Here is a 115,343-nt window from a genome sequence, read left to right as displayed (position 1 = left end):
CATGCCGGCCCGGCGCAGATGCGACACGGCGATTTCCAGCGGGTCGCGATACACAAACAGCCACGGCGTACCGGCGAAGCACTGGCGCAGCAGCGGCAGCTCGCCGATGTTCCAGGCATCGAGCTTGATCACCAGCCGCTGCTCAGTACCACGGCGTACCTGCCCATAGGCCGATAGCAGGCCCACAAGCGCGGCAGCCCGCTCCTGCGGGGCCAGCGAGCCGCGCAGCAGGGCATCCAGCGGCGGCGGTTCGGACACCACGATATGGTCGTCCAGGCAGGCCAGCATCTGGCTGAGCAGGGTCGAGCCGCAGCGCGAGGCATGAAAGATAAAGGCGCTGGGAGCCAGGCCCGGACTGCGTTGACGCCATTCGGTCAGGGCAGACAAAGGCGTCTGGCGGCGGAACGCCTGATTGAACGGCAGGCGCAGGGCCTCTTCGACCGCCTCGCGGAAAAACGGCTGCGACAGCGGCCTGTCGCCGAACCAGCACCAGTCGACCCGCCACTCGTCACCCGGCTGCCAGAGGCGGATCGGCAACCAGCCGTGCAGGTTCAGGCCATCCATTGTTCATTCCACAGACGCCGCCCCTGGCGCATGGCCGAACGCAGGTCTTCGCGGGTGAACGCCAGGCCACGCTCGGCCGCCAGGGCCAGGGCGCGCTCGATGAAGGCTTCGCTATCGGTCAGCGCCTGCAAGGCCTGGCACAGCACGGTGTCCTCTTCAAGCAGCCGGCAAAACCGCGCGAAGTCCAGGGTCGCGCGGCCCAGGCCAGGCGCCGGGGTGGTTGGCAGGCCCTCGACAATCGCCTGTTCCAGCCAAGGGTCGGGGCGACAGTCGAGTACCAGATGAATACGTGCCTGAGTGTCGTAGTTATCCACCCGATGCGGGCGCGACAGGTCGAAAAACCAGCACTCTCCCGCCAGCATCGGCATGCGCTGCCCGTCGAGCAGGAAATCCACCCGCGGCGGGCTGAGCAGGGGGATATGCAGGCGCAGGTCGGCGTCCGGGCCGCCCAGGTCGTAGTCGCGGTGTTCATGGATGCGCGCCCCCGGCCCCAACCGCAGCAGGCGCGCCGAGACGATCCGCAAGGGCAGGTGCCGCAATGCCTGTTGCCAGTCCGGATCCTGCCGCCAGGGCTCGCGCTGCACCGGCAGGCCCTTGCCCGGCGCCAGCTCGGAGGGCGCGTCAAGCGCCGAGATCAAGGCCACGCCGCTCCAGTCGCCCTCGTAATAATCGCCGTTGAAGTGGCCCTGCCAGGCGCTCGCGTCGATTCGCGCCAGGGCGCGCAACAGCCGCGGCAGGTCCACGCTGACGGGCAGGCGGGCGAACGCCGGACGGCTCATGAGGCCGGCAGCACCTTGCGCTCGACCAGCCAGCCGAACAATTGCCCCAGGCAGTCCTCGACCGACTGAGCGCCGGTGTCCAGTTCCAGCGCCGCCCGTGGCGGCTCGTAGGGCGCCGAGATACCGGTGAACCCCGGCAACTCGCCGCTGCGGGCGCGGGCGTAATGGCCCTTGGGGTCGCGCTGCTCGCAGACCGCCAGCGAGGCGCTGCACCAGACTTCCAGGTAGTCCTCGCCCAGGCGCCGGGCGAACAGCTCACGCTGCTCGATCAGCGGGGCAATCATCGCCAGGATCACAATCTGCCCGTTGTCCACCAGCAGGGCTGCCAGCTCGCTGGCGCGGCGGATATTTTCCCGGCGGTCGGCCTCGGCGAACCCCAGGTCGCGGTTCAGGCCGCCGCGCAAGGCATCGCCGTCCAGCACCAGGCTCTGCCGACCGTGCTGGAACAGCCCGGCCTGCAGCGCCTGGGCCAGGGTCGACTTGCCCGCCGCCGGCAGGCCGGTCAACAGGATCGCCACACCGCGATGGCCGTTTCGCGCCTCGCGCTGGGCGCGGCTGACGCTGGCCTGGGGGGCCTGCAGGTTATTGTCTTTGGGCATGGGCCACCGGCGTACTGATGTTGCCCGCCGCCCAGTCGGCCTCACGGCTGGCCAGCGCCGTGGCGATGGACTGCACCTGGGTCGATTGCACCTCGTCGGGCAGCGGGTCGAGGCCGGCGCTGGCGAAGATCTGCCCATAGGCGTTGCGCAGGTCGGCATAGGCCAGGTCGCGCCGCAGGTCCGCCTGCAAGGTGTTCAGCTCGCCCTGGATCAGGTCCAGTTCGCCGATGCCGTTGGCCTGGTAGCGGTTGCGCAGCTGGCCGACGATCTGCCCGTCGATATCCGCCAGCTCCTGGCTGGTCTTGAACTGGCGCAAGGCGTCGCGGTAGTTGGCGTTGGCCACGTAGACCTGGGCCAGCACGGCAATCGACATGGCCTGGCGACGGGCCGCGGCGACGTCTTCACCGGCCTTGGCGGTGTCGATGGCCGCCGGCGCGGAGAGCACATTGAACAGGTTCCAGGTGACCTTCACCCCGTAGTCGGCCCACTTGTCGTTGACCAGGAACGAGTTGCTGTCGTAATGCCCGCCGGCGGAGAACTCCAGGCCCGGCAGCAGGCGCAGCATGGCCTTGCGGGTTTCCGCGGCGCTGATGCGGCTCTGGTAATCCTGCTCGCGCAGTTCCGGGCGGCTGGTCAGGGCCTCGTGCTCGAGGCGGGCCATATCGACCTTGAGTTCCGGCACCGGGTAATCGTCGCTGGTCGCCAGGGTCAGGTGGGTGGTCATCGGCAGGTTGATCAGGGTCGCCAGCTCGGTCTTGGCCAGGGACAACGCCCGGCGCTGCTCCTCCAGCTGGCGCGTGGCCTCGATCAGCGAGCGCTGGTAGGCCAGGGCCTGCACCGGGTCGCCGATGCGTTGCTGGCTCATGCTCTGGCTGTTGCTGCGGGCCTGCTCGACCCGGCCCATCAGGCTGTCGATCTGCTTGAGCAGGCGTTCGGCCGCCACCGCCCGCCAATAGGCCGAGCGCACGTCCTGGACGATGGTGTTGATCACCTTGCGCCGACGCTCCTGGACGATCAGTCGCTGGTCGCCCTGCTGCTTGGCGTTGATGTAGCTGACGCCGAAGTCCAGCACATTCCAGACCATGGTCAGGTCGGCCACCCTGCGGTCCCGGTCCTGGGAGGTCGAAGGTTCCAGGGACTGGGTGCCGGTCTCCACGCTCTGGCTGCTGGAGGCGCTGACGTTGTTGCGCCCCACATAGCCGGCGGAGAGGGCCATGCGCGGCAGCATGTCGAAACTGGCGAGGTCCAGCTGGCGCTTGGCCAGGGCCTCTTCCATGATTTTCAAGCGGCCCTCGAGGTTGTACTTCACCGCCCGGGCCATGGCCTGGTGCAGGGTCAGCGGGCCGCTCAGCGGTTCCTGGTCCTTGTACATGCTCTGCAGGTCGCTCCTGGCGCGCTGCTCACTGGCACTGCGTTCGATCGGTTTACTGCTGACGGCACAACCGCTGACCATCAGCGCCAACAAGCTGACCCCGAACAACTTCTGACTTTTATTCATCCTTGTCTCGCCCCTGGGTGCCGCATCGTATTTATGTATTGTTTTCAGGCCTGCATTGCGCTGACGCCGGCCTGTTCGAACGCCTTGGCCAGATCGCGGATCGGCCGTTGTTCTGTGTCTTGCATCACTTGCAATTGCTGGGTCAGCGACGGTGCCCCGAACACCCCGCGCCCGCCCTGGGAAAGATCGCCAGTCTTGGCCTTGTCGCCGAAAGACTTCAGCGAACCGCCATCCTCGGCGGAGTCCTGGTCGAACAGCAGCGACAGCGTGCTTTGGCTGAACACCCCGCCATCGCCGCCACCGAAGCCGAGGAAGCCATGGCCATTGCCATCGCCTCCGGCATCGCTGCTGCCGAACACCTGGGCAATGAAGCTCGGCGCCAGGGCCCCGCGATTGATGAAAATATCCCCCAGCGGCCGGATGCCATCGCCCAGCACCCGCTGCTCGAACAACGGCGCGAAGGCCAGTGGCGAGCCCAGGTCGCCAACGGGTGGCGTGGTGACCGTGGGTTGCAACGGCACATAAGGCGGCAGCGGCGGAACCACCGGGTCGCTCGAACGGAATTCCGGATCGCCCACCGGCAGCTCCGTGGGTGGGTTGGCCGCCGGCACGGTGTTGATCGCGTAGTTGTTGGAGTCGGTGCTGCCAGCGCCGGTATTGCCGAAGGAGTCGCTCACCCCGCTGTTGTTCAGGGTGATCAGGTTGCTGGTGTCGCTGATATTGGCGGTTGGCGTCAGGGTCGCGGTCCAGGTCCGGCCGCCGTCGCTGCTGCCCAGGGCGCTCAGGGTGCCGTTGGCCACCGTCAGGTCCGAGTTGGTGAAGCCGCTCACCGCTTCGCTGAAGGTGATGGTCACGCTGCTGGTCTGGCCCACGCCGAGGCTGCTGTTGGCGACCACGATGGTCGCGGTCGGCCGCTGGGTATCGATCAGGTAATTGTTCGAATCCGTGCTGCCCAGCCCGGTATTGCCCGAGGCGTCGCTGACCCCGCTGTTGTTCAGGGTGATCAGGTTGCTTGTATCGCTGAGGTTGGTGTTCGGGGTGAAGGTCGCGGTCCAGGTGACACCACCGTCGCTGCTGCTCAGCGCACTCAAGGTGCCGTTGGTCACCATCAGGTCGCTGTTGTCGAAGCCGCTCACCGCCTTGCTGAAGGTGATGGTCACCAGGGACGTGTCGCCCACGGCCAGCATCGGGTTGGCGACCACCACGGTAGCGGTGGGGCGCACGGTGTCGATGACGTAGTTGGCCGAGTCGGTGGTGCCGCTGCCGGTGTTGCCGACGGCGTCTATCACTCCGGCATTGTTCAGGGTGATCTGATTGCTGCTGTCGCTGATGTTGATGGCCGGGGTAAAGGTGGCGGTCCAGGTCACCCCGCCATCGCTGCTGCTCAGGGCCCCCAGGGTACCGTTGGCCACTGTCAGGTCCGAGTTGGTGAAGCCGCTGATCGCCTCGCTGAAGGTGATGGTGACCGTGGTGGTTTCACCCGCTTTCAGGGCCGTGTCGGCCAGCACGATGGTGGCGGTCGGCCGCCCGGTGTCGATGATGAAATTGTTCGAGTCGGTGCTGCCGCTGCCGGCGTTGCCCGCCGCGTCACTGACCCCGCTGTTGTTGAGGCTGATCAGGTTGGTCGCATCGCTGACGTTGACGTTCGGGGTGAAGGTCGCGGTCCAGGTGATGCCGCCGTCGCTGCTGCTGACCGCGCTCAGGGTGCCGTTGCTCACCGTCAGGTCACTGTTGTCGAAACCGCTGACCGCCTCGCTGAAGGTGATGGTCACCAGGCTGGTTTCGCCAATCGGCAGGATCGGGTTGGCCACCACTATGGTCGCCGTTGGGCGAGCCGTGTCGATGACATAGTTGTTCGAATCGGTGGTGCCGCTGCCCGTATTACCCGAGACATTGATCACGCCGCTGTTGTTCAGGGTGATGACGTTGCTGGTATCGCCGACACCCACAGTCGGCGTGAAGGTAGCAGTCCAGGTGACCCCGCCATCGCTGCTGCTCACCGCGCTCAAAGTGCCGTTGGCCACCGTCAGGTCGCTGTTGTCGAAACCACTGACCGCCTCACTGAAGGTGATGGTCACCAGCGAGGTTTCGCCAGCCTTCAGGGCCGTGTCGGCGATCACGAGGGTGGCCGTCGGCACTACGGTTTCGATGCTGTAGTTGGCTGAGCTGGTGGTCCCGGTACCGCTGTTGCCGGCCACGTCGGTGAAACCGGTGTTGTTCAGGGTGATCAGGTTGCTCAGGTCGGTGATGCCCGCCGTCGGGGTGAAGGTGGCGGTCCAGGTGATACCGCCGTTGCTGCTGCTCACTGCGCTCAGGGTACCGTTGGCCACTGTCAGGTCGCTGTTGTCGAAACCGCTCACGGCTTCACTGAAGGTGATGGTCACCAGCGAGGTTTCGCCGGCCTTGAGGGTCGAGTCGGAGAGGACGATGGTGGCGGTCGGACGCAGGCTGTCGATGGCGTAGTTGTTGGAGTCGGTGGTGCCGCTGCCGGCGTTGCCCGCCCCATCCGTAATGCCGGTGTTATCCAGGGTAATCAGGTTGCTGCTGTCGCTGATACTGGCAGTCGGGGTGAGGGTCGCCGTGTAGGTGATGTTGTCGCTGGTGCCCAAGCCGCTCAACGTACCGTTGGCCACGGTCAGGTCAGCCAGGGTGAAGCCGGTCACCGCCTCGCTGAAGGTGATGGTCACGGTACTGGTCTGGCCCACGCCCAGGGCGCTGTCGGCGACCACGATGGTCGCCGTCGGGCGCACGGTGTCGATCGCGTAGTTGTTGGAATCGGTGGTGCCGCTGCCGGCGTTGCCCGAGGCGTTGGTCACCCCGCTGTTATCCAGGGTGATGACGTTGCTGGTGTCAGTGATGCTCGACGTCGGGGTGAAGGTGGCAGTCCAGGTGATGCCACCGTCGCTGCTGCTGACCGCGCTCAAAGTGCCGTTGGCGACGGTCAGGTCGGCGTTGCTGAAGCCGCTCACTGCCTCGCTGAAGGTGATGGTCACCAGCGAGGTTTCACCGATCTTCAGGTTGTTATCCGCCACCACGATGGTCGCGGTCGGCAGGACGGTGTCGATGCTGTAGTTGTTGGAGTTGGTGGTGCCGCTACCGCTGTTGCCGGCCAGGTCGCTGACCCCGGTGTTGTTCAGGGTGATCAGGTTGCTGGCATCGGCGATGCCGACGGTCGGGGTGAAGGTGGCGGTCCAGGTGATGCCGCCATCACTGCTGCTCACCGCGCTCAAGGTGCCGTTGGCGATGCTCAGGTCGGCATTGGTGAAGCCGCTCACCGCTTCGCTAAAGGTAATGGTCACCAACGAGGTTTCACCGGCGCTGAGAGTACTGTCGGCGACCACGATGGTCGCGGTCGGGCGCACCGTATCGATGGCGTAGTTATTGGAATCGGTGGTGCCGCTGCCGGCATTGCCGGCCAGGTCGGCGATGCCGGTGTTATCCAGGGTGATCAGGTTGCTGGTGTCGCTGATGCTGGCGCTCGGAGTGAAGGTCGCGGTCCAGGTGATGCCGCCATCGCTGCTGCTCACCGCGCTCAAAGTGCCGTTGGCGATGCTCAGGTCGGAGTTGGTGAAGCCGCTCACCGCTTCGCTGAAGGTGATGGTCACCAGCGAAGTTTCACCGATTCTCAGCGCGGTATCGGCAACCACTATGGTCGCGGTCGGCCGCACCGTATCGATCGCGTAGTTGTTGGAGTCGGTGGTGCCGCTACCGGCGTTGCCGGAGGCGTTGGTGACGCCGGTGTTGTCCAGGGTGATCAGGTTGGTGGCATCGGTGATGCTGGTGCTCGGGGTGAAGGTGGCGGTCCAGGTAATGCCGCCGTCGCTGCTGCTCACCGCGCTCAGGGTGCCGTTGGCGACGGTCAGGTCGGCGTTGCTGAAGCCGGTCACCGCCTCGCTGAAGGTGATGGTCACCAGTGAGGTTTCACCGATCTTCAGGGCGTTGTCCGCCACCACTATGGTCGCGGTCGGCAGGACGGTGTCGATGCTGTAGTTGTTGGAGTTGGTGGTGCCACTGCCGGTGTTGCCGGCCAGGTCGGCGATACCGGTGTTGTTCAGGGTGATCAGGTTGCTGGCATCGTTGATACCAACGGTCGGGGTGAAGGTGGCGGTCCAGGTGATGCCGCCATCACTGCTGCTCACCGCGCTCAAGGTGCCGTTGGCGATGCTCAGGTCGGCATTGGTGAAGCCGCTCACCGCTTCGCTAAAGGTAATGGTCACCAACGAGGTTTCACCGGCGCTGAGAGTACTGTCGGCGACCACGATGGTCGCGGTCGGGCGCACCGTATCGATGGCGTAGTTATTGGAATCGGTGGTGCCGCTGCCGGCGTTGCCGGCCAGGTCGGCGATGCCGGTGTTATCCAGGGTGATCAGGTTGCTGGTGTCGCTGATGCTGGCGCTCGGAGTGAAGGTCGCGGTCCAGGTGATGCCGCCATCGCTGCTGCTCACCGCGCTCAAAGTGCCGTTGGCGATGCTCAGGTCGGCGTTGGTGAAGCCGCTCACCGCTTCGCTGAAGGTGATGGTCACCAGCGAGGTTTCGCCGACCCTCAAGGCGTTGTCCGCGACCACGATGGTCGCGGTCGGCCGTACGGTATCGATCGCATAGTTATTGGAGTCGGTGGTGCCGACCCCGGCGGTGCCCAGGCCATTGATGACCCCGGTGTTATCCAGGGTGATGACGTTGCTAGTATCGGTGATGCTCGAAGTCGGGGTGAAGGTGGCGGTCCAGGTAATGCCGCCGTCGCTGCTGCTCACCGCGGTCAGGGTGCCGTTGGCGATGCTCAGGTCGGCGTTGGTGAAGCCGGTCACCGCCTCGCTGAAGGTGATGGTCACCAGCGAGGTCTCGCCGATTTTCAGCGCGGTGTCCGCGACCACTATGGTCGCGGTGGGCGGTGGTGCATAGGCGGTATTGAGGATGCCGCCGTCGTTGTAGATGGTCGCCACCGATGTCGGCGAAGTACCGGTGCTGCCACCGCCCAGCGCTACGCCACCGGCGCCGCTGGCCGCCGCGTTGCCGCTCAGGGCGGCGAAGTTGGCGGCGGTGATCAGGAAGGTGCCCTTGTTCCAGACCGCGCCGACGCCGCGGCCGCCAATCCCGCCATTGCTGGCGTTGCTGCCTTGGCCGCCACCACCGCCACCGCCGCCGCCCGCGCCGATGTTGTTGCTGATGGTCGAGGTGCCGATCACCGTGAGGGTGCCGCTGGAGGCGTTGTAGATCCCGCCGGCGGCATTGCCGCCCGCGCCGCCGACCTTGTCCCAACCCGCGCCGCCGCCACCGCCGCCGATGGAAATCGTGCCGTTGGTGGCCGAGGCGCCGTTGCCGCCGTTGCTGTAATAAGACACGCCCACGCCGCCGGCGCCGCCGGTGCTGGTACCGCCGCGACCGCCCATGTGGGTGGCGTCGTAGCCACCGCCATAACCGCCCACGCCACCGCTGCCAGCCTGGCCGCCCAGTGTGCCGGTGCCGGGGCCGGCGGAACCGCCGTGGCCGCCACCCTGGCCGCCCAGCCCGCCGCCACCACCACCGCCACCGCCGTAAAACGCGCCGGTGACACCACCCCCGCCACCGCCGCCCGAGGCCGCGTTGGAGGTCACGGTGACGTTGTTGAGGGTGAGGTTGCCGGCGTTGAAAATCCCCCCGGCCATGGCGCCGGTCGCGCCATACCCGCCGTTGCCGCCGTTACCCGAGACCAGGCCCCGGGTGATCACCAGGCCATCGAGGGTCACGGTACTGCCCGCGGTCACTTCAATGACCCGGGTGCGGTACTGGCCGTCGAGGATCACGTCCGCCGCGCCGTCGTTGTTCAGGTCGCCGTCGATGGTCACGTTCTTGTTGACCAGCAGTTCGGAGGTCAGCTGCACCGTCATGCCGCTGCTGAAGGTGACGATGTCGCCGTTCTGCGCCGACGCCAGTGCCGCCCGCAACGAACCCACGCCGGTGTTGGCGTTGTTGGTGGCGGTCCAGGTCGCCAGCCCCCACTGATAATCCTGCATGGCCTGGGTGGACAGCACGTTGGCGCTTTCGATGGTGCCGGTGGCGATCTCCAGTTCCCAGTCGCCCCCCAGGCCGGTGCGGTCGCTGGAGGCTGCCACGTCGCGACCGGTGAGTTGCGCCAGCGAGTCGACGAAACTCAGGCCGCGTTCGCCCTCGGCGGTGTAGCAGCCGTAGATCAGGATATCGCCGCCGGCGTTCATGTCCTGGCCGATGTCCGCCAGCACCGCGCTGCGCGCCTGGACGTTGTCGGCCGAGAGGTAGCTGTTGCCCAGCCACAGGTCGCCGGCATTGCCGTGGGCGATGATCTGCACCGAACTGACGCCCTGATGCTGGTCCAGGTAATCGGCGATCTGCTGCAGGCCATCCTGGTTCACCCCCAGTTGCACCACCTGGGTGCCGGGCGCCAGGCCCTGGAGCAGACTGTCGGCGTCCTTGACCCGCGAATCGACGAACACCACCGTCAGCCCCGGTACCGCGGTCGGGGTCACGGCAGGCGCGGCATCGGCCTGGCCATGGGTGTCGTTGCTGACGCTCGGCTGATCGGCGGCGGTCGGCGTCTTGGCCACGTCCGTGGTGGTGTGGCTGTCCGGCTGGGCGACATCGGTCACCGTCGCCGCCACCGCACCGTCGAACAGCATGCGCGGCTCCAGCGGCATGATCATCGGAGAGGCCAGGGCATTCGCCCGCCCGGTGGCCCGCTGATTGACCTGCGACTTGCCTTTGCTCCACCACATGATGCTCACCCGGACTCGAACGTGCTGAAAGGTGCAAATGAAAACCGCGGTCAACGGACCGCGGCGTCGGATTTCATGCGAATGACATTGGCGGCGCTGGATGCCCCGTCTTTCCAGAAGGACAGCTCCGCATACTTCTCGAACAGGTCCGGCGGCAGGATGGTGCGCCGCGACTGCAGCGCCACCCGCGCCTTGACCTTGTGCAGGCCCGCGACCCCCAGCGCCTGGTCGAACTCGGGCGCGTCGTAGGCCAGGCGGTCGAAATCGTGTTCGAACCAGGGTTCGTCGATAAAGTCGTAGATCAGCCGCATCACCCGCTCCGGGGCCTGGCTCAGCAGGTCGTAGTCGACGATCAGCAGCGAATCGGCGTTTTCGCCGTAATAGGCCTCTTTCAAGGCGGTCCAGGCATACCCCACCAGACGGTTGTGCTGGGCCAGGGTTTCGCAGCGGCTGTAGACCGAATTACGCTCGACCGCATCGCCGAACAGCTTGGTGTTTTCGAAAGGGTTGGCCCGGTACAGCCGTTCCAGGCTGTCCATGACCCAGGCGACATTGCGCACACAGGCGATGGTCCTGGCCTTGGGAAACAGGTCCTTCAAGGCCGGCAGGCGCGCGCACCATTGGCGATTGGTGTCGAAGACAACGGGTTTATCGGCCTTGTCGGCGTAGTAGGAGTCGAACAGCCCGCGCAGCAGGCGGCGGCGCATATCGATGTCGATGACCGCGCCGAATTCGCTGCCGGCGCTGCATTGTTCGAGGATGCCGCTGAACAGCGCCCCCACCGGGCTGGTCATGCCGGCGTGAAAGCGCGGGTTCTGCAGCAGGATGGCCGACAGCAGGGTCGACCCTGAGCGCGGTAAACCGGAGATAAAGTGGAACTGCGGCAATCCCTTCACCCTAGCTATAAGTCCATTTGTAGGAAAAAGCGTAGTGCAAGGTCAGAAAACCAACTAGTGGTGCTTTGATATCAATTCGAAGCAAAAACCATAAAAAACGTGTGCTTTAAAAGCACTCGCCGCTCTGGGACTGGACGTGAACCGATTAAGCCACTACCGGCTCTGAATTCTGCCTTTCGTCATCGGCCGGTTCACAGGCCGATTTTTTGCGCAAAACCGCCCAAGGCCGCTATCCAGCAGGTTTCCCAGCCTGGGCGCACAGTGCTTGCACCGACGCCTGGCCCTGCGCCGCGCCGCATATCACCAGTAACCGCGCCGTGACCCCGCCGGCGGTGAATTCGCCGGTTTTTCGCCATTGCGTCGGCAGCGGGGCGAATTCGTCGGGTTGGTCGGCCGTGCCGATCAGCCAGACGCGACCACTGCCCACCGGCAACGCCGACAGCCGGTCGAGGTAAAGCCTGTCAGCCTGCTGCTCGACCAGGGTGCCGAAACCATAGGCGTTGGGCCGAGTGGAGACGCCGGCGGGCGTGGGCGGGGTGTAGAGCAGCGGCTGGGCGTCGGTACGGTTGTAGTAGACGTAGCTCAGGTACCACAGCAGGTCGCTGGTGACGATCCGGTCGCCGGCCACGTAGCGCTGGTTCACGTAGTCCACCAGCACGCTGATCTGATCGTTGCTATCCACCGTGGCGTTGTTGTTCAGGCCGACCCCCTCGGCCCCGGCGAACAGCAGCAGGACCGCCAGCGCCAGCGCGCGGGCATGCACCTGGGCGTGCTCCAGCAGCCGGTCGATCGCCATCGCGAAAAGCAGCGGCAGGCCCAGGGCATAGGCCGTCAGGTAGCGCTCGATGAACACCGGCGTAACGAATGACACCGCAAACACCAGCAACAGCGGCAGCACGCTGTAGATCGCCAGCAGCCAGCTCCAGCGCCAGGGCGTGCGGTCGCGCCAGGCGAGCATTGCGACAACGCTCAGCACCAGCAGCGGCAGGCCCGCGAACAGCAGCGGGGAACGGCTTTCGCCATCGTCCTGGGTCAGCAATTGCCAGACCATCGAGGGCAATGAAAAAAACTCCACCGATGGCTCCCAGCCCACGTCGCCGCTGGCTTTCAGCTGGTCGATATGCTGCAGCAGGTCCACCAGCCCCGGCAGCCAGGGGGCGAACAGCATGACGATGGCGAGGTTGGCCAGCCACCAGCCCGGCTGGTTGATCGCCCGGCTCGCAGGCGTCGCTTGCAGGCGCAGCAGCAACAGGTACGCCCAGTGGGCGAGCACGCAGAGCGCGGTGAAATAGTGGGTGTAGAACGCCGCGCTCATCAGCAGCGTGTAATACACCAGGTAGCGCTGGCGTCGGGGCTGCCTGAGCCAGTACACCAGGGCCAGGGTGGCGCCGAGCAGCCATACCCCCAACAAGGCATACATGCGCACTTCCTGGCTGTAGCGCACGGCGGTGGGCAGCAGGGCCAGCAGGAACCCGGCGAGGATCGCCGCACGGCGGCTGGCGATCTGCGCCACCAGCCACACCCCCAGGCCGACACAGACGATCCCCGGCCAGGCGCTGAAACTGCGAATGGCAAAGATGCCGTCGCCAAACAGCGCGATCCAGCCGCGCAGCAGCATGAAGTACAGCGGCGGATGCACATCGTGGGCGGCATGCACCCAGAGTTCGCTCAGGCCGTAGCGGCTGAGCAGCAGGCTGGAGCCTTCATCGCCCCAGATGGCCGCGGCGGTCAGGTCGTAGAAACGGGTGGCCGCCGCCAGCAGCAAAATCGGCAGCAGCCAGTACGCCCGCAGCACCGCGACCAGGCGCTGTCCGTCGCTCGCCAGCCGATGGGCGATGCCCGGCCCGGCCGTATCCAGCAATTGCGGCTCTCTGCGAAACGCCATGAATGTCCCCTGCACCAACGTTTTACCAGCACAGCATCGCTGTTTATCCGGCCAGACATAAGGCACCCCATCACCCCAGGCGACTGGCGGAGCAGCGTCTACGCTAACCATTGCTGTCAACGAGCCCGCTTGGCGTTCTGACCGTATCGGTCAAGCTGTCAGGCCAGACACCAGGGATCGGCTCAGGGAGTTCCACTGATTAACCTGAAGGATAAAAAACTATGGAAGTGTTCATGGGCACCATTCAAGCTTTTTCCTTTAACTTCCCTCCCAACGGCTGGGCCTCGTGTTATGGCCAGACCCTGGGAATCTCGCAATACCAGGCGCTGTTTTCGCTGCTGGGCACCTACTACGGCGGCAACGGCACCACCAACTTCCAGCTGCCGAACCTGCAAGGGCGGCTGCCCATCGGCCAGGGTAACGGGCTGGGCCTGACGCCACGGGTGATAGGCGAGGTTTCCGGTACCGAAAACGTCACCCCGACCCTCAACAACCTGCCGTCCCACACCCATACCCTCGCCAGCGTGAGCGCCGCCACCACGCTGCAATTGGCCAACCCCGCCAGCAGCCCGGTCAGCGTGCCGACGGCCACCAACTCGTTCATCGGCACCTCCGGCGGCGGGCCGGGCACCGCGACCATCTATTCCGACGGGCTGGGCGCCACGCCGGTGCCCCTCCAGGGGGTCAGCACCACGATCTCCGGCACCATCTCGCCCGCCGGCAACGGCCTGCCGCTGGAAGTCATGAACCCGTTCCTGGTGATCAACTTCAGCGTGGCCTTGAACGGTCTGTTCCCATCGCGCAATTGAAGTTCGCGCCGGGGGACATTCCCCCGGCCCTTTTTCCAGCCAGGAGTGGCGCCATGCTGCATCTGCTGCAAAGTGAGCATTTCCAGCCTTTGCTGGGGCAAACCTGCAATCTGTTGCTACCGGACGGCAGCGTGTTGCCGGTCCATATCGAGTCCATCAAGGACACTCCCCAGGCCCGCATGCCGAACAGCCCGCGCATGCCCTTCTGCGTCGAGCTCAACAGCCTGGCGCCGACAGCGTTCGTCGACGGCCTGTGCGACCTGGAACTGCCCGGCGTCGGCCACCTGCAGGGCATGTTCGTGTCACGGGTGCCGGCCCTGGGCCGCGATCCGACGCTGGGCTATTTCTATATCGCCTTCAACTGAACCGAGCGTGCCTGGCGGCAGCGCCCCGGGCACCGGCTCGAACCCGCCGAATTACGCCGCTCAGCCGCGCGGGCCGGGGTACCACACCAGCCGCTCGGCCGCCGGGTTGGCTTCCTCGACCTGAAACCCCAGCGCCAGGTAATGCCGGCGCGCATGGGGGTTGCTGGCCCAGACCACCGTGGCCACCGGGCAGCGCACCTGCTCGGCGGCTTTCTGCACGCCCTGCAGCACCGTGCGCCCATAACCGCGACCGCGGGCGGCGGGAATGAACGCCAGGTACAGCACACGAATTTCATTGGCGCCGAAATCGGTGGTCAGGGCACCGATGGCGCTGCCGAGCTTTTCGATCACGTAGTGCATGGCGCCGGGGAAGTTCTCCCCCGCCCCCTGCTCCTGGACCTGGAACTGCTGGGCGATCACCTGCTCGATCTGCTCCTGTTCGCCATCGATCCATTGCAGATCGCTGCGCGCCGAACGGTAAAGGCTTTGCAGGAACGGTCCGTCGGTGGGCCGCGACGGACGTACCACCAGGCCATCGGACATGGCCGAATCCTTATGCAACATATGCGTTCTCCCTGAAAATTCCTTGTTTCAGAACCCGCTTTCCCTCACGCCCAGCGCCGCCAGGCGCCGCCAGGCCGTACCGAGCAGCGACTCGCCACGCCCCTGCAACACCACCACGCCGCGCAGCGGCTGGCTCGGGGTGACGCTGGCATCGAGCACCTTGAGCCGCGCGCCGTACTGCGCCTGGACCGGTTCGGCGCGGCGGCTTTCATCGCGGCGCACCGCAATCGGCCCATGGTGATCGGAGGTCAGCGCCTCCTGATCGATATACGCCACACCGTTGGTATCGACTTCGGTCAATTGCACCTCGAGCGCCGGGTGCATCGGGTCGTCGGCGATAAAGCGCCCCGTGGCGCCCGGCGCGACCCGCCACAGGTCGGCCTCGGCGAGAAACCCACGCAAGCGCGCCCCCGGCTCGACCACCCGGGCCAGCGGCTCCTTGGGCGAAACCCAGCGGCCCACCTGCAGTTGCGGCAGCAAGTCGCGCAGTTGGCCGGCCTCGGGCGCGCGCAGCAGCAGACGCTCGCGTTGCGCCGACAGGCCGCGGTATTCGGCCACGGCCTCGGCCAGCTGCTGCTCGACGATCCCGGCATCGGCGGCGGTCTCGCTGCGCCCGGCGCGGCGGCGCATCTGCAATTGCTGGATCTCGATTTCCCGCCGGGCGATGGCCTGGCGCGAGGCCAGGTCCGGGGATTCGAGCTCAACCAAAACCTGGTCCTTGCTCACCGCCTGGCCGTCGCTGACATTGACCTGCCGAACCCGCGCCGCCACCGGCGCATGCAAGGCGCTGGCGCGTCCGGCTTCGAGCATCGCCGGCACCTCCACCGAGCCGCGCCAGGGCACCGCCACCAGCAGCAGCGCCGCCAACAACCCCAGGCCGCTGAGCAATACCCGTGGCGCGTGGGCCTGTTCGCGGTGCGTCCACCATTCGCGCCATTCCCGCACGATGGGCAAAAAGATGAACCAGACCAGTTCCACCAGCATCAGGAAGATGCCCAGCAGCTTGAAAAACAGGTGGTACACCGCCAGCGCAATCCCGAAAAACAGCACCGCGCGCCACAGCCACGAGCCATAACCCCACCACAGCAGACGCCGCTGCATGGCCGGCGACCAGGGCTCCGGCGCCGGCTGCCGGTAGCCGAACAAGGCCTCGCGCAGACGCCAGCGACAGAGGGCGAAGGCCCGCCCTTGCAGGTTGTCCACCTCCCAGAAATCGCTGAGCAGAAAATAGCCGTCGAAGCGCATGAAGGGGTTCAGGTTGATCACCAGGGTGGTGATCCAGGTGGCGCTGGCGAGCATGAAGGCCGCGGTGCGCGCCGGGCCGTCCGGCAGCAGCGACCAGGCCAGCAGGGCGATGCTGGCCAGCAGCAGCTCGGCCAGCACGCCGCCGGCGCCGATCAGCAAGCGCGCGCGACGGTCATTGACCCGCCAGGCATCACTGACGTCGGTGTAGAACATCGGCAGCAGCACCATGAACGCCACCCCCATGCTCTGCACCCGGCAACCGGCGCGCTTGGCCATGAAAGCGTGGCCGAACTCATGGCACAGCTTGGCGAAGAACAGCGCCACGCCGAACGCCAGGGCGCCACCGAGGCTGAACAGGTGGGGAAAGGTCGCCAGGAAGCGCTGCCAGTCCCGCGACACCAGAAACACTCCCAGCCCCAGGGTCAGGGGCAAGCCGTAGCGCAGCAGCCCCGGGCCGAACCGCGCCAGCCACGGCCAGGCACGATTGAGAAAGGCGTCCGGGCGCCACAGCGGAATACGAAAGAACAGGTATTGGTGCAGCAGCACCTGCCACAGGCTCTGGTGCTGCGCGGCGGCCTTGAGCTCATAGCTGGCGCGCTGCTGCGGATCGAGGGCGGTGATCAGGTCATGGCTGCGCAAGAAGCCCAGCAACTCTTCCAGTTCCGCGCCGCCCAGGGGCAGCCCCGGCTCGCGGTTGGCGGCGCGCAGCACCTGCCCGGCGTCCCCCAGGGACCAGTGCCTGAGCAAGCGCATCGCCGCTGCGCCGAGCTTGAAATAGCGGCCGCGCACCGGGTCGGCCAGGGTCCAGCGCGGCGAACCGTCCAGCGCCGGCGCCGCCGGCGACAGCTGCAAGTCCGCGCGCAGGCCCGGCAGGTTCATTACAGGCCCACGCTCTGCCGCAGACCGGCCAGCGGGCGGCGCAGCAGGTACAGCGCCAGCGGCGCGCGCTCACCGAAGAGCTTGGCCGTGCCGCGCAGGCCGATCCGCGGCGGCGCGTCGCGAAAACGCGCATCGAGGCGGTAGGCCAATTGCCCGCCCGGCGTCGGCTGCGCCTCGTAGGCCGCCCGTTCGAGGCTGGCCAGATGGCGCTGCAACGGGTCGCTGTCGAGAAACAGCGCCACCTGCGCGCCGGGCTCCAGGGCAATGGCATCGCCCACGGCCAGTTCGATGCGCAACTCGGCCTGGTTGGGGTCGGCGATTTCCATCAGGCGCTCGCCGGTCTGCACCGGTTTGCCGGTCCAGCGCTCGGCGTCGGCGAACACCGCGATGCCATCGCGTTCGGCCCGTACTTCGCTGCGCTTGAGCAATTCGCGGGCGTAATCGCGTTCGGCGCGTTTCTGTTCGACCCGGGCCGCCAGCAGGTCGATCTTCGAGCTGGATTCGGCATCGGCGAAGGCCCGCTGGGAATTGGCCTTCAGTTCCGCCTCGGCCACGCCCAAGGCGCGGGCGGCGACATCGGCCTGGGCATTGAGGGTGGTGTTTTCGAAACGCAGCAGCAGGTCGCCGGTCTTCACCGTCTGGTTAGGCTTGACCAGAAACTCGGCGATCACCCCGTCCAGCGGCGCCGCCACCACACGCCCGCCCAGCGGCACCACTTCGGCCGGCGCCAGCACCGACTGCCGCACCGGAATCAGCAAGCCCAGCAACACCACCGCCAACAGCGCCAGCCGGCGTTTGCGGTTCCAGCGCAGGCGCCACGGCTTGCGCGGTTGCAGCGCCAGCCAGGCGTGGCTGTAGGTGTCGCCCAGTTGTGCCAGCAATACTTGTTCGGAAGGGTTCCACGGATTGTCGCGGGCCAGCCACAGGCCACCAAAGAGCGCGCCCTGACGATCGATCAGCGGCAACCAGAACACCTGCGCCGCCGACAGGCTCTGCCAGTCGGCCCGTACCGGGGCGCTCAGTTGCTCGGCCGCGACCACTCGCGCCTGCTGCGCGAGTTCGAGCTTGAACAGTCGGGCCACCGCCTGCTCGACGAAAGCCACGAAGGGCGCATTCGGATCGAGCGCGCTGACGCCAGTCACCGCGCGGACCTTGCCGGCGATCACCAGCGCCGCGTGGCGATAGCCGAACAGTGCCTGGCTGTCGTTGACCAGGCTGTAGGCCAGTTGCTCGACCGTGCGCGCGGCGCGGGTCTGGCGCTCCAGGTCGAGGAACCGGGCGAAAACCTGCTCGGCGGCGCCCGCTACCGGCGCGTTCATTTGAGCTCCGCGAACCGCGCCGTGCCGCTCATGCCCGCCAACAGGCCCTCGGCGTTGGGTACGGCCGCCACCAGCAGCAGCGTCTGGCTGCCTTCGTCGATCCGCGCGCCGAGGCGCTTGACCGTGGCGGCCAGCGGCTTGCCGGTTTCATCGGGGACGAAGCTGAAGGTCTGCCCGGCCTTGAGCTTGCCCATCCAGCTCGACGGCACCAGCAGGTGGATTTCCAGGGAACGGTTGTCGACGATTTCCAGCAAGGGCGAGCCGGCCGTCACGCTTTCGTAGCGCTGTACCTTGCGCGCCACCACCTGCCCGTCGAACGGCGCGATCACGCTGCAACGCTTGACCTGCACCTGGTAGACCTGGGATTGCGCCTGGGTCTCGGAGACCTTGGCCGCGGCTCGCGCCACTTCGAAGCGGCCGACCGAGTTGAGCGAAGCCAGTTGGCGGTTGTGCGCCAGCTCTTCGTTGGCGCCACGGCTGGCGGCCTGGGCGGCATTGAGCTGGGCCTGGTAGGCCGAGCAATCGAAGCGCGCCAGCACCTCGCCTTTCTTGAAGGACTCGCCTTCGCTGTAGGGTAACTCGACAATGCGCCCGGACAGTTCGCCGGCCAGTACCGCCTGATCCTTGGCCCGCAACACACCGCGCGCTTCGCTGCCGCTGGCCACCGCGGCGCCGGCAGCGCTGTCACTGAGCAGCGGATCGTCTGGCGCAGGTGTCTGCGCCTGTGCAAGGCACGCCAGACAGGTCAATCCGAATCCCAATCCCAATCCATGAAATCGCCGCATAACCGTAACTCCCTGACGGATGGGCGGAGTCTAAGACAGCAAGCGCAAGCGTCAAGCAAGTGGCCACTATCTTTATCGATCCCGACAACGGCATCGAGCACCCGCCTGACAGCATAGATGCCTTGTCCGGCGCGGCGTGTATCGGGTCGTGTGGGTATTTTAGATGCCAGCGAATGCCTTCTGTATGATTTGCACCACACTTGGACCTTCGGCTCCCATAGTTTCGGATTAAGGACAATTCATGCGTATCGGTCTTTTGTCGTCTTTGACACTGGCGCTCGGCGCCCTCCTCTGCAATCAGGCCCAGGCCAGCTCCGACGATTCCTGTTACCCGCACTGGACCCTGCTCAAAAAAAACCTCGAAAGCTGTAGCAGCCTGCCGTTTCTCAACCCGGGCAACGACAGCCGAGTGAACCTGCGCCTGTTGCTGGCCGACAGTGGTGCCTTGCCCCTGGCGCCGAAAGCGCTGGACGCCGACGACCTGGCCGAAGGGTATGGGCCGGTGCCGTTTTCGGTGTCTCGCCTGAACCCGGCGCCCGACCCCGAAGCGGCGGATGCACCGGCAGCCAGCGCCGACACTGACCTCAACGGCCGCCTGGAAGCCTTGCAGGTGGTGCGCGAAGCTCCTCAGGCGGCCGGCGATGCCTTCCTGTCCGGCGAAGGCAGCCGCTGCCGCAGCAACTCGGACGCCAGCGCCCAGGTATTTGTCGACCAACTGATCGCCGCCGACCTGCCGGCCAGCGAACGCCAGGCACTGGCGCAGAGCCGGGTCAAGCTGCTCGCCGCCTGCAACTGGGACAGCCCGCAACTGGCCAGCCTGCTGCCGACCGATCTGCAGACACCGCTGGGCAAGGGTTTCGCCACTTATCTACAGGCCGCCGGCAACTTCTACAGCGGCCGCTTCAGCGAGGCCGGCGCGGCGTTCGCCACGCTCAAGGACAGCCCGAATGCCTGGCTGAAAGAAACCGCGCTGTACATGAACGCCCGCACGGCCCTCAACAGCGCCCAGCAAAACGCCTTCGACGAATACGGTATGCCGGCGCTCGAGCATGTGGATAAGTCCACCCTGCAACAGGCCGAAGCCGGCTTCGACGCCTACCTGCAAACTTATCCACAGGGTGCCTACGTCGCGTCGGCCAAGGGCCTGCTGCGCCGGGTGCACTGGCTGGACGGCAACCCCGACAAACTCGCCGCCGACTACGCCTGGCAAATGACCCAGGCCAAGGACGAACAGCGCAACCTGTCGCTGGACGATCTGGTGGAAGAAGTCGACACCAAGCTGCTGATGGTCAACCGCAACCCGGTCAGCACGCCCCTGCTGCTGGCGGTCAACGACCTGATGTGGATGCGCGAGCAAGCCGAAGGCCGGCTGACCCGCGCCGCCTTGCAGCAACAGAAGGCGGTCTTCGCCGGGCAACCGGCGCTGTACGACTACCTGCAAGCGGCCTTCGCCCTGTACGTCGACAACGACCCCGACGCCGCGCTGAAACTTCTGCCCGCCGAGCCTGCGGCCAAGCTCGACTACCTCGCCTTCAGCCAGCAGACCCTGCGCGGCCTGGCCCTGGAAGCGAAAAACGACGCCTCGGGCGCACAGGCCCTGTGGTTGCAACTGCTGCCCCTGGCCAAGCAACCGTTGCAACGGGAACAGCTGGAGCTGGCCCTGGCCATGAACTACGAGCGCAACCAGCAACTGGCCAAGGTGTTCGCCGCCGACTCGCCGATCCAAAGCCCGCAGGTGCGCTTCACCCTGCTGCGCCATGTGGCCGACGCCGGGTTGCTGCGCCAGCAGATCGGCCAGGCCGCCGACCCGGTGGAACGTAATACCGCGCAGTTCGTGCTGCTCTACAAGGACCTGCTGCGCGGCCAGTACGCGGCCTTTGCCAGCGACCTTGCGCAGCTTCCCGCCAGCACCCCTGAAGACAAGCTTGGCTACAGCCTGGGTTACGTCTACAGCAACGGCCAGTCGCTCAAGCTGTTCCAGTGGAACGGCAAAGAGGCCGAGTCCGGCTACGTCTGCCCGAGCATCGCAGAAACCGCGGCGGCATTGGAGAAGGATGGGAAAAGCCCGCAAGGCTTGAACTGCCTCGGTGAGTTCATCCTGCGCAACGGCCTGGACGGCATGCCGCTGGACAGCCAGCCCGACAAGCAGTCCCTGGGCGGTACGCCGTCGGCCTTCAAGGGCGAACCGTTCTCCCGCCTCGAGGGCTACAAACAGGTGATCGCCAACAGCAAGGCGCCACGCGACGACCGTGCCTACGCCCTGTACCGCGCGATCAATTGCTTTGCGTCCTCGGGCAACAACCGCTGTGGCGGCAAAGATGTGGAGCCCGCGGTGCGCAAGGCCTGGTTCCGCCAGCTCAAAGGCACCTTCGCCGACACCCAGTGGGGCAAGTCGCTGCAGTACTACTGGTAAGCATGAGTCGCTTCTGGCGATGCCTGCTGCCGGTCTGGCTGTTGCTGGCCGGCAGTGCCCAGGCGGCGGTCGACGCCCGCGATCACGATGCCTTCTGGCTGTGGAGCGGCGTCGCCCCGCAGCCGGTGCTGAACCAGGCCAAGACCCTGTACATCCTGCAAGGGCAGGTCAGCCGTTCGCGCCGCGACCCGAGCGGCAACGTGCACTTCATCGCCCAGGGCATGGCCATTCCGCGCCTGCGCCAGGGCGAGGTCTGGGTGGTCTATCGCGCCCACACCCTGCACTGGCCGGAACCGGTCTACCGCCAGCTGCTGGGCCAGGTGCAGCGCTGGCAGCAGGCCGGCAACCCGGTGGTCGGCATCCAGATCGATTTCGACGCCCGCACCCGCTACCTCGACGAGTACGCCAGCTTCCTGCGCGACCTGCGCCAGCGCCTGCCTGCGCAGTACCGCCTGAGCATCACCGGCCTGATGGACTGGAGCAGCAACGCCAACCCCGAGGCCATCGCCGGGCTCAAGGGCGTCGTCGACGAAGTGGTGGTGCAGACCTACCAGGGCCGCCACAGCATCCCCAACTACGCCGCCTACCTGCCCCGCCTCGACCGCATGGGCCTGCCGTTCAAGGTGGGGTTGATCCAGGGCGGCGAATGGCAGGAGCCGGGCTATCTGCGAGACAGCCCGTGGTTCAGGGGGTATGTGGTGTTTTTGCAGAATCCGCGCTGAGGCGCCTTACCAGTCGTAGCTCAGGCTCGAAACCATGGTCCGGCCTTCGCCGTAATAGCAGTCGAATGTGCCGGCGCAACGGTCGACGTAGGTCTTGTTCTCCAGGTTCTTCACGTTGAGCGCCAGCTTCACGCCCTTCCATTGCAGCGGCGACATGCTCAAGTCGTAGGTGAGAGCGGCGTCGTACACGGTGTAGGAAGGAATCTGGAACGCCCCGGCGTAATAGTCGCCATAGCTGCCGCGCACATAACGCGCGCCCACACCCGCGCCAAGACCGGCCAGAGGCGTATCGCCCAGCAGCCTGTAGTTGACCCACAACGCCGCGGTCAGCGGTGGGTTGCCCGCCGGATGCCGGCCTTTGCGCCCATCGTTGTCCTTGGTGTACTTGATGTCGTTGCGCGACATCGAGGCAATCACGTCCAGCGCTTCAGTGAGGCTGGCCTTGCCTTCCAGCTCGATGCCCCGGGAACGCAGCGCGCCGCTCTGGGTGCTGAAACCCGGGTTGCCCAGGTCGCTCGTCAGCAGGTTTTCCTGCTCCAGCTCATAGGCCGAGATCTGCACGAAACTGCTCTGCCCCGGCGGCTGGTATTTCACCCCCACTTCATATTGCTTGCCGGTGGAAGGATCGAAGGGCTGGCCGCCGACGTTGGTGCCGCTTTGCGGCAGGAAGGATTCCGAATAGCTGACAAAAGGCGCCAGGCCATTTTCGAACAGGTAGACGATGCCCGCGCGCCCGGTGAACGCCTGGTCCTTGCTGTTGGTGTGGCCGCCATTCAACGGGGTCTTGTTGTCGACCTCGGCCCAGTCGTAGCGACCGCCGAGCACGAAGATCCACTGATCGAGCTTGATCTGGTCCTGCAGGTACAGGCCGGTCTGGGTGATGGTGTTGTCCCAGCGATAAGGGTTGCCGAAATTCAGCGACTGGCCGTAGGTCGGGGTGAACAGGTCGATGATCGGCGGGTTGAAGTCGTACTTGCCGTCGAACTTGGAGTTGAAGTGGTAGTAGTCGAGCCCGACGATCAGGGTGTGGTTGAAGGCCCCGGTGTCGAACTCGGCCTGGGCGATGTTATCCACACCCAGCACCTTGTTGTGCTGCTTCCAGTCCACGCCGTAACGGGTGCTGTAGCGCTGGTCGTTGAGCCCGGTCTTGGGGTTGGTGACGAAGCGATAGCCGTGCAGCGGCGCGCGGTAACGGTCGTCGACATCGGCGTAGCGGGTGTTCTGCTTCAGGGTCCAGGTGTCGTTCAGGCGATGGGAAAACTCATAGCCCAGCACGAACTGCTCACGGTCATAGGCGTTGACCCCCGGCTCGCCGAGGAACAGGTCGCGATCGATCTTGCCGTTGGGGTTGGCGAACACCGTGCCCACGCTCGGCAGGCCCTGGGCCTCGGGCACATCGTTGTCTTTCTGGAATTGGGCGAAGAGCGTCAGGCTGGTGTCTTCGCTGGGCCGCCAGGTCAGGCTCGGGGCGATGAACTGACGCTTCTGCTCGACATAGTCGATCTCCGACTGGCTGTCGTTGACCACCCCGGTGAGGCGATAAAGAAACTGGCCTTGCTCATCCAGCGGGCCGCCCAGGTCGATGGCGGCGCTTTTGTAGTCGTAGTTGCCGGCCCGCAGCACGACTTTATGCAACGGCGTCTCGGTCGGGCGCTTGCTGACCATGTTGACGATGCCGCCCGGCTGATTCTGCCCGTACAACACCGACGCCGGGCCCTTGAGCACCTCGATGCGCTCCAGGGAAAAGGGTTCGATCTGCAGGGCGCCGCCGGTGCTGCCGCCGCCATAGGGCAGGTGCAGGCCGTCCAGGTACAGCGGGGTGGGCGAGAAGCCACGGGATGTCGGCTCATCGAAAATCTTCACTCGGTCGGCGAAGCCGCCGCCGGTCATGCCCGGCGTGTAGCGCAGGGCTTCGGTGACGCTCTGGGCCCCGCGAGCGCTGACTTCCGCGGCGGTGATCACGTTGATGGTCTGGGGGATCTCCACCAGCGCCGAGTCAGTCTTGCTCCCCGTGGCGCTGCGCTTGGCGACGATGCCCTGCACCGGCCCCCAGGCACTCTCCTCGACCTGTGCGGCACTGACCTGGGTCGCCCCCAGTTGCAGCGGGCCGTCCTGACTCACCGGCACCAGCAGCCAGCCACCACCCGCCTGCTGTGCCTGCAACCCGCTGCCGGCCAGCAAGCGCTGCAAGCCTTCGGCTACCGGATAACGTCCCTGCAAGCCAGGGCTGCGCTTGCCCGCGGTCATCTGGGCATCCACCGACAACAGAATGCCCGCCGCGCTGGCAAAGCGGTTCAGGGCTTGGTCGAGGTTGCCGGCCGCGATGTTGTACTGGCGCGACTCGCTCTGGCTGGCGGTTTCGGCCTGGGCCATGCCGGGCAGCACCGGCGCCACGGCCAGCAGGCCGGCGAACAGGCCACGGCGCACGGCGCTGGCCAGGGTTTGAGTGGTTGGTGTCGGTTGGTAAGGCATTCCGGAACTCCCCATGAGAATGCGTCTTGATCGGCTTTCAAGAGGTATCCCGAACGGGCTGAAAAAAACGACAAGGGGCAATCCGGATTATTTCAAACGCGAGCCTTCAGGCCCTTGGCTTGAGCGTCACCCAATAACGGGTGACCGCCTGCGCCCGTACCGGCAGCGAGCGCTCCAGCGCGGCGAGAATCGCGTCGCTGTCATCGAGGGGGAAGACCCCGGTCAACAGCAGGTCGGCGACCTCGGCGTCACAGCGCAGGACGCCCGGCCGATAGCGCGACAGCTCTTTGATGAACTGCCCCAGCGGCTGGCGCTCGGCGATCAATCGCCCCTGGCTCCAGCTGCTGGCATTTGGCTCAGCCACCTGCAGCGCCGACACCGAGCCGGCGTCGAACCACAGGCTGTTGCCGGCCTGCAGGTGCAGCGCCGGCGCCTGTCGCGGGCTGATCCGCAACTCGCCCTCGTACAGGCTGACCCGAGTGCCGCCGTCGACTTCCCGCACGGTGAAACGGGTGCCCAGGGCCTGGATATCGCCGGCCGGGGTTTCCACGATCAACGGCCGCGAGCGGTCGCGGCCGCTGCTCAGCTGGATTTCCCCACTGATCAGACGGATGCGTCGCTCCCGGTCGCTGTACAGCAGATCGACGGCCGTGCCGCTGTTGAGGTCCAGCCGGGTGCCGTCGCTGAGGGTCAGGTGGCGGATCTCGCCGGTTGCCGTGCGCTGGCCGGCCCACGCGTTGCGCCAGGGCTGGCTGCCTTGCACCAGGTAGGCGCTGCCGCCGGCGACCAGCAGCAGGCCCAGCAGCTTCAGCGCCGAACGTCGTTGGGGATCGGGGATCTCACGCAACACCGCGCGCGCACTGTCGGCCGGCACGCCGCCCAGGGTCTGTTGCAGCTGCTGCAAACGCTGCCAGGCACGCTGGTGCTCGGGGTCGGCGGTTTGCCAGCGGGCAAAGGCCTGGCGCTGTTCGGCATCCAGTTCACCGCCCCAGTGCAGCATCAGCCATTCACTGGCCTGCTCGACGATGGCCGGGGCGATGGGGGCGTCGCGGTGCCGGCTCATTCTTCGTAGACCACCTGATAACAGGCCTGGATGGCGCGGATCATGTACTTCTGCACCGAGCTGACGGTGACCCCGAGGCGCTCGGCGATCTGCGCGTAGGTCAGGCCCTCGAACTGCGACAACACAAAGGCCTGGCGCACCTTGTCCGGCATGCGATCGAGCATGGCGTCGACCTGCATCAGGGTTTCGAGAATCAACGCACGGGTCTCCAGCGAAGGCGATTGCGGCTCGGGCAGATGGGCGATGCTTTCCAGGTAAGCGCGCTCGATGCGCAGGCGCCGCCACTGGTCGATCACCAGGTTGCGGGCGATCTGCGCCAGGTAACTGCGGCTCTCCAGGTGCCCGGGAAAACGCCCCGATACCAGCAAGCGCAGGAACGTATCCTGCGCCACGTCCGCCGCATGCTCGCGATCGCCCAGGCGCTTGCGCAACCAGCCTTGCAGCCAGCCGTGATGGTCGCGATAGAGACGATGAAGCTGCACCTTGCCGTCAGTCGTTGCTTCCATGAATGGAACCGCACGTGATTGAGAGCAATTATCATTACACTTTTGCCGCCTTCCAGGCAAAGCGCATCTTCAGTGGGCGACGGCGGACTTGCGCGGATCGTGCCCGCCCAAGCGTAATCGGCAACAAGCGCTCATAGTCTTCCCCCCGCCACGCCTTGCCCCCTTCGCTACGCCGGTGCAAAACGTTCAGTGCGGGAAATGGCGCAATGCCGAGCCAGGGCACAGAAACACTTTTGTTGCGGCCCGACATTGACGTCGATATCAGCCCGGCATAGATCAGCCGTACTCAACCCCGTACGCAGCGATTAAGTTCGCTGGCCGTTGGGGTGAAAAAACCGGCCATCAAGCCGGGGTACTGGCGAGGCGGCTCAAGGCTGTGCAGCCGCCAACGGATACACCGACTCCCAGCCTCCGCCCAGCGCCTTGTACAGGCCAACCATGGCCAGGGAAACGCCGGTCGAGCTTTCCACCAGTTGTTCCTGGGTGGCGAGCAAGGCGCCCTGGACGGTGAGGACGTTGACGAAGTCCACCACGCCTTCGACGTACTGCTGTTGCGCGGTGCGCAGGGCGATCTGGTTCTGCCGCACGGCTTCGGCGAGGCTGTCGCGGCGCAGCTGGCTGCTGTTGTAGCGGGTCAGCTGGTCGTCGATTTCATGCCAGGCGCGCAGCACGGTCTGCTGGTAGGCGACGGCCGCTTCCTGCTGCTGGGCTTCGCGCAGATGCAGCATGCCGCGCAGGCGGCCGCCGTCGAACAGCGGCAGGCTGAACTGCGGGCCGATGCCGAACTGGCGCGAGCCCCAGGAGCCGAAGTCCGACAGCTGCATGGCCTGGGAACCGAAGTTGCCCGACAGGGTGATGCGCGGATAAAAGTCACCCTTGGCCACGCCGATGCTGGCGGTGGCGGCATGCAGGCGGGCTTCGGCCTGGCGGATGTCCGGGCGGCGTTCGGCCAGTTGCGACGGCAGGCCGATGGCGACCTGGCGCGGGGTTTGCGGCACCGGCGCATCCGCCGCCAGCTGCGCATGCAGGGCCTGGGGCGGCTCACCCATCAGCAGGCTCAGGGCGTTGATCAGTTGCGCCTGGCGCTGCTGCAAGGCCGGTAGTTGCGACTCGATGGTCGCCACCTGCGCGGCGGCTTCGGCCACGTCCAGGTCGGTGGCCACGCCGTCGGCCAGGCGCAGCTGCGAGAGCTTGAGGCTGTGGCGGGCGACGTCGAGGTTCTGCTCGGTCACCGCCCGGGTGCTCTGCACGCCGCGCAGCTGGATGTAGTCCTGGGCGGTCTCGGCCAGTACCGACAGCAGCACCCCGCGCCGATCATTTTCCGCGACTTCCAGGGTCGCGTCGGCGGCCTCGGTTTCGCGCCGCACGCGGCCCCAGAAATCCAGTTCCCAGGAAGCCGAGAAGCCGGCGTCCCACAGGTTGAAGGCGGACTTGCCCGCGTGCCCCGACGGATCGTTCAAGCCTTCGCCGCTGTTGCGTTTACGCGCATAGCCGCCGCTGGCGCTGCTGGTCGGATAACGCTCGGCGGTGATCACCTGGCGCGCCGCGCGGCTCTGTTGCAGGCGGCTGGTGGCCAGTTGCAGGTCGAGGTTGTCGGTCAGCACGCGCCGGCTCAGGGCCGACAGCTGCGGATCGTTGAAGACCTCCCACCAGCGCTCGTCCAGGGGGCTACTCACCACCTGGCTCGGCGCAACCTTTTGCGGGGTGGCCCAGGCCTCGACCCGCGGCCCTTCGGGACGCTGGAAATCCGGGCCGACACTGCAGGCGGCCAAGGACAACAGGCTCAGGGCGAATACCGGCTGGAGCAGACGACTCATCGCTTCACCACCTCACGCGCGGAGCTGGCCTTACCCAGGGTATCGACGCTCGCTTCCACCGACATCCCGACCCGCAGACGCTCGGCCATCGGCTGGCCGGGCTCCAGCAGGATCTTCACCGGAATGCGCTGCACCACCTTGGTGAAGTTGCCGGTGGCGTTGTCCGGCTTGACCGCGGCGAAGGTCACCCCGGTGGCCGGCGCCAGGCTCTCGACCCGGCCGTGCAGGGTTTCGCCGTCCAGGCTGTCGACCCGCACCTGCACCGGTTGCCCGGGGTGCATGTGGGCCAGCTGGGTTTCCTGGAAGTTGGCCACCACATAGGCCTGCTCCAGCGGCACCACGGCGAGGATCTTGCTGCCCGGCGTGACGTAGGCGCCGACCCGCACCGCGCGTTCGCCGACCATGCCGTCCACCGGCGCGACGATACGCGTGTAGGACAGCTCGTAGCTGGCCATTTCCAGGGACGCCTGGGCGCGCTTCAGCCCGCCCTCGGCGGCGTCGCGCTGGGCGGTGAGGATCTCCACCTGCTTGCGTTCCGCCGCCAGCGCCGCGGTGGCCGTGGCCAGCCGCGCGCTGGCCTGGTCGATGCGGGTCCTGGCCTGCTGGGCATTCTGCACCGTGCCGGCGCCGACCCCGGCCAGGTGGTTGTAGCGGTTCAGTTCATGTTCGGCGAAGGCCATTTCCGCCCGCGCGGCCACCACCGAGGCCTGGGCCTGGGCGATCACCGAGCTTTGCCGGTCGAGGGTGGCGCGGGCGTTCTGCAACTGCGCCTTGGCCACCAGGGTTTCGGCGTCCGCCGCCTGGGCCGCGGCGCGCAGGTCGCGATCGTCGATCAGCGCCAGCAACTGGCCGGCCTTGACCCGCTGGTTGTCTTCCACCAGCACTTCCTTGATGAAACCCGCCACGCGCGGGGCCACCAGGGTGTAGTCGGCGTTGACAAAGGCATCGTTGGTGGTCTGCTCGGTGGCCTTGCCGGTGACCAGGTACACCAGCACACCCAGGACCGCGACCGCCGCCACGCTGACGGCGATTTTGTGTTTGATGTGGATCGTCATAAAAACCTTCTGTCTCAGTGAACGTTCAAGTCGGCGCGCGTGGCGGATAGATCCGCGTCGGCAGCCAGAAAATCAGCAGGATCAAGGCCGCCGCCACGCCAGCCATGACGTAGTAAAGGTCGGCGGAGGTCAGCACCACGGCCTGTCGGTGCAGGCGCTGGGCGAGGTTGCTGGCGTCGACGGCGCTCAGCGGCGAGTTGCCGAGGCTGTCCACCAGCATGGTCGAGTGAAAGTGCAGGCGGTGAGTGGTCAGGGCATCCAGCACGCCGGTGGCGATCACCGCCGCCAGGCCTTTCACGGTGTTGAACCAGGAGGACGCGAACGGCCCCTCGATCGGCTGGATACTGCCGGTGGAAAGCATCAGCAATGGCAGCACCGCCATCGGCTGGCCGAAGATCTGCAACAGTTGCAGCACGTAGAAATCGTCGCGAATCCACGCCGAGGTCAGCTGCGCGCCTCCCAGGCACGACAGCACCAGCATCGTCAGGCCGATGCCCAGCACCCAGCGGCAATCGACCCAGCGCAGGTTGCACAGGGCCGCCACCAGGGGCAACGCGAGTAGCTGCGGCAGGGCCATCACCAGCATCACCGGGGCGGTCTGCAACGGCCGGTAGCCCTGGACCTGGGCCAGGAAACTGGACGGAATGATGATCACCGCGGTCAGCACCACCAGTACTCCGGCCAGGGTCAGCAAAGCGAACGACAGGTTGCGGATGCCGAGCATCTGCAACTTGAAGAACGGAATCGGCTGCGACCATTCGTTGATCAGAAACAGCACCAGCAACAACGCCCCCCCGCCCAGCAGCAGGCAGATCAGCGGCGAGCCGAACCAGTCCAGGCGATTGCCCTGGAGGATGCCGATCACCAGCATGCAGATCGCCGGGAACCCCAGCAGCAGGCCGCGCCAGTTGAAAGCCTTGAGGCGTTCCAGGCGCAGCGGGTCCTGGGGCAGGCCGTAGGCCACCGCGAGCATCGCCAGCAAGCACGGCGCCACCACCTGCCAGAACGCCCATTGCCAGCCGACGTATTCGGTCCACAGGGCGGCCAGCGGCGTGCCCAGGCTCGGGCCGAAGGTAGCGGTCAGGGCGTAGCCGGCCAGGCCGTAGAGCTTGACGTTGGCCGGCAGGAACCGCAGCGCCACGGTCATCAGCATCGGCGGCAACGCGCCGCCGGCCAGGCCCTGCACGGTGCGCAGCAGCAATAGGCTGTGGTAGTTCGGGGCGAACGGACAGAGCACGCCCAGCACGGTGAACAGGGCGATGGCGCAAAGGGTGAAACGGCGCAGCGAGAAGGTCACCGAGCACCAGGGGGCGAAGGCCATGGCCGCCACCGAGGTGGCGGTGTAACTGGCCACCAGCCAGGTGCCTTCGTCATAGCCGATGGCCAGGGCGCCACGGATGTCGGCCAGGGCGATCTTGGTCACCATTTCGTTGAGGCCCGACACCAGCACCGCCAGCAATACGCCGAGCAGGCCGATGATGATTCGCGGGCCGAAGACCGCGGGGCTGGCAGCTGCCGGTTTGCTGGCCACTTCAGCGGGTGCCGGCACAGCCACGGCGAGGGAACTCATGAAGGGAACGACTCCGATAGAAATACCGAAGCAGTGTAAAAAGCCCGACAGCTGACGAAAACTGACTTATCGGCAGCTTATAAGTGCATCAAACGCAACGATTGGATGACCTGTAGCCGCTGCCGAGCCCGCGAGGCTGCGATCGGCGGCGCAGCCGTCGCAAAACCAGGCAACCTGATCCAACAGGTCAATCGCGGGCACTCCCTGGAGAGGGCTAAGTCGGATGCCGCCGACCTCGTTCGCAGCCTCGCGTTGCTCGGCAGCGGCTACAGGGGGTGTGGATTCAAGGCTGGGCGGTGCGCCAGGTTTCGTTGCAGGAGGCGCGCAGGGTTTCGCGGAACCATTTGTGCGCCGGGTCCTTGTCGTAGCGCGGGTGCCAGGCCTGGGTCAGCACCAGGGTCGGCAGGGGAATCGGCAAGGCGAAGGAACGCAGGTGCAGGCCCAGGCGCGACACGCTGAGCAGGGTTTCCTTGGGCACCGGCAGGATCAGGTCCGAGTCCGGCAGCATGAACATCGCGGCATGGAAGCTCGGCGCGATCAGCGGCACCCGGCGCTGCAGGCCCAGGTCGCCGAGCGCCACATCGATCGGCCCGCGGGCGATGCCACGACGGGACATGCTGATGTGCGGGAAGGCGGCAAAACGCTCGGCGGTGATCTCCTCGTCGAGCAACGGATGATGCTCGCGCACCAGGCCGACAAAGGTGGTGGAGAACAGGTTCTGCACCTTCACTTCCGGGGTCAGCGGCCGGGTGTTGCTGATGCGCAGGTCGATCCGCCCTTCGCGCAGGGCCTCGTCGTCGCCATCGCCCTCCGGGACGAAACGCAGTTCGCAATGGGGCGCCTGGCGCTCCAGGGTGTCGATCAGGCGGCCGCCATAGACGCCGACGAAAAAGTCGTTGGCGCGCACGTTGAAGCGGCGGCGCAGGGTGCCGAGGTCGACCTGATCGCCGGAGCGGAACACCAGCGCCGCCTGCTCCACCAGGTCGCGCACCTGGCCGCGCAGTTCCAGGGCCTTGGGTGTGGGCACCAGGCCGCGGCCGGCACGCACCAGGATCGGGTCGCCCAGCGCCTCGCGGATCCGCGTGAGGGTCCGGCTCATGGCCGCCGGGCTGAGGTTCATGCGCCGGGCCGCGCCGACCACGCTGCCTTCGTCGAGCAGGGCGTCGAGGGCGACCAGAAGGTTCATGTCCGGGAGTTGCATGCTGAGCACTCGTGGCTGATCGGGGATGAGTCAGGCGCAATGCTAGCAGGGTCATTTCAGCCAGGGACACCACTCTGTGTAGCCGCTGCCGCAGGCTGCGATCGAGGACGAAGTCCTCGCCAGACCTGCGCATGCGGTGTGCCAGACAGAACGCGCTGTCAGGTTTTGCGCCGGCTGCGCCGTCGATCGCAGCCTCGCAGGCTCGGCAGCGGCTACAGGATCGTGGAGGGCAGTTCAACCATGGACACCACGCTGTGTAGCCGCTGCCGCAGGCTGCGATCGAGGACGAAGTCCTCGCCAGACCTGCGCATGCGGTGTGCCAGACAGAACGCGCTGTCAGGTTTTGCGCCGGCTGCGCCGTCGATCGCAGCCTCGCGGGCTCGGCAGCGGCTACAGGATCGTGGAGGGCAGTTCAACCGTGGACACCGCTCTCTGTAGCCGCTGCCGCAGGCTGCGATCGAGGACGAAGTCCTCGCCAGACCTACGCATGCGGTGTGCCAGACAAAATGTGCTGTCAGGTTTTGCGCCGGCTGCGCCGTCGAGCGCAGCCTCGCGGGCTCGGCAGCGGCTACGGGCGCTACGGGCTCAGCGTTGCATGCCCCAGCGTTTCACGGTGACCCGCTCCAGGGTGTCGAACACCAGGTTCTCCACCAGCAGGCCGATCAGGATCACCACCGCCAGGCCGGCGAAGACTTTGTCGGTGTACAGCTCGTTGCGGTTCTGGAAGATGTACCAGCCCAGGCCGCCCTTGCCGCTGGTGGCGCCGAACACCAGTTCGGCGGCGATCAGGGTGCGCCAGGCGAAGGCCCAGCCGATTTTCAGGCCGGCGAGGATCGACGGCAGCGCCGCCGGGATCAGGATGAACAGCACGAAGCGCATGCCCTTGAGCCCGTAGTTGCGCCCGGCCATGCGCAGGGTTTCCGAGACCCCGAGAAAGCCGGCGTAGGTATTCAAGGCCAGGGCCCAGAGCACCGAATGCACCAGCACGAAGATCAGGCTGTTCTCCCCCAGGCCGAACCACAGCAGGGCCAGCGGCAACAGGGCGATGGCCGGCAACGGGTTGAACATCGAGGTCAGGGTGCTCAGCAGGTCGCGGCCCACCTGGGTCGACACCGCCAGGGTGGTCAGGGCAAAGGCCAGGGCGATGCCGATCAGGTACCCCTTGAGCAGCACGACCAGGGAGATGCCGACCTTGCCCAGCAGCTCGCCGCTGAGCAGGCCGTCGTACAGCGCGCTGGCGGTCTGCAAAAAGCTCGGTAGCAGCAGGTCGTTGTTCTGGTAGCGGGCCACGGCCTCCCAGAGCAGCGCCAGCACGATCAGGATCAGGCTCTTGCGCAGCCAGCCTTGTTGCCACAGGCGCTGGCCCAGCGGCAACTCACGCTCCAGCGGCACCGCCAGCAAGGGTTCGAGGGCAACTTCGTATTCCTGGCGAACAGGTGATGAATGGCTCATCGGGCGTTCCTCTTAAAGGCTCAATAAGCGATACGGATATCGGTGAAATCCAGCTCGCGCTCGGTTTCCGGCGACTGGCCTTCGTCGAACAGCAGCCGGTGGATGCGCCGCGCCGTCTGCTGGAACGCCACGCCGCCGAGGCTTTGCAGGTCGTACTGATGGCTGTGGATTTCCGCCCGCACCCGCCCCGGGTGGGGCGACAGCAGCAGGATGCGATTGCCCACCACCAGCGCTTCCTCGATGGAGTGGGTGACGAACAGCAGGGTGAAGCGCACCTCTTCCCAGAGCAGCAGCAACTCCTCCTGCATCTTGCGCCGGGTCAAGGCATCGAGGGCGGCGAAGGGTTCGTCCATCAGCAGGATCTTCGGCTGCATCGCCAGGGCGCGTGCTATCGCCACCCGCGCCTTCATGCCGCCGGACAGGGTGTGCGGGTAGGCGTCGGCAAACGCCGCCAGGCCGACCTTGTCCAGGTAGTGCAGCGCGCGCTCCTCGGCCTCGCGACGGTTGAGGGTGTTCGACGCCAGCAGCGGGAACATCACGTTCTGTTTCACGGTTTTCCACGGCGGCAGCTGGTCGAACTCCTGGAACACCACGATCCGGTCCGGCCCCGGCTGGCTGACCCGCTGTCCTTGCAGGCGAATCTCGCCCTCGCAGGGCTGGATGAAGCCGGCGACCGCCTTGAGCAGGGTCGACTTGCCGCAGCCCGAGGGCCCGAGCAGGACGAAACGGTCGGCGGGATCGATTTCGAAACTGACCTGGTGGGTGGCCCGCACCACGCGCTGCGGGGTGCGGTATTCCAGGCTGACCTGGTCGACCGCCAGCAGCGCCTGGGCCGCCGTGGTCGGGTTGCTGGCCGTGTGGCCTTGCAAGGGGGCGTTCATGGCGATCAGCTCCCTTGCAGCGGCGTGGTGTCCTGGAAGAAGTAGTCCTTCCACGATTGCGGCTTGTTCTTGATCGCGCCCACGCGGTAGAGGAATTCAGCCAGCGGGTAGGTGTTTTTCGGGGTGACGGTGAATTCGAACTGCGGGTTGTCGATGATTTTCAGCAAGGCTTCGCGGTCGATCTTGGCCTTGGTCACGCGGATGTAGGTATCCGCCGCCGCGCCCTTGTCCTTCTGGGCGAAGTTGGCGGCCTCGGCCAGCGCCTCGACGAAAGCCTTGTAGGTTTTCGGGTTCTCGCTGCGGAATTTCTCGGTGGCGAACAGCACGGTCGGCGAGTTCGGACCCAGCAGGTCGTAGGTATTGAGCACCACATGCACATTCGGGTTGGCCAGCGCCTGGTCCTGGAACGGCGGGTTGGAGAAGTGCCCGGTCAGCTCGGTGCCGCCGGCGATCAGCGCCGCCGTGGCGTCCGGGTGTGGAACGGCGATGGTGTACTTGTCCAGGCGATTGAATTCCTTGTCGCCCCATTGCTTGGCCGCCGCGTACTGCAGGAACCGCGACTGCACGGAGACCCCCACCGCCGGCACCGCGATGCGGTCCTTCTCGGTGAAGTCGGCGATGGTCTTGACCTTGGGATTGTTGCTCACCAGGTAGTAAGGGAAGTTGCCCAGCGACGCCACCGCCTTGACGTTCTGCTTGCCGTGGGTGCGGTCCCAGATGGTCAGCAGCGGGCCGACGCCGGCCCCGGCGATGTCGATGGAGCCGGAGAGCAAGGCGTCGTTGACCGCCGCGCCACCGGACAGCTGGGTCCAGTCGACCTTGATGTCGATGCCTTCTTCCTTGCCGTGTTTTTCGATCAGATTCTGGTCGCGCACCACGTTGAGCAGCAGATAGACGATGCCGAACTGTTCGGCGATGCGGATCTCGCCTTCGGCATGGGCCGCCGTCGGCGCGACCAGGCCAGCGGCCAGCAGGCTGAAGCCCAGGCCGATGGCGGCCGCCAGTTTGCCCAGGCGCGGGAGGCGTTGAGTAGGTTGGGACATGGTGTTTCTCCTGCCGTGGGTGGCCGATCAGTAAGGGGCGTCGCCCTGGATGGTGGTGCGATAAAGCTTGCGGCGCAGGTGGCTGGGGCAACCGGCGGCCAGGTGGATCAGCGAGCGGTTGTCCCAGAACACCAGGTCATGGGGCTGCCATGGGTGGCGGTAGATGTTTTCCGGCAGCACGCTGTGGGCGTACAGCTCGGCGAGCAGCTGGCGGCTCTCGTCTTCCGGCAGGCCGACAATGCGGGTGGTGAAGCCTTCGCTGACGAACAGCGCCTTGCGGCCGTTTTCCGGGTGGGTGCGCACGACCGGGTGCACCACTTCCCGGACCTGGGCCAGTTGCTCCGGGGTCAGGGTCGGGCGCCAGTTGCCCTCGAACTTGGTCTCGCTGTAGCGCGCGGTGTAGGAGTGCGCGGCAGAGCGGCCATCGACCGCCTTGCGCAGCGCTTCAGGCAGGCTGTCCCAGGCTTTGTGCATGTCGGCGAACAAGGTGTCGCCACCCTCGGCTGGCAGCTCCTGGGCGTGCAGCATCGAGCCCAGGCTCGGCAGTTCCTTGTAGGAGAGGTCGGAATGCCAGAACTTGCCGGCGTCACCCAGGCCGATGGACTGGCCGTTTTCGATGATGTTGGAAACGATGAGGATTTCCGGGTGCCCGGCCAGCAGGAACTGCTTGAGCACGTGGATCTGCAGCACGCCGAAACGGCGGCTGAAGGCGATCTGTTGTTCGGGGGTGATGCGCTGGTCGCGGAACACCACGACGTGATGATCCAGGTGCGTGCGGTGAATGCGCGCGAAGTCCTGGTCGTTGACCGGCCGGGCCAGGTCCAGGCCGACGATCTCGGCACCGACGGCGCCGCGGAACGGGCGGATATCAAAAGCTTGTGCGGCGATGGGCGCGGCACTTGGAGAGGGTACGGACATAAATCACTCCCACGCAGAGCACGCCCAGTGGCGCGCGCGTCGATCAGAAACTCACGGAGGTCCCGTGTGGGTTCATTTCGTGCGGCGCGCCGATTGGTCGGCAGGTACGCAGGGAGTCGACTTTATAGATATAAGAACTGAACTTTAAATACCGTTAACGAATAACTATATGGCGATTCGGCCGCAAGCCCCAAGGCCGGCACAAGCGCCTGTAGCCGCTGCCGCCAGGCTGCGATCGGCCCCGAAGGGGACGTGACGATTTCAATATCGCTGAAGGCCCTTCGGGCCTTATCGCAGCCTGGCGGCAGCGGCTACAAATGGCTCAACGCTCGTGCAGCGCCTCGGCACGGGCGCGGATGATCGGCTTGAGCAGGTAGCTGAGCACGCTTTTCTTGCCGGTGATGATGTCCACCGAGGCGACCATGCCGGGGATGATCAGCAACGGCTTTTCATCGGTGCCCAGGTGGCTGCGGTCGGTGCGCAACTTGATCACGTAGTAGGTGGTCTTCTTGTCTTCGTCGGTGATGGTGTCGGCGCCGATCTGTTCCAGCTTGGCCTTCAGGCCGCCGTAGATGGTGTAGTCATAGGCGGTGAACTTGACTACTGCTTCCTGCCCCGGGTGCAGGAAGGCGATGTCCTGCGGACGGATCTTCGCTTCCACCAGCAGGGTGTCGTCCAGCGGCACGATCTCCACCATGTCGCTGCCCGGCTGGATCACGCCGCCGATGGTGTTGACCATCAGTTGCTTGACGATGCCGCGCACCGGCGAGGTGACCAGGGTCCGGCTGACCCGGTCCTCCAGGGCCTTGCCGGTGGCGCTGGCCTTGTTCAGTTCGGTGCGCGCCTCGTTGAGCTGGGTCAGGGCTTCGCTGCGGAATTTGCCGCGGGTTTCGTCGACCTTGCGCTGGACTTCCTTGATCGCCGATTCGGCACGGGGAATCGCCAGGGTGGTGGCGTCCAGTTGCCCACGGGTCTCGACTTCGGCGCGCTTGAGCCGCAGCACTTCCACCGGCGACACCGCGCCCTGGGCCACCAGCGGCTCGGACATGGCGATTTCCTGGCGCTGCAGGCTCAGTTGCTGGCGGTACTGCGCCTGCTTGGAGGTGAACTCGCGCAGTTCCTGCTGCTTCTGGATCAGTTGTTCCTGCAGGCCGCCGACTTCGTCGTGCAACTGCTGGCGACGGCTTTCATACAGCGACTTTTCGCTGGCCGCCTGGCCAGGCACGGCGGCCATGGCATCGGCCGGGAAATTCAGTTCGCGGTTGTCGATCTCCGCGCTCAGGCGCTCGACCCGCAGCAGCATCGAAAGGCGATCGGCCTCGGTCTCGCCGACATTGGACTTGAAGCGCGTGTCGTCCAGGCGGATCAGCGGGGCGCCGGCTTCGACGATCTGCCCTTCCTTGACGAACAGTTCGGAGACGATACCGCCTTCCAGGTTCTGGATTTTCTGCACCTTGGACGACGGGATCGCCTTGCCCTCGCCCTTGGTCACTTCGTCGATCACCGCGAAGTTGGCCCACAGCAGCAGGAACAGGAAGAAGCCGATGATGCCCCAGATGGTCAGGCGGATAACCCGCGGCGCATCCTCGATCAGCGCCTTGTTGACCTCGGGCAGGGGTTGGTCGTGCAGCGATTCGGTGCCTTTGAAGTAGCGCAGGATCGAGTCTTTGAAACCGGATTTAAGCAACACTGATCTGCCCCTTCTTCAACGCTTCCATCACGACTGCTTTCGGCCCGTCGGCGAGGATCTGCCCGCGGTCGATCACCAGCAGGCGATCCACCAGCGACAGCAGCGAGGCACGGTGGGTGACCAGCACCACGGTCTTGGCTTCCACCACGGCTTGCAGGCGTTGTTTCAAGCGTTCTTCACCCGTGTTGTCCATGGCGCTGGTCGGTTCGTCGAGCAGCAGGATCGGCGGGTTGAGCAGCAGGGCCCGGGCCAGGGCGACGTTCTGCCGTTGGCCGCCGGAGAGGTTCTGCCCGCGCTCGCCGACCTGCAGTTCGTAACCCTGCGGGTGCAAGCGGGCGAACTCGTGGACGCCGGCCAGTTCGGCGGCCTGCAGCACCAGTTCGTCTTCGACGTAACGGGCGCCGGAGGTCAGGTTGTCACGCAGGGTGCCGGCCAGCAGCTGGATGTCCTGGGCCACATAACCGATGTTGTGGCGCAATTCGCTGACGTCGATCTGCCGGATGTCCACGCCGTCCACCAGCAAGGCGCCGGAGTCCGGGGCATACAGGCCCACCAGCAGCTTGGCCAGGGAGCTCTTGCCCGAGCCGCTGCGGCCGATGATGCCGATCTTCTCGCCCGGCTTGACCACCAGGTTGATGTTCTTCAACGCCGGGTTCTGCTGCCCCGGGTAGGTGAAATTCAGCTGCCGGCATTCGATGGCGCCCTGCAGCACGTTGCGGCTCAGGGGGCGCTCGTCGAAGTTGCGCTCCTGGGGCAGCTCCATCATCTGGTCGACCGAGGTCATGGTCACCCGCGCCTGCTGGTAGCGGGTCAGCAGGCCGGACAACGAGGCCAGCGGGCTGAGGGCGCGGCCGCTGAGCATGTAGCAGGCGATCAGCCCGCCCATGCTCAGGTTGCCGTCGATGATCTGGTACACGCCGAAGACGATCATGATCACCCCGGCCAGCTGCTGGATCAGCAGGGTGATGTTCATCGCCAGGCTGGAGAGCATCTTCACCCGCAACTCGAGACGGCCCAGGGTGCCAATGGTCTGTTCCCACTGGTACTGGCGTTCGCTTTCAGCGTTGTTGACCTTCACCGCGTCCAGCCCGGCCAGGGTCTCGATCAGGCTCGACTGGCGCTCGGCGCCCAAGGCCATGGTTTTTTCCATGGTGGCGATCAGCGGTTTCTGCAGGGCATAGCCGATGCCCAGGGCAATCGGGAAGGCCAGCACCGGAATCCACACCAGGTGCCCGCCGAGGATCGCGATCACCAGGAAGATCAGCAGGGTGAACGGCAGGTCGATCAGGCTGGTTAGGGTCAGCGAGGCGAGGAAGTCGCGCAGGCTCTGGAACTCGTGGATGTTCTGGGCAAAGCTGCCGACCCGCGCCGGCCGGTACTTCATGGCCATGCCGACGATGCGCTCGAACAGCGTGGCCGAGATGATCAGGTCGGTCTTCTTGCCGGCCAGGTCCAGGCACAGGCTGCGCAGACTCTTGAGAATCAGGTCGAACAGGTAGGCGCCAGTGATGCCGATGGCCAGCACCCACAGGGTGGCGGCGGCCTGGTTGGGGACCACGCGATCGTAGACGTTCATCACGAACAGCGGCGCGGCCATGGCAATGACGTTGATCAGCAGGCTGGCGGCGATGGCGTCGGCGTACAGCCAGCGCGAACGCTTCAAGGTGTCGCGGAACCAGGAGCGGGCGCGAGGAATCAGCGAGCCGTGGTTGACGTCGAATTTGTGTTGGGGCTGGGCGAAGAACACTTGCCCGCTGTAGTCGTCGGCCAGCATCTGGCGACTGACGCTGACCTCGCCGCCGTCGCTCTCGCTGAGCAGCAGGCGGGCCTTGTCCTCGCCCTGCCAGCCGAGCAGGACGGCGCTGCGGCCGTCCTTGAGCAAGAGCATGGCCGGCATGGCGATGGCAGGAATCTGCTCCAGCTTGCGCCGCAGCAAACGCCCCTGCAGGCCGGCGCGAGCGGCGGCGCGCGGCAGCAACTCGGCGCTCAGGCGCTGGGAGGGTAAAGGCAGGCCGGTGGTCAGCATGGCCGCGCTGGCCGGCTTCTGATGCAAGGAGCACAGGGTTAGCAGGGCATCCAGCAGCGGGTCGTCATGCATGCCGCGTGGATCATGGCTAAGTTGCACTCGACTGACTTCTGATTCCACGCTCGGCACTCTTTAACTGTCTATTGGATGAAAAGTACTCAATTCATCCCAGGCAGTTGGACCTTGGGCTTCACATCGTTCTGCACGACGGAAGCCATGGGTGCGACCACTCCCTGGCTCTTGAGCAATTCGCCCATGGTCGCCTTGATTCGATATTGAGTAAATAACTGAATGTTCTTGATTTCCGCCAAACGACGCGAGGCGGTGAACAGTTCATTCTCGCTATCGAGCAAGTCGAGCAAAGTGCGCTCGCCCAAACTGAATTGCTTCTGATACGCCTCACGCACGCTGGCGCTGCGATCGACATATTGCTGGGCGATCGGCACTTGCGCATTGGCGTTGTTCAAGGCGTTCCACGCCAAGCCTAGCTCTTCATTCAGAACACGCAGGGCGTTGTTACGAATATCCAGCGCCTGGGTGGACTGATAGGCCTTGGATTCCAGGTCGGCCTTGTTGCTGCCGCCGGCGAACAGGTTGAAGCGCATACGCAGCATGGCCTGCCATTCGTTGTTGTGGCCGTCGATGCCGTCCAGGTTGTTGTCGGCAGTACGCCCAAGCTCGGCATCGAAGCGCGGGTAGAAGGTCGACTTGGCGGCTTCGTACTGCTTCTCGGCGGCGACGATGTCGGATTCGGCCGAGCGCAGGATCGGGCTGTTTTCCAGCATCTGGCGCTGGGCTTCGTCGAGGCTGGCCGGCAGCAGGGCCATGAAGCCGACCGGGCGCTCCAGCTGATCCGGCATCTGGCCGACGGCGCTGAGGTAGTTGGTCTGGGCATCGGCCAGGTTGGTCTGTTCGGTGATCAGGTTGTTGCGCGCCTGGGCCATGCGCGCTTCCGCCTGGTCGAGGTCGGCGCGGCTGCCGACGCCGCGCTGGGTGCGCAGCTGGATCTGATCGTAGATGCGCTCGTGATTGCGCATGTTGTCTTCGGCCAGGCGCACGAACTCGCGCCGGGTCAGCACATCCAGGTACACCTGGGCCACGGTCAGCGCGGTGCGCTCGGAAGTGCCCAGCAACGAGTACGCCCGGGAATTGACGGTGGCTTGTTGACGCCCCACCTCGCTGGAGGTGGCAAAACCGTCAAAAACCATTTGCTGGAGACGTAAACTTGACTCGCTACGGTTCAGCGTCTCCCAGTGATTGCTCGATCCTGCACGGGTGGTCGGGCTGTCGGTGCCTTCACGACCATAACCGCCCAGCAAATCGACCCGCGGCAAATAGCCGCCCTTGGCCGCTTTGAGCTGGTAATCGGCTGCCAGGCGGCTATTCACCGCGGCCTGGATTTCCGGATGGACATCCAGCGCTTTCTGCATGGCTTCGGGCAGGGTTTGTGCTTGGGCGAAACTGGCGGCGAGTACGAAGGGTAAGGCTTTGAACAACTGCGGACGCATAGAGGGGTTCCCAGGACTTCTTGTCCCAAATCACAGCAAAACGAGGCGCTGCATCGGATGATGGCAACCGGAATGACCGTATATCGGAAAGTTCAAACCATGAACTGGGTCACACACTTTTAGACAGGTCGCCGCATGAATATCAATGTGACATTACCTTGACGATTGTTTAGGATGACACTCAGAAGGTCAATAGTTTGGCATATGGTTAATAGCAAAAAAATATAGCCAATTTATTGACAAATATTCGCGTCAAAATCACGTGTTTCTACACTCTGAAGAACGTCCAGACTGCGTCGGCGTATGCCCGTCAGGAACATGGAAGTCTACTGAACGGTACCCCCCGGAGAATCCTCAATGAGCAGTGTTGTTGCTACCGTCAAAAGCATTGTTGGCCAAGTTTTCGTCGTATCCCCGGAAGGGGTTCGCCGCGTACTCGTTGAGGGTGATCGCCTGTACGTAGGCGACCAGGTCGATACCGGCCTGGCGGGCGCCGTCAGCCTGGAACTGGCCGATGGCCGGACCCTGGACCTGGGTCGCGAAACGCAATGGAGCGGCAGTGCTCCGGACTCCAGCACCGACCTGGCCGAGGCCGCCGAGCAAGCTGCGCCGTCAGTCGCTGAGCTGCAGCAGGCAATCGTCGCCGGCGCGGACCCGACTACCGAGCTGGAAGCCACCGCGGCCGGCCCGACCGCCGCGGGTACCGGCGGCGCTGCGGGCGGCGGCCACAGCTTCGTGATGCTCGACGCCACGGCAGGCCGAGTCGACCCGACCATCGGCTTCCCGACCGTGGGCCTCGGCGCGGCGGGCACCGCGGCGCAAGACACCACCGGTGCGCTGACCACCAATGACAGCAGCACTACCACCGAGATCCTGCGCGACTCGACCCTGAGCCTGAGCGCAACCCCGACCATTACCGAAGCCGGCGGCGTACTGGTGTACACCGCCACGCTGACCCAGGCACCGCTGACGGGCCTGACCATCACCCTGTCCAACGGTTCGGTGATCGTGATTCCGGCCGGGCAACTGACCGGCACCGTCAACGTGCCGCTGGCACCGAACGACACCGTCTACAACGACCCGAAAGAGATCAGCGTGGGCGTCACCGGCACCACCGGCGGCGGTGGCCTGGTCGTGACCGTAGACCCGACGCCAGCCGTCACCCAGGTCACGGACACCGTGGACACCACCACCGTGACCCTGACCGCGGGCTCCAGCGTGACCGAGGGTGGCCAGATCACCTACACCGCGACCCTGACCAACCCGGCGCAGACCCCGGTCACCGTGACCCTGTCCAATGGCTCGACCATCACCATCGACGCCGGCCAGACTGTCGGCACCGTAGTGGTCGACACCCCGCCGAACGACGTCTACAACAATGGCAGCACCGTCAGCACCAGCATTACCGGGACTACCGGCGGCAACTTCGAGAACCTGGTGCCGAACCCGACGCCGGCGGTGACCACCATCACCGACTCGCCGGACACCACCGGCCTGACCCTGACCGCCAACGGCACCGTCGTCGAAGGCGGCCAGATCACCTACACCGCGACCCTGACCAACCCGGCACAGACGCCGGTCACCGTGACCCTGTCCAACGGCTCGATCATCACCATCGACGCCGGCCGGACCGTCGGCACCGTGGTGGTCGATACCCCGGCCAATGACGTCTACAACAACGGCAGCACGGTCAGCACCAGCATTACCGGCACCACTGGCGGCAACTTCGAGAACCTGGTGCCAAGCACCACGCCGGCGGTGACCACCATCACCGACTCGCCGGATGCCACCGGCCTGACCCTGTCGGCCACCGGCAGCGTGGTGGAGGGTGCCCAGATCACCTACACCGCGACCCTGACCAACCCCGCGCAGACGCCGGTCACCGTGACCCTGTCCAACGGTTCGACCATCACCATCGACGCCGGTAAAACCACCGGCACCGTGGTGGTCGATACCCCGGCCAACGACGTCTACAACAACGGCAGCACGGTCAGCACCAGCATTACCGGGGCCACCGGCGGCAACTTCGAGAACCTGGTGCCGAGCACCACGCCGGCACAGACCACCGTGACCGATTCGGTGGACAACACCGGCCTGAGCCTGACCTCCACCGGCACCGTCGTCGAAGGTGGCCAGATCACCTACACCGCGACCCTGACCAACCCGGCGCAAACCCCGGTTACCGTGACCCTGTCCAATGGCTCGACCATCGTGATCGAGGCCGGCAAAACCGTCGGCACCGTGGTGGTCGATACCCCGGCCAATGACGTCTACAACAACGGCAGCACAGTCAGCACCAGCATTACCGGCGCCACCGGTGGCAACTTCGAACAACTGACGCCCGACACCACGCCGGCGCAAACCACCATCACCGACTCCGTGGACGACACCGGCCTGAACCTGTCGGCCAGTGGTTCGGTCGCCGAAGGCGGCTCGATCGTCTACACCGCCACCCTGACCAACCCGGCCGGCACGCCGGTCACCGTGACCCTGAGCAACGGCGCCGTGATTACTATTGCCGCCGGTGCAACTACGGGTTCGGTGAGCGTTGCCGCGCCCGCCGACGACGTCTACAAGGACGCCGGCAAGGTCGAAGCGACTATCCAGGACGCCACTGGCGGCAACTTCGAAAACCTGGTGCCAAGCACCACGCCGGCGGTGACGGACATCACCGACACCATCGACACCTCTACTGTTTCGCTGACCGCGACGCCGTCCGTGGCCGAAGGCGGCACCGTGGTTTACACCGCCTCCGTGACCGCCCCAGTGACTGGTTCGCCTGTTGTGGTGACCCTGTCCAACGGCCAGACCATCACCATTCCAGTGGGTGAATCCTCCGGTACCGTCAATATCACGGCACCGAACGATGCCCTGGCCGGCGGCAGCTCCCTGAGCGCGACCATCACTGGCGCCACCGGTGGCAACTACGAGAAGTTGGATGTCGACGGCAAGCCTGCCGAGACCTCGGTTACTGATACTCCGGATACCACCAACCTGAGCCTGACAGCGACTGACACCGTCGCTGAAGGCGGTTCGATCGTTTACACCGCTACCCTGACTAACGCTGCCGGTACTCCGGTGACCGTAACCCTGTCGAACGGCGCGGTGATTACTATCGCTGCCGGCGCTACTACTGGTTCCGTCACCGTCGCAGCGCCTGCTGACGATGTGTACAAGGATGCTGGCAAGGTTGAAGTCAGTATCAAAGAAACTACTGGCGGTAATTTCGAGAACCTGGTTCCGAGCACTACCCCGGCCGTGACTGATATCACTGACACCATCGATACCTCGACCGTCAGCCTGACCGCGACGCCTAGCGTTGCTGAAGGTGGAGCTGTCGTTTACACCGCTTCCGTAACGGCTCCAGTGACCGGCTCGCCAGTAGTCGTAACCCTGTCCAACGGACAAACCATCACCATCCCGGTCGGCGAATCGTCCGGCACCGTGAACTTCACGGCACCAAACGATGCCCTGGCCGGCGGTAGCTCCCTGAGCACCACCATCACCGGCGCTACCGGCGGGAACTATGAAAAACTCGATGTCGACAGCAAACCTGCCGACACCTCGGTTACCGATACTCCGGATACCACTACCCTCAGCCTGACTGCGACCGACACTGTTGCTGAAGGCGGTTCGATCGTTTATACGGCCACCTTGACCAACGCCGCGGGCACACCTGTGACTGTGACCTTGAGCAACGGTGCCGTGATTACTATCGCTGCCGGTGCTACTACCGGTTCCGTCACCGTCGCAGCACCTGCTGACGATGTGTATAAGGACGCTGGCAAGGTTGAAGTCAGTATCAAAGAAACTACTGGCGGCAACTTCGAGAACCTGGTTCCGAGCACTACCCCAGCTGTGACTGATGTCACCGATACCATCGACACCAGTACCGTTTCGCTGACTGCTACTCCGTCCGTAGCCGAAGGCGGCACCGTGGTTTACACCGCGTCCGTGACCGCCCCAGTGACCGGTTCGCCGGTAGTGGTAACCCTGTCGAATGGCCAGACCATCACCATTCCGGTCGGCGAGTCGTCGGGCACCGTGAACTTCACCGCACCAAACGACGCCCTGGCGGGCGGTAGCTCCCTGAGCACTACCATCACCGGTGCCACCGGTGGCAACTACGAGAAGCTGGACGTCGACGGTAAGCCTGCCGAGACCTCGGTGACCGATACTCCGGATACCACTACCCTCAGCCTGACTGCGACCGATACCGTCGCCGAGGGTGGGTCCATTGTTTACACCGCGACCCTCACCAACGCTGCGGGCACACCTGTAACCGTGACCTTGAGCAACGGCGCGGTGATCACCATCGCCGCCGGCGCAACCACGGGCTCCGTGACCGTGGCCGCACCGGCCGATGACGTCTACAAGGACGCCGGCAAGGTTGAAGTCAGCATCAAAGATGCTGCAGGCGGCAACTTCGAGAACCTGGTTCCGAGCACCATCCCAGCGGTCACCGATGTCACTGACACCATCGACACCAGCACTGTTTCACTGACCGCTACGCCGTCTGTGGCTGAAGGCGGCACCGTGGTTTACACCGCGTCCGTGACCGCGCCAGTGACCGGTTCGCCAGTCGTGGTGACCCTGTCCAACGGCCAGACCATCACCATTCCGGTCGGCGAGTCCTCCGGCACCGTCAATATCACGGCACCTAACGATGCCATCGCGGGCGGCAGTTCCCTGAGCGCGACCATTACCGGTGCAACGGGCGGTAACTACGAGAAGCTGGACGTTGACGGCAAGCCTGCCGAGACTTCGGTTACCGATACCCCGGACACTACCAACCTGACCCTCAGCGCCACCGACACCGTCGCTGAAGGCGGTTCGATCGTTTACACCGCGACGCTGACCAATGCGGCCGGCACGCCGGTAACCGTGACCTTGAGCAACGGTGCGGTGATCACTATCGCTGCCGGTGCGACCACCGGCTCTGTGACCGTCGCCGCCCCTGCGGATGACGTTTACAAAGATGCCGGTAAAGTCGAAGTCAGCATCAAAGAGACTGCTGGCGGCAACTTCGAGAGCCTGGTGCCGAGCACCACCCCAGCAGTCACCGATGTCACTGACACCATCGACACCAGCACTGTTTCGCTGACAGCCACTCCATCTGTGGCAGAAGGCGGCACCGTGGTTTATACCGCCTCCGTGACCGCTCCAGTAACCGGCTCTCCGGTCGTGGTCACTCTGTCCAACGGCCAGACCATCACCATCCCTGTAGGCGAATCGTCCGGCACCGTGAACTTCACCGCGCCAAACGATGCCCTGGCAGGCGGTAGTTCCCTGAGCACCACGATCACCGGTGCAACGGGTGGCAACTACGAGAAGCTCGATGTCGACAGCAAACCTGCCGACACCTCGGTTACCGATACTCCGGATACCACTACCCTCAGCCTGACTGCGAGCGATACCGTCGCCGAGGGTGGTTCGATCGTTTATACGGCCACCCTGACCAACGCCGCAGGCACACCTGTGACTGTGACCTTGAGCAACGGTGCGGTGATCACTATCGCTGCCGGTGCGACCACCGGCTCTGTGACCGTCGCCGCCCCTGCTGACGATGTGTATAAGGACGCTGGCAAGGTTGAAGTCAGTATCAAGGATGCCGCTGGTGGCAACTTCGAGAACCTTGTTCCGAGCACCACGCCTGCGGTCACCGACGTGACTGACACCATCGATACGTCGACCGTCAGCCTGACCGCTACGCCTAGCGTTGCTGAAGGCGGCATCGTGGTTTACACCGCCTCCGTAACGGCTCCGGTCACTGGTTCGCCTGTCGTTGTCACTCTGTCGAATGGCCAGACCATTACCATTCCTGTGGGCGAGTCCTCCGGCACCGTAAACTTCGTCGCCCCGAACGACGCCCTGGCTGGCGGCAGCTCTTTGAGCACCACCATCACCGGCGCAACGGGCGGTAATTATGAAAAACTCGATGTGGATAGCAAACCAGCTGACACCTCGGTGACCGATACCCCAGATACCACCAATCTGACCCTCAGCGCGACAGACACTGTGGCTGAAGGCGGTTCGATCGTTTACACCGCGACCCTGACCAATGCCGCTGGCACTCCGGTGACCGTGACCCTGTCGAACGGCGCAGTAATCACCATTGCTGCCGGCGCCACCACTGGCTCCGTCACCGTCGCGGCTCCAGCTGATGATGTGTACAAGGATGCGGGCAAAGTCGAAGTCAGTATCAAAGAGACCGCTGGCGGTAATTTCGAGAACCTGGTGCCAAGCACCACTCCGGCGGTGACCGATGTCACCGACACTATCGACACCAGCACCGTTTCGCTGACCGCTACTCCGTCTGTTGCTGAAGGTGGCATTGTCGTTTACACCGCCTCCGTGACCGCGCCGGTTACTGGTTCGCCTGTAGTCGTCACTTTGTCCAACGGCCAGACCATCACTATTCCTGTAGGTGAATCGTCCGGCACCGTGAACTTCACCGCTCCAAACGATGCCCTGGCGGGCGGTAGCTCCCTGAGCACCACCATCACCGGCGCTACCGGCGGCAACTACGAGAAGCTGGATGTTGATAGCAAGCCAGCGGACACCTCGGTTACCGATACCCCGGACACCACCACTCTGAGCCTGACAGCGACTGATACCGTCGCCGAAGGTGGTTCGATCGTTTATACGGCCACCTTGACCAATGCCGCCGGCACGCCGGTAACCGTGACTCTGTCGAACGGTGCAATCATCACCATCGCAGCCGGTGCGACCATGGGCTCTGTGACCGTCGCGGCTCCAGCCGATGACGTCTACAAAGATGCCGGTAAAGTCGAAGTCAGCATCAAGGATGCTGCAGGCGGTAACTTCGAAAACCTGGTACCAAGCACTACCCCAGCTGTGACTGATGTCACCGATACCATCGACACCAGTACCGTTTCGCTGACTGCTACTCCGTCCGTGGCAGAAGGCGGCACCGTGGTTTACACCGCGTCCGTGACCGCCCCAGTGACCGGTTCGCCGGTAGTGGTAACCCTGTCGAATGGCCAGACCATCACCATTCCGGTCGGCGAGTCGTCGGGCACCGTGAACTTCACCGCACCAAACGACGCCCTGGCGGGCGGTAGCTCCCTGAGCACTACCATCACCGGTGCCACCGGTGGCAACTACGAGAAGCTGGACGTCGACGGTAAGCCTGCCGAGACTTCGGTTACCGATACCCCGGACACTACCAACCTGACCCTCAGCGCCACAGATACCGTGGCCGAGGGTGGTTCGATCGTTTACACCGCGACTCTGACCAATGCGGCCGGCACGCCTGTGACCGTGACCTTGAGCAACGGTGCGGTGATCACCATCGCCGCCGGCGCAACCACGGGCTCCGTGACCGTGGCCGCACCGGCCGATGACGTCTACAAGGACGCCGGCAAGGTCGAAGTCAGCATCAAAGATGCTGCAGGCGGCAACTTCGAGAACCTGGTGCCGAGCACCACCCCAGCCGTTACTGACGTCACCGACACCATCGATACGTCGACCGTCAGCCTGACCGCCACTCCTAGCGTCGCCGAGGGTGGCACCGTGGTTTACACCGCGTCGGTCACCGCTCCAGTGACTGACTCGCCTGTTGTGGTGACCTTGTCCAATGGACAGACCATCACTATTCCAGTGGGTGAGTCTTCCGGCACCGTGAACTTCACCGCACCAAACGACGCCCTGGCCGGTGGCAGCTCTCTGAGCACCACCATCACCGGTGCCACCGGTGGCAACTACGAAAAACTCGACGTTGATAGCAAACCAGCTGAAACCTCGGTTACCGACACCCCTGACACCACCAATCTGAGCCTGACAGCGACTGACACTGTCGCTGAAGGGGGTTCGATCGTTTACACCGCTACCCTGACCAATGCCGCGGGCACTCCGGTGACCGTGACCCTGAGCAACGGCGCGGTGATCACCATCGCCGCCGGCGCAACCACGGGCTCCGTGACCGTGGCCGCACCGGCCGATGACGTCTATAAAGACGCTGGCAAGGTTGAAGTCACCATCAAGGACGCCGCTGGCGGTAATTTCGAGAACCTGGTGCCAAGCACTACTCCGGCTGTGACTGACGTCACCGACACCATCGATACGTCGACCGTCAGCCTGACCGCGACGCCTAGCGTTGCTGAAGGTGGAGTTGTCGTTTACACCGCCTCCGTAACCGCGCCGGTTACTGGCTCGCCAGTTGTGGTCACTCTGTCCAACGGCCAGACCATCACCATTCCGGTGGGTGAATCGTCCGCTACCGTGAACTTCACGGCACCAAACGATGCCCTGGCTGGCGGCAGCTCTCTGAGCACCACCATCACCGGCGCTACTGGCGGCAACTACGAGAAGCTGGACGTTGACGGTAAGCCTGCCGAGACCTCGGTTACCGATACCCCGGACACTACCAACCTGACCCTCAGCGCCACAGATACCGTGGCCGAGGGTGGTTCGATCGTTTACACCGCGACTCTGACCAATGCGGCCGGCACGCCTGTGACCGTGACCTTGAGCAACGGTGCGGTGATCACTATCGCTGCCGGTGCGACCACCGGCTCTGTGACCGTCGCAGCCCCGGCTGACGATGTGTACAAGGATGCCGGCAAAGTCGAAGTCAGCATCAAAGATGCTGCAGGCGGCAACTTCGAGAACCTGGTTCCGAGCACCATCCCAGCGGTCACCGATGTCACTGACACCATCGACACCAGCACTGTTTCACTGACCGCTACGCCGTCTGTGGCTGAAGGCGGTGTTGTGGTTTACACCGCCTCCGTGACTGCGCCGGTTACTGGCTCGCCAGTTGTGGTCACTCTGTCCAACGGTCAGACCATCACCATTCCGGTGGGCGAGTCGTCCGGTACCGTGAACTTCACCGCACCAAACGACGCCCTGGCAGGCGGTAGCTCCTTGAGCACCACCATCACTGGTGCCACCGGCGGCAACTACGAGAAGCTGGATGTTGATAGCAAGCCAGCGGACACCTCGGTGACCGATACACCGGACACCACCAACCTGACCCTCAGCGCGACCGATACTGTGGCTGAAGGCGGTTCGATCGTTTACACCGCGACCCTGACCAATGCCGCTGGCACTCCGGTAACCGTGACCCTGTCGAACGGTGCCGTAATCACTATTGCTGCTGGTGCTACCACAGGTTCCGTCACCATCGCGGCGCCAGCTGACGACGTTTACAAAGATGCGGGCAAGGTCGAAGCAACCATCAAGGACACCACCGGTGGCAACTTCGAGAATCTCGTTCCGAGCACTACTCCAGCCGTTACTGACGTCACTGACACCATCGATACTTCGACTGTCAGCCTGACCGCGACGCCTAGTGTTGCTGAAGGGGGCGTTGTCGTTTACACCGCGTCCGTGACTGCGCCAGTGACTGGCTCGCCAGTCGTGGTAACCCTGTCGAATGGCCAGACCATCACCATCCCGGTCGGCGCCAGCAGCGGTACCGTGAATTTCGTCGCGCCTAACGACGCACTGGCGGGCGGCAGCTCTCTGAGCACCACCATCAAGGAAGCTACCGGTGGTAATTACGAGAAGCTGGACGTTGATAGCAAACCTGCCGAAACCTCGGTGACCGACACCCCGGACACTACTACTCTGAGCCTGACGGCGACTGACACCGTCGCCGAAGGTGGATCGATCGTTTACACCGCAACCCTGACCAATGCAGCCGGCACGCCGGTAACCGTGACCTTGTCGAACGGTGCCGTAATCAACATTGCCGCCGGTGCAACCACAGGCTCCGTCACCGTCGCTGCTCCAGCTGATGATGTGTACAAGGATGCCGGCAAGGTCGAAGTGACCATCCAGACCGCCACTGGCGGCAACTTCGAAAACCTGGTGCCGAGCACTACGCCGGCGGTGACCGACGTCACCGATACCATCGATACCTCAACTGTCAGCCTGACCGCCACGCCGTCCGTGGCTGAAGGTGGCGTGGTGGTGTACACCGCCTCCGTGACCGCTCCAGTAACCGGTTCGCCGGTTGTAGTGACCCTGTCCAACGGCCAGACCATCACCATCCCGGTGGGTGAGTCGTCCGGCACCGTGAACTTCACTGCGCCGAACGATGCCCTGGCCGGCGGTAGCTCCTTGAGCACCACCATCACTGGTGCCACCGGTGGCAACTACGAAAAACTCGACGTTGATAGCAAACCAGCTGAAACCTCGGTTACCGACACCCCTGACACCACCAATCTGAGCCTGACAGCGACCGACACTGTCGCTGAAGGTGGTTCGATCGTTTACACCGCTACCCTGACCAATGCCGCGGGCACTCCGGTGACCGTGACCCTGAGCAATGGCGCGGTGATCACCATCGCCGCCGGCGCAACCACGGGCTCCGTGACCGTCGCAGCGCCTGCTGACGATGTATACAAGGATGCCGGCAAGGTCGAAGCGACCATTCAGGACGCCACCGGTGGCAACTTTGAAAACCTGGTGCCGAGCACCACGCCGGCAGTGACTGACGTCACTGATACTATCGATACCTCGACCGTCAGCCTGACCGCTACTCCTAGCGTCGCCGAAGGCGGCACCGTGGTTTACACCGCCTCCGTGACTGCTCCGGTCACCGGCTCGCCGGTCGTCGTCACCCTTTCCAACGGCCAGACCATCACCATTCCGGTCGGCGCCAGCAGTGGTACTGTGAACTTCGTCGCACCTAACGATGCCTTGGCCGGCGGCAGCTCTCTGAGCACCACCATCAAGGACGCTACGGGTGGCAACTACGAGAAGCTGGCTATCGACAGCAAGCCGGCTGATACCTCGGTCATCGATACTCCGGATACCACCACCCTCAGCCTGGCTGCGACCGATACCGTGGCAGAAGGCGGTTCGATCGTTTATACGGCCACCCTGACCAATGCCGCTGGTACGCCAGTGACCGTCACTCTGAGCAACGGCGCGGTGATTACTATTGCCGCCGGTGCAACTACGGGTTCCGTGACCGTGGCCGCTCCAGCCGATGACGTCTATAAAGACGCCGGCACCGTGCAAGCCACGATCCAGACCGCCACCGGCGGTAACTTCGAAAACCTGGTACCAAGCACTACCCCAGCTGTGACTGATGTCACCGATACCATCGACACCAGTACCGTTTCGCTGACCGCTACTCCGTCCGTGGCAGAAGGCGGCACCGTGGTTTACACCGCGTCCGTGACCGCTCCAGTAACCGGTTCGCCGGTTGTGGTGACCCTGTCCAACGGCCAGACCATCACCATCCCGGTGGGTGAGTCGTCCGGCACCGTGAACTTCACTGCGCCAAATGACGCACTGGTCGGCGGCAGTTCCCTGAGCACCGCCATCACTGGCGCAACGGGCGGCAACTACGAAAAACTCGATGTCGACAGCAAGCCTGCTGACACCTCGGTTACCGATACCCCGGACACCACCAACCTGACCCTCAGCGCCACCAACACCGTGGCCGAGGGCGGATCGATCGTCTACACCGCCACCCTGACCAACGCCGCGGGCACTCCGGTGACCGTGACCCTGAGCAACGGCGCGGTGATCAACATCGCCGCCGGTGCCACCACCGGCACCGTGACCGTGGCCGCTCCAGCGGACGATGTGTACAAAGACGCCGGCACCGTGCAAGCCACCATCCAGACCGCCACCGGCGGCAACTTCGAGAATCTGGTACCTAGCACTGCACCGGCGGTGACCAACGTCACCGACACCATCGACACCTCGACCGTCAGCCTCACCGCGACTTCGAATGTGGCCGAAGGCGGCACCGTGGTTTACACCGCGTCGGTCACCGCTCCAGTAACCGGTTCGCCGGTCGTGATCACTCTGTCCAATGGCCAGACCATCACCATTCCGGTCGGCGCCAGCAGCGGTACCGTGAATTTCGTGGCGCCTAACGATGCCTTGGCGGGTGGCAGCTCCCTGAGCACCACCATCACCAACGCCACCGGCGGCAACTACGAAAAACTGGCGGTCGACAGCAATCCGGCCAACACCACGGTCACCGATACGCCGGACACCACGTCCCTGACCCTCAGCGCCACCAACACCGTGGCCGAGGGCGGATCGATCGTCTACACCGCCACCCTGACCAACGCCGCGGGCACTCCGGTGACCGTGACCCTGAGCAACGGCGCGGTGATCAACATCGCCGCCGGCGCCACCACTGGCACCGTGACCGTGGCCGCTCCAGCGGACGATGTGTACAAAGACGCCGGCACCGTGCAAGCCACCATCCAGACCGCCACCGGCGGCAACTTCGAGAATCTGGTACCTAGCACTGCACCGGCTGTGACCAACGTCACCGACACCATCGACACCTCGACCGTCAGCCTGAAGGCGACGCCGTCGGCGGTCGAAGGCGGCGCCGTGACCTACACCGCCACCGTGACCTCGCCGGTCACCGGCAGCCCGGTCGTGGTGACCCTGGCCAATGGCGAGAAGATCACCATCGCGGTCGGCCAGACCACCGGGTCGGTGAGCATCACCGCGCCTAACGATGTCCTGGTTGGCCACACGCCACTGAGCAACTCGATCAGCACCGTCAGCGGCGGCAACTTCGAGAACCTGGTGGCCGACAAGACGCCGGTCAGCACCACCGTGACCGACACCCCGGACACCACCAACCTGTCGCTCAGCGCCACCAGCACCGTGGCCGAAGGCGGTTCGATCGTCTACACCGCGACCCTGACCAACGCCACCGGCACGGCCATGACCGTGACCCTGAGCAACGGCGCGGTGATCAACATCGCCGCCGGCGCCACCAGCGGCAGCGTGACCGTGGCCGCGCCGAGCGACGATGTGTACATCGACGCCGGCAACGTCAGCGCCAGCATCGCCAGCACCACCGGCGGCAACTTCGAGAACCTGGTGCCAAGCACCACGCCGGCCGTGACCAGCGTCACCGACACCATCAATACCACCACTGTGAGCATCAACGGCAGCACCTCGGTCACCGAAGGCCAGGCCGCGACCTACACCGTCAGCCTGACCAGCCCGGCGCAAACCGAGGTCACCCTGAAGATCAGCTACAGCGGCACCGCCGCCGACGGCTCGGACTTCACCGGCGTGTACACCGTGAAGATCCCGGCGGGTTCCAGCAGCGCCAGCTTCAACGTCGCCACCCTCGACGACAAGATCACCGAGAGTACGGAAAACTTCGTGGTCAAGATCGACTCGGCCACTGGCGGCAACTTCGAGAACCTGGTGGTCAGCGGCACCAATGGCAGCGTCACCACCTCGATCATCGACAACGATGCGCCACCGGTCCTCGACCTGGATGCCAACAACTCCAGCGGCGCCACCGGGGCCGACTACAAGGTGACCTTCACCGAAGGCACCAGCGGCCCAGGCGTGTCCATTGGCGATACCGACCTGTCGATCACCGACCCGGACAGCACGATGCTGACCGGCGCCACCATCGTGCTGACCAACCGTCAGCCGGGCGACTCGCTGAACCTGGGTAACAGCGTCAACGGCATCACCATCAATGCCAACAGCCAGGCGGGCACCATCACCCTGACCCTGTCCGGCAATGCGACGCTGGCCGACTACATGCAGCAGATCAAGAACATCACCTTCACCAACAACAGTGAGGACCCGAGCACCACGCCGCGGACCATCACCGTGACGGTGACCGATGGCAGCAACTACTCCAACGTCGCCACCACCACGGTCAACGTGGTGGCGGTGAACGACGCGCCAGTGGCCACCGGCGGCGCCGTGACCGGCACCGAAGACACCGCCCTGACCCTGACCTGGGCCACCTTCGGCGTCAGCGACGTGGACAGCCCTGCGGCCAGCCTCGGGGTGAAAATCACCCAGTTGCCGGGCGACGGCAAGCTGCAGTACCTCGACGGCTCGACCTGGAAGGACGTGGCCAGCAACCAGACCTTCAGCAAGGCCGATATCGACGCCGGCAAGCTGCGCTTCACCCCGGATGCCAACGAGTCGGGTGTCGACGGCTACAACGGCAGCGGCGTGGGCAACCAGCAGGCCGACTACGCGCAGATCAAGTTCCAGCCAACCGACGGCCAGGCCCTGGGTACCACCGGCACCGTGAAGATCGACATCACTCCGGTGGCCGATGCGCCGACCCTGGGCGTGGCGAGCAACAGCGTGAACTCCATCGGCCTGCTCAAGGAGTCCTGGAGCAGCCTCAGCGGCCTGGGCACCAACGGCAACGGCATCACCGGCGATGCGCTGAAAAACGTCTTCAACAACTCCGGCAACCCGACCAGCAGCACGACGGTGACCAATGCCCAGTCCGACGCCAGCGTGGCCGGCGGCAGCGGCTCGAAAACCTCCGGCCTGATCTACCTCGAAGCCGGCAAGACCTACAGCTTCAGCGGTGTCGGCGACGACAGCCTGCTGATCACCATCGGCGGCAAGAACGTGGCCACCGCGACCTGGGGGGCCGGTGGCAGCATCAGCGGTTCGTTCACCCCGACCACCAGCGGCTACTACACCCTGGACATCTACCACGCCAACCAGAGCGGCCCGGGCAGCTATGACGTCAACCTGTCAGTCAATGGCAGCACACCGGTCGACCTGAGCAACGCCAACATCCCGATGTACCCGAGCGAAACCGCGCTGAACAATGCCGGCGTAACCCTTTCCGAGCTGCACGGCAGCAACGGCGAGGGCTACTACGACGGCTACAAGCTCAACGAGGGTGCCGAAGGTGGCAGCGTCAAGCTGTCGAAGATCACCACCGCCCTGACCGATACCGACGGCTCGGAAAGCCTGAGCGTGAAGATCGGCGGCATTCCGGCCGGTTCGGTGCTCAGCGATGGCGCCGGTCATACCTTCACCGCGGGCGGCAGCGTCAGCGAAGTCAATGTCACCGGCTGGAACCTGGGTACGCTGACCCTTACCCCGCCGTCGCACTACAGCGGCTCGTTCAACCTGACCGTGACCTCGACCTCCACCGAGTCCCTGGGCGGCTCGGCCAGCAGCACCGCGCAGATCCCGGTCACGGTGTACCCGGCAACCTACAGCGCCAGCGTCGCCACGGCGGGCGACGACAACTTCGTCGGCACCGAGGGCAACGACATCATGGTCGCCGACGTCGCCGGCCTGAACGTGGTGCAAGGCAAGAACTACAACATCGCGTTCATGGTCGACAGCTCCGGCAGCATGAGCGATACCTCGCTCAACGCCGCCAAGAACTCGCTGACCACGGTGTTCAACACCCTGAAAAACAGCCTGGGCAGCAGCACCTCGGGCACCGTGAATATCTTCCTGGCGGACTTCGATACCCAGGTCAACAAGCAGGTTTCGGTAAACCTCAACGATCCGAACGCCCTGACCCAGCTCAAGGCGATTCTGGACAGCATGGCGTCCGGCGGCGGCACCAACTACGAGGACGTGTTCAAGACCACGGCCAACTTCTTCCTGAGCAGCGCGGCCACCAGCAATACCAACGCCACCAACCTGACGTACTTCATCACCGACGGCAAACCGACGTACTACCAGTCCGGCGAGCAGACCAACCCGATCCTGTACGGCAGCGTCAGGCTCGATAACGTGATCACTACCAGCAACTATCAGCTGGGCGATACCGTCCGGCTGCAACCGGACAGCACGCACCTGATCGATATCAACAGCAGCGGCAGCGTCACGGTATGGACGCAGGCCTGGGGCAGCTGGTCCAGTTACAACGCTGGCACCCTGCATGCCCAGGGCGATGGCACCTATGAACTGTCCAGCCTGGGCGGCGCGGGCAGCTACACCAACAACGCCACCACCACCAACTCCACCAGCGGCTTCGCCCTGCTGAGCAACCTGTCGCAGGTGGAAGCGATCGGCCTGAACAACGACGTCAGCCTCAACGACCTGCGGCCGTACGACACCGACAGCACCCCACAGACCAATATCGACCCGTCGAACCTGGCCGACGCTATCCTCGGCCATACCGAAGCGACCATGCCGGGAGCCGACACGGTCAACGGCGGCAACGGCAACGACATCATCTTCGGCGACCTGGTGAGCTTCAACGGCATCGCCGGCGAGGGCTACCAGGCCATGCAGGCCTTCGTGGCGCAGAAGACCGGCGTGGCCGCGAGCAGCGTCACCACCAGCAACGTGCACCAGTACATCACCGAGCACTACACCGACTTCGATGTGTCCGGGGCCCATGACGGCAATGACACGCTGCTGGGCGGCGCCGGCAACGACATCATCTTCGGCCAGGGTGGCAACGACCTGCTCGACGGTGGCAAGGGCAACGACATCCTGTTGGGCGGTACCGGCAACGACACGCTGATCGGTGGCGCGGGCAATGACATCCTGATCGGCGGCTCGGGTGCCGACACCTTCGTCTGGAAGGCCGGCGACACCGGCAATGACGTGATCAAGGACTTCAAGGCCAGCGAAGGCGACCGTATCGACCTGCGGGACCTGTTGCAGGGCGAGAGCGCCAGTACCATCGACAACTTCCTGAAGATCACCACAGTGGACGGTACCTCGACCCTGCAGGTCAGTTCCGAAGGCAAGCTCAACGCGGCCGGCGGCATTGCCAACGCGGACGTGACGATCAAGCTGGAGGGCAACAACTGGTCCAACACCAACATCAACTCGCTGATCGCCGGTAGCGACCCGACCATCAAGATCGATCACAACAACAGCTGATCCACGGTCGACCGGCCACCCGTCCTGGGTGGCCGGTTCTTCCCACCGTGACGATTGTGCCGCCACGTCGCATACTCGCGACCAAAGCGCGCCGGTGGCCTATGCTGCTGACAGCATGATGCCGGACCATATCTAGAGGGATTCCCCATGTTCTACGTGCAACGCGATGCACAGGGCCAACTGGTTCGCGTGGAGGCCACACCTTACGCCGAGGCCACGGAAACACTGGCGGCCGACCACAATGAGATCCAGCAGTGGTTCGCCAACGAGGTGGTGGAAGTCAGCCTGAAACAACTCAAGCAGAGCGACCTGGAAATGATCCGGGTACTCGACGACTTGATTCAGGTGCTGACCAGCAAGGGCGTGATCCGCGTCACCGACCTGCCACCGGCGGCCCAGGCCAAGCTGATGGACCGGACCCAGGCGCGTGAGGCGCTGGGTGGCCTGAGCCACCTGATCAACGACGACGAAACCGGCCTGATCTGATAATCGCCGGCCAGCGGTTCCCGCACCTGCGCGGGTGCCGCTGACCGGCGATCTTCGTTCAGCGCCTCAGCGCCAGGGCGCGGGCTCGCCGACCAGGCGGCCCTGGACGCCGTACAGGCCCATCTCGCGAATCACCTGCAACTCCCCTTCGGTTTCCACGCGCTCGGCGATCAGCGGCAGGTCGATGCTGTGGGCGGCGCGCTGGATGGCTTCGATAAACAGGCGCTTGTCGCTTTCCTGGTCGATGTCGCGGATGTAGCTGCCGTCGATCTTCAGGTAGGCCAGGCCCAGGCGCGCCAGGTTGCCGATCATGCTGAAGCGCCCGCCGAAACGCTGCAGGCTCAGGGAGAAACCCAGCTCGCGCAGGCGGCGGGTCAGTTGTTCCAGCAGCGCTTGTTCAGGCAACTGCTCTTCGCCGATCTCCAGGGTCAGGCGCGGCCCCAGGCTGGAGTGCTGGCGCAGGATCTCGAACACCTTGTTCAAGGCCTGCGGGTCGGCCAGGGTCGCGGCCGACAGGTTCAATGCCAGCGAGTCCTGGTGCCCGGCCATCTGCTTGAGCACCTGTTCGAGCATCAGCAGGTCCAGGCGCGAGGTCCAGCCAAAGCGCTCCAGCCACGGCAGGAAGCGCCCGGCGGCGATGGTCTGGCCCTGCTCGTCGAGCAAGCGCGACAGCACCTTGTAGTGCAGCACCAGCGCGGTATCGCGGGTCGCGACCACCGGCTGGAAATACAGCTCGAACCGCTGCTGGCTCAAGGCCCCGTCCAGCAGGGTGTGCCAGGCGTGATGGTCGTCGCCGACGCTGGCCGCAGCGTCGTGGTCCAGGCAGGCCCAGCTCGTGTCGCCCTGGGCCTCGGCCTGGGCCAAGGCCTGGTCGCCCAGGCCGAGCACCGCCTGCGGTGAGTCGCCATGGACGAAAGGCGCCAGGCCGATGGAGGCCACGGACGCCACGTCAGTGGCGCCGGTGGCGTGCAGGCTGGCCAAGGCGTTTTCCAGGTTCTGCGCCAGCTGCAGCGCCTCTTCGCGCACCAGCCCCGGCGCCAGCACGGCAAATTCGCCACCGCGGATGCGGGTCACCAGGTTGTGGGTTTCCGGGTAGCGCGCGCATTCACGCTGCAATTGTTCGCCCACCGCCTGCAGCAGCTGGTCGGTGCGCTGCCCGCCCAGGCGCTGGTTCAGGCCGGCCAGGTCCTTGACCCGCAGCAACAGCAGGTAGCCGGAGCTGGCCTGTTCCGGGTTGCTCACCCGGGCATTGAGCTGCATCTCGAAGTAACGACGGTTGGCCAGGCCGGTCAGGTTGTCCTGGTAGGACTCGACCCGCAACCTTTCGCTGCGCTCGGCCTGTTCCTGGAACAGCGCCTTGAGTTTCTCGACCATCTGGTTCATCGCCTGCACCACGCGGCGCAGTTCCGGCGTGCGCGGCAACTCGGGCAGGCTGAGGAATTCGCGGCGGGCAATGGCGTGGGATTGCTGCACCATGTAGTCCAGCGGCTTGAGCTGGCGGCGCAGCAGCAAGGCCCCCAGCACCGCGCTCACGGCACCGCACAGCAGCAGCCAGCCGAGGCTGCCCAGGGCGCTTTGCCAGAGCTTGGCGACGGCGAACATCGGATGGCTGACCACCTCGACCCGCGCCGCCTGTTGCCAGCCACGGCTGACCAGGGCGTCGCCGCCAGCCGGCTCCAGGCCGATCAGCTTGACGAACCAGTCCGGTACGTCGCTGACCTCGGGCGTGCCGCTGCGCTCGACCATGACCTCTTCGGTGACCTGGTTGATCACGCGGATGCTCGAGTAGTAGCCGCTGTCGAAAATCGAGCTGACCAGTAGCTCGACCATCGCCGGGTCGTCGATGTTCGGGGTCAGGGACAAGGCCAGCGCCGTGGCCGCGTCCTGGGCATGGGAACGCAGCTGGTTGACGTACTGGGTGCGCGAACTTTCCAGGCTGACCATGAAGCTGCCGCTGAAGGCGACCACCAGGAACAGACAGATTGCGATCAACAGTTGTTTGAACAAAGACATCTGAGCTCGTGCTCCTAGTGAGTCGTCTCGACCGGAAAACCTTCGGCCTGCATTTTCTTCAACACGTCCTGCCACCGGGACAGGCGCTTGGTGTCACCGACTTTCTTGCTGCCCTTGCCGGGCAGCCACAGGCCCTCGGCATTGAAGGCGTACACCGGCAGCAGGTCGGTACGCTGGCTGGCCGGCTGGATGGCGTCGATCAGGCTGTCGAGGACCAACGGCATGGCCTCCGGGCTTGAATAGTAGGTCAACACCATGTGCGCGCGGTTCTGGCGCAGGGCCTTGACGTAGGTGATGCGCAGCTTGTCACTGGAAACACCGAGGTGGCGCAGGCTGAAATACTTGGCGATCGCATAGTCCTCGCAATCGCCGGCGCCCTTCCACAGGGCCTCGACCGGGGTTTCCCAATAATCCACCTGATGCCACAGGTCGATGTCTTCCACGTAGCGCATGTTCTTGTTGAAGAACAGGTTGACCACCTTGAGCTGTTCCATCTCGCTGGCCTGGTTCTGGGTCGCCAGCAGCTGCTGCCAGGCGTCGATGCGCTTCTGCCCTTCGCCCAGCGGCCCGTACAGTGCGGTGGCGCGGCGGCTGATCTGCGAAAAGTCCCAATCGGCCTGCAGGCCACCCAGCAGCAAGCCGGCCAGCAGCAGCGCCGAAAACAGCCAGCGCAGGGTCCGAGAAAGAGCTAAACGTGCCGCCAATGCGAAGAGTCCATGGGAGCTGTCGTGGGTCGAAGGATGGTGCAGGTTGGTCCGCCAAAAGACAATGGCACCTTACAATCACAGCCCCTCTGGAGACGCTAAGCTGAAAGCAGGGACCTGTTCGTTTATCGGCCAGTGCTTGAGCCTCAGGAGGGCTGCCCCGAGAATCAGCGCCGGCAAAATCCATGACAGGGCCCAGACGGCTGGTTTGACAAGCTGCAGGGGGCTATCTAGCGTCCATTGGATCCAAACCTCAGAAAACAGGATAGCGTTAACGTGACAGAAAAACCGAGGCCCTTGAGCAAGATCGCAGTCAGCGGGCCGATCCCCGCCCACCTCGCGCGCTCGGTGATCGAGGAAACCCTGCGCGCGGCGATTCTCGACGGCCGCCTGCCCAGCGGCACGGCGCTGCGCCAGCAGGATCTGGCCGACCTCTTCGGCGTCAGCCGCATGCCGGTGCGCGAGGCCTTGCGCCAGCTCGAAGCGCAATCGCTGTTGCATGTGGTGCCGCACAAAGGCGCGGTGGTCGCCGAGCTGATCGGCTATGACGCGGTGGAAACCTACGGCCTGCGCCTGCTGTTGGAACTGGAGGCGCTGCGCCTGTCGATCCCGCTGCTCGACGCCGAGGACATCGCCCAGGCCCGTGGCTACATCGCGCAGCTGGAAAACGAAACCGACCACGCCGAAATCGGCCGTCTCAACCGCTTGTTCCACATGGCGCTGTACCACCGGGCGCCGAACCAGAAGCTACTGCGCCTGATCGAGCTCGAGTTGAACGAGGAAGAACGCTTCTTGCGCTTCCATCTGTCCTCCATGGGCCTGGGCAAGTTGACCCAGGACGACCACAACGCCATGACCGACGCCGCCGAGGCTAAGGACGTCGAGCGGGCGGTGGAGGTGCTGCGCGGCCATCTGGAAAAGGCCGCGAAGACCATTCGCGACTACCTCGAACGGACCGCCGAGGGCTGACAGCGGTAACGGCGGCATGACGCGGCCACGATGCAACACTCAATGACCGGCACACCGGCTTAAGGAAAAGCAGTGCACGCGCGCAATGACAAATGGCTGATGGTGCTCAACTCCGGCGAGCCGACGAAAACCCGGCTCATCTGCTTTGCGCAGACCGGCGCGGACCCGGAACAACTGCGTAACTGGTCCACCGGGCTGGGCGGACACATCGAGTTGGTGCTGGTGCGGCTGCCCGGCCACGGCAGTCGCCAGGCCGAACCCCCGCTCGATGACTGGCCGCGGCTGCTGGCCGACACCTTCCCTGTACTGCGCCCTCTGCTGGCCAAGCCCCATGCCCTGTTCGGCCATGGCCTGGGCGGGATGCTGGCCTACGAAGCCGCCAAGCACGCCCAGGCGCACTACCCCGGCCAGACCCGCCACCTGTTCATTTCCGCCTGCCGCAGCCCCGACTACCCATCGCCCCGGCCGTTGCTGCACATGTTGCCCGCGGCGCCCTTCCAGGAAGCCATGCTGTCGCTGGGCGCCACGCCGATCGAAATCCCCCGCGACCAGGCCAGCCGGAAGCAGTACGAAACGCTGCTGCGCGCCGACCTGAAGCTGTTCGAATCCTGGCGCGATCTGTCGAGCGGCAACCTCGATATTCCCCTCACCGCCTTCTATGGCAGCGAGGACCCGCTGGCCCCCGCCAGCAACATGGCCAACTGGCGCGAATTCACCCGCCGTGAGTTCGAGCTGATCGAGGTGGCCGGCAATCACTTCTTCATCAAGTCCCAGCGCCAGCGCCTGCTGCAGATCATCAATATCCACCTGGGCCTGCTCGGCGAATAATCCGCCGTCTTCCTCCCCCGCTCCTGCCCTCACAGGCCCGCCGACGATGGCTCAGCCGGCGATTTGGGCTCACTCTTGCTGTCGCCGACTGAAAAAGGGACGTGAGCGGCGCGCAGGCTTGCCCGCACACGTCGATCTGCAGACCCACGCAAGGAGCCCAGCGACTGGAGGGCATGACCGGGATCGGCTCCCGCATGCCTTCTCCCAGATATTCAACGACTTCAACTCAGCGCTTCGAAGTTTGCTTCGAGTGAGGCATTCACTCAGCGTTAAAAATTCCGACCTATATAAGTCGGAAGGGGCAACTTCATCTCAACAAAACTTGAACCAGAAGTTTTGCAGCAACTTGTCGCACGACAAAAATAAAAGTTTGAAAAGTATTATAAAAACAACTTGCCCGACACTTTCTCCTGTATTAGTTTTTTCTCCGCCGACATTAAACAACGTCGAGCAGCCGTTCATGAGCACCTGGCAAGCCTCGGCTTTATTGGCTCTCTAAAGCCCATAACGCCAAGACGACGGTTCTTTAACGGATAGACCGGCCAGCACTATAAAACTTTCCAGATTATCAACTCAGGTTTGAGGCCCCTGCTCGCCCGCAACAAATAAGCACTGGTTAAAACACCTATACGAGCCGCAACTAATCGGCCAATCAAACACACTTGAACATCTCAGACAGGCAGCCCAGATGAACGCCAACAAAGAACTTCTCGACGCCAAGAAAGCCACACTCAGCACTCATCCCATTTTTGCCGAAATCAACACACTCGCGGTTCTTCAACGCTTCATGCAGGCCCATGTTTTCGCCGTGTGGGACTTCATGTCGCTGACCAAGCGCCTGCAACAGGAACTGACCTGCGTGCGCCTGCCCTGGCTACCGCCGCGGGATCCTCGCGCCGCGCGGCTGATCAACGAGATCGTGCTCGGCGAAGAATCCGACGATCGCCCCGGGCAAGGCCATTACAGTCATTTCGAGCTGTACCTGGATGCCATGCGCGAAGTCGGCGCCACCACCGGGGTCGTGGAACGCTTCGTCGCGCTGCAACAGGAGGGCGTGAGTTTCGACACCGCCCTGCACAGCGTCGACGCCGACCCGGCCGCCAGCGCCTTTGTCCGCCAGACCGTGCACACCGCTGTGCAGGCGCCGGCCCATTGCGTGGCGGCGGCCTTTCTCCATGGCCGGGAAAGCGTCATCCCGCGGATGTTCCAGCGCATCCTCGACGACTGGGGCATCGGCATCGAGCAGGCGCCAACCTTTCGCTACTACCTGCAACGCCATATCGAAGTCGACTCCGACGACCACGGCCCGGCCGCGGAACAGCTGCTGCAGCGGCTGGTGGCTGGCGACCCGCAACGCCAGCAGGAGGTGTACGCGGCAGCCATCGCCGCGGTGGACAGCCGCATCGCCCTGTGGGACGGGCTGCGCCTGAGCATGGCCGAATCGGCGATCGGGGTGAGCGCATGAACGCCCTCGACTACCAATCCTTCGCCGACACCTGGGAAGAGCGCGCGACCATCCGCACCCGGCCACGGCGCATGCTCGAGGACGACGACAAGCTGATCTATCCCCTGAGCCGCCAGCCCCTGGTGCACAGCCAGAGCTTCCTCGACCACTGCGCCCATCTACGGGATTTCGTGCTGGTGCAAAGCCTCTACAAGTTCATCAACGACGTGGTGATCTTCGAGACCGAGCTGGTGGACAAGACCGCCCGCAATATCGCCAAGAATCGCTTCGCCATTGCCTTCCCCTTTGCCTGTCGCTACGACGCCATGACCGTGGTGGTGGACGAGGACTACCACGCGCTGGTGGCGATGGACTTCATGCAGCAGACCATCGCCATGAGCGGCATCGAGCCCATCGAGCTGCCCAGGGAAATCGAACTCAGCCGGGCCATCCCCGCCGCCCTGCGGCTGGCCCCCGACCACCTGCGCGACGCGATGGAGCTGGTCTGCGTGGCCATCGCCGAAAACACCGTGACCAACGATGTCGCCGCCTTCGCCAAGGACGACACGGTCAAGCAGTCGATCAAGGGCCTGATGGCCGACCACCTGCAGGACGAAGGCCGGCATTCGGGCTTCTGGTCGCGGCTGGTGCGCATCTATTGGCACGGCGCCAGCGATGCCGACCGCGCAGAGATCGCCCGGGTGCTGCCGGTGTTCATCGCCCAGTACCTGACCAATGACATCCAGAAGGACTTCGACTTGCGGCTGATCGAGCAACTGCCCGTCGCCGCCCCGATCAAGCAGGCGCTGCGCGAGGAGGCAGCCGCCCTGGCCTACCCGATCAACCGCCATCACCCGCTGATCGCCAACATCCTGCGCTTCTTGCGCAGCAGTTCGATGCTGGATTCGGCCTGCGTCCAGGACGCACTGGCCGATTACCTGCCCTAACGGAGGGACCCGAGCATGAGACGCCTCGACATCGTGTTGACGGGCCGCAGCCAGGCCCTGAACGAACTGGCCATGGAGCTGGAGCGCCACGGCCATCTGGTGCGGCGGCTGGACTCGCCGCAAGCCATCGCCAATGCCGAGGGGCTGCGGCCCCATTTGCTGATCGACGACGGCAGCCTGAGTGATTCACCGCGCCTCGCGGCGGACACCGCGCGCCTGGAATTGCGCATCGCCCTGATCGTCCAAGCGGCGCCCGGGCTGCCACAGGTGCGTCTGTTCCACCACCACGGCACCCGGCTGATCGAGCAGGCGAGCCTGCCGCCGGAAGCCAGCGGCAATGGCCAGGCCCTGCGCGGCAGCGCGGTGGCCAGGCTGGTCGCCAGCACCGCGCGGCTGGTCAGTGGTTTTTCCCGCGGCGCGGCGTTTTTCCAGCAGCTCGCGGCCCTGGACGAACCCAGCGAACCGCTGCTGGGCCTGGAGCGCCTGGACTCGCTGGCCTTCGAGCACCGGCACAACCCACAGCCGGCACCGACCTTGCTGCGCAGGATGCAGGTGCCGATCGCCCAGCGCCTCGACCAGAGCCTGCTGGCCTTCGCCCAGCGTCCGGCCTTGAATATCCAGGGCATCGACTACAGCTACCAGACCCTGCATCGGCTGAGCCGCAACTTGCAGCGGCAGATGCTGCGACACCTGCCTCCAGCCTCTGACCGACCACCGGTGATCGGCCTGTGCCTGCCCAAGTCGGCGGCGCTGTATGCCGCGATTCTCGCGACCTTCGGCTGTGGCGCGGTGTACCTGCCGCTGGACCCGGAGCACCCGGCGCAACGGCGGCGCTACATCCTCGACAACGCCGGCGCCGCCCTGCTGCTGCACGACGGCTGCGAAGACCTGGCCGACCTCGAGATGGCGCAACTCGATGTACGCCCCCTGTTGCATGACGCCGCCGAGGACTGCCTCCCGCTGCTGCGCCAGGCACCGCCGCCAGAGGCGCCCTGCGTGGCGATCTACACCTCGGGCACCACCGGCCAACCCAAAGGCGTGTTGCTCAGCCAGGGCAATCTCAGTCACTTCTGCGCCTGGTACAGGCGCCATGTCGAGCTGGACCCAGACAGCCGGGTGCTGCAGTTCTCCACCATCAACTTCGACGCCTCGCTGCTGGATATCCTGCCCACCTTCCTCTGTGGCGCACTGCTGGTGGTCCCCGACCAGGACCAGCGGCGCGACCCGCGGCAACTGCTGGCCCTGCTCCAGCGGCAGAAGGTCAGCCACGCCTTCCTGCCGCCGGCGCTGCTGAGCATCCTGCCCCTGGAGCAGCCGCTGGGCCTGGAGCATCTGGTGACCGGCGGCGACGTCTGCGAACCCTTCGTCATCCAGCGCCTGGCCGACCAGTGCGCGCTGCACAACATCTACGGCCCGACCGAAACCACGGTGCTGGCCACCACCCGCCGCCTGCGCGTCGACGACAACCCGCGCAACCTCGGCCTGCCGATCGCCAACAGCCAGGTGCTGATCCTCGACGAACAGCTGCAACCGCTGCCCGACCGCACTCCCGGCGAGCTGTACCTGGCCGGGCCCGGTGTCGGCCTCGGCTATCTGAACAACCCGGCGCTGAGCGCCGAACGCTACCTGACCCTGGACCTGCCGGACGAGCGCCGACTGCGGGTCTATCGCACCGGGGACATCGGCCAGTGGACCGACAACGGCATCGAGATCTGCGGGCGGCGGGACAACCAGGTGAAGATCCGCGGGTTCCGGGTCGAACCCGAGGAGATCGAGCATTGCCTGCGCGACGGCCAGCTGTTCCGCCAGGTGGCGGTGGTGATCGACGATCAGCGGCGGATCCTCGCCTACCTGGCCCAGCCGAACGCCGCCGGCAACGCACTGCAAACCCTGCGCGAAAAGGTGCGCCAGCGCTTGCCGGACTACATGCAGCCCAGCGCCTACATCGAGCTGCCGAGCATGCCCTGCACCGCCAACGGCAAGGTCGACCGCCGCGCCCTGCTGGCCCTGCCGCGTACATCCGGCAGCAGCCGCCAGCGACGCCTGCCGCAGAACGCCACTGAACGGCGCCTGCTGGAATTGTGGGCCGAGCTGCTGGAGCTGCCGGCCGAAGACATCGGCACCGACGACAGCTTCTTCAACCTCGGCGGCCACTCGATTTTGCTGTCGCGCCTGCTGCTGGCGATTCGCGAACAGTTCGGTCGCGGCCTGTCGATCAACCGCTTTATCGAGGCGCCGACCCTGAGCAACCTGGCGACCCTGATCGACGGCGCCGCCCACGACGGCCCGGACGCGTCCCTCGACCCGGTGTTCGCCGATGCCAACGCCGAACTCGACCTGCAGGTGCTGCCCATCAGCCAACTGGGCGATGTGCACAAGGTGCTGGTCACCGGCGCCAACAGTTTCCTCGGCGTGCACGTCGTCCAGGCGCTGCTGGAATGGGGCGCCAGCGAGGTAGCCTGCCTGGTGCGGGAAACGCCCACGCAATCGGCCGCCGCACGTTTTGCCCAGGCCCTGCGCGACAACCGCCTGGAGCATCTGGACCTGAGCCGGGTGCGGGTGCATGCCGCCGATATCAGCCAGCCACGGCTGGGGCTGGCGGCGGATGTGTACGAACGCATCGACCGCGAATACGGCGCGCTGGTGCACAACGCCGCCAACGTCAATCACGTGCTCGATTACCCGGCGCTGGCGCGCGACAACGTCGAGCCGCTGTTCGAGTGCCTGCGCCTGTGCGAAGGGCGCAGCAAGAAGGTCTTCAACTTCGTCTCGACCCTGTCCGCCTCCAGCAGCATCGACGCCCAGGGCCGGGTGCTCGAACAGCCGCCCGCGGCCACCCCGCCGATCTACATCCGCAACGGCTACAACCTGTCCAAGTGGGTCGGCGAGCGGATCCTGCAACGGGCCCGCGAACAGGGGGTGTGGGTCAATCTCTATCGCCCGGGCAACATCAGTTTCAACAGCCAGACCGGGGTCTGCCAGCCCCACCGCAACCGCCTGATGCTGATGCTCAAGGGCTCGCTGCAACTGGGCCAGGTGCCGCAGCTGGCGATGAACTTCGACCTGATGCCGGTGGACTTCCTCGCCCGCTTCATCGCCTTCCACGCCAACCGTTATCAGCCGGCCCACGCGGTGTTCAACCTGCACAACCCGCAGCCCTTGAGCTGGGAGGCCTATGTCGCCTCGTTCCGCGAGGCCGGGCGCGAGTTCCGCATGGTCAGCGTCGCCGACTGGCAGCGCCAGCTGGGCCGGGTCGACCGCGACAACGCGCTGTTCGGCGTCCTCGGCTTCTACCTCAACGGTTTCGAGGAAGACATCGGCGACATCTCGCTGATCGGCCACGCCAACGCCGAGGCCGGGGTACGGCGCATGGGCGCCGACTACCCGCCCAAGGACCCGGCGCTGCTGCGCAAGGGCTGCCAGTACCTGAAAGACATCCGTTTTATCTGAACCCACCCACGCTGGAGAACACCATGAAAAACCTGCAACCCGACACCCTGATCAAGAACCCGAACGCCTGCCAGGTCCTGTCCACCGTGGACATCGGCGCCGATGCCCGAAGCGTCTGGAATATCGTCGGCAACTTCGCCGGCTTTCCGGCCTTCATTCCCGCGCTGTCGCACATCGAAATGACCGGCGAAGGCGTGCGCTCGGTGCGCAAGAAGTTCTTCCACGACGGCAACATCGTGATCGAGCAACTCAACTCACGGGACGACCAGGCCCTGTACATGACCTGGAGCCTGATCTACGACACCCTGGGCATTGGCAATCTGTGGGCGGCCATGAGCGTCGAGGCCTTGCCCGGCGAACGAGCGCGCGCCACCTGGCGCATCGTCGCCGACCCGGCCGAAGGCGGTGCCGAGGTGGCGGCCTTCCAGGGGTTCCTGCAAGGGTTTGCCGATGAGGCAATGGGCAATGTGCAAAGGATGTTCGAGTAACGCTGAAAATGCCCCTGTAGCCGCTGCCGCAGGCTGCGATCGACGCCGAAGGCGGCGCAAGATTTGGGGATCGCTGGAAGGCCTTCGGCCTTTTCGCAGCCTGCGGCAGCGGCTACAGGGGTTCGGAGACCGGTAGATAGGGAGGCGGTCCGAAGTACGGCAAGGGGTGCCGATGGGCTGGTCGGACAGGTAAAAAAAACGCGATGAGCCATACCGGCCTCATCGCGTTTTTCAGGGCAGTGCGGGTCAGATCTTGAAGCTGTCCACCAGTTGCTTCAGGCGGTTGGCCTGCAGCGACAGGGCGTCGCAATCCTTCAGGGTTTCGTTGAGGTTGGCCACGCCCTGCTGGTTCAGCAGGTTGATCTGGCTGATGTCGACGTTGAGGGTTTCCACCACGGCGGTCTGCTCTTCGGTGGCGGCAGCCACCGACTGGTTCATGCCATCGATCTCGGTGATGCGCTGGGTCACGCTGACCAGCCGCGCACCGGCCTGGTTGGCCACTTCGACGCTCTCTTCGCTGGACGCCTGGCTGGCGTTCATGGTCGATACCGCTTCGCGAGAGCCGATCTGCAGCGAGGTGATCATCTTGTGGATCTCCTCGGCCGATTCCTGGGTGCGATGGGCCAGGTTGCGGACCTCGTCGGCCACCACCGCGAAACCGCGACCGGCTTCGCCGGCGCGCGCCGCTTCGATGGCCGCGTTGAGCGCCAGCAGGTTGGTCTGCTGGGAGATGCCTTTGATCACATCGAGGATGTGGCCGATGTTGTCGGTGCTGGCGTTCAGGGTTTCGATCTGGGTGCAGGACAGGCTGATCTTCTGCGACAGCTCGGTCATGGCCAGGATGGTTTGTTCCACCACCTGGCGACCATCGTCGGCCTGCTCGCTGGCGCCGCTGGCATGCTGCGAGGCATCGGCGGCGTTGCGGGCGATTTCCTGGGTGGCGGCACCCAGCTGGTTGATCGCCGCGGCCACGCTGTTGGTGCGCGCGCTTTGTTCGTCGGAACCGATGATCGACGCGTTGGACGAGGCCATCACGCGCTGGGACAAATCATGCACCTGGCGGGTGGCCGAGGACACTTCGGAAATCGACGCATGGATACGTTCCACGAACTGGTTGAACGAGCCGCCCAGTACGCCGAATTCGTCCTTGCTCTCCACCACCAGGCGGCGGGTCAGGTCGCCCTCGCCCTGGGCGATGTCCTGCATCGCGCGGCCCATGGTGGTCAGCGGACGCATCAGCACCTGGATCAGCAGGCTCAGCAGCACGGCAATCGCGGCCACGGCGATGAACATCGCCAGCAGCGCCGAGGTGCGGAACTTGCTCAGCGGGGCGAACGCCTTGTCACGGTCGATGGACAGGCCGATGTACCACTCGGCATTCGGCAGGCCGGTCACCGGGGTGAACGACAGGATGCGTTCCTGGCCGTTGAGCAGCACTTCCTGGGTGCCTTTCTGGATATGCACGTTGGCGCCCGGGTAGACATCCTTGAGGTTCTTCATCACCTGGTCCTTGTCCGGGCTGACGATCACCTGCCCGTCCGCGCTGACCAGGAAGGCATGGCCCAGGCCGCCGAAGTCCACCGAGTTGATGATCTTCACCAGGGTTTCCAGGCTCAGATCGCCCCCCACCACGCCCAGCAGCTGGCCGTCCTTTTTCACCGGCATGGCGATGGTCACCACCAGCCCGCCAACGGCCGCCATGTAGGGCGGGGTCAGCATGGTCTTGTCGGCCGCCACGGCCTGCTTGTACCAGGGACGCTGACGCGGGTCGTAGCCGTCCGGCATCTTCGCGTCAGGCCGCTGGGTAAACACACCGTTGACCTGGCCCACGTAGGTGAACTGGAAGTTCGTGGTGAACGCCGGCTGGTCCACCAGCCCCGGGAAGTCAGCGTTGGCGCCCTGGTGGGCGACGTTCTGCGAGAGGTTCTCGAGCACCAGGATGCGTCCGCTCATCCAGTTCTGGACGCTGCTGGAAGTGAGGTCACCCGCCTGTTCGATGGACGATTCGAGGTTCTGGCGAATGGTGTTTCGCTGCAGATAGTCGTTGTACAAAGTGAACAACGCGAATGCCAGAACCACTACACCGGAGGCGGCCAAAAGGATTTTATGGCTGAACTTGAGATTCATGTCATGGGACTTCTTATGCCGAAAGTGGGGATGCGTACGGGATGCAACTTTCCATGTAACAACGCAGGCGGCGTTCTACGACCGCTCTACTTTGGTGCACGCATGGGTCTCACTGTCTGTCGGCACGAGACGGATAAATCTTAGCGATTTGTCAGAAATGTACCTGTTATCTGCAAAAAACCGCTGAACGGCAGGCTAGAGCGGTCGCATCGGACTTTTCCGTAGCCGGTCGCCCTGCGGCTGTTGCAAAATCCCAAACCCTTGATGACAATGCGACTAATTATCATTTGTGACAGCCGGGCAGTCGCATCCATGTCATCACCTGAGTTCGCGGTACAGGCGCTTTACAGCCATCACCATGGCTGGCTCAACACATGGTTACGCAGCCGGCTGGGCAACGCCGCCGATGCCGCCGACCTGGCGCAGGACACCTTCGTGCGCCTGTTGCAGCGCACCGAACGCCTGGAACTCAAGGCCCCGCGCGCCTTCCTGCGGACCATCGCCCGCGGCCTGGTGATCGACCACTGGCGCCGCGAGGAAATCGAACGCGCCTACCTGGAAACCATCGCCCATCTGCCGCAAGCCCAAGCCCCCAGCGAGGAAGCCCGCGCCCTGGTACTGGAGCTGCTGGAAAGCATCGCGCGCATGCTCGAAGGCCTGAAGCCGAAAGTGCGCAAGGCGTTCCTGCTGGCCCAGTGCGAAGGCCTGACCCACAAGCAGATCGCCGAACAGATGGGGCTGTCCCTGCGTTCGGTGGAGCGTTACGTGGCCGACGCGCTGTTCCACTGCTACCTGCTGCGCTATGAGGCGTGAGCGCGGTGGATAACCCCTCGATCAATCTGCGCCGGCCCGTGGACCCCAGGCACCTGGTGGTCAAGCAGGCCATCAACTGGATGCTGCGCCTGCGCAACAATGCCGGTAACCCCCGGCTGCTGCAGCAATGCGATACCTGGCGCGCGGCCCATCACGAGCACGAGCTGGCCTGGCAACGGGTGCAATCGCTGCAGCAGGAACTGCACAGCAACCTGCGGGCCGTGCCCGGTGCCCAGGTGGCCTTCGATACCCTGGAAAACAGCGCCCAGCGCCTCGGCCGACGCCAGGCCCTGAAGCTGCTCGGCGGCGTCATGCTGGTGGGCTCCGCCGCGTGGCTGGGCAAGGAGCAACTGGCCTGGCAGCAATGGAACGCCGACTTTGCCACCGCCACCGGCGAACGCCGCGGCTTCCAGTTGCCGGACGGCTCGCGCCTGGAGCTCAACACCGACAGCGCCGCCGACATGGACTTCAATGCCCGGCAACGGCTGATCCGGCTCAGCCGTGGGGAAATCATGCTGACCTGCGGCCCGGACTCGCAGGCGAGCCCTTCCAGGCCGCTGCTGGTACGGACCCGCCATGGTCTGTTCGAAGGGGTCGACGCCAGTTTCGTGGTGCGCATGGAGGGCGACTGCACGCGCCTGAGCGTGACCGCCGGCAGCGTTGCGATTCATTCGCCGCACACCGCCGATGGCACCTCGGCCCGGGTACAGGCCGGGCAAAGCTATCGGGTCAGTGCGTCCCAGGCGGTGCCGGTGCCGCCGCTGGACATGGACGTGGGCGCCTGGGCCGATGGCCTGATTGTCACCCGCAACATGCGGCTGGCGGACTTCATCCACGAGGTCGGGCGTTATCGCCACGGTTACCTGGGCTGTGCCGACGAGATCGGCGACCTGCGCCTGTCCGGCGTGTTCCGCCTGGAGGACACCGACAAACTGCTGGCGATCCTCCCGCAAACCCTGCCCGTGCGCCTGCGTTATCGCACCCGCTGGTGGGTCACCCTGGAACGTCTGGCCTGAGACGCTTCAACCCGTTGAATTTTTTTTGGCGGCTTTTTCCCGTGAGTCCGGCTTAGACAGTAAGCACTTCCATCTGCCTTCAGCGACTCAACGGAACCCTTCCATGATTGTGCACTTCCACCACTCCTCTTCTGCACGGCCCACCCTCGGCCTGCGCCATGCCGTGCGCGTGGCCCTGCTTTCCTCGACGCTGGGCGTCGCCGCCTTGCCTTGCCTGGCACAGGCGGTCGAGTCTGGCGCGGCCAGCCTCAGCCACAGCTACAACATCCCCGGTGGTGCCCTGAGCGAGGTACTCAACCGCTTCGCCCGCGAGGCCGGCATCACCCTGTCGATGACCCCGGCGCAGCTCCAGGGGCGCCAGTCCGCCGGCCTGAAGGGCGAGTACTCCACCGACCAGGCCCTGGGCCAGTTGCTCAATGGCTCCGGCCTGGAAGCGCTGAGCCAGGACGGCAGCAGCTATGTGCTGCGGGCCTTGCCCGAGACCGGCGCCCTGGCGTTGCCGACCACCGATATCAAGGGTTTCGCCCTGGGCAATGCCTTGGGCAGCATGGAAGGCTACAACGCCACCCACAGCCAGATCGCCACCAAGACCAGTACCGCGCTGCTGGAAACCTCGCAAAGCGTCTCCGTGGTGACCCGCGAACAAATGGACGACCAGGGTTCGCAAACCGTGTCCCAGGCCATGCGCTACACCCCCGGCGTGCTGACCAACCCCTACGGCGCGACCCACAGGTACGACTACGTGGCCATGCGCGGCTTCAACGACGGCTCGGTGGACAACATCTACCTCGACGGCCTCAAGTCCATGGGCGACAGCGGCACCTACAGCACCATGCAGGTCGACCCGTACTTCCTGGAGCGGGTGGACATCCTCAAGGGGCCTTCGTCGGTGCTTTACGGCCGCAGCTCCCCGGGCGGCCTGGTGGCACTGACCAGCAAGAAGCCGCTGTTCGAGCCCTACCATCAGATCCAGGCCACGGTCGGCACCCAGGGCCAGCGCGGTATGGGCTTCGACTTCAGCGGCCCGGTGGACGACGACAAGCGCATCGCCTATCGCCTGACCGGGCTGGCGGACCGCTCCGATACCCAGTTCGACCACAACAAGGAAAAACGCTACGCCCTGGCACCGACCCTGAGCATCGACTTCACCGATGACACCTCGCTGACCCTGCAGGCGTACCTGCAACACGATCCGGACGGCGGCTACCACAGCGGCATGCCGGCCGATGGCGCGTTGCACCCGCGCAACGGCCGGCGGATTTCCGAGAACTTCTTCGAAGGCGAACCGGGCATCGATCGCTACAAGCGCGATCAGCAGTCGTTCGGTTATCAGTTCGAACATCGCTTCAACGATGTCTTCACCGCGCGGCAGAACTTCCGCTACCTGGACTCCAAGGTGAAGCTGGACCAGGTCTACGGCTACGGCTGGACCACCCCGACCAGCAACGAGCTGAACCGCTACTACACCGGCGGCGACGAGAAGCTGCATGCGTTCATCGTCGACAACATGCTGCAGGCCGAATTTCTCACCGGCGCGACCAAGCACACGGTGCTGATGGGCGCGGATTACCAGCGGCGCAAGACGGTGGTGGACTGGACCAGCGGCTCGGTGGCGCCGATCAATGCGTTCGATCCGGTCTATGGCAACTCGGCCATCAGTTACTACGACCCCGTCAGCTATCTGCGTCGCCTCGAGCAGACCGGCGTCTACCTGCAAGACCTGATCGAGATGGACCAGTGGCGCTTCTCCCTGGGCCTGCGCCAGGACTGGGTGGAAACCTCGGACGAGAACCGCCTGGCCGAAGCCTCGCGCCCGGTGGGCACCGAGATCAATGACAAGCGCACCAAGCTGACGGGCCGCGCCGGGGCGCTGTACCTGTTCGATAACGGGTTGGCGCCTTACATCAGCTATTCCGAATCCTTCAATCCCAACTCTTACGCGGACAGCGCCGGTAACCCGCTGGCCCCCACCGATGGCACCCAATGGGAACTGGGCCTGAAGTACCAGCCACCGGGCACGGATGACCTGTACACCGCGTCGCTGTTCCGCATCGACCAGGAAAACCTGGCCACCAAGCTGCCTCAGGAAAACTTCTATCGCGCGGTCGGCGCCGTGCGCTCCCAGGGCCTTGAACTGGAAGCGCACCTGCAGTTGAACGACAACCTCAAGCTGCTCGGCAGCTACACCTTCACCGATATCGAGTACTCGAAGTCGATGATCAGCACCTTGAGCACGGCCACCGACATCATCGAGAACAAGGGCAACTCACCGACCCAGGCGCCGCGACACATGGCTTCGCTCTGGGCCGACTACAAGTTCGACAGCGGCTCGCTCGACGGCCTGCGCCTGGGTGGTGGCGTGCGGTACGTGGGCTACAGCTGGGCGGATGCGGAGAACACCATGAAGGTGCCGTCCTACACCCTGTTCGATGCCTCCGTCGGCTATGACCTGGGCAAGGTCGGCCTGAAGGGCGTGGATGTCCGGCTCAATGCCAACAACCTGACCAACGAATCCTACATCGCCTCCTGTGCCAGCCTGAGCTTCTGCTACATGGGCGAGGAGCGAAACGTCGCGGCCACGGTCAGCTACCAGTTCTAATCATTTGTCGTTCCCCCGAAGCCAGCGCACGCGCTGGCTTCGTCGTCTCTACGGGAAAATTTCATGCGCGCAATTCTGGTTCTACTGCATCGTTATATCGGCCTGGCCACCGCGGTGTTTCTGCTGCTGGCGGGGCTGACCGGCAGCCTGCTGGCCTTCCATCACGAGCTGGACGAGTGGCTCAACCCGGAGTTCTACGAGGCCCCCGCCGAGGGTCAGGCACTGCCGCCTGGAAGCCTGGTCGACCGGGTGCAGACGCAGTATCCGCGCCTGCAGGTCTGGTACATGGAGTACCCCAACGAGCCCGGACATACCGCGCTGCTCGCGGCGGTTCCCCGTAACGATCCGGCCACGGGCAAACCCTTCGACGACCCCAACCAGGTGTTCTATCTGGACCCGGTCAGTGGCGAGCAGACCGGCAAGCGGTTCTGGGGTGCCTGCTGTTTTCAGCGGGAGAATCTCATCCCCTTCATTCTCGAGTTCCACTACAACCTGACGCTGCCGGGTAACTGGGGACTGGTGTTGATGGGGCTGGTGGCGATCTTCTGGGTCGTCGATTGCTTCATCGCTTTGTTCCTCACCCTGCCCCGTGGCCGGCCGTTCTGGAAGAAGTGGTCGACCGCCTGGAAGATCAAGGGCGGGCACGCTTATCGTCTCAACATGGATCTGCATCGGGCGGGCGGGTTATGGCTGTGGTTACTGCTGCTGCCGATAGCGATCAGCAGCGTGGCGATGAACCTGCCGAGCCAGGTGTTCAAGCCGGTGGTTTCCTTACTCTCACCGATCGAGCCGAGCGTCTATGAAGCTCGTGGGCGCATGCCCAGCGATCAGTTGGGGATTACCCGGCTCACCTATCAGCAGGCTTATGAACGCGCCCAGGAAGAAGGCAAACGGCTGGGCCTGACAGCAGCGATCGGCGAGCTGTATTACAGCTTCGAATACAACTTCTATGGCGCCGGTTTCGGTCAGCACGATACCGAGGCCCATGGTAAGTCGTGGTTGTTCTTTCATGGCACCGATGGGCACCTGCTGGGGCAGGAGATCGCCGGGCAAGGCACCTTGGGCGAACGTTTTTATCGGCTGCAACTGCCGATCCATGGTGGCCGGATCATCGGCTTTACCGGGCAGGTACTTATTGCGGTGTTGGGATTGGTGATTGCGATGTTGTCCGTCACCGGGATCTACATCTGGTGGCGTAAATGGCTGGCCCGCAGAAGCAGCAAGATGCGTCAGCGGTGAGGTGAGGGACAGAGCGGAGGTGCTTCGCTCTGTTCTGATGCTGTGGAGCATAGGTTGGGGGGCTGGAGGGGGATTCAGCTCACCTGCTAGGTGACCTGGAGACCTGGCTCGGATGTAAGCCTCAAGGCTTTCAGACGTACAAAAACAAAACCCCTGTCTGCGTCGGCAGACAGGGGTTTCGGAATTCAATCTTGACGATGACCTACTCTCACATGGGGAAACCCCACACTACCATCGGCGATGCATCGTTTCACTGCTGAGTTCGGGATGGGATCAGGTGGTTCCAATGCTCTATGGTCGTCAAGAAATTCGGTGGCCGGACCGTTGGCTCAAGGGCCGAACGTGCCAGCAAAATCGGGAACTTCTACAAAAACAAAACCCCAATTGCTTTCGCAATTGGGGTTTTGGAATTTAATCTTGACGATGACCTACTCTCACATGGGGAAACCCCACACTACCATCGGCGATGCATCGTTTCACTGCTGAGTTCGGGATGGGATCAGGTGGTTCCAATGCTCTATGGTCGTCAAGAAATTCGGTGTGCCGAGTCGTCTTTCGACGCTTCAGCAAATTGGGTATGCGATAGTTTGTGTGTTTTCTCGAACTTTCGGTTCGTTTCGTCTTCACACACCGCAATCTGGCTGTTAAGCGCAAATTGCTTGGGTGTTATATGGTCAAGCCTCACGGGCAATTAGTATTGGTTAGCTCAACGCCTCACAGCGCTTACACACCCAACCTATCAACGTCGTAGTCTTCGACGGCCCTTCAGGGAACTCAAGGTTCCAGTGAGATCTCATCTTGAGGCAAGTTTCCCGCTTAGATGCTTTCAGCGGTTATCTTTTCCGAACATAGCTACCCGGCAATGCCACTGGCGTGACAACCGGAACACCAGAGGTTCGTCCACTCCGGTCCTCTCGTACTAGGAGCAGCCCCTCTCAAATCTCAAACGTCCACGGCAGATAGGGACCGAACTGTCTCACGACGTTCTAAACCCAGCTCGCGTACCACTTTAAATGGCGAACAGCCATACCCTTGGGACCGGCTTCAGCCCCAGGATGTGATGAGCCGACATCGAGGTGCCAAACACCGCCGTCGATATGAACTCTTGGGCGGTATCAGCCTGTTATCCCCGGAGTACCTTTTATCCGTTGAGCGATGGCCCTTCCATACAGAACCACCGGATCACTAAGACCTACTTTCGTACCTGCTCGACGTGTCTGTCTCGCAGTCAAGCGCGCTTTTGCCTTTATACTCTACGACCGATTTCCGACCGGTCTGAGCGCACCTTCGTACTCCTCCGTTACTCTTTAGGAGGAGACCGCCCCAGTCAAACTACCCACCATACACTGTCCTCGATCCGGATAACGGACCTGAGTTAGAACCTCAAAGTTGCCAGGGTGGTATTTCAAGGATGGCTCCACGCGAACTGGCGTCCACGCTTCAAAGCCTCCCACCTATCCTACACAAGCAAATTCAAAGTCCAGTGCAAAGCTATAGTAAAGGTTCACGGGGTCTTTCCGTCTAGCCGCGGATACACTGCATCTTCACAGCGATTTCAATTTCACTGAGTCTCGGGTGGAGACAGCGCCGCCATCGTTACGCCATTCGTGCAGGTCGGAACTTACCCGACAAGGAATTTCGCTACCTTAGGACCGTTATAGTTACGGCCGCCGTTTACCGGGGCTTCGATCAAGAGCTTCGCGTTAGCTAACCCCATCAATTAACCTTCCGGCACCGGGCAGGCGTCACACCCTATACGTCCACTTTCGTGTTTGCAGAGTGCTGTGTTTTTAATAAACAGTCGCAGCGGCCTGGTATCTTCGACCGGCATGGGCTTACGGAGCAAGTCCTTCACCCTCACCGGCGCACCTTCTCCCGAAGTTACGGTGCCATTTTGCCTAGTTCCTTCACCCGAGTTCTCTCAAGCGCCTTGGTATTCTCTACCCAACCACCTGTGTCGGTTTGGGGTACGGTTCCTAGTTATCTGAAGCTTAGAAGCTTTTCTTGGAAGCATGGCATCAACCACTTCGTCACCTGAAAGGTAACTCGTCATCAGCTCTCGGCCTTAGAACCCCGGATTTACCTAAGATTCCAGCCTACCACCTTAAACTTGGACAACCAACGCCAAGCTGGCCTAGCCTTCTCCGTCCCTCCATCGCAATAACTAGAAGTACAGGAATATTAACCTGTTTTCCATCGACTACGCTTTTCAGCCTCGCCTTAGGGACCGACTAACCCTGCGTCGATTAACGTTGCGCAGGAAACCTTGGTCTTTCGGCGTGGGTGTTTTTCACACCCATTGTCGTTACTCATGTCAGCATTCGCACTTCTGATACCTCCAGCAAGCTTCTCAACTCACCTTCACAGGCTTACAGAACGCTCCTCTACCGCATCACTTACGTGATACCCGTAGCTTCGGTGTATGGTTTGAGCCCCGTTACATCTTCCGCGCAGGCCGACTCGACTAGTGAGCTATTACGCTTTCTTTAAAGGGTGGCTGCTTCTAAGCCAACCTCCTAGCTGTCTAAGCCTTCCCACATCGTTTCCCACTTAACCATAACTTTGGGACCTTAGCTGACGGTCTGGGTTGTTTCCCTTTTCACGACGGACGTTAGCACCCGCCGTGTGTCTCCCATGCTCGGCACTTGTAGGTATTCGGAGTTTGCATCGGTTTGGTAAGTCGGGATGACCCCCTAGCCGAAACAGTGCTCTACCCCCTACAGTGATACATGAGGCGCTACCTAAATAGCTTTCGAGGAGAACCAGCTATCTCCGAGCTTGATTAGCCTTTCACTCCGATCCACAGGTCATCCGCTAACTTTTCAACGGTAGTCGGTTCGGTCCTCCAGTCAGTGTTACCTAACCTTCAACCTGCCCATGGATAGATCGCCCGGTTTCGGGTCTATACCCAGCGACTAAACGCCCTATTAAGACTCGCTTTCGCTACGCCTCCCCTATTCGGTTAAGCTCGCCACTGAATATAAGTCGCTGACCCATTATACAAAAGGTACGCAGTCACAGAACAAAGTCTGCTCCCACTGCTTGTACGCATACGGTTTCAGGATCTATTTCACTCCCCTCTCCGGGGTTCTTTTCGCCTTTCCCTCACGGTACTAGTTCACTATCGGTCAGTCAGTAGTATTTAGCCTTGGAGGATGGTCCCCCCATATTCAGACAAAGTTTCTCGTGCTCCGTCCTACTCGATTTCATGACTAAGAGATTTTCGCGTACAGGGCTATCACCCACTATGGCCGCACTTTCCAGAGCGTTCCGCTAATCTCAAAGCCACTTAAGGGCTAGTCCCCGTTCGCTCGCCACTACTAAGGGAATCTCGGTTGATTTCTTTTCCTCAGGGTACTTAGATGTTTCAGTTCCCCTGGTTCGCCTCTTGCACCTATGTATTCAGTACAAGATAACCATCTTATGATGGCTGGGTTCCCCCATTCAGACATCTCCGGATCAAAGTCTGTTTGCCGACTCCCCGAAGCTTTTCGCAGGCTACCACGTCTTTCATCGCCTCTGACTGCCAAGGCATCCACCGTATGCGCTTCTTCACTTGACCATATAACCCCAAGCAATCTGGTTATACTGTGAAGACGACATTCGCCGAAAATTCGCGATTAAACTCACAAATTTTACCTTAGCCTGAACAACACCAGTGAAAGTGCTATCCAGTCTATCTTTCTATCACATACCCAAATTTTTAAAGAACGATTCTGATAAAGATCAGAAATCAACATTCACCATCAACTTGATGGAATGCTCATTTCTAAGCTTTAAACGATGGACACCAATCTGTAATGGTGGAGCCAAGCGGGATCGAACCGCTGACCTCCTGCGTGCAAGGCAGGCGCTCTCCCAGCTGAGCTATGGCCCCGTATCGCTACAGGGTGCACCAGTAATTGGTGGGTCTGGGCAGATTCGAACTGCCGACCTCACCCTTATCAGGGGTGCGCTCTAACCAACTGAGCTACAGACCCAATCGTCTTCTTCAATGAATCAAGCAATTCGTGTGGGAGCTTATGAAGCAGCTGATGTCGTCGATTAAGGAGGTGATCCAGCCGCAGGTTCCCCTACGGCTACCTTGTTACGACTTCACCCCAGTCATGAATCACACCGTGGTAACCGTCCTCCCGAAGGTTAGACTAGCTACTTCTGGTGCAACCCACTCCCATGGTGTGACGGGCGGTGTGTACAAGGCCCGGGAACGTATTCACCGCGACATTCTGATTCGCGATTACTAGCGATTCCGACTTCACGCAGTCGAGTTGCAGACTGCGATCCGGACTACGATCGGTTTTGTGGGATTAGCTCCACCTCGCGGCTTGGCAACCCTCTGTACCGACCATTGTAGCACGTGTGTAGCCCAGGCCGTAAGGGCCATGATGACTTGACGTCATCCCCACCTTCCTCCGGTTTGTCACCGGCAGTCTCCTTAGAGTGCCCACCATAACGTGCTGGTAACTAAGGACAAGGGTTGCGCTCGTTACGGGACTTAACCCAACATCTCACGACACGAGCTGACGACAGCCATGCAGCACCTGTCTCAATGTTCCCGAAGGCACCAATCCATCTCTGGAAAGTTCATTGGATGTCAAGGCCTGGTAAGGTTCTTCGCGTTGCTTCGAATTAAACCACATGCTCCACCGCTTGTGCGGGCCCCCGTCAATTCATTTGAGTTTTAACCTTGCGGCCGTACTCCCCAGGCGGTCAACTTAATGCGTTAGCTGCGCCACTAAGAGCTCAAGGCTCCCAACGGCTAGTTGACATCGTTTACGGCGTGGACTACCAGGGTATCTAATCCTGTTTGCTCCCCACGCTTTCGCACCTCAGTGTCAGTATCAGTCCAGGTGGTCGCCTTCGCCACTGGTGTTCCTTCCTATATCTACGCATTTCACCGCTACACAGGAAATTCCACCACCCTCTACCATACTCTAGCTCGCCAGTTTTGGATGCAGTTCCCAGGTTGAGCCCGGGGATTTCACATCCAACTTAACGAACCACCTACGCGCGCTTTACGCCCAGTAATTCCGATTAACGCTTGCACCCTCTGTATTACCGCGGCTGCTGGCACAGAGTTAGCCGGTGCTTATTCTGTCGGTAACGTCAAAATACTCACGTATTAGGTAAGTACCCTTCCTCCCAACTTAAAGTGCTTTACAATCCGAAGACCTTCTTCACACACGCGGCATGGCTGGATCAGGCTTTCGCCCATTGTCCAATATTCCCCACTGCTGCCTCCCGTAGGAGTCTGGACCGTGTCTCAGTTCCAGTGTGACTGATCATCCTCTCAGACCAGTTACGGATCGTCGCCTTGGTGAGCCATTACCTCACCAACTAGCTAATCCGACCTAGGCTCATCTGATAGCGCAAGGCCCGAAGGTCCCCTGCTTTCTCCCGTAGGACGTATGCGGTATTAGCGTCCGTTTCCGAACGTTATCCCCCACTACCAGGCAGATTCCTAGGCATTACTCACCCGTCCGCCGCTCTCAAGAGGTGCAAGCACCTCTCTACCGCTCGACTTGCATGTGTTAGGCCTGCCGCCAGCGTTCAATCTGAGCCATGATCAAACTCTTCAGTTCAAACATCTTTGGGTTTTGAGAAAACCCTAAACTTGGCTCAGCAATCGTTGGTTACATCTTTGATTTCTCGCGGAGTAACTTGTGATGCTGATAATCTTTCTGACTATCAGTCTGACTCCACAAGCACCCACACGAATTGCTTGATTCAGTTGTTAAAGAGCGGTTGGTTAAGTCTTTCGTCTCAACCGAGGCGCGCATTCTACAGCAGCCTCTGCATCTGTCAAGCGGTTATTTTAAGAAGTTTTCAAAGTTTCCTTTGCAACTTCAACCACTTGCGCTTTCGATCTCTCGTCAGCGGGAGGCGAATTCTACAGCGTTACACGCTGCTGTCAACACCTCTTTTTCTCCGCTTTCGACCGAGAAGATCGAATCGTTAACTCGGCGAAAACTTACTGCCGAATCAACTCCTTCGGGCTTCGATGAACTGAAGCGTAACCACTGCCGAAAACCGCGTAACTCGTTGAATCTCAAGGAGTTTTCCGTTTCGACTGCGCCGGAAGTGGGGCGAATTATAGACTTCCAGAATTTGCCGTCAACCCCTAATTTGCTTTTACTATGAATAAACCTGAAAACACCCCAAAAGGGGTGTTTTCAGGCCTCTTATATAGAAGGGATCAGATGTTCTCTATATAGAAGAGCGCATTCACACCACGCCCGAGGCTCGCAAGGCATCCACGGACTCAAGCTCAAGCCCCAGCACTCGCTGCAGAACCTGGGCGGTATGCTCTCCTAATAGAGGAGGCGCATAACGGTACTCGACCGGCGTCTCGGAGAGACGGATCGGACTCGCTACCTGAGGCACCAACCCCGCCAACGCATGAGGCAGCTCGATCGCCAACCCGCGCGCTTTGACCTGCGGGTCCTCGAACATCTGCGCCAGGTCGTTGATAGGGCCGCAAGGCACCCCCGCCTGCTCCAACTGGGCGACCCACTCAGCGGTGGTCTTGAACACCGTGGCCTGACGGATCAATGGAATCAGCACCGCCCGATTGGCAACCCGCAGCTTATTAGTCGCAAAGCGCGGATCGTCCGCCCACTGCGGTTGGCCCGCCACCTCGGCAAACTTGCGGAACTGCCCGTCATTTCCCACGGTAAGGATGAAATCGCCATCCGCCGTGGGAAAGTCCTGATAAGGCACGATATTCGGGTGAGCATTACCCAGGCGCTTGGGAGCGACTCCGGTGGTCAGGTAGTTCATCGCCTGGTTGGCCAGACACGCAACCTGTACATCCAGCAACGCCATATCAATGTGCTGCCCACCGCCGTCATGCTGCCGGTGCGCCAATGCGGCAAGAATCGCCACAGTCGAGTACAACCCCGTCAGGATATCCGTCAATGCCACGCCGACCTTCACCGGCCCGGCGCCCTCATCCCCCTCGGGACGCCCGGTCAGGCTCATCAGCCCGCCCAGCCCCTGGATCATGAAGTCGTAGCCGGCACGCTTGGCATAAGGCCCCGTCTGGCCAAAGCCGGTAATGGAGCAATAGATCAGGTTAGGGTTGAGCGCCTTCAGCGACTGATAGTCCAACCCATAGGCCGCCAGACCGCCAACCTTGAAATTCTCGATCAGAATGTCGGACTTGGCCGCCAACTCGCGCACCAGGCGCTGACCTTCCGGCCGAGTGAAGTCGATAGTCACCGATTGCTTGTTTCGGTTGGCCGACAGGTAATAGGCAGCCTCCGTAGTATTCTCGCCATAAGCGTCCTTGAGGAAAGGCGGCCCCCAGGCGCGCGTATCGTCACCATTACCCGGACGCTCGACCTTGATCACCTCGGCCCCCAGGTCCGCCAGGATCTGACCGGCCCAAGGCCCGGCCAGCACTCGCGACAAGTCCAGCACCCGCAAATGAGATAACGCGCCCATGGTCGTTCTCCTATCAGTAGAACGCCTGGATGCCGGTCTGCGCGCGCCCCAGGATCAGCGCATGGACGTCATGGGTCCCTTCGTAGGTGTTCACCACCTCCAGGTTGACCAGGTGACGGGCGATGCCGAACTCGTCGGAGATGCCGTTACCGCCCAGCATGTCGCGGGCCATGCGAGCGATGTCCAGCGACTTGCCGCAAGAGTTGCGCTTCATGATCGAGGTGATTTCCACCGCAGCCGTACCTTCATCCTTCATCCGGCCCAAACGCAGGCAGCCTTGAAGGGCGAGGGTGATCTCGGTCTGCATGTCCGCCAGTTTTTTCTGGATCAGTTGGGTAGCCGCCAGCGGGCGGCCGAATTGCTGACGGTCCAACGTATATTGGCGAGCGGTGTGCCAGCAGAACTCGGCCGCACCCAGGGCACCCCAGGAAATACCGTAGCGGGCAGAGTTCAGGCAGGTGAACGGACCTTTCAGACCCCGTACATCCGGGAAGATGTTCTCTTCCGGCACAAAGACGTTGTCCATGACGATTTCGCCGGTGATGGAAGCGCGCAGGCCGACCTTACCGTGAATCGCCGGAGCACTCAGACCTTTCCAACCTTTCTCCAGTACGAAGCCGCGGATATCCCCAGCATCGTCCTTGGCCCAGACCACGAACACGTCAGCAATCGGGCTGTTGGTGATCCACATCTTGCTACCAGTCAGGCTGTAACCGCCATCGACCTTACGGGCACGGGAAATCATCGCGCCCGGGTCGGAGCCATGGTTAGGCTCGGTCAGACCAAAGCAGCCGATCCACTCGCCAGAGGCCAGCTTCGGCAAATACTTCTGCTTCTGGGCTTCGGTACCAAATTCATTGATCGGCACCATCACCAGGGAGGACTGCACGCTCATCATCGAGCGGTAGCCGGAGTCAACACGCTCCACTTCGCGGGCAATCAGGCCGTAGCAGACATAGTTCAGACCGCTGCCGCCGTACTGTTCGGGAATGGTGGCACCCAGCAGGCCGACTTCGCCCATTTCGCGGAAGATCGCCGGGTCGGTCTTTTCATGACGGAAAGCTTCGAGCACACGCGGCGCCAGCTTGCCTTGAGCGAATTGCTCGGCACTGTCACGCACCATGCGCTCCTCTTCAGAGAGCTGTTGATCCAGCAGAAGGGGATCGATCCAGTTGAAGCTTGCTTTACCGCCCATGAGTGAGTCCTCGTGAAGTAGGTCAACGTTCGTGGACTGATCCTAGGCCGGCTTTGCGGGCGCGGCAAACGAGGATTTCGCATACTGTTGTGCTAATTTCTCACTCCTTAACAGCCGAAAGCGGCTTTTAGCGATTCCATTAGTGAGATTGCCGTACATGCGCAGAAAGATCCCCAGCACTACCGCCCTCATCAGCTTCGAAGCCGCCGCCCGTCACGAGAGCTTTACCAAGGCGGCGCAGGAGCTTTCGCTGACCCAAGGTGCAATTTGCCGACAGATCGCCAGCCTGGAAGAGTTTCTCGGGGTCGAACTGTTCCGCCGGTCCCGACGCGGTGTCAAGCTGACCGAGGCGGGGCTCTCCTACAGCCGCCGCGTGGCAACTCAACTGGACGCAGTGGAACGCGACACGCTGTCCGTCATGGGCCAGCAGGGCGCCAATGTCATCGAGCTGGCAGTGGTCCCGACCTTTGGCACCCAATGGCTGTTGCCCCGACTCAAGGATTTTCAGCAGCGACACCCGGAAGTCACGGTCAACCTGACCAACCGCACCCGGCCTTTCCTGTTCGCCGATACCGACTTCGACGCCGCGATTTACTTTGGCGATGCCGACTGGTCGGGTACCCAATCCCATCGCCTGATGGGAGAAAACCCGATGCCGGTATGCAGCCCCGAAACCCTGGGCAACCGCACCCGGCTAAGCGCCGAAGAAATCGCCGAGTTGCCGCTGCTGCAGCAGACCACGCGCCCCTATGCCTGGCGGCAATGGTTCAACTCACAGCACCTGAATATCCCGCGAGACATGACAGGCCCGCGTTACGAACTATTCTCCATGCTGGCGCAAGCCGCCATGCACGACATGGGTATCGCCCTGATCCCGCCATTCCTTATTCAACGGGAGTTGAGGGAAAAGCGCCTGGTGATCGCCAACCCCGAAGCACTGGCGAGCATCAAGGCGTATTACCTGATGATTCCCGAGCGCAAGGTGGAATCAGCGTCCTTACGGGCTTTTCGTGATTGGCTGGTGGAACAGGCACAAGGCTACAGCCTTGAGAAATAGCAGGGCAGGGCGACAAGCTGACTTCGTAGTCAGAAAAAACAAAACACTACAGATATAACTAAATGTCGCATTTAGACAGACTGTATCGATAAGCGGAACAACCGTCCTATAAGTGCCTAACCACGCGGCTTGTAGGGCTTTTTTAGGGCCATGAACGCCCATTCACATGAGCAATGTGAAAAATGTTTTATTTTCCGTCGAGATCCTTACAAGGCACGGCTTACACGGGATTGAGCCCTATCCTTGCGACATTCGGTCACGGGGTGACTTGTAGTTAATTTTCCGTCACCCCTCATAATCCCTTGAAGGGCGTAATGTTCGCCTGCAAAATGCCGCGCCCCGCCTTGATTCTGGCGGGATCGTGCTGATCGGCCGCCCCAGCTGCACCATCCGTAGTGCGCTGGCCTTCTAAAAAAGATCGAAAGCAATAAGATCACGCAGGAGATTTGACGTGCACATTGGTGTTCCTCTCGAGACCCAAACGGGTGAAACACGGGTTGCTGCAACCCCGGAAACCATCAAGAAACTGATCGGCCAGGGTCATAAAGTCACTGTGCAGAGCGGCGCCGGTATCAACGCCAGTGTTGTCGACAGTGCCTATGAAGCGGCAGGTGCAACCATTGGCAGCGCCAACGATGCATTCGGCGCGGAGCTGATTCTCAAGGTCGTGGCTCCCAGCGACAGCGAACTGGCCCTGATCAAGAGCGGCACCGTCCTGGTGGGCATGCTCAATCCGTTCAGCAATGAAACCATTGCCAAGATGGCCGAGCGCGGCATCACCGCCTTCGCTCTGGAAGCAGCGCCGCGTACCTCGCGGGCTCAGAGCCTGGATGTGCTGTCCTCGCAAGCCAACATCGCCGGTTACAAGGCGGTGCTGCTGGCTGCCCACTATTACCCGCGCTTCATGCCGATGCTGATGACCGCCGCGGGCACCGTGAAAGCCGCTCGCGTGCTGATTCTCGGTGCCGGTGTTGCCGGCCTGCAGGCCATCGCCACCGCCAAGCGCCTGGGCGCCGTGATCGAGGCCTCGGACGTGCGTCCGGCGGTCAAGGAACAGATCGAATCCCTGGGGGCCAAGTTCGTCGACGTGCCTTACGAGACCGATGAGGAGCGTGAATGCGCCGTCGGTGTCGGTGGCTACGCACGCCCGATGCCTGCCAGCTGGATGCAGCGCCAGGCCCAGGCCGTGCACGAACGCGCCAAGCAGGCCGATATCGTGATCACCACCGCCCTGATTCCAGGCCGCAAGGCGCCAGTACTGCTGAGCGCCGAAACCGTGGCCCAGATGAAGCCGGGATCGGTGGTCGTCGACCTCGCCGCGGCCCAGGGCGGCAACTGCCCGCTGACCGTGGCGGATCAGGTGGTGGTCGAGAATGGCGTGACCATCGTCGGTCCGACCAACCTGGCCGGCGCTGTCGCTGCCGACGCCTCGGCGCTGTACGCCCGCAACCTGCTGGACTTCCTGAAGCTCGTCTTCACCAAAGAAGGTCAGTTCGAGGTCAACCTAGAAGACGACATCGTCGCCGCGTGCCTGATGTGCCGCGACGGCCAAGTCATCCGTAAAAACGCCTAAGCAGGGATTCAGACGATGGAAGAGCTTATCTCCCCCGGTATCTACAACCTGATCATCTTCGTGCTGGCGATTTATGTCGGTTATCACGTGGTCTGGAACGTTACACCCGCACTGCACACGCCGCTGATGGCGGTGACCAACGCCATTTCGGCGATCGTGATCGTCGGCGCCATGCTGGCCGCCGCCCTGACCGTGACGCCGCTGGGCAAGACCATGGGCACGCTGGCCGTGGCCCTGGCCGCGGTCAACGTGTTCGGCGGCTTCCTGGTAACCCGCCGCATGCTTGAGATGTTCAAGAAAAAAGCCCCGAAAGCCGTAAAAGAAGAGGCGCCCAAGTAATGAGCATGAATCTGGTAACGACGCTCTACCTGATCGCGTCGATCTGCTTTATCCAGGCTCTCAAAGGCCTGTCGCACCCGACCTCCTCGCGCCGCGGCAACCTGTTCGGCATGCTCGGCATGGCCCTGGCGATCGTCACGACCGTCGGCCTGGTGTTCAAGCTCGGCGCGGAGCTGGCGACCGTTGGCATCGGCTACGTGATTGTCGGCCTGCTGATCGGTGGCACCGCCGGTTCGATCATGGCCAAGCGCGTGGAAATGACCAAGATGCCGGAGCTGGTGGCCTTCATGCACAGCATGATCGGTCTGGCAGCGGTGTTCATTGCCATTGCCGCCGTGGTGGAGCCGCAGTCCCTAGGCATCGTCAAGCAGCTGGGTGATGCGATTCCGGCCGGTAACCGCCTGGAGCTGTTCCTCGGTGCGGCCATCGGTGCCATCACCTTCTCCGGTTCGGTGATCGCCTTCGGCAAGCTGTCGGGCAAGTACAAGTTCCGCCTGTTCCAGGGCGCACCGGTACAGTTCGGCGGCCAACACAAGCTGAACCTGATTCTCGGCCTGGCAACCCTGGGCCTGGGCGTGACCTTCATGCTCACCGGCAACCTCGGCGCCTTCGCCCTGATGCTGGTCCTGGCCTTCGTGCTGGGCGTGCTGATCATCATCCCGATCGGCGGTGCCGACATGCCGGTGGTGGTGTCGATGCTCAACAGCTACTCGGGCTGGGCGGCGGCGGGGATCGGCTTCTCGCTGAACAACTCGATGCTGATCATCGCCGGCTCCCTGGTGGGTTCGTCCGGTGCGATCCTGTCGTACATCATGTGCAAGGCGATGAACCGTTCGTTCTTCAACGTACTGCTTGGCGGCTTCGGCAACACTGCAGACGCTGGCGGCCCGGCGGGCGCGCAAGAAGCCCGCCCGGTGAAGTCCGGCTCGGCCGACGACGCGACCTTCCTGCTGACCAACGCCGACACCGTGATCATCGTTCCGGGTTACGGCCTGGCAGTCGCGCGGGCACAGCACGCACTGAAGGAGCTGACCGAGAAACTGGTACACCGTGGCGTGACCGTGAAGTACGCGATCCACCCGGTAGCAGGTCGCATGCCCGGCCACATGAACGTGCTGCTGGCCGAGGCCGAAGTACCGTACGACCAGGTGTTCGAGATGGAAGACATCAACTCCGAGTTCGGCCAGGCCGACGTGGTGCTGGTGCTCGGCGCCAACGACGTGGTCAACCCGGCGGCGAAGAACGATCCGAAATCGCCGATCGCCGGCATGCCGATTCTCGAGGCGTTCAAGGCCAAGACCATCATCGTCAACAAGCGTTCGATGGCCAGCGGCTATGCCGGCCTGGACAACGAACTGTTCTACCTGGACAAGACCATGATGGTGTTCGGCGACGCCAAGAAAGTCATCGAAGACATGGTCAAAGCCGTCGAGTAAACCTGCTCCAGCGCAACACCCAAGACCTCAGCCTTTAGTAGGCTGGGGTTTTTTATTTCCCGCACAAACCCGACAAAAGGCTCTAAATCGCGGCCTTTCATTCGACCTTGGTAGCGGGACGAATTTTTTTGAAATCACTAGACTGCGCATCTTGCTTCCGCTGCCCGAGATAACAATCCATGTACCGTGATCGTATCCGCTTGCCTTCGTTGTTGGATAAGGTGATGAGCGCCGCCGACGCTGCCGCTCTGATTCAGGACGGCATGACCGTCGGCATGAGCGGTTTCACCCGCGCCGGCGAAGCCAAGGCCGTGCCCCATGCGTTGGCCGAGCGCGCCAAGGTAACCCCACTGAAAATCAGCCTGATGACCGGCGCCAGCCTGGGCAATGACCTCGACAAGCAACTCACCGAGGCCGGTGTCCTGGCTCGACGCATGCCGTTCCAGGTCGACAGCACCCTGCGCAAGGCGATCAATGCCGGCGAGGTGATGTTCATCGACCAGCACCTGTCGGAAACCGTGGAACAGTTGCGCAACCAGCAGCTCAAGCTGCCGGACATAGCCGTCATCGAAGCCGTGGCGATCACCGAGCAGGGCCATATCGTGCCGACCACCTCGGTGGGCAACTCCGCCAGTTTCGCAATCTTCGCCAAGCACGTGATCGTCGAGATCAACCTGGCGCACAACCCGAACCTGGAAGGTCTGCACGACATCTATATCCCGACCTACCGGCCGACCCGCACGCCCATCCCGCTGGTGAAGGTCGACGACCGTATCGGCAGCACCGCCATCCCGATCCCGGCGGAGAAGATCGTCGCGATCGTCATCACCAACCAGGCGGACTCGCCATCCACCGTTTCGCCCCCTGACAGCGAAACCCAGGGTATCGCCAATCATCTGATCAACTTCTTCAAGCAGGAAGTGGACGCTGGCCGCATGAGCAACAAGCTCGGCCCGCTGCAGGCAGGCATCGGCAATATCGCCAACGCGGTGATGTGCGGCCTGATCGAGTCGCCGTTCGAAGACCTGACCATGTACTCCGAAGTGCTGCAGGACTCGACTTTCGACCTGATCGACGCCGGCAAGCTGAGCTTCGCCTCAGGCAGCTCGATCACCCTGTCGAGCCGCCGCAACGCCGATGTGTTCGGCAACCTGGAGCGTTACAAGGACAAGCTGGTACTGCGCCCGCAGGAGATCTCCAACCACCCGGAAGTGGTGCGTCGCCTGGGCATCATCGGCATCAACACCGCCCTGGAGTTCGACATCTACGGCAACGTCAACTCCACCCACGTCTGCGGCACGCGGATGATGAACGGCATCGGTGGTTCGGGTGACTTCGCGCGCAACGCGCACCTGGCGATCTTCGTCACCAAGTCCATTGCCAAAGGCGGGGCGATTTCCAGCGTGGTGCCGATGGTCAGTCACGTCGACCACACCGAGCACGACGTCGACATCCTGGTGACCGAGATCGGCCTGGCCGACCTGCGTGGTCTGGCGCCACGGGAGCGGGCACGGGTAATCATCGACAACTGTGTACATCCGGACTATCGCCAGGCGCTGAATGACTACTTCACCGCCGCCTGCGCCCTGGGCGGTCACACGCCACACGTCCTGCGCGATGCCCTGCGCTGGCACATGAACCTGGAAGAAACCGGGCGCATGCTCGCTTTGTGATGGGTACAGTCGATGGCTGACGCAAGCACAGTTGCGTCAGCTCATCGACAACCCTTAAACATCTGTCAAAAACTGTACTGCTGTACCGGTCTTTTACCCCCTCAAAACCCTACCTTTTTCAAGAAAACATCCGGAAGCGCACCTAAATGGTGCCGACAGGTACAGTTGCATCATTTCCGAACAGTACAGCACCTATAAACAGTTAACTGGTCCCTCACAATACAGATGAACTGTATCTAGAGAGACTGGCGCGAGAGGAGGATCATGGGCACCAGTTAAACCACTACCTAATCCCGCCACAAGCGGAAGGATGCACACCATGGAACGTACACTCAGTTCCGAACTGTTCTTCGAAGACAAAGCTGCAAAAACCCAGGCTTCCCTGCCTCTGCGCGTTCTCGCCAACCTGATGCTGTGGCAGCGCCGCATCTCCAGCCGCCACCAACTGGCTCGCCTGGATTCGCGTCTGCTGGCTGACGCAGGTATCAGCGAAGCTCAACGCTACGAAGAGCTGAGCAAGCCGTTCTGGCGCTAAGTTAGCGTCGCTGGCTCTGACCCACCGGGTCCACCGCCAGCACCCCGAATTGAAAAAACGAAACCCGTCGCGGGCAACCGCGACGGGTTTTGTCGTTTAAGGCCTGGCAATGCCGGAAGCCGCCGGTACAGAAAGGGTATGGCTCGACAGATACAGTTTAAATATAAATAGAACTGAACCAGTACAATTTTATACCGTTGTATCTGTATGCATGCCTGCGTGAATAGCAATATGGTGCCCCAAGTCCCTGACTTCGGCCTGCCGAAAGGACCGCACCATGAACCACATACCAGGACGTATCGCACCTCTCAGCTTTTCCCATCCTCAGATAAGCGTGTGGAAACGCTTGTACCGCGCCTTGTGCCAGATGCAGCAGAACGCCCGAACACGTCGTGTGCTGGCAGGGCTCAACGATCAGCAATTATCCGATGTAGGTATCAGCCACAGCGATCGCATGGCCGAACTGGATAAGCCCTTCTGGCGCTAGTTCGCACCAGGACAGCAGAAGAGGGCTATTCGAACAGATGGGGTGGGCCTAATATCCGGTAGCGTGTAGCGATTTTCCTGAAGGGGCGTCTGATTCATCTGCCCCACAGTGACTACCTGGTGCCCACTCAGCACCACCCTATCTGTTATCAAGGAGTTTTACCTATGTCCCGTCTTCGCCTGCTCAGCGCTGCTGCCTTGCTGGCCTTGGCCTCCAACGCCCACGCCTCCAGCTTTATCGTTACCACCGATGCGGTAGTCGGCGCACTCAAGGCCACTTCCGATGCGACTTCCGACGTCACATCCTCGTTCCGTGACAACAAAATCGTGCGCGCCGCTCGTGACGACGCCGCCAGTTTTGTCGCTACCGAAGGCGCCATTCGCGGTGTGAAGCTGGAAAGCGCGTTTGACCACATCCGCCAGCAGTTGCCACAACTGAGCGCTACTGACGCCCAACTCGCTCAGGCCATCCTGACGATCTGACCCCCGGTCCGGTGACGGGTGCGCCAACGCACCCGAAACCCTGGGCGCTGGCTCTCGCCCGGGCATTGCGCTAGCCTTGCCGCTGGTTTTTCAGCTGTCGAGACTCATGCGTTTTTCCACCTTGCTTACCGTCCCTTCGTTGATTGTCCTGTGTTGGACTGGCTCAGCCGCTGCTTTTGACCTGAGCACGCAAGGCCTGGTCATCACTGGCTACGCCACTAGCAAAGTGACCTCCGCGCCTTTCGACAACAAACGCGTACTGGCGGCCCAGGATGATGCCGCGGCGTTCATTGCCACTGACGGCCACCTGCGCGGAGCCCGGCTGGAATCAGCCCTGAAATACCTGCGTAAAACCCAGCCACAACTTCATGTCGGCGACCTTGAACTGGCGCAGGCAATTCTCGTCCAATAACTATCCCTGTCATCCCGGAGTCGTTCCATGCGTAGCCCGCTGATTGCTGCCACCCTTGGCCTGTTGCTGTTGGCTGATGTGGCCCAGGCACAAACCCTGGTAGCCACCAGTAACATCATCGTTCGAGCCTTTGGTCGTACCATCGACTTCACCTCGGACACCACCACCTCCATCCGCGACTCGAAAATCGTACGTGCCGCCCATGACGACGCCGCCAGCTTCGTCGCCAGCGACGGCGATATTCGTGGCGCCCAACTGGAAGCCGCCTTCGATACCTTGCGTAACCGTGTGCCGCAAGCCCGCGGCGCCAGTGATCAGGTGCTCGCCGAAGCCATCCTCGCACTGTGAGGCCGCTCGCCGCCTGGCTGCTGGGCGCAGCGCTGTTACTCCTGGGCAACAGCGCTCAGGCCGGCCTGCAACTGCGGCTCAAGACCGAAGGCTTGAGCCCGGAGCAGCAGCACGCCAGCCAGGCGCTGCTGGATGAAGCGATGCAAGCGCTGCCGCCGCGCTTCATCGAACAACTGGACCGTCGCATCGATGTCGGCTGGACCGACGACATGCCTCACAACGCCTACGGCCAGGCATCGCTGGTCGACGAACTCGACCTGAATCGCAAACTGCTGGCCAGCCTCACCGACGGCAGCGCGGCCACCCAGAAAACCCATCGCCCCCATGGCACCGTGCGCCGGGAAATGCTCGCCACCGTGCTGCACGAACTCACCCATATTTATGACCGTTCGCGCCTGTGGTCGGGTGCCGAACGCACGCTGATCCAGCGCTGCAGCCGCCAGAACAGTGCCTCGGGCCTGATCGGGCTGCCGGACCAGTGCCGTGGCCAGACCGCGCGCCGCTTCACCCTCAGCGACGACCCGCGCCTGCTCGACCTCGCCGGCTGGCCGCAATACGTTGGCCGCCGCGGCGAACGCGAGCAGTACAACCGCCAGGTCGCCCGCAGCCCGGATATCTACGAAACGACCAACCCCAAAGAGTTCGTCGCGGTGAACATGGAGTACTTCCTCCTGGACCCGAGCTACGCCTGCCGCCGACCGGCGCTCTACCGTTATTACCAGGAACACTTCGGCTGGGCACCGAAGGCCAAGGACACCTGCGCCCAGTCCTTCGCCTTCCTCAACGCCGGTAACGACTTCGCCAAGCAGCCGCTGGGCAAGGTCGACCCGGAGCGGGTCTATGCCGTGGATTACCTGCTGGCCGAGGCCAACCAGAACTGGGTCAGCCGCTGGGGGCACAGTATGTTGCGCCTGGTGATCTGCGCGCCTGGCCGGCCGCGCGGGCCGGATTGCCGGCTGGATCTCGAGCAGCACCTGGTGCTGTCCTACCGCGCCTTTGTCGGTGACGTGCAGCTGTCGAGCTGGGACGGCCTGGTCGGCAAATACCCATCCCGCCTGTTTATCCTGCCATTGGCCCAGGTCATCGATGAATACACCAAGACCGAGCTGCGCAGCCTGGCTTCGGTGCCGCTGAACCTGTCGCGCAACGAGATCGAAGAAGTGGTCGAGCGTGCCGCCGAGATGCACTGGAGCTACGACGGCAACTATTACTTCCTGTCCAACAACTGCGCCGTGGAAAGCCTGAAGCTGCTGCGCAGCGGCAGCAACAATGCCCAGCTCACCGGGCTCGACAGCATCATGCCCAACGGCCTGCTGGAAGTGCTCAAGGGCCGCGGCCTGGCCGACACCAGCGTATTGGACGATCCTCGCGAAGCCTTGCGCCTGGGGTATCGCTTCGACTCCTTCCGCGACCGCTACCAGGCGATGTTCGAGGTGTTGAAAAAGCACCTGCCAATCAAACAGAACAGCGTCGAAGACTGGCTGTCCCTGAGTGCCGCGCAGCGGCGCCAGTGGTTCGACCAGGCGGACCTGCGCACCAGCGCCGCCTTGCTGCTGCTCGAACAGGCGAGCTTCCGGCGCCAGCTGCTGCTGGCCCAGGATGAGGTCAAGCAGCGTTATCTGGGGGCTCGCGAGCTGCAGAACGGCGGCATGGACAAGGCCAACAAGACTCTGCAGGAAATCCTCGCCAACAGTGGCTTCCTCAGTCGCCCGGCCGAATTGCTCGGTAGCAGCGGTTATGGCTTGCCGCAGCCGAGCGAATGGCAACGCCTGGAAGCGGAAAGCAGCCTGCGCCAGAAACAGCTGCAAGCCCTGACCGGCGATCTGGACAAGGAAGTGCGCGCGTTGCTGGAGCCGAGCCGCGCTGCCGAAATCGCCGCCAACGAGGCCAACCTGAAACAGGTCGGCGAACATCTGCGGGCCCTGCACAAAGCCGCGGGCGGGCTGGAACTGCCCTGACGTCAAAAGCTTCGCGGGCAAGCCTCGCTCCTACGAGAATGCGCAGGAACGAGGCTTGCCCGCGAAGCGATCCCACAACCTTACAACGTCTCCTCGGCCTCTCCCGGCAACTGCTCATCCAGGTGCAGCCAGGGCAAACGGCTGTCGGTCCAGATATGCCGCTCGGCCGGCGCCAGCTCCGGATGGTCCAGGGTGGCGATGGTCACATCGATGCTGTCCGGGCTCAATTGGGTGACCAGCGCCAGATGCGCTCCGCAGTTCGGGCAGAAATACCGCGCACAACCGGGCGAAGAGTCGTAGCGGGCCGGCGTCCCGGCCAGCCACTGGAAAGCCTGGCGGGGCAGGGTGATCCAGGTAGTCACCAGGCCGCCGCTGACCCGCCGGCAGATCGAACAATGGCAATGGGCGATATCGCACAATGGCCCGCTGAACTGATAACGCAGCTGGCCGCAGTGGCAACCGCCAGTGTGCAACAGGCTCATACAAAGACCTCCCAGCGACTGTTCCGGAAAACTCGGCCAACGGGCCGATCTGGTTGTTTTTTGACCGCACGTCGGCTCGCGACGCATCCACTCATTGCTTTCTACAACGAAAGGTAGCTGAAAGCTTCCGCGATTAGGATCGCCTCCACTGCCGGCAACAGACCGGTTGGCCAATGGGCGTTTTTGCGCCTCCAGGCCCAATTAACAACAACAATGGTGATTCTGATGTCCGTTCGTACCCGCCTTTTCGTCCCGCTTCCTCCAGCCCGTCCCGCGCTTCCCGTTCTGCGCTGACCCCATCCGGTTCGCCATTCCCTAGCCGCGCTACGCCTGGAGTATTCCCATGCTGACTTTCCTTGGCTTCGCCATGGTCATCACCTTCATGTTCCTGATCATGACCAAGCGCCTGTCCGCGCTGATCGCCCTGATCATCGTTCCTATCCTGTTCGCGCTGTTCGGCGGCTTCGCTCCGAAGATCGGCCCGATGATGCTCGAAGGCATCACCAAGCTGGCGCCGACCGGCGTGATGCTGATGTTCGCCATCCTGTATTTCGCCCTGATGATCGACTCCGGCCTGTTCGACCCGGCCGTGCGCAAGATCCTCAAACTGGTCAAGGGTGACCCGCTCAAAGTCTCGGTTGGTACCGCCGTGCTCGCGCTGGTGGTGTCCCTGGACGGTGACGGCGCCACCACCTACATGATCTGTGTGGCGGCCATGCTGCCGCTGTACAGCCGCATCGGCATGAGCCCGCGGATCATGGCCGGCCTGATCATCCTGGCCGGCGGCGTGATGAACATGACCCCCTGGGGTGGCCCGACCGCCCGTGCCGCCAGTGCGCTGCATGTCGATCCGTCGGACATCTTCGTGCCGATGATCCCGGCGATGCTGGCCGGTGTGGTGGCAATCCTGGCGATCGCCTACATGTACGGTAAGCGCGAACGTGCGCGCCTGGGTGAACTGCACCTGCAGGGCGACGAGATCGACCACAGCGAAATCAGCGTTTCGCAGTTCCCGGATGCTCGTCGTCCGAAGCTGATCTGGTTCAACGGCGCCCTGACCTTCGCCCTGATGTGCGCACTGATCGCCGGCCTGTTGCCGCTGCCTGTGCTGTTCATGGTGGCCTTCAGTATCGCGATGATCGTCAACTACCCGTGCCTGCAACAGCAGAAGGATCGCGTCGCGGCCCATGCCGGCAGCGTGCTGGCGGTGGTCGGGCTGATCTTCGCCGCCGGCATCTTCACCGGCATCCTGTCCGGTACTGGCATGGTCGATGCCATGTCCAAGAGCCTGCTGGCGGTGATTCCGGATGCACTGGGCCCGTACCTGGCGGTGATCACCGCGCTGGTGAGCATGCCGTTCACCTTCTTCATGTCCAACGACGCCTTCTATTACGGTGTGTTGCCAGTCCTCGCCGAGGCCGCCAGTCACTACGGCATCACCGCGGTGGAAATGGCACGTGCCTCGATCGTCGGCCAGCCCGTGCACTTGCTGAGCCCGCTGGTACCATCCACCTACCTGCTGGTAGCCCTGGCCGGTATCGAGTTCGGCGATCACCAGCGCTTCACCCTCAAGTGGGCAGTGCTGGTTTGCCTGTGCATAATGTTCGCCGCCTTGCTGATGGGGATTTTTCCGCTGTTCAGCACTCTATAAAAAGCAATTGACTCACCGCGCCGGCCGCTAGACTTCGTTCTCGGAAATCTCGACTGGCGCGGTACAACACTCGCTCAAAGGAATACACATGGAATGGCTGACCAACCCGGAAATCTGGGTTGCCTTCTTTACCCTGACCGCCCTGGAAATCGTCCTGGGTATCGATAACATCATCATGATCTCGATCCTGGTCAGCCGCATGCCCAAGCACATGCAGGCACGGACCCGGATTTTCGGTCTGGCGCTGGCCATGATCACGCGGATCCTCCTGCTGCTGTCGATCACCTGGGTCATGCGCCTGACCGCCGACCTGTTCGTGGTCTTCGGCCAGGGTATTTCCGGGCGTGACCTGATCCTGTTCTTCGGTGGCCTGTTCCTGCTCTGGAAGAGCTCCCAGGAGATGTACCACTCCCTGGAAGGCGAGGACGAAACCGCGGAAGAGCCAGGCGGCAAGGGCGGCAACTTCCTCTACACCATCATCCAGATCGCGATCATCGACATCGTGTTCTCCCTGGACTCGGTGATCACCGCCGTCGGCATGGTCTCCCACGTACCGGTCATGGTCGCGGCGATCATCGTCGCGGTGCTGGTGATGATGCTGGCTTCGGGCACCATCAGCGAGTTCATCGACAAGCACCCGTCGCTGAAGATGCTGGCGCTGTCGTTCCTGCTGGTGGTCGGTACCGTACTGATCGCCGAGGCGTTCGAAGTGCACGTGCCAAAAGGCTACGTCTACTTCGCCATGGCCTTCTCGCTGGCGGTGGAGGCGATCAACATCAAGATGCGCACCGCTATCGCGAAAAAGAAAAAGCAGCAGGACCCGGTGAAACTGCGCAAGGACATCCCGGGTCAATAACCCGAGAGCGCAGCAGGAAAAGGGGCTTTCGAGCCCCTTTTTCACGCCTGCAGAAAGTCGTTTTCTTTATGACAGTTTTGTTTCAATCGCCGCATCAGCTATGCGATGCTGGCGCACAGACCGTTAGCCAACTACAGCTTAAGTACAGAACGTAGAACAACGCGCGGCACCGTTAACTTGCCCCTCTGGGGCGCTATTCACCACAGGGGGCCGTTATGCTCACCCTGCTCAATTTGCTGTCCGCCGTGGCCTTGCTGATCTGGGGCACGCATATCGTCCGCACCGGCATCCTGCGGGTCTATGGCTCGAACCTGCGCCACCTGATCGGCCAGAACATGGCCAAGCGTCCGTTGGCTTTCATCGCCGGGATCCTGGTCACCGCCATGGTCCAGAGCAGCAACGCCACGGCGATGCTGGTCACCTCGTTCGTCGGCCAGGGGCTGATGGCCCTGACACCCGCCCTGGCGACCATGCTCGGCGCCGACGTCGGCACCGCGCTGATGGCCCGGGTACTGACCTTCGACCTGTCCTGGCTGTCGCCGCTGCTGATCTTTCTCGGGGTGATCTTCTTCCTGTCGCGCAAACAGACCCGCGCCGGCCAGCTCGGGCGGGTAGGGATCGGCCTGGGGCTGATTATCCTGGCGCTGCAATTGATCGTCGAAGCCGCCGCGCCCATCACCCATGCCCAGGGCGTGAAAGTCCTGTTCGCCTCGCTGACCGGCGACATCCTGCTCGACGCCCTGATGGGCGCGCTGTTCGCCATGATTTCCTACTCCAGCCTGGCGGCCGTGCTGCTCACCGCGACCCTGGCCGGCGCCGGCGTGATCAGCCTGCCGGTGGCCATCGGCCTGGTGATCGGCGCCAACATCGGCAGCGGGGTGCTGGCTTTCCTCAGCACCAACATGCAGAACGCCGCCGGCCGCCAGGTGGCGCTGGGCAGCCTGCTGTACAAGCTGATCGGCCTGGTGCTGATCATTCCGGTGCTCGACCCGCTCGCCCACTGGATGGACAGCCTGGACTTCAGCCCGCAAGAAGTGGTGATCGGTTTCCACTTGCTCTACAACACCCTGCGTTGCCTGGTGCTGCTGCCGACGGTCGGGCCGATGGCCAAGGTCTGCACCTGGTTGCTGCCGGAACGCCCGGAAACCAATGGCCGGGCCAAGCCTCGCCACCTCGATCCGACCGCCCTGGCCACTCCCAGCCTGGCCCTGGCCAACGCGGCGCGGGAAACCCTGCGCATCGGCGACCTGGTCGAAACCATGCTCGAAGCCGTGCGCGATGTGCTGCACGGCAAGCAGACCGCGGTCACCCAGGAAATGCGCAACCTCAACGACGATGTCGAAGTGCTCTATAACGCGATCAAACTCTACCTGGCGCAGATGCCCCGGGAAGACCTGGGCGAGCAGGACAGCCGGCGCTGGGCCGAGATCATCGAACTGGCGATCAACCTGAAACTGGCCAGCGACCTGATCGAACGCATGCTGCGCAAGGTCCAGCAGCAGAAGACCGCGCAGCGTCGCTCCTTTTCCGAAGTCGGCCTGGAAGAACTGGCCGGCCTGCATGAACAGCTGATCGCCAACCTGCGCCTGGGGCTTTCGGTGTTTCTCAGCGCCGATCCGGAAAGCGCGCGCCAGCTGCTGCGGGAAAAACGCCGCTTTCGCGCTCAAGAACGTCGCCTGGCCCATGCCCATGTCAGCCGTCTGCAACGTAAAATCGTCCAGAGCATCGAGACCAGCTCGCTGCATCTGGAACTGATCGCCGATATGAAGCGCCTGAATTCGCTGTTCTGCGGCAGCGCCTATGTGGTGCTGGGTTCCTCCGAAACCGGCGCGCTTGCCGTGGACGATATGGCTGACATCACCCATTCACCCTGAACGTCCACAGTTACCCGAAGTCTGTAGAACTTACGCCCGTCGTAAGGAAGCCCGTTATGCGTTGCCTGTTATTCGCCTGTCTGCTGCTCGGATCAGCCCACTCGTTTGCCCTGGATCGCTTCCAGGTCGAGGGCTACATGCTGCCCAACGGCCTGCAGTTGCTGCTCAAGCCGGGCAACGTGCGCGGCCACGTGGCGATTCGCCTGGTGGTCGGGGTAGGGCTGGACGACTTCGGCTGCGCCGACAAGGAACTGCCGCATGTGCTCGAACACCTGCTGTTCAGCGGCATCGACGCCAGCGGCGAGGGCGGGCTGGAGGAACGCATGCAAGCCCTGGGCGGCGAGTGGAATGCCTACACCAGCAATGCCGACACCACCTTCGTCATCGAGGTCCCGGCGAAAAACCAGCGCAAGGTGCTGGACCTGCTGCTGGCCCTCTTGACCCGCACCGAACTCGACGACACTGCCTTGCAAACGGCGAAACGGGTGGTCGAGCGCGAGGACGGCGGGCACTACTCGCACCTGCAACGCTGGCTGGACCGCCAGGACCTGGGCCATACCGCCAGTAACCAGCTGGCGGTGGAGCTGGGCCTGAAGTGCGCCGAACGGGCCGAGGTCGATCAATTGACCCTGGAACAGCTGGAGCAGCTGCGCAAGGACTGGTACGCGCCGAACAACATGACCCTGATCGTCGTCGGCGACCTTGACCGCCTGTTGCCGGCCTACCTGGAACGCAGCTACGGCGCGCTGGAACCGGTGGAGCCCAGCGAGCACCAGGGCCTGCCGGACATTCAACAAACGGCCGCCGCCGAGCGCAGCCTGATCCACGGCTGGGTCGGCGACAGCGCCAAGCTGCACTGGCTGTTCCCCGAGCCGACCCTCGACCGGCAGCACGATGAAACCTTCGATCTGCTCAAGGATTACCTGGACTGGGCGCTGTACCAGAAACTGCGCCTGCAGCATGAGCTGTCCTACGGGCCGAACAGCGAACGCGAGGTGTTCGGCGGCGTCGGCTTTCTCAGCCTGAATGCCGACCTGGAGCGCGCGGACGTCCCCGAGGCCCGGCAAGCGATCGACGAGCTCAAGGCACAACTGCTCAAGGACGGCCTGGAGCCGGCCACCTTCGCCCGTCTGCAACAGGCCGCCATTGCTCGCCAGGCCTGGGCGGTACAGGGCAATAGCGCCCTGGCGGACTACTACTGGGGCGCCTTGAGCGACTATGCGGACGGGCGTTTCAGCGACCCGGCCAAGCGCCTGCAAGCCGTCAGCCTGAAGCAGGCCAACCAGGCCATGCGCCAACTGCTGGAACAGCCCGGCTACCTGCGGATCGAAAAACCGCTGCTGAGCTATGCGGCCTTGAGCGGGCTGATCCTCGGCGCACTGCTATTGATTGTTCTGGCGCTGTTCGGCTGGCGGGCTTATCGCAAACGAATCCGTGCCTGATGCGTCTTTTGTCATGCTAAACCGTTATTCTGTCGGGGATTTTTTCTAGTGTGATCGCCGAATGCCAAACCTGACTCATTACATGCAGCGCATCCTGGAACTGATGAAGCGCTACCCAGGGGTCATTGCGCTCGGCGGTTTCATTTCCGGTGTCGGCAGTTTCATCCTGGTGGACCGCCAACAGGGCCTGGCCACCTGGATCGCCGTGATCATGCTGGTGAGCTGGATCTGGCTGATGCTGGAAAACAGCCTGACCCAGCTGTTCACCAAGATCTTCAAGCGGGAAATCCCCCAGCCGCTGCTGCGTTACGCAACGCAGATGATTCACCAGGAAAGCCTGTTTTTCGTCCTGCCGTTCTTCTTCATCACCACCGCCTGGAACAGCGGGCAGCTGGTATTCACCGGCCTGCTGGGCGCCTCGGCGCTGGTCTCGATCATCGACCCGCTGTACTACAAATGGCTGGCCCCACGCCGCTGGCTGTTCCTCGCCCTGCACACCCTGACGCTGTTCGCCGCGTTGCTGACCGCGCTGCCGATCATCCTGCACCTGACCACCGCGCAGAGCTTCAAGCTGGCCCTGGGCATCGCCATGCTGCTGTCGTTCCCCAGCCTCGCGTCGATCTTCCCGATCCGCAACCTGCGCGGCGCGCTGATGCTGCTGGGCATGACCCTGGCCATCGGCGGCACTGGCTGGCTGCTGCGCTCCTGGGTTCCGCCGGCGACCTTGTGGATCGCCGAGGAAGCCATCAGCACCCAGTTGCAGGACCGCACCCCCGGCGCCAGCCTCAAGGAGGTCAGCGCCAACGACGTGCGCAGCGCCGGGCTGTATGCCTACACCGCGATCAATGCGCCGCGCGGGCTGGACGAGCGCATTTATCACGTCTGGCAATTCAACGGTAAAGAGGTCGACCGGGTGGCCCTGGACATCCACGGCGGGCGCAAGGAGGGCTACCGCGCCTGGTCGCACAAGCAGAACTTCCCCGGCGATCCGACCGGCAGCTGGCAGGTCCGGGTGCTGACCGAAGACGGGCAGGTGATCGGCGTGCTGCGCTTCAAGATCACCGGCACCAACGGGCAAGACTCAGCACCTTAGTACAAGGCAAAGTCGTCTCGATCGTGGTATTACGTAGCACTGCGTAAAAACCATACAAGCACGGAGCTTATGACCCAGAGCACGACGGCTGGCAGTGCCCAACTGGATACGTCGAGTTCCCCCTCGCGGTTGCGAGTCGCGGGGGACTGGACGCTCGTCCATTACACCGAGCTCAAGCACCTCTGCGAAAAGCTCACCGGACAGTACGACGCCAGCACCCACATCGACCTCAACGGCCTCGGCGCCCTGGATACCGCGGGCGCCTCGCTGCTGGTCGAACTGCTGGGCTCCGAGCGTCTCGGCAAGTCCACCGAACACCCCGACTGCACCTTGTCTTCGGCCGACCGCGCGCTGCTGCAGACCGTCTACTGCTCGCTGACCGATTTCTGCGTACCGCTCAAGGAACCGGAAATATCGGTCGGTATCCAGTTGCTGACCCGGATCGGCAAGGCGGTCGACGCCATCTGGCAGGACACCCTGAAGCTGCTGGGTTTCGTCGGCCTGATCCTCGAAACCCTGGCCCGCGGCCTGCTGCGCCCCAAGCGCTGGCGCATCACGCCGATGGTCGCGCATATCGAGCAGACCGGCCTCGACGCCGCGCCCATCGTCGCCTTGCTGACCTTTCTGGTGGGCGCCGTGGTGGCCTTCCTCGGCGCCACGGTGCTGCAGAGTTTCGGCGCCAGCATCTTTACCGTGGACCTGGTGGCGTTCTCCTTCCTGCGTGAGTTCGGCGTGCTGCTCACTGCGATCCTCATGGCCGGGCGAACCGCGAGCGCGTTCACCGCGCAGATCGGCTCGATGAAGGCCAACGAGGAAATCGACGCCATCCGCACCCTGGGCCTGGACCCGATGGAACTGCTGGTGCTGCCCCGGGTCCTGGCACTGCTGGTGGCGCTGCCGATGCTGACCTTCCTGGCGATGCTCTCGGGGATTGTCGGGGGCGGGGTGGTCTGTGCGCTGTCGCTGGATATTTCGCCGGCGATGTTCCTCGCCTTGCTGCAATCGGACATCGGCGTGCAGCACTTCCTGGTGGGCATGGTCAAGGCGCCGATCTTCGCCTTCCTGATCGCCGCCATCGGCTGCCTGGAAGGCTTCAAGGTCAGCGGCAGCGCCGAATCCGTAGGCGCCCACACCACCTCCAGCGTGGTGCAATCGATCTTCGTGGTGATCGTCCTCGATGCCGTCGCCGCGCTGTTCTTCATGGAGATGGGCTGGTGAACCGTTCAACCCGTCCGCCCGCCGAGGCGGTGATCGAAGTCCGTAGCCTGTGCAATCGCTTCGGCCCGCAGAGCGTGCACGAAAACCTCGACCTGGACCTGTACAAGGGCGAGATCCTCGCGGTGGTCGGCGGTTCGGGCAGCGGCAAGTCGGTGCTGCTGCGCAGCATCATCGGCCTGCGCCAGCCCAGCGCAGGTTCGGTGCGGGTATTCGGCCAGAACCTGCCGAGCCTGGCGGAACATGAGCGCTCGCTGATCGAACGGCGCTTCGGCGTGCTGTTCCAGAAGGGCGCGCTGTTTTCGTCGCTGACCGTGACCGAAAACGTCGCCCTGCCGCTGATCGAGCATGCCGGCCTGAGCCGCGCCGACGCCGAGCACCTGGCGGCGGTGAAACTGGCGCTGGCCGGGCTACCGCTGTCGGCGGCCGACAAATACCCGGCCTCGCTGTCCGGCGGCATGATCAAGCGTGCCGCCCTGGCCCGGGCGCTGGCCCTGGACCCGGACATCCTGTTTCTCGACGAACCCACCGCCGGCCTCGACCCGATCGGTGCCGCGGCGTTCGACCAATTGATCCTGACCCTGCGTGACGCCCTGGGCCTGAGCGTGTTCCTGGTTACCCATGACCTGGACACGCTGTACACCATCACCGACCGGGTGGCGGTGCTGGCACAGAAAAAGGTGCTGGTGGCGGATGCCATCGACCAGGTCGCCGAGACCGACGACGCCTGGATTCACGAATACTTCCATGGCCCTCGCGGCCGCGCGGCGTATCAGGCCGCTACACAGCTCAACGAGGTATGACATGGAAACCCGAGCCCATCATGTCCTGATCGGCCTGTTCACCGTGATTGTGGTGGTCGGCGCCCTGCTGTTCGGCCTGTGGCTGGCCAAGTCCAGCGTCGACACGGAGTTCAAGGACTACGAGATCATCTTCAACGAGGCCGTCAGCGGCCTGTCCAAAGGCAGCGCCGTGCAGTACAGCGGGATCAAGGTCGGCGATGTGGTCAGCCTGCGCCTGGACCCGAACGACCCGCGCCGGGTCCTGGCGCGGATCCGCCTGAGTGGCGAAACCCCGATCAAGGAAGATACCCAGGCCAAGCTGACCCTGACCGGCATCACCGGGACCTCGATCATCCAGCTCAGTGGCGGTACTCCACAAAGCCAGCCGCTTCTGGGCAAGGACGGCAAACTGCCGGTGATCGTCGCGTCGCCATCGCCGATCGCCCGCCTGCTGAACAACAGCGAAGACCTGATGACCAGCGTCAACCTGCTGCTGCACAACGCCAACAGCATGTTCTCGCCAGAGAACGTCGAGCGCATCGGCAACACCCTCGAACACCTGGAGCAGACCACCGGAGCCATCGCCGAACAGCGCGGCGACGTGCGCCTGGCCATGCAGCAACTGGCGTCCATCGGCAAGCAGGCCAGCGCCACCCTGGAACAGACCACCGCGCTGATGCGCAACGCCAACGGCCTGCTCAACGAGCAGGGCAAGCAGATATTCGGCAGCGCCGGGCTGGCCATGCAATCGCTGGAACAGAGCAGCGCCACCATCAACAAACTGCTGACCGACAACCAGGACTCGCTGAACAATGGCATCCAGGGCCTCAATGGCCTGGCGCCGGCCGTGCGCGAGCTGCGCGATACCCTGAGCTCGCTGCGGGCCATTTCGCGTCGCCTGGAAGCCAACCCCAGCGGCTACCTGCTGGGCAGTGACAAGAACAAGGAGTTCACGCCATGAAGCGTGCCTATCGCCCATTCGGCCGGCTGGCCCTGGCCGCCGGATTCGCCTTGAGCGGCGCCTGCTCGATCCTGCCCCAGGCCGACCCGGTGGATATCTATCGCCTGCCCACGGCCCAGAGCGCCACAGCCCGGCCTCAGGGCCACGCGCAGCCCTGGTCCCTGCGCCTGACCAAACCCCTGGCGAGCGACGCCTTGAACAGCGCGAGAATCGCTGTGATCCCCCAAGGCGATGTGATCAGCAGCTACAAGGACGCGCGCTGGAGCGATCCGGCGCCGGTGCTGCTGCGCAATCGGCTGCTGGATGGGTTCCTCGCCGATGGCCGGGTGCAGTTGCTGGGCACCGACGACAGCGATGTGCAGACCGATCTCGAACTGGGCGGCAACCTGCAGGCATTCCAGAGCGAATACCAGGGCAAGGCGGTGGCGGTGGTGATCCGCCTGGATGCGCGCCTGGTGCGCGGCTACGACCAGAAGATCCTGGCCAGCCAGCGCTTCGAAGTGCGCCAGCCTCTGAACGATACCAAGGTGCCGGCGGTGGTTGCCGGGTTTGGCCAGGCCGGAGACGCCTTGAACCGGCAGGTGGTGGAGTGGACGGTGAAGCAGGGCAGTCAGCTGGTCAGGCGCTGATGGCCTCATCGCGGGCAAGCCTCGCGCCTACAGGATGGTCCTGGTAGGCGCGAGGCTTGCCCGCGAATCGTTCCGAGCCTTAACCGAAGAACCAGTAGCACACCGCAATCGCCGCCACCACGCCGGCCAGCTCGGCCAGCAGGGCGCAGCCGACGGCATGGCGCGCCCGCTGGATGCCGACCGAGCCGAAGTACACCGCCAGCACATAGAAAGTGGTCTCGGTACTGCCCTGGATCGTCGCCGCGGCCAACGCCGGGAAACTGTCCACACCCTGGGTCTGCATGGTTTCGATCAACATGGCCCGTGCGGCGCTGCCAGAGAAGGGTTTGACCAGGGCCGTCGGCAGGGCATCGACGAAGCGTGTGTCCCAGCCAGCCCATTCCACCAGATACCGGATGCCGTCCAGGCCGAAGTCCAGGGCGCCGGAGGCGCGCAGCACGCCCACCGCGCAGAGCATGGCCACCAGATACGGCAGCAGGTTCTTGGCGACGTCGAAACCTTCCTTGGCGCCCTCGACGAAGGCCTCGTAGACCTTGACCTTGCGCAGCGCGCCAATCACCAGGAACAACATGATCAGGCCGAACAGGGTCAGGTTGCCCAGGATCGACGACAGCGACGCCAGCGCGGTGGCCGACAGCGTGGCGAGCAAGGCCATGAAGCCACCCAGGACCAGGGCACCCGGGATCAGGTAGGCCAGTACCACCGGGTCCCACAGGCGCAGGCGCTGCATCACCGCGACCGACAGCAGGCCGACCAGGGTCGAGGCGCTGGTGGCCAGCAGGATCGGCAGGAACACCAGGGTCGGGTCGGCGGCGCCTTGCTGGGCGCGGTACATGAAGATGGTCACCGGCAGCAGGGTCAGGGACGAGGCGTTCAGCACCAGGAACAGGATCTGCGCGTTGCTCGCCGTGGTCGCGCTGGGGTTGAGGTCCTGCAAGGCGCGCATGGCCTTGAGGCCGATCGGCGTGGCGGCGTTGTCCAGCCCCAGGCCATTGGCCGCGAAGTTCAGGGTGATCAGGCCGATGGCCGGGTGGCCGGGCGGCACTTCCGGCATCAGGCGGCTGAACAACGGGCCCAGGGCCTTGGCCAGCCAGTCGACGATCCCGGCCTTTTCGGCGATCCGCAAAAAGCCCAGCCACAAGGTCAGGGTGCCGAACAGCAGCACCATCACTTCCACCGACAGCTTGGCCATGGCGAAGATGCTTTCCACCATCGCCGCGAAGATCCCGGCGTTACCGCCGACCAGCCACTGCGCCAGCGCTGAAACGGCCGCCACGATGAAGAAGCCAAGCCACAGGCCATTGAGCATCAGTTATTCCCCCAGAAGATGCGGCGAATGATAGCGGTGCGGACAGAAACGACAAACCCCGGATTGACCGGGGTTTGTCGATGATGACGGCTACAGCTGTCAGCCTTTGGTGACTTCACCGGCCGGCAGCGGCTCCTTGCTGCGCCAGTGCGGCAGGGAATTCCAGTAGCGCTGGCCCTTGGCGTCGTCGTACATGCCTTCCCAACGCGCGATGACCAGGACCGCCAGGGCGTTGCCGATCACGTTCAGCGCGGTACGGGCCATGTCCATGATGCGGTCGACACCGGCGATGAAGGCCAGGCCTTCCAGCGGAATGCCCACGCTGCCCAGGGTCGCCAGCAGCACCACGAAGGACACGCCCGGCACGCCGGCGATGCCTTTGGAGGTGACCATCAGGGTCAGGACCAGCAGCAGTTGCTGGCTGATCGACAGGTCGATGCCGTACAGCTGGGCGATGAAGATCGCCGCGATGCTCTGGTACAGGGTCGAACCGTCGAGGTTGAACGAGTAACCGGTCGGTACCACGAAGCTGCAGATGGCTTTCGGCGCACCGTAGGCTTCCATCTTCTCGATCACCCGCGGCAGCACGGTTTCCGAACTGGCGGTGGAGTAGGCCAGCACCAGCTCATCCTTGAAGATGCGCATCAGCTTGATCACCGAGAAGCCGAACAGGCGAGCGATCAGGCCCAGAACCACGAAGGCGAAGAAGGCGATGGCCACATAAACCAGGATCACCAGCTTGGCCAGCGGCAGCAGGGAGGCGAAACCGAAGTTGGCCACGGTCACCGCGATCAGGGCGAATACGCCGATCGGGGCGTAGTTCATGATCATGTGGGTGACTTTGAACATGCTTTCCGAGACGCCCTGGAACATCTTCACCAGCGGCTCGCGCAGGTCGGCCTGCAGGCTCGACAGACCGAGGCCGAACAGCACCGAGAAGAAGATGATCGGCAGCATCTCGCCGCGGGCCATGGCCGCGAAGATGTTCGATGGGATCAGGTTGAGGATGGTTTCGATGAACGCGTGTTCATGCTGTACCTCGGCGGCGGTCGCCTGGTACTTGGAAATATCCACGGTACCCAGGGTGCTCATGTCGATGCCGGCGCCCGGGTGGAACACGTTGGCCAGCACCAGGCCGACCAGGATCGCGATGGTGGTGACGATTTCGAAGTAGATGATGGTCTTCAGGCCGATACGCCCGAGTTTCTTCGCGTCGCCCACGCCGGCGATACCGACGATCAGCGAGGAGATCACGATCGGGATCACGATCATCTTGATCAAGCGGATAAAGATATCGCCCGCAGGTTGCAGGACGTTGCTGATCCACCAGGCTTTTTCGGCACTGAAATGGTTGAGCAGCGCACCAATTGCAATCCCCAGCACCAGACCGATGAGGATCTGCCAGGCGAGGCTTAGTTTTGCCTTCTTCATATCATTACCCTTACTTCAGTTGGACTCGGGCTGATGCGCGAACTGGAACGCTCAATGGCGGAAAAGTCTGTGCATCGGCCCCCGTATAAGGTCACCCCGAGCGAGCATTTACGGCTCTCTGCAGGCGAAAAAAGGCGCAACTATTCCGACGCAAGGGGGGCGCGTCTAATGCCGTAAACGCCTACCCTATGCCGAATCGGCATGAGTTTTTCTAAACGAAACGGGCGTCCCAACCGGTTCGAATGCGACATTTCTGCCTGACCATCTGCCGTGAAACGGCCATTTCAGGCGGCATTCAGCGTTTTTGAGTGGGTTCGAAATGACCTTCGAAAGAAGGGAAAGTTCTTACGTTAGAACCAGAAATCTCATCTGGAAAAAGCCAAAAGTTTCTCGATGTACGGTCGCAAGGAAACACCGTGAAACGGTTAGGCCACATATCTGGGAATGGTTGCCGCGTCCCCCGCCTGAAAAAGCAGGCCACCGCTCTGCCACAAAGGTTTGTGGCATTCAAACACGACGCAAGTCGTCAAGCCTGAGCGGCTGGCGAACTTGCGCCGCAGTTTTTCCTGACCCGGCCCTCGCGGAGGCACTCCCTGTACCCCTAGGTCACTCCGATCCGGTTGCGATCAGAACGTCCCGGCCCCCTGGTCATGCGCGGCCCCTCCTCGGGGCGGTGCAACAGAAAGCAAGGCCCGGGTGGGCGCTTGCTTTCCATGGTCGAACCTTCGAACAGTCAACTCAGTACCAGTTCGGGTCCTTTTTCAGCTGTTCCTTGAGCAAGCCCTGCATGCCAGCGTCCGGCTTGCCGAGAAAGCGGTATTCGGCATGGCGGGTCGGCGACTTGTCCGCGGGCAGGCCCGCCGGCACTTCGACCAACATGGCGTAGGCGTCTTTCTTGTCGAAACTGAACGCCACGATCAGGCGCTGGTTGCGACAGGTATCGCGGGTTTCGCAAAGCGGACCGACCAGGTACTTGTCGCCGTCTTCTTCCACCGCATTCATCTGCTGCGCGTCACCGGACAGGTTCATCACCCATTCCGGCAGGCGTTCTTCCTTTTCGACGACTTCCTGCCAGGTTTCACGGTATTGCGGGTCACTGTTCAACAACTCGTTGACCCGGGTCTGACCGTCGTTGGCCGCCATCGCCGTGGCCGCGCCGCCCAGCAACAGGGCGGCGGCCAATGTTTTCAAAGAAACGCTCATGTTCAACCTCGACCACGACGGCCAAAGAAGAAGGAAGCGATGAACATCACCAGGAAAACGACAAAGAGAATCTTGGCGATACCCGTGGCGGTGCCCGCGATACCACCAAAGCCCAGTACCGCGGCGATGATGGCAATGATCAGGAATGTGATTGCCCAGCTCAACATGGTCATTCTCCTTACGCTTCTATTTAGAGGTACTGCCTAGCCGGCCCGCCGTTGCGCACCGACTGTCCTGCCTAGAACACCCAGCGCTCCTGATAAGCCGTGTCGGTGGCAGGCTGAGCCTGGTCGACGTCCATCAGAAGCATCGGGGCGGAATCGGCAAACCGAGTGCTGACTGCACTGAAGTGGGTTTGAGTGGGATGAGAAACCGGCAACCTCACAGCTTCTTGCTGCTGGCTTTGCTCCCAGCGTGAAAACTGCTGACCGCCAATCAAGGTCACCAGCAATGCCAGGCTGGCGAACAATCCCTGCTGCAGATGCAGGGACGAAACAGACAATGGGGCGAGACGTTGGCGTTTCATCCGGAAGCTCCTCCCATGGGGGTCATTGTTCTCAACGCTTGTTGCTGTGCCTGCGGCTTGTTCAACCGAGCCTGATCAGGTTGTTGCAGCCTGCATGCCAGCTTTCACGATTAGAACAAACTTAATAAAAACAATGACTTGCAATCATATTGAGAGGTTTGCCATACGCCATCCTGCACGATGCCGCCCTGGATACCGTGCGAATTGCACGATCGGCCCGGTACTTGAGGAAAAAAGCGCAGTTGAAAATGCATGGAGTACAGTGGCGAAATCGGGAAAGGACTGCGGGCAAGACCTGAAATCAATAAAAAACCTATTGTTTTCAATCTATTAGCAATAGACCCCGGAGATAACTAATCTGCACGCTTGGAAATCGATCAGAATTAACCATGCAACTTGCCCGATTTTTCCGGGACTAAATAAGATCACTCACTTCAGGAGCCTCGGACATGGAATCAGCACCGGAAAATCAAGGCCGCATTCTTCTGGTAGATGATGAGTCCGCGATCCTTCGTACCTTCCGTTACTGCCTGGAAGACGAGGGCTACACCGTCGCCACGGCCAATAGCGCCGCTCAGGCCGATGCCTTGCTGCAACGCCAGGTGTTCGACCTGTGTTTCCTCGACCTGCGCCTGGGCGAGGACAACGGCCTGGACGTACTGGCCCAGATGCGCATCCAGGCCCCCTGGATGCGGGTGGTCATCGTCACCGCCCATTCGGCCGTCGATACCGCGGTGGACGCCATCCAGGCCGGTGCCGCCGACTATCTGGTCAAGCCCTGCAGCCCCGATCAACTGCGCCTGGCGACCGCCAAGCAGCTGGAAGTCCGCCAGCTCTCGGCACGCCTGGAGGCCCTCGAAGGCGAAGTGCGCAAACCCAAGGACGGCCTGGACTCGCACAGTCCGGCGATGAAAGTGGTGCTGGAAACCGCCCGCCAGGTCGCCGGTACCGACGCCAACATCCTGATCCTCGGCGAGTCCGGCACCGGCAAGGGCGAGCTGGCCCGGGCCATTCATGGCTGGAGCAAGCGCGCCAGGAAATCCTGCGTCACCATCAACTGCCCGTCGCTGAACGCCGAGCTGATGGAGAGCGAGCTGTTCGGTCACAGCCGCGGGGCCTTTACCGGCGCCAGCGAAAGCACCCTTGGCCGGGTCAACCAGGCTGACGGCGGCACGCTGTTCCTCGACGAGATCGGCGACTTCCCGCTGACCCTGCAACCCAAGTTGCTGCGGTTCATCCAGGACAAGGAATACGAGCGGGTCGGCGACCCGGTGACCCGCCGCGCCGACGTGCGCATCCTCGCCGCGACCAACCTCAACCTCGAGGACATGGTGCGCGACGGACGCTTCCGTGAAGACCTGCTGTACCGCCTGAACGTGATCACCCTGCACCTGCCGCCGCTGCGCGAACGCAGCGAAGACATCCTGACCCTGGCCGACCGTTTCCTGGCGCGCTTCGTCAAGGAATACGCCCGTCCCGCCCGTGGCTTCAGCGACGAGGCCCGCGAAGCGCTGCTCAACTACCGCTGGCCGGGCAATATCCGCGAGCTGCGCAACGTGGTGGAACGCGCCAGCATCATCTGTCCCCAGGAAAAGGTGGAGATCAGCCACCTGGGCATGGCCGAGCAACCGACCAACAACACCCCGCGCATCGGCGCTGCCTTGAGCCTGGACGAGCTGGAGAAAGCCCATATCGGCGCCGTGCTGGCCACCAGCGATACCCTCGACCAGGCCGCCAAGACGCTCGGCATCGACGCCTCGACGCTGTACCGCAAACGCAAACAGTACAACCTGTGAGCCGCCCCTCATGAAGTTAGCGATGAAACTGCGCACGAGACTGTTTCTGAGCATCTCGGCGCTGATCACCGTGGCGCTGCTCGGCCTGCTGCTCGGGCTGGTCAGCGTGATGCAGATGGCCAAGACCCAGGAAGCGCTGATCCGCAACAACTTCATTACCCTGGACCTGGGGCTCAAGCTGCGACAGACCCTGGGCGACCAACTGCTCATCATGCTCAACCACAACCCTGACCGGACGGCGCTGGACGACTCCAGGCAGGAATACCTGGCCCTGCTCGAGCAGGGCATCGAGCATGAACGGCAAAACAATGTGCGTAACGGCTTCACCCAGGCACGCGACGACTACCAGCGTTTCTTCGAAGCCTTCGAGCGCGCCGACGGGAGCTCGGCAGGGGTCAATGGCAATACCGAACTGACCCACCGCTTCAATACCCTGCGCAATGGCTTGATCGGCGAGCACAAGCAGGCCCTGGACAACATCAATGACATCGAACACCAGGCCCGCAATCGCGCCTTGCTGATCGCCGGCCTGCTCGGTTTGGTCGGGCTGGCCGTGCTGATCATCGGCTTCATCACCGCCCACGGCATCGCCCGGCGCTTTGGCGGCCCCATCGAAGCGCTGGCCAAGGCCGCCGACAATATCGGCCAGGGCAACTTCGACGTGACCCTGCCCCTGTCTTCGGCTGCCGAGATGAACTTGCTGACCCGGCGCTTCGGAATCATGGCCCAAGCCCTGCGCGAGCATCAGGCCACCAATGTCGACGAACTGCTCGCCGGCCAGCAGCGCCTGCAATCGGTGCTCGACAGCATCGACGACGGTTTGCTGATGATCGACCGCCAGGGTCACCTGGAACACCTCAACCCGGTAGCCCAACGTCAGCTGGGCTGGGACGAGGAACGCCTCGGACAAGGGCTGGGCAGCGCCCTGCAGCGACCGGAACTGGACGAGCAGCTGCAACTGGTATTGCGCGGCGGCACCCTGGAACGGGCGCCGGAAGACCTCAGCGTCGAGGTCGATGGCGAATCGCGCCTGCTGACCTACAGCCTGACCCCGGTCAGCCATCCCCAGGGGCATATCCTCGGCGCGGTGATGGTGCTGCACGACGTCACCGAGCAACGAGCCTTCGAACGTGTGCGCAGCGAGTTCGTATTGCGTGCCTCCCATGAATTGCGCACCCCGGTCACCGGCATGCACATGGCGTTCGGCCTGTTGCAGGAACGCCTGCGCTTCCCAGAAGAGTCCCGCGAAGCCGACCTGCTGAACACCGTCAACGAAGAAATGCAGCGCCTGATGCAACTGATCAACGACCTGCTGAACTTCTCGCGTTATCAAAACGGCCTGCAGAAACTCACCCTGGCGCCTTGCACCCTGGAAGAGCTGCTGGAGCAGGCGCGCAACCGCTTCATCGGCGCAGCCACAGCGCAGGACATCGAGCTGCGGGTGGAGCTCCAGGCGCCGTTGCCGCGGTTGCACGCCGACCGCATGCAACTGGAGCGGGTGCTGGACAACCTGATCGACAATGCCCTGCGGCATACCGCCAAGGGTGGCTTGATCCGCTTGCAGGCCCGTAGGCATGGCGAGCGGGTCATCATCAGCGTCGAAGACAACGGCGAAGGCATCGCCTACGGGCAACAGGGGCGGATTTTCGAACCCTTCGTCCAGGTCGGACGCAAGAAAGGCGGGGCCGGCCTGGGTCTGGCGCTGTGCAAGGAAATCGTGCAACTGCACGGCGGGCGCATGGGCGTCTATTCACGGCCCGGGCAGGGAACCCAGTTCTATCTGGCCTTGCCCCTCTAGGGGCTAGGCCCCGTCATCCAGGCGCCGCGGCCCCAGGCGGCGCCCGCGGGTAATCAGGTCGATGAACTGCACCGCGCTCAGCGCATGGGCGAACAGCCAGCCCTGGCCAAAACGCACGCCCTCGCTGCTCAGCAGCAACGCCTGATCCTCGAACTCGATGCCCTCGGCAATCACCTTGAGCTGCAGGGCATGGGCCATGCGAATGATGTGCGGGGCGACGCCGCTGCTGGCGGCGTCATGCCCCAGGGCATCGATGAATGCCTTGTCGATCTTCAGGTAATCCACCGGCAGGGTCTGCAGGTACGCCAGGCTGCAATAACCCGTGCCGAAATCGTCGATCAGCACCTGATGGCCAACGTCCCGCAAGGCTTGCAGGTTATGCC

The 115,343-nt window shown here is 63.3% G+C and carries 75 protein-coding genes, 2 tRNA genes, 4 rRNA genes and 1 pseudogene (2 of these 82 running past the window's edge); 38 read left to right on the top strand and 44 right to left on the bottom strand.

Going from position 1 to position 115,343, the window contains the following annotated elements; all coding sequences use genetic code 11:
• The 7 genes from AC3RCP_RS02015 to AC3RCP_RS01985 form a co-directional block, all read right to left on the bottom strand.
• Positions 1–564 carry the 5' portion of a sulfotransferase family protein gene (locus AC3RCP_RS02015; RefSeq protein ID WP_492571758.1) on the bottom strand. 441 nt of this gene lie to the left of the window's left edge, so only the first 564 of its 1,005 coding nucleotides appear in the window; the start codon lies at positions 562–564; the stop codon falls past the left edge of the window.
• Positions 552–1,343: an aspartyl/asparaginyl beta-hydroxylase domain-containing protein gene (locus AC3RCP_RS02010; protein WP_492571759.1), complete on the bottom strand. Its 792-nt coding sequence runs from the start codon at positions 1,341–1,343 to the stop codon at positions 552–554. Before AC3RCP_RS02010 ends, AC3RCP_RS02015 begins: the two co-directional genes overlap by 13 nt.
• A complete protein-coding gene (cysC, locus tag AC3RCP_RS02005; protein WP_274301769.1) occupies positions 1,340–1,942 on the bottom strand; it encodes an adenylyl-sulfate kinase in 603 nt (200 codons plus the stop codon). The genes AC3RCP_RS02010 and cysC overlap by 4 nt, the downstream gene beginning before the upstream one ends.
• On the bottom strand, positions 1,926–3,440 hold the full coding sequence (locus AC3RCP_RS02000) for a TolC family protein (protein WP_053259186.1): 1,515 nt from the start codon (positions 3,438–3,440) through the stop codon (positions 1,926–1,928). Before AC3RCP_RS02000 ends, cysC begins: the two co-directional genes overlap by 17 nt.
• A 44-nt stretch (positions 3,441–3,484) precedes the next feature.
• Positions 3,485–10,165 (bottom strand): Ig-like domain-containing protein, encoded by a 6,681-nt coding sequence (locus tag AC3RCP_RS01995; RefSeq protein WP_492571760.1) that lies wholly within the window; start codon positions 10,163–10,165, stop codon positions 3,485–3,487.
• Between the two features lie 50 nt (positions 10,166–10,215).
• Positions 10,216–11,061, bottom strand: coding sequence for a sulfotransferase family protein (locus tag AC3RCP_RS01990; RefSeq protein ID WP_101336432.1), 846 nt, complete (start codon positions 11,059–11,061; stop codon positions 10,216–10,218).
• A 229-nt stretch (positions 11,062–11,290) separates the two neighbouring features.
• Positions 11,291–12,946 carry a glycosyltransferase family 39 protein gene (locus AC3RCP_RS01985; protein ID WP_492571761.1) on the bottom strand — a complete coding sequence of 552 codons (1,656 nt, stop codon included), beginning with the start codon at positions 12,944–12,946 and terminating at the stop codon, positions 11,291–11,293.
• Positions 12,947–13,167: 221 nt separating this feature from the next.
• Between AC3RCP_RS01985 and AC3RCP_RS01980 the strand changes: the two genes are divergently transcribed.
• Together AC3RCP_RS01980 and AC3RCP_RS01975 are read left to right on the top strand one after the other, a co-directional pair.
• Positions 13,168–13,755: a phage tail protein gene (locus tag AC3RCP_RS01980; RefSeq protein WP_009041589.1), complete on the top strand. Its 588-nt coding sequence runs from the start codon at positions 13,168–13,170 to the stop codon at positions 13,753–13,755.
• A gap of 53 nt (positions 13,756–13,808) precedes the next feature.
• Entirely contained in the window at positions 13,809–14,120 is a 312-nt protein-coding gene (locus tag AC3RCP_RS01975) for a DUF6916 family protein (protein ID WP_101336430.1), read from the top strand.
• Between the two features lie 60 nt (positions 14,121–14,180).
• Here AC3RCP_RS01975 and AC3RCP_RS01970 read toward each other — a convergent pair whose 3' ends face one another.
• Genes AC3RCP_RS01970 through AC3RCP_RS01955 form a run of 4 tightly spaced genes read right to left on the bottom strand, consistent with a single transcriptional unit; the run spans position 14,181 to position 18,912 of the window.
• The gene (locus AC3RCP_RS01970; protein WP_007928631.1) at positions 14,181–14,684 is read right to left on the bottom strand and encodes a GNAT family N-acetyltransferase; all 504 of its coding nucleotides are present in this window, start codon (positions 14,682–14,684) and stop codon (positions 14,181–14,183) included.
• A 27-nt stretch (positions 14,685–14,711) separates the two neighbouring features.
• Positions 14,712–16,808, bottom strand: a complete 2,097-nt coding sequence (locus tag AC3RCP_RS01965; protein WP_492571762.1) for an efflux RND transporter periplasmic adaptor subunit — start codon at positions 16,806–16,808, stop codon at positions 14,712–14,714.
• On the bottom strand, positions 16,808–18,127 hold the full coding sequence (locus AC3RCP_RS01960) for an efflux RND transporter periplasmic adaptor subunit (protein ID WP_492571763.1): 1,320 nt from the start codon (positions 18,125–18,127) through the stop codon (positions 16,808–16,810). Before AC3RCP_RS01960 ends, AC3RCP_RS01965 begins: the two co-directional genes overlap by 1 nt.
• The gene (locus AC3RCP_RS01955; protein WP_007928634.1) at positions 18,124–18,912 is read right to left on the bottom strand and encodes an efflux RND transporter periplasmic adaptor subunit; all 789 of its coding nucleotides are present in this window, start codon (positions 18,910–18,912) and stop codon (positions 18,124–18,126) included. Before AC3RCP_RS01955 ends, AC3RCP_RS01960 begins: the two co-directional genes overlap by 4 nt.
• A 241-nt stretch (positions 18,913–19,153) precedes the next feature.
• Here AC3RCP_RS01955 and AC3RCP_RS01950 point away from each other — a divergent pair, with 241 nt between their 5' ends.
• Positions 19,154–21,325: a PA5441 family protein gene (locus AC3RCP_RS01950; RefSeq protein ID WP_492571764.1), complete on the top strand. Its 2,172-nt coding sequence runs from the start codon at positions 19,154–19,156 to the stop codon at positions 21,323–21,325.
• A gap of 2 nt (positions 21,326–21,327) precedes the next feature.
• Positions 21,328–22,047 carry a DUF3142 domain-containing protein gene (locus AC3RCP_RS01945; RefSeq protein WP_492571766.1) on the top strand — a complete coding sequence of 240 codons (720 nt, stop codon included), beginning with the start codon at positions 21,328–21,330 and terminating at the stop codon, positions 22,045–22,047.
• A gap of 6 nt (positions 22,048–22,053) precedes the next feature.
• On the opposite strand, the gene AC3RCP_RS01940 is transcribed toward AC3RCP_RS01945, so the two are convergent.
• The 14 genes from AC3RCP_RS01940 to AC3RCP_RS01875 form a co-directional block, all read right to left on the bottom strand.
• Positions 22,054–24,519, bottom strand: coding sequence for a TonB-dependent siderophore receptor (locus AC3RCP_RS01940; RefSeq protein ID WP_053259178.1), 2,466 nt, complete (start codon positions 24,517–24,519; stop codon positions 22,054–22,056).
• Between the two features lie 106 nt (positions 24,520–24,625).
• The gene (locus AC3RCP_RS01935; RefSeq protein ID WP_492571767.1) at positions 24,626–25,582 is read right to left on the bottom strand and encodes a FecR domain-containing protein; all 957 of its coding nucleotides are present in this window, start codon (positions 25,580–25,582) and stop codon (positions 24,626–24,628) included.
• Complete coding sequence (locus tag AC3RCP_RS01930; protein WP_053259176.1) at positions 25,579–26,088, bottom strand: sigma-70 family RNA polymerase sigma factor; 510 nt, start codon at positions 26,086–26,088, stop codon at positions 25,579–25,581. Before AC3RCP_RS01930 ends, AC3RCP_RS01935 begins: the two co-directional genes overlap by 4 nt.
• A gap of 368 nt (positions 26,089–26,456) precedes the next feature.
• Positions 26,457–27,905: an efflux transporter outer membrane subunit gene (locus tag AC3RCP_RS01925; RefSeq protein ID WP_492571768.1), complete on the bottom strand. Its 1,449-nt coding sequence runs from the start codon at positions 27,903–27,905 to the stop codon at positions 26,457–26,459.
• Positions 27,902–28,960, bottom strand: a complete 1,059-nt coding sequence (locus tag AC3RCP_RS01920) for an HlyD family secretion protein (RefSeq protein ID WP_492571769.1) — start codon at positions 28,958–28,960, stop codon at positions 27,902–27,904. The genes AC3RCP_RS01925 and AC3RCP_RS01920 overlap by 4 nt, the downstream gene beginning before the upstream one ends.
• A gap of 25 nt (positions 28,961–28,985) precedes the next feature.
• A complete protein-coding gene (locus AC3RCP_RS01915; protein ID WP_492571770.1) occupies positions 28,986–30,530 on the bottom strand; it encodes an MFS transporter in 1,545 nt (514 codons plus the stop codon).
• 283 nt (positions 30,531–30,813) lie between these two features.
• Complete coding sequence (locus AC3RCP_RS01910) at positions 30,814–31,731, bottom strand: LysR family transcriptional regulator (RefSeq protein ID WP_101336420.1); 918 nt, start codon at positions 31,729–31,731, stop codon at positions 30,814–30,816.
• A 585-nt stretch (positions 31,732–32,316) separates the two neighbouring features.
• A complete protein-coding gene (locus tag AC3RCP_RS01905; protein WP_007928653.1) occupies positions 32,317–33,183 on the bottom strand; it encodes an ABC transporter permease in 867 nt (288 codons plus the stop codon).
• Positions 33,184–33,203: 20 nt separating this feature from the next.
• Positions 33,204–34,064, bottom strand: coding sequence for an ABC transporter ATP-binding protein (locus AC3RCP_RS01900; RefSeq protein WP_007928654.1), 861 nt, complete (start codon positions 34,062–34,064; stop codon positions 33,204–33,206).
• Positions 34,065–34,069: 5 nt separating this feature from the next.
• Positions 34,070–35,107: an ABC transporter substrate-binding protein gene (locus AC3RCP_RS01895; RefSeq protein WP_007928655.1), complete on the bottom strand. Its 1,038-nt coding sequence runs from the start codon at positions 35,105–35,107 to the stop codon at positions 34,070–34,072.
• A 27-nt stretch (positions 35,108–35,134) separates the two neighbouring features.
• Complete coding sequence (locus AC3RCP_RS01890; RefSeq protein ID WP_492571771.1) at positions 35,135–36,025, bottom strand: TauD/TfdA dioxygenase family protein; 891 nt, start codon at positions 36,023–36,025, stop codon at positions 35,135–35,137.
• A 322-nt stretch (positions 36,026–36,347) separates the two neighbouring features.
• Positions 36,348–37,715, bottom strand: a complete 1,368-nt coding sequence (locus tag AC3RCP_RS01885; RefSeq protein ID WP_007928658.1) for an HlyD family type I secretion periplasmic adaptor subunit — start codon at positions 37,713–37,715, stop codon at positions 36,348–36,350.
• A complete protein-coding gene (locus tag AC3RCP_RS01880) occupies positions 37,705–39,861 on the bottom strand; it encodes a type I secretion system permease/ATPase (protein ID WP_037035296.1) in 2,157 nt (718 codons plus the stop codon). The genes AC3RCP_RS01885 and AC3RCP_RS01880 overlap by 11 nt, the downstream gene beginning before the upstream one ends.
• 38 nt (positions 39,862–39,899) lie before the next feature.
• Positions 39,900–41,249, bottom strand: coding sequence for a TolC family outer membrane protein (locus tag AC3RCP_RS01875; RefSeq protein WP_007928660.1), 1,350 nt, complete (start codon positions 41,247–41,249; stop codon positions 39,900–39,902).
• Between the two features lie 357 nt (positions 41,250–41,606).
• Here AC3RCP_RS01875 and AC3RCP_RS01870 point away from each other — a divergent pair, with 357 nt between their 5' ends.
• Both AC3RCP_RS01870 and AC3RCP_RS01865 read left to right on the top strand, forming a co-directional pair.
• Positions 41,607–57,848, top strand: coding sequence for a LapA family giant adhesin (locus tag AC3RCP_RS01870; RefSeq protein WP_492571772.1), 16,242 nt, complete (start codon positions 41,607–41,609; stop codon positions 57,846–57,848).
• Positions 57,849–57,995: 147 nt separating this feature from the next.
• Positions 57,996–58,334, top strand: coding sequence for a hypothetical protein (locus AC3RCP_RS01865; RefSeq protein WP_007927325.1), 339 nt, complete (start codon positions 57,996–57,998; stop codon positions 58,332–58,334).
• A 66-nt stretch (positions 58,335–58,400) separates the two neighbouring features.
• On the opposite strand, the gene lapD is transcribed toward AC3RCP_RS01865, so the two are convergent.
• Positions 58,401–60,347: a cyclic di-GMP receptor LapD gene (lapD, locus tag AC3RCP_RS01860; protein ID WP_087092296.1), complete on the bottom strand. Its 1,947-nt coding sequence runs from the start codon at positions 60,345–60,347 to the stop codon at positions 58,401–58,403.
• A gap of 14 nt (positions 60,348–60,361) precedes the next feature.
• Positions 60,362–61,051, bottom strand: a complete 690-nt coding sequence (gene lapG / locus AC3RCP_RS01855) for a cysteine protease LapG (protein ID WP_007927321.1) — start codon at positions 61,049–61,051, stop codon at positions 60,362–60,364.
• Positions 61,052–61,327: 276 nt separating this feature from the next.
• Here lapG and AC3RCP_RS01850 point away from each other — a divergent pair, with 276 nt between their 5' ends.
• The 6 genes from AC3RCP_RS01850 to AC3RCP_RS01825 all read left to right on the top strand — a co-directional run bounded on the left by AC3RCP_RS01850 (position 61,328) and on the right by AC3RCP_RS01825 (position 69,177).
• A complete protein-coding gene (locus tag AC3RCP_RS01850) occupies positions 61,328–62,020 on the top strand; it encodes a GntR family transcriptional regulator (RefSeq protein ID WP_097134081.1) in 693 nt (230 codons plus the stop codon).
• Positions 62,021–62,092: 72 nt separating this feature from the next.
• On the top strand, positions 62,093–62,848 hold the full coding sequence (locus tag AC3RCP_RS01845; RefSeq protein ID WP_492571773.1) for a thioesterase II family protein: 756 nt from the start codon (positions 62,093–62,095) through the stop codon (positions 62,846–62,848).
• Between the two features lie 688 nt (positions 62,849–63,536).
• Positions 63,537–64,313, top strand: coding sequence for a DUF3050 domain-containing protein (locus AC3RCP_RS01840; protein ID WP_007927316.1), 777 nt, complete (start codon positions 63,537–63,539; stop codon positions 64,311–64,313).
• Positions 64,310–65,239 (top strand): diiron oxygenase, encoded by a 930-nt coding sequence (locus AC3RCP_RS01835; protein ID WP_492571774.1) that lies wholly within the window; start codon positions 64,310–64,312, stop codon positions 65,237–65,239. The genes AC3RCP_RS01840 and AC3RCP_RS01835 overlap by 4 nt, the downstream gene beginning before the upstream one ends.
• A 15-nt stretch (positions 65,240–65,254) precedes the next feature.
• Positions 65,255–68,689 (top strand): non-ribosomal peptide synthetase, encoded by a 3,435-nt coding sequence (locus AC3RCP_RS01830; protein WP_492571775.1) that lies wholly within the window; start codon positions 65,255–65,257, stop codon positions 68,687–68,689.
• 23 nt (positions 68,690–68,712) lie between these two features.
• Positions 68,713–69,177, top strand: a complete 465-nt coding sequence (locus AC3RCP_RS01825) for an SRPBCC family protein (RefSeq protein ID WP_009041563.1) — start codon at positions 68,713–68,715, stop codon at positions 69,175–69,177.
• Positions 69,178–69,423: 246 nt separating this feature from the next.
• On the opposite strand, the gene AC3RCP_RS01820 is transcribed toward AC3RCP_RS01825, so the two are convergent.
• Positions 69,424–70,209 carry a methyl-accepting chemotaxis protein gene (locus AC3RCP_RS01820; protein WP_370686837.1) on the bottom strand — a complete coding sequence of 262 codons (786 nt, stop codon included), beginning with the start codon at positions 70,207–70,209 and terminating at the stop codon, positions 69,424–69,426.
• 69 nt (positions 70,210–70,278) lie between these two features.
• Positions 70,279–71,304, bottom strand: a pseudogene (locus tag AC3RCP_RS01815) (HAMP domain-containing protein); the annotation flags it as partial.
• Between the two features lie 312 nt (positions 71,305–71,616).
• Between AC3RCP_RS01815 and AC3RCP_RS01810 the strand changes: the two are divergent.
• The 4 genes from AC3RCP_RS01810 to AC3RCP_RS01795 all read left to right on the top strand — a co-directional run bounded on the left by AC3RCP_RS01810 (position 71,617) and on the right by AC3RCP_RS01795 (position 76,971).
• Positions 71,617–72,117 carry a sigma-70 family RNA polymerase sigma factor gene (locus AC3RCP_RS01810; protein ID WP_009041561.1) on the top strand — a complete coding sequence of 167 codons (501 nt, stop codon included), beginning with the start codon at positions 71,617–71,619 and terminating at the stop codon, positions 72,115–72,117.
• Between the two features lie 5 nt (positions 72,118–72,122).
• A complete protein-coding gene (locus tag AC3RCP_RS01805; RefSeq protein WP_492571776.1) occupies positions 72,123–73,133 on the top strand; it encodes a FecR domain-containing protein in 1,011 nt (336 codons plus the stop codon).
• 103 nt (positions 73,134–73,236) lie between these two features.
• Entirely contained in the window at positions 73,237–75,732 is a 2,496-nt protein-coding gene (locus AC3RCP_RS01800) for a TonB-dependent siderophore receptor (protein WP_492571777.1), read from the top strand.
• Between the two features lie 63 nt (positions 75,733–75,795).
• Complete coding sequence (locus AC3RCP_RS01795; protein ID WP_492571778.1) at positions 75,796–76,971, top strand: PepSY-associated TM helix domain-containing protein; 1,176 nt, start codon at positions 75,796–75,798, stop codon at positions 76,969–76,971.
• A 189-nt stretch (positions 76,972–77,160) separates the two neighbouring features.
• Here the strand turns inward: AC3RCP_RS01795 and rrf (AC3RCP_RS01790) are convergent.
• The 8 genes from rrf (AC3RCP_RS01790) to AC3RCP_RS01755 all read right to left on the bottom strand — a co-directional run bounded on the left by rrf (AC3RCP_RS01790) (position 77,161) and on the right by AC3RCP_RS01755 (position 85,612).
• Positions 77,161–77,276 (bottom strand): 5S ribosomal RNA (gene rrf, locus AC3RCP_RS01790).
• Positions 77,277–77,386: 110 nt separating this feature from the next.
• A 5S ribosomal RNA gene (rrf, locus tag AC3RCP_RS01785) occupies positions 77,387–77,502 on the bottom strand.
• A gap of 139 nt (positions 77,503–77,641) precedes the next feature.
• Positions 77,642–80,533, bottom strand: a 23S ribosomal RNA gene (locus AC3RCP_RS01780).
• A gap of 239 nt (positions 80,534–80,772) precedes the next feature.
• Positions 80,773–80,848, bottom strand: a tRNA-Ala gene (locus tag AC3RCP_RS01775).
• 26 nt (positions 80,849–80,874) lie between these two features.
• A tRNA-Ile gene (locus AC3RCP_RS01770) sits at positions 80,875–80,951 on the bottom strand.
• 65 nt (positions 80,952–81,016) lie between these two features.
• Positions 81,017–82,553, bottom strand: a 16S ribosomal RNA gene (locus AC3RCP_RS01765).
• The 16S, 23S and 5S rRNA genes sit together here with 2 tRNA genes alongside, the layout of an rRNA operon.
• 643 nt (positions 82,554–83,196) lie before the next feature.
• Positions 83,197–84,417, bottom strand: coding sequence for a CaiB/BaiF CoA transferase family protein (locus tag AC3RCP_RS01760; RefSeq protein ID WP_007924229.1), 1,221 nt, complete (start codon positions 84,415–84,417; stop codon positions 83,197–83,199).
• A gap of 13 nt (positions 84,418–84,430) precedes the next feature.
• Positions 84,431–85,612 (bottom strand): acyl-CoA dehydrogenase, encoded by a 1,182-nt coding sequence (locus AC3RCP_RS01755; protein ID WP_101336408.1) that lies wholly within the window; start codon positions 85,610–85,612, stop codon positions 84,431–84,433.
• Between the two features lie 157 nt (positions 85,613–85,769).
• On the opposite strand from AC3RCP_RS01755, the gene AC3RCP_RS01750 reads away from it, so the two are divergent.
• The 11 genes from AC3RCP_RS01750 (at position 85,770) to AC3RCP_RS01700 (ending at position 95,912) form a co-directional block, all read left to right on the top strand.
• Entirely contained in the window at positions 85,770–86,669 is a 900-nt protein-coding gene (locus AC3RCP_RS01750; RefSeq protein ID WP_101336407.1) for a LysR family transcriptional regulator, read from the top strand.
• Positions 86,670–87,120: 451 nt separating this feature from the next.
• Positions 87,121–88,242, top strand: a complete 1,122-nt coding sequence (locus AC3RCP_RS01745) for a Re/Si-specific NAD(P)(+) transhydrogenase subunit alpha (RefSeq protein ID WP_007924238.1) — start codon at positions 87,121–87,123, stop codon at positions 88,240–88,242.
• A gap of 15 nt (positions 88,243–88,257) precedes the next feature.
• Positions 88,258–88,581: an NAD(P) transhydrogenase subunit alpha part 2 gene (locus tag AC3RCP_RS01740; RefSeq protein WP_003187010.1), complete on the top strand. Its 324-nt coding sequence runs from the start codon at positions 88,258–88,260 to the stop codon at positions 88,579–88,581.
• Positions 88,581–90,017, top strand: coding sequence for an NAD(P)(+) transhydrogenase (Re/Si-specific) subunit beta (locus AC3RCP_RS01735; protein ID WP_492570483.1), 1,437 nt, complete (start codon positions 88,581–88,583; stop codon positions 90,015–90,017). The genes AC3RCP_RS01740 and AC3RCP_RS01735 overlap by 1 nt, the downstream gene beginning before the upstream one ends.
• Positions 90,018–90,196: 179 nt before the next feature.
• The gene (gene scpC, locus AC3RCP_RS01730; protein ID WP_492570484.1) at positions 90,197–91,690 is read left to right on the top strand and encodes a succinyl-CoA:acetate CoA-transferase ScpC; all 1,494 of its coding nucleotides are present in this window, start codon (positions 90,197–90,199) and stop codon (positions 91,688–91,690) included.
• A gap of 319 nt (positions 91,691–92,009) precedes the next feature.
• Positions 92,010–92,225 carry a DUF1127 domain-containing protein gene (locus AC3RCP_RS01725; RefSeq protein ID WP_007924247.1) on the top strand — a complete coding sequence of 72 codons (216 nt, stop codon included), beginning with the start codon at positions 92,010–92,012 and terminating at the stop codon, positions 92,223–92,225.
• Between the two features lie 277 nt (positions 92,226–92,502).
• A complete protein-coding gene (locus tag AC3RCP_RS01720; protein WP_007924249.1) occupies positions 92,503–92,712 on the top strand; it encodes a DUF1127 domain-containing protein in 210 nt (69 codons plus the stop codon).
• A 164-nt stretch (positions 92,713–92,876) separates the two neighbouring features.
• Entirely contained in the window at positions 92,877–93,194 is a 318-nt protein-coding gene (locus AC3RCP_RS01715; RefSeq protein WP_007924251.1) for a DUF2388 domain-containing protein, read from the top strand.
• A gap of 106 nt (positions 93,195–93,300) precedes the next feature.
• Positions 93,301–93,606, top strand: coding sequence for a DUF2388 domain-containing protein (locus AC3RCP_RS01710; protein ID WP_007924252.1), 306 nt, complete (start codon positions 93,301–93,303; stop codon positions 93,604–93,606).
• Between the two features lie 27 nt (positions 93,607–93,633).
• Positions 93,634–93,954, top strand: coding sequence for a DUF2388 domain-containing protein (locus tag AC3RCP_RS01705; protein WP_007924254.1), 321 nt, complete (start codon positions 93,634–93,636; stop codon positions 93,952–93,954).
• Complete coding sequence (locus AC3RCP_RS01700; RefSeq protein WP_101336404.1) at positions 93,951–95,912, top strand: DUF7844 domain-containing protein; 1,962 nt, start codon at positions 93,951–93,953, stop codon at positions 95,910–95,912. Before AC3RCP_RS01705 ends, AC3RCP_RS01700 begins: the two co-directional genes overlap by 4 nt.
• An 80-nt stretch (positions 95,913–95,992) precedes the next feature.
• On the opposite strand, the gene AC3RCP_RS01695 is transcribed toward AC3RCP_RS01700, so the two are convergent.
• Entirely contained in the window at positions 95,993–96,394 is a 402-nt protein-coding gene (locus AC3RCP_RS01695; RefSeq protein WP_053263266.1) for a GFA family protein, read from the bottom strand.
• 343 nt (positions 96,395–96,737) lie between these two features.
• Between AC3RCP_RS01695 and AC3RCP_RS01690 the strand changes: the two genes are divergently transcribed.
• The 9 genes from AC3RCP_RS01690 (at position 96,738) to AC3RCP_RS01650 (ending at position 106,897) form a co-directional block, all read left to right on the top strand.
• The gene (locus tag AC3RCP_RS01690) at positions 96,738–98,045 is read left to right on the top strand and encodes a CitMHS family transporter (protein ID WP_007924260.1); all 1,308 of its coding nucleotides are present in this window, start codon (positions 96,738–96,740) and stop codon (positions 98,043–98,045) included.
• An 88-nt stretch (positions 98,046–98,133) separates the two neighbouring features.
• Entirely contained in the window at positions 98,134–98,901 is a 768-nt protein-coding gene (locus AC3RCP_RS01685) for a TerC family protein (RefSeq protein WP_007924262.1), read from the top strand.
• 215 nt (positions 98,902–99,116) lie between these two features.
• Positions 99,117–100,775: a Na/Pi cotransporter family protein gene (locus AC3RCP_RS01680; protein WP_007924264.1), complete on the top strand. Its 1,659-nt coding sequence runs from the start codon at positions 99,117–99,119 to the stop codon at positions 100,773–100,775.
• A 56-nt stretch (positions 100,776–100,831) separates the two neighbouring features.
• Positions 100,832–102,217, top strand: a complete 1,386-nt coding sequence (locus tag AC3RCP_RS01675; RefSeq protein WP_492570485.1) for a M16 family metallopeptidase — start codon at positions 100,832–100,834, stop codon at positions 102,215–102,217.
• Positions 102,218–102,278: 61 nt separating this feature from the next.
• Complete coding sequence (locus tag AC3RCP_RS01670; protein ID WP_007924268.1) at positions 102,279–103,310, top strand: DUF5924 family protein; 1,032 nt, start codon at positions 102,279–102,281, stop codon at positions 103,308–103,310.
• Positions 103,311–103,379: 69 nt separating this feature from the next.
• Positions 103,380–104,528 (top strand): ABC transporter permease, encoded by a 1,149-nt coding sequence (locus tag AC3RCP_RS01665; protein WP_007924269.1) that lies wholly within the window; start codon positions 103,380–103,382, stop codon positions 104,526–104,528.
• Positions 104,525–105,328: an ABC transporter ATP-binding protein gene (locus AC3RCP_RS01660; protein WP_492570486.1), complete on the top strand. Its 804-nt coding sequence runs from the start codon at positions 104,525–104,527 to the stop codon at positions 105,326–105,328. Before AC3RCP_RS01665 ends, AC3RCP_RS01660 begins: the two co-directional genes overlap by 4 nt.
• 1 nt (position 105,329) lies before the next feature.
• Positions 105,330–106,268, top strand: a complete 939-nt coding sequence (locus AC3RCP_RS01655; RefSeq protein ID WP_101336401.1) for an MlaD family protein — start codon at positions 105,330–105,332, stop codon at positions 106,266–106,268.
• On the top strand, positions 106,265–106,897 hold the full coding sequence (locus AC3RCP_RS01650; RefSeq protein WP_062824096.1) for an ABC-type transport auxiliary lipoprotein family protein: 633 nt from the start codon (positions 106,265–106,267) through the stop codon (positions 106,895–106,897). Before AC3RCP_RS01655 ends, AC3RCP_RS01650 begins: the two co-directional genes overlap by 4 nt.
• Before the next feature lie 79 nt (positions 106,898–106,976).
• Here AC3RCP_RS01650 and AC3RCP_RS01645 read toward each other — a convergent pair whose 3' ends face one another.
• The 5 genes from AC3RCP_RS01645 to AC3RCP_RS01625 form a co-directional block, all read right to left on the bottom strand.
• Positions 106,977–108,206 carry a nucleoside recognition domain-containing protein gene (locus AC3RCP_RS01645; RefSeq protein WP_492570487.1) on the bottom strand — a complete coding sequence of 410 codons (1,230 nt, stop codon included), beginning with the start codon at positions 108,204–108,206 and terminating at the stop codon, positions 106,977–106,979.
• Between the two features lie 99 nt (positions 108,207–108,305).
• Entirely contained in the window at positions 108,306–109,637 is a 1,332-nt protein-coding gene (gltP, locus tag AC3RCP_RS01640; protein WP_007924276.1) for a glutamate/aspartate:proton symporter GltP, read from the bottom strand.
• Positions 109,638–110,375: 738 nt separating this feature from the next.
• Complete coding sequence (locus AC3RCP_RS01635) at positions 110,376–110,840, bottom strand: inhibitor of vertebrate lysozyme family protein (RefSeq protein ID WP_007924277.1); 465 nt, start codon at positions 110,838–110,840, stop codon at positions 110,376–110,378.
• A gap of 2 nt (positions 110,841–110,842) precedes the next feature.
• Complete coding sequence (locus tag AC3RCP_RS01630) at positions 110,843–111,007, bottom strand: DUF1328 domain-containing protein (protein WP_003177151.1); 165 nt, start codon at positions 111,005–111,007, stop codon at positions 110,843–110,845.
• Positions 111,008–111,078: 71 nt separating this feature from the next.
• Entirely contained in the window at positions 111,079–111,366 is a 288-nt protein-coding gene (locus tag AC3RCP_RS01625) for a hypothetical protein (RefSeq protein ID WP_009041537.1), read from the bottom strand.
• A 449-nt stretch (positions 111,367–111,815) separates the two neighbouring features.
• Here AC3RCP_RS01625 and algB point away from each other — a divergent pair, with 449 nt between their 5' ends.
• Together algB and AC3RCP_RS01615 are read left to right on the top strand one after the other, a co-directional pair.
• Positions 111,816–113,162 (top strand): sigma-54-dependent response regulator transcription factor AlgB, encoded by a 1,347-nt coding sequence (algB, locus tag AC3RCP_RS01620; protein ID WP_007924280.1) that lies wholly within the window; start codon positions 111,816–111,818, stop codon positions 113,160–113,162.
• 10 nt (positions 113,163–113,172) lie between these two features.
• The gene (locus AC3RCP_RS01615; protein WP_007924282.1) at positions 113,173–114,960 is read left to right on the top strand and encodes a KinB sensor domain-containing domain; all 1,788 of its coding nucleotides are present in this window, start codon (positions 113,173–113,175) and stop codon (positions 114,958–114,960) included.
• Between the two features lie 3 nt (positions 114,961–114,963).
• Here the strand turns inward: AC3RCP_RS01615 and AC3RCP_RS01610 are convergent, their stop codons facing one another.
• Positions 114,964–115,343: the 3' portion of an EAL domain-containing protein gene (locus AC3RCP_RS01610; RefSeq protein WP_007924284.1), read on the bottom strand. The gene runs 1,243 nt beyond the window's last position; 380 of the gene's 1,623 nt are visible here — the last part of the coding sequence; its start codon lies beyond the right edge, outside the window; it ends in the stop codon at positions 114,964–114,966.

The organism is Pseudomonas sp. GW822-FHT05A08 (genome assembly GCF_058800485.1).
This window is presented reverse-complemented; position numbering and strand designations above follow the sequence as displayed.

Bases quoted from the DNA above. Each gene is read 5' to 3' on its own strand.
- AC3RCP_RS02010 (WP_492571759.1), bottom strand. From the start codon at position 1,343: ATGAGCCGTCCGGCGTTCGCCCGCCTGCCCGTCAGCGTGGACCTGCCG.
- cysC (WP_274301769.1), bottom strand. From the start codon at position 1,942: ATGCCCAAAGACAATAACCTGCAGGCCCCCCAGGCCAGCGTCAGCCGC.
- AC3RCP_RS02000 (WP_053259186.1), bottom strand. From the start codon at position 3,440: ATGAATAAAAGTCAGAAGTTGTTCGGGGTCAGCTTGTTGGCGCTGATG.
- AC3RCP_RS01995 (WP_492571760.1), bottom strand. From the start codon at position 10,165: ATGTGGTGGAGCAAAGGCAAGTCGCAGGTCAATCAGCGGGCCACCGGG.
- AC3RCP_RS01985 (WP_492571761.1), bottom strand. From the start codon at position 12,946: ATGGCGTTTCGCAGAGAGCCGCAATTGCTGGATACGGCCGGGCCGGGC.
- AC3RCP_RS01980 (WP_009041589.1), top strand. From the start codon at position 13,168: ATGGAAGTGTTCATGGGCACCATTCAAGCTTTTTCCTTTAACTTCCCT.
- AC3RCP_RS01975 (WP_101336430.1), top strand. From the start codon at position 13,809: ATGCTGCATCTGCTGCAAAGTGAGCATTTCCAGCCTTTGCTGGGGCAA.
- AC3RCP_RS01970 (WP_007928631.1), bottom strand. From the start codon at position 14,684: ATGTTGCATAAGGATTCGGCCATGTCCGATGGCCTGGTGGTACGTCCG.
- AC3RCP_RS01965 (WP_492571762.1), bottom strand. From the start codon at position 16,808: ATGAACCTGCCGGGCCTGCGCGCGGACTTGCAGCTGTCGCCGGCGGCG.
- AC3RCP_RS01960 (WP_492571763.1), bottom strand. From the start codon at position 18,127: ATGAACGCGCCGGTAGCGGGCGCCGCCGAGCAGGTTTTCGCCCGGTTC.
- AC3RCP_RS01955 (WP_007928634.1), bottom strand. From the start codon at position 18,912: ATGCGGCGATTTCATGGATTGGGATTGGGATTCGGATTGACCTGTCTG.
- AC3RCP_RS01950 (WP_492571764.1), top strand. From the start codon at position 19,154: ATGCGTATCGGTCTTTTGTCGTCTTTGACACTGGCGCTCGGCGCCCTC.
- AC3RCP_RS01945 (WP_492571766.1), top strand. From the start codon at position 21,328: ATGAGTCGCTTCTGGCGATGCCTGCTGCCGGTCTGGCTGTTGCTGGCC.
- AC3RCP_RS01940 (WP_053259178.1), bottom strand. From the start codon at position 24,519: ATGCCTTACCAACCGACACCAACCACTCAAACCCTGGCCAGCGCCGTG.
- AC3RCP_RS01935 (WP_492571767.1), bottom strand. From the start codon at position 25,582: ATGAGCCGGCACCGCGACGCCCCCATCGCCCCGGCCATCGTCGAGCAG.
- AC3RCP_RS01930 (WP_053259176.1), bottom strand. From the start codon at position 26,088: ATGGAAGCAACGACTGACGGCAAGGTGCAGCTTCATCGTCTCTATCGC.
- AC3RCP_RS01925 (WP_492571768.1), bottom strand. From the start codon at position 27,905: ATGAGTCGTCTGCTCCAGCCGGTATTCGCCCTGAGCCTGTTGTCCTTG.
- AC3RCP_RS01920 (WP_492571769.1), bottom strand. From the start codon at position 28,960: ATGACGATCCACATCAAACACAAAATCGCCGTCAGCGTGGCGGCGGTC.
- AC3RCP_RS01915 (WP_492571770.1), bottom strand. From the start codon at position 30,530: ATGAGTTCCCTCGCCGTGGCTGTGCCGGCACCCGCTGAAGTGGCCAGC.
- AC3RCP_RS01910 (WP_101336420.1), bottom strand. From the start codon at position 31,731: ATGCAACTCCCGGACATGAACCTTCTGGTCGCCCTCGACGCCCTGCTC.
- AC3RCP_RS01905 (WP_007928653.1), bottom strand. From the start codon at position 33,183: ATGAGCCATTCATCACCTGTTCGCCAGGAATACGAAGTTGCCCTCGAA.
- AC3RCP_RS01900 (WP_007928654.1), bottom strand. From the start codon at position 34,064: ATGAACGCCCCCTTGCAAGGCCACACGGCCAGCAACCCGACCACGGCG.
- AC3RCP_RS01895 (WP_007928655.1), bottom strand. From the start codon at position 35,107: ATGTCCCAACCTACTCAACGCCTCCCGCGCCTGGGCAAACTGGCGGCC.
- AC3RCP_RS01890 (WP_492571771.1), bottom strand. From the start codon at position 36,025: ATGTCCGTACCCTCTCCAAGTGCCGCGCCCATCGCCGCACAAGCTTTT.
- AC3RCP_RS01875 (WP_007928660.1), bottom strand. From the start codon at position 41,249: ATGCGTCCGCAGTTGTTCAAAGCCTTACCCTTCGTACTCGCCGCCAGT.
- AC3RCP_RS01870 (WP_492571772.1), top strand. From the start codon at position 41,607: ATGAGCAGTGTTGTTGCTACCGTCAAAAGCATTGTTGGCCAAGTTTTC.
- AC3RCP_RS01865 (WP_007927325.1), top strand. From the start codon at position 57,996: ATGTTCTACGTGCAACGCGATGCACAGGGCCAACTGGTTCGCGTGGAG.
- lapD (WP_087092296.1), bottom strand. From the start codon at position 60,347: ATGTCTTTGTTCAAACAACTGTTGATCGCAATCTGTCTGTTCCTGGTG.
- AC3RCP_RS01840 (WP_007927316.1), top strand. From the start codon at position 63,537: ATGAACGCCAACAAAGAACTTCTCGACGCCAAGAAAGCCACACTCAGC.
- AC3RCP_RS01835 (WP_492571774.1), top strand. From the start codon at position 64,310: ATGAACGCCCTCGACTACCAATCCTTCGCCGACACCTGGGAAGAGCGC.
- AC3RCP_RS01830 (WP_492571775.1), top strand. From the start codon at position 65,255: ATGAGACGCCTCGACATCGTGTTGACGGGCCGCAGCCAGGCCCTGAAC.
- AC3RCP_RS01825 (WP_009041563.1), top strand. From the start codon at position 68,713: ATGAAAAACCTGCAACCCGACACCCTGATCAAGAACCCGAACGCCTGC.
- AC3RCP_RS01820 (WP_370686837.1), bottom strand. From the start codon at position 70,209: ATGGCCTCGTCCAACGCGTCGATCATCGGTTCCGACGAACAAAGCGCG.
- AC3RCP_RS01810 (WP_009041561.1), top strand. From the start codon at position 71,617: ATGTCATCACCTGAGTTCGCGGTACAGGCGCTTTACAGCCATCACCAT.
- AC3RCP_RS01800 (WP_492571777.1), top strand. From the start codon at position 73,237: ATGATTGTGCACTTCCACCACTCCTCTTCTGCACGGCCCACCCTCGGC.
- AC3RCP_RS01795 (WP_492571778.1), top strand. From the start codon at position 75,796: ATGCGCGCAATTCTGGTTCTACTGCATCGTTATATCGGCCTGGCCACC.
- AC3RCP_RS01760 (WP_007924229.1), bottom strand. From the start codon at position 84,417: ATGGGCGCGTTATCTCATTTGCGGGTGCTGGACTTGTCGCGAGTGCTG.
- AC3RCP_RS01755 (WP_101336408.1), bottom strand. From the start codon at position 85,612: ATGGGCGGTAAAGCAAGCTTCAACTGGATCGATCCCCTTCTGCTGGAT.
- AC3RCP_RS01750 (WP_101336407.1), top strand. From the start codon at position 85,770: ATGCGCAGAAAGATCCCCAGCACTACCGCCCTCATCAGCTTCGAAGCC.
- AC3RCP_RS01740 (WP_003187010.1), top strand. From the start codon at position 88,258: ATGGAAGAGCTTATCTCCCCCGGTATCTACAACCTGATCATCTTCGTG.
- AC3RCP_RS01735 (WP_492570483.1), top strand. From the start codon at position 88,581: ATGAGCATGAATCTGGTAACGACGCTCTACCTGATCGCGTCGATCTGC.
- scpC (WP_492570484.1), top strand. From the start codon at position 90,197: ATGTACCGTGATCGTATCCGCTTGCCTTCGTTGTTGGATAAGGTGATG.
- AC3RCP_RS01725 (WP_007924247.1), top strand. From the start codon at position 92,010: ATGGAACGTACACTCAGTTCCGAACTGTTCTTCGAAGACAAAGCTGCA.
- AC3RCP_RS01720 (WP_007924249.1), top strand. From the start codon at position 92,503: ATGAACCACATACCAGGACGTATCGCACCTCTCAGCTTTTCCCATCCT.
- AC3RCP_RS01715 (WP_007924251.1), top strand. From the start codon at position 92,877: ATGTCCCGTCTTCGCCTGCTCAGCGCTGCTGCCTTGCTGGCCTTGGCC.
- AC3RCP_RS01710 (WP_007924252.1), top strand. From the start codon at position 93,301: ATGCGTTTTTCCACCTTGCTTACCGTCCCTTCGTTGATTGTCCTGTGT.
- AC3RCP_RS01705 (WP_007924254.1), top strand. From the start codon at position 93,634: ATGCGTAGCCCGCTGATTGCTGCCACCCTTGGCCTGTTGCTGTTGGCT.
- AC3RCP_RS01695 (WP_053263266.1), bottom strand. From the start codon at position 96,394: ATGAGCCTGTTGCACACTGGCGGTTGCCACTGCGGCCAGCTGCGTTAT.
- AC3RCP_RS01690 (WP_007924260.1), top strand. From the start codon at position 96,738: ATGCTGACTTTCCTTGGCTTCGCCATGGTCATCACCTTCATGTTCCTG.
- AC3RCP_RS01685 (WP_007924262.1), top strand. From the start codon at position 98,134: ATGGAATGGCTGACCAACCCGGAAATCTGGGTTGCCTTCTTTACCCTG.
- AC3RCP_RS01680 (WP_007924264.1), top strand. From the start codon at position 99,117: ATGCTCACCCTGCTCAATTTGCTGTCCGCCGTGGCCTTGCTGATCTGG.
- AC3RCP_RS01675 (WP_492570485.1), top strand. From the start codon at position 100,832: ATGCGTTGCCTGTTATTCGCCTGTCTGCTGCTCGGATCAGCCCACTCG.
- AC3RCP_RS01670 (WP_007924268.1), top strand. From the start codon at position 102,279: ATGCCAAACCTGACTCATTACATGCAGCGCATCCTGGAACTGATGAAG.
- AC3RCP_RS01665 (WP_007924269.1), top strand. From the start codon at position 103,380: ATGACCCAGAGCACGACGGCTGGCAGTGCCCAACTGGATACGTCGAGT.
- AC3RCP_RS01655 (WP_101336401.1), top strand. From the start codon at position 105,330: ATGGAAACCCGAGCCCATCATGTCCTGATCGGCCTGTTCACCGTGATT.
- AC3RCP_RS01650 (WP_062824096.1), top strand. From the start codon at position 106,265: ATGAAGCGTGCCTATCGCCCATTCGGCCGGCTGGCCCTGGCCGCCGGA.
- AC3RCP_RS01645 (WP_492570487.1), bottom strand. From the start codon at position 108,206: ATGCTCAATGGCCTGTGGCTTGGCTTCTTCATCGTGGCGGCCGTTTCA.
- gltP (WP_007924276.1), bottom strand. From the start codon at position 109,637: ATGAAGAAGGCAAAACTAAGCCTCGCCTGGCAGATCCTCATCGGTCTG.
- AC3RCP_RS01635 (WP_007924277.1), bottom strand. From the start codon at position 110,840: ATGAGCGTTTCTTTGAAAACATTGGCCGCCGCCCTGTTGCTGGGCGGC.
- AC3RCP_RS01630 (WP_003177151.1), bottom strand. From the start codon at position 111,007: ATGTTGAGCTGGGCAATCACATTCCTGATCATTGCCATCATCGCCGCG.
- AC3RCP_RS01625 (WP_009041537.1), bottom strand. From the start codon at position 111,366: ATGAAACGCCAACGTCTCGCCCCATTGTCTGTTTCGTCCCTGCATCTG.
- algB (WP_007924280.1), top strand. From the start codon at position 111,816: ATGGAATCAGCACCGGAAAATCAAGGCCGCATTCTTCTGGTAGATGAT.
- AC3RCP_RS01615 (WP_007924282.1), top strand. From the start codon at position 113,173: ATGAAGTTAGCGATGAAACTGCGCACGAGACTGTTTCTGAGCATCTCG.